The sequence below is a fragment of the Pseudomonas sp. C2B4 genome, assembly GCF_013359695.1.
In the GTDB taxonomy this organism is placed as follows: domain Bacteria; phylum Pseudomonadota; class Gammaproteobacteria; order Pseudomonadales; family Pseudomonadaceae; genus Aquipseudomonas.
Genome location: NZ_JABFMU010000006.1, coordinates 115343 through 204164, shown reverse-complemented (window position 1 = coordinate 204164; position 88822 = coordinate 115343). Strand labels below are relative to the sequence as shown.

General features: G+C 58.3%; 78 protein-coding genes and 6 tRNA genes (1 of these 84 only partly in view). 29 read left to right on the top strand and 55 right to left on the bottom strand.

Annotated elements, in window-relative coordinates; all coding sequences use genetic code 11:
* Nucleotides 1–104: 104 nt before the first annotated feature.
* The 17 genes from HNQ83_RS07545 to leuC form a co-directional block, all read right to left on the bottom strand.
* Nucleotides 105–180: transfer RNA gene (locus tag HNQ83_RS07545), tRNA-Val, on the bottom strand.
* Between the two features lie 222 nt (nt 181–402).
* On the bottom strand, nt 403–1176 hold the full coding sequence (locus HNQ83_RS07540; RefSeq protein ID WP_175388363.1) for an SDR family oxidoreductase: 774 nt from the start codon (nt 1174–1176) through the stop codon (nt 403–405).
* Entirely contained in the window at nt 1173–2384 is a 1212-nt protein-coding gene (locus HNQ83_RS07535; protein ID WP_175388362.1) for an O-succinylhomoserine sulfhydrylase, read from the bottom strand. Before HNQ83_RS07535 ends, HNQ83_RS07540 begins: the two co-directional genes overlap by 4 nt.
* A gap of 72 nt (nt 2385–2456) precedes the next feature.
* A complete protein-coding gene (gene purF, locus HNQ83_RS07530; RefSeq protein ID WP_110967338.1) occupies nt 2457–3962 on the bottom strand; it encodes an amidophosphoribosyltransferase in 1506 nt (501 codons plus the stop codon).
* 41 nt (nt 3963–4003) lie between these two features.
* Entirely contained in the window at nt 4004–4564 is a 561-nt protein-coding gene (locus tag HNQ83_RS07525; RefSeq protein WP_175388361.1) for a CvpA family protein, read from the bottom strand.
* 98 nt (nt 4565–4662) lie between these two features.
* Entirely contained in the window at nt 4663–5337 is a 675-nt protein-coding gene (locus HNQ83_RS07520; RefSeq protein WP_175388360.1) for an SPOR domain-containing protein, read from the bottom strand.
* Nucleotides 5321–6628 (bottom strand): bifunctional tetrahydrofolate synthase/dihydrofolate synthase, encoded by a 1308-nt coding sequence (folC, locus tag HNQ83_RS07515; protein ID WP_175388359.1) that lies wholly within the window; start codon nt 6626–6628, stop codon nt 5321–5323. Before folC ends, HNQ83_RS07520 begins: the two co-directional genes overlap by 17 nt.
* The gene (accD, locus tag HNQ83_RS07510) at nt 6625–7545 is read right to left on the bottom strand and encodes an acetyl-CoA carboxylase, carboxyltransferase subunit beta (RefSeq protein WP_175388358.1); all 921 of its coding nucleotides are present in this window, start codon (nt 7543–7545) and stop codon (nt 6625–6627) included. The genes folC and accD overlap by 4 nt, the downstream gene beginning before the upstream one ends.
* 189 nt (nt 7546–7734) lie before the next feature.
* Nucleotides 7735–8352: a phosphoribosylanthranilate isomerase gene (locus HNQ83_RS07505; protein WP_175388357.1), complete on the bottom strand. Its 618-nt coding sequence runs from the start codon at nt 8350–8352 to the stop codon at nt 7735–7737.
* Between the two features lie 63 nt (nt 8353–8415).
* Nucleotides 8416–9240, bottom strand: coding sequence for a tRNA pseudouridine(38-40) synthase TruA (gene truA / locus HNQ83_RS07500; protein WP_175388373.1), 825 nt, complete (start codon nt 9238–9240; stop codon nt 8416–8418).
* 310 nt (nt 9241–9550) lie between these two features.
* Complete coding sequence (locus HNQ83_RS07495; RefSeq protein ID WP_175388356.1) at nt 9551–12469, bottom strand: FimV family protein; 2919 nt, start codon at nt 12467–12469, stop codon at nt 9551–9553.
* Nucleotides 12470–12676: 207 nt separating this feature from the next.
* Entirely contained in the window at nt 12677–13687 is a 1011-nt protein-coding gene (locus HNQ83_RS07490) for an aspartate-semialdehyde dehydrogenase (RefSeq protein ID WP_175388355.1), read from the bottom strand.
* 259 nt (nt 13688–13946) lie between these two features.
* Nucleotides 13947–15059, bottom strand: a complete 1113-nt coding sequence (gene asd / locus HNQ83_RS07485) for an aspartate-semialdehyde dehydrogenase (RefSeq protein WP_175388354.1) — start codon at nt 15057–15059, stop codon at nt 13947–13949.
* Nucleotides 15060–15127: 68 nt separating this feature from the next.
* Nucleotides 15128–16210 (bottom strand): 3-isopropylmalate dehydrogenase, encoded by a 1083-nt coding sequence (leuB, locus tag HNQ83_RS07480; RefSeq protein ID WP_175388353.1) that lies wholly within the window; start codon nt 16208–16210, stop codon nt 15128–15130.
* A 66-nt stretch (nt 16211–16276) separates the two neighbouring features.
* Complete coding sequence (locus tag HNQ83_RS07475) at nt 16277–17044, bottom strand: class I SAM-dependent methyltransferase (RefSeq protein WP_175388352.1); 768 nt, start codon at nt 17042–17044, stop codon at nt 16277–16279.
* A 138-nt stretch (nt 17045–17182) separates the two neighbouring features.
* The gene (gene leuD, locus HNQ83_RS07470) at nt 17183–17827 is read right to left on the bottom strand and encodes a 3-isopropylmalate dehydratase small subunit (RefSeq protein ID WP_137807453.1); all 645 of its coding nucleotides are present in this window, start codon (nt 17825–17827) and stop codon (nt 17183–17185) included.
* An 11-nt stretch (nt 17828–17838) separates the two neighbouring features.
* The gene (leuC, locus tag HNQ83_RS07465; protein ID WP_175388351.1) at nt 17839–19257 is read right to left on the bottom strand and encodes a 3-isopropylmalate dehydratase large subunit; all 1419 of its coding nucleotides are present in this window, start codon (nt 19255–19257) and stop codon (nt 17839–17841) included.
* A 148-nt stretch (nt 19258–19405) separates the two neighbouring features.
* Here leuC and HNQ83_RS07460 point away from each other — a divergent pair, with 148 nt between their 5' ends.
* From HNQ83_RS07460 to HNQ83_RS07450, 3 genes are all read left to right on the top strand, one after another.
* Complete coding sequence (locus HNQ83_RS07460) at nt 19406–20296, top strand: LysR family transcriptional regulator (protein WP_175388350.1); 891 nt, start codon at nt 19406–19408, stop codon at nt 20294–20296.
* 65 nt (nt 20297–20361) lie between these two features.
* Entirely contained in the window at nt 20362–23640 is a 3279-nt protein-coding gene (locus tag HNQ83_RS07455; RefSeq protein ID WP_175388349.1) for a PAS domain S-box protein, read from the top strand.
* A 397-nt stretch (nt 23641–24037) separates the two neighbouring features.
* Nucleotides 24038–26314 carry a nitric-oxide reductase large subunit gene (locus HNQ83_RS07450; protein ID WP_175388348.1) on the top strand — a complete coding sequence of 759 codons (2277 nt, stop codon included), beginning with the start codon at nt 24038–24040 and terminating at the stop codon, nt 26312–26314.
* A 49-nt stretch (nt 26315–26363) separates the two neighbouring features.
* Here HNQ83_RS07450 and HNQ83_RS07445 read toward each other — a convergent pair whose 3' ends face one another.
* From HNQ83_RS07445 to gltX, 10 genes are all read right to left on the bottom strand, one after another.
* On the bottom strand, nt 26364–26810 hold the full coding sequence (locus HNQ83_RS07445) for an Hsp20 family protein (RefSeq protein WP_175388347.1): 447 nt from the start codon (nt 26808–26810) through the stop codon (nt 26364–26366).
* 120 nt (nt 26811–26930) lie between these two features.
* A complete protein-coding gene (locus HNQ83_RS07440; protein ID WP_175388346.1) occupies nt 26931–27890 on the bottom strand; it encodes a tRNA-dihydrouridine synthase in 960 nt (319 codons plus the stop codon).
* Between the two features lie 156 nt (nt 27891–28046).
* Nucleotides 28047–28502 (bottom strand): thioesterase family protein, encoded by a 456-nt coding sequence (locus HNQ83_RS07435; RefSeq protein ID WP_096512566.1) that lies wholly within the window; start codon nt 28500–28502, stop codon nt 28047–28049.
* A 48-nt stretch (nt 28503–28550) separates the two neighbouring features.
* Entirely contained in the window at nt 28551–29384 is an 834-nt protein-coding gene (locus HNQ83_RS07430; protein WP_175388345.1) for an alpha/beta fold hydrolase, read from the bottom strand.
* 29 nt (nt 29385–29413) lie between these two features.
* Nucleotides 29414–29953 (bottom strand): TetR/AcrR family transcriptional regulator, encoded by a 540-nt coding sequence (locus tag HNQ83_RS07425; protein WP_096512568.1) that lies wholly within the window; start codon nt 29951–29953, stop codon nt 29414–29416.
* Nucleotides 29954–30137: 184 nt separating this feature from the next.
* A tRNA-Glu gene (locus HNQ83_RS07420) sits at nt 30138–30213 on the bottom strand.
* A 79-nt stretch (nt 30214–30292) separates the two neighbouring features.
* Nucleotides 30293–30368: transfer RNA gene (locus HNQ83_RS07415), tRNA-Ala, on the bottom strand.
* Nucleotides 30369–30421: 53 nt separating this feature from the next.
* Nucleotides 30422–30497 (bottom strand) — tRNA-Glu (locus tag HNQ83_RS07410).
* A 79-nt stretch (nt 30498–30576) separates the two neighbouring features.
* Nucleotides 30577–30652 (bottom strand) — tRNA-Ala (locus HNQ83_RS07405).
* A gap of 200 nt (nt 30653–30852) precedes the next feature.
* A complete protein-coding gene (gene gltX, locus HNQ83_RS07400) occupies nt 30853–32334 on the bottom strand; it encodes a glutamate--tRNA ligase (protein WP_007956429.1) in 1482 nt (493 codons plus the stop codon).
* Nucleotides 32335–32565: 231 nt separating this feature from the next.
* Between gltX and HNQ83_RS07395 the strand changes: the two genes are divergently transcribed.
* Together HNQ83_RS07395 and HNQ83_RS07390 are read left to right on the top strand one after the other, a co-directional pair.
* Entirely contained in the window at nt 32566–33654 is a 1089-nt protein-coding gene (locus HNQ83_RS07395) for an HlyD family secretion protein (protein WP_175388344.1), read from the top strand.
* A 49-nt stretch (nt 33655–33703) separates the two neighbouring features.
* Nucleotides 33704–35194 (top strand): DHA2 family efflux MFS transporter permease subunit, encoded by a 1491-nt coding sequence (locus HNQ83_RS07390; RefSeq protein WP_175388372.1) that lies wholly within the window; start codon nt 33704–33706, stop codon nt 35192–35194.
* A 105-nt stretch (nt 35195–35299) separates the two neighbouring features.
* Here the strand turns inward: HNQ83_RS07390 and uvrB are convergent, their stop codons facing one another.
* Nucleotides 35300–37315, bottom strand: coding sequence for an excinuclease ABC subunit UvrB (gene uvrB, locus HNQ83_RS07385; protein ID WP_175388343.1), 2016 nt, complete (start codon nt 37313–37315; stop codon nt 35300–35302).
* 351 nt (nt 37316–37666) lie between these two features.
* Here uvrB and HNQ83_RS07380 point away from each other — a divergent pair, with 351 nt between their 5' ends.
* Together HNQ83_RS07380 and HNQ83_RS07375 are read left to right on the top strand one after the other, a co-directional pair.
* Complete coding sequence (locus HNQ83_RS07380) at nt 37667–38863, top strand: amino acid aminotransferase (RefSeq protein WP_175388342.1); 1197 nt, start codon at nt 37667–37669, stop codon at nt 38861–38863.
* 238 nt (nt 38864–39101) lie between these two features.
* The gene (locus tag HNQ83_RS07375; RefSeq protein ID WP_175388341.1) at nt 39102–39314 is read left to right on the top strand and encodes a hypothetical protein; all 213 of its coding nucleotides are present in this window, start codon (nt 39102–39104) and stop codon (nt 39312–39314) included.
* On the opposite strand, the gene HNQ83_RS07370 is transcribed toward HNQ83_RS07375, so the two are convergent.
* Nucleotides 39311–39565, bottom strand: coding sequence for a hypothetical protein (locus HNQ83_RS07370; protein WP_175388371.1), 255 nt, complete (start codon nt 39563–39565; stop codon nt 39311–39313). The two genes, HNQ83_RS07375 and HNQ83_RS07370, sit on opposite strands and share 4 nt — an antisense overlap.
* 203 nt (nt 39566–39768) lie before the next feature.
* Between HNQ83_RS07370 and HNQ83_RS07365 the strand changes: the two genes are divergently transcribed.
* A tRNA-Asn gene (locus tag HNQ83_RS07365) sits at nt 39769–39844 on the top strand.
* Nucleotides 39845–39963: 119 nt separating this feature from the next.
* On the opposite strand, the gene HNQ83_RS07360 is transcribed toward HNQ83_RS07365, so the two are convergent.
* On the bottom strand, nt 39964–41481 hold the full coding sequence (locus HNQ83_RS07360) for a nucleobase:cation symporter-2 family protein (RefSeq protein ID WP_175388340.1): 1518 nt from the start codon (nt 41479–41481) through the stop codon (nt 39964–39966).
* A 245-nt stretch (nt 41482–41726) separates the two neighbouring features.
* Here HNQ83_RS07360 and HNQ83_RS07355 point away from each other — a divergent pair, with 245 nt between their 5' ends.
* The gene (locus HNQ83_RS07355) at nt 41727–42008 is read left to right on the top strand and encodes a BrnT family toxin (protein ID WP_175388339.1); all 282 of its coding nucleotides are present in this window, start codon (nt 41727–41729) and stop codon (nt 42006–42008) included.
* Between the two features lie 3 nt (nt 42009–42011).
* Nucleotides 42012–42344, top strand: coding sequence for a BrnA antitoxin family protein (locus HNQ83_RS07350; RefSeq protein ID WP_175388338.1), 333 nt, complete (start codon nt 42012–42014; stop codon nt 42342–42344).
* Between the two features lie 57 nt (nt 42345–42401).
* Here the strand turns inward: HNQ83_RS07350 and HNQ83_RS07345 are convergent, their stop codons facing one another.
* Entirely contained in the window at nt 42402–43229 is an 828-nt protein-coding gene (locus HNQ83_RS07345) for an arylamine N-acetyltransferase (RefSeq protein WP_175388337.1), read from the bottom strand.
* A 113-nt stretch (nt 43230–43342) separates the two neighbouring features.
* Nucleotides 43343–44137, bottom strand: a complete 795-nt coding sequence (locus tag HNQ83_RS07340; protein ID WP_175388336.1) for an exodeoxyribonuclease III — start codon at nt 44135–44137, stop codon at nt 43343–43345.
* A gap of 128 nt (nt 44138–44265) precedes the next feature.
* On the opposite strand from HNQ83_RS07340, the gene HNQ83_RS07335 reads away from it, so the two are divergent.
* Both HNQ83_RS07335 and HNQ83_RS07330 read left to right on the top strand, forming a co-directional pair.
* Entirely contained in the window at nt 44266–44841 is a 576-nt protein-coding gene (locus HNQ83_RS07335) for a GNAT family N-acetyltransferase (RefSeq protein WP_175388370.1), read from the top strand.
* A 210-nt stretch (nt 44842–45051) separates the two neighbouring features.
* Nucleotides 45052–45372 (top strand): hypothetical protein, encoded by a 321-nt coding sequence (locus HNQ83_RS07330; protein WP_175388369.1) that lies wholly within the window; start codon nt 45052–45054, stop codon nt 45370–45372.
* A 31-nt stretch (nt 45373–45403) separates the two neighbouring features.
* Here the strand turns inward: HNQ83_RS07330 and HNQ83_RS07325 are convergent, their stop codons facing one another.
* From HNQ83_RS07325 to HNQ83_RS07315, 3 genes are all read right to left on the bottom strand, one after another.
* Nucleotides 45404–46810, bottom strand: coding sequence for a DUF1254 domain-containing protein (locus tag HNQ83_RS07325; protein ID WP_175388335.1), 1407 nt, complete (start codon nt 46808–46810; stop codon nt 45404–45406).
* A 140-nt stretch (nt 46811–46950) separates the two neighbouring features.
* A complete protein-coding gene (locus HNQ83_RS07320; RefSeq protein WP_175388334.1) occupies nt 46951–48522 on the bottom strand; it encodes a diguanylate cyclase in 1572 nt (523 codons plus the stop codon).
* 180 nt (nt 48523–48702) lie between these two features.
* Nucleotides 48703–49653 carry a GlxA family transcriptional regulator gene (locus HNQ83_RS07315; protein ID WP_175388333.1) on the bottom strand — a complete coding sequence of 317 codons (951 nt, stop codon included), beginning with the start codon at nt 49651–49653 and terminating at the stop codon, nt 48703–48705.
* A 114-nt stretch (nt 49654–49767) separates the two neighbouring features.
* Here HNQ83_RS07315 and HNQ83_RS07310 point away from each other — a divergent pair, with 114 nt between their 5' ends.
* Complete coding sequence (locus HNQ83_RS07310) at nt 49768–50766, top strand: SLAC1 anion channel family protein (RefSeq protein ID WP_175388332.1); 999 nt, start codon at nt 49768–49770, stop codon at nt 50764–50766.
* A gap of 16 nt (nt 50767–50782) precedes the next feature.
* A complete protein-coding gene (locus tag HNQ83_RS07305; protein WP_175388331.1) occupies nt 50783–51106 on the top strand; it encodes a multidrug efflux SMR transporter in 324 nt (107 codons plus the stop codon).
* Nucleotides 51107–51177: 71 nt separating this feature from the next.
* On the opposite strand, the gene HNQ83_RS07300 is transcribed toward HNQ83_RS07305, so the two are convergent.
* A complete protein-coding gene (locus HNQ83_RS07300; RefSeq protein ID WP_175388330.1) occupies nt 51178–51966 on the bottom strand; it encodes a lipopolysaccharide biosynthesis protein in 789 nt (262 codons plus the stop codon).
* Nucleotides 51967–52168: 202 nt separating this feature from the next.
* Nucleotides 52169–53920 (bottom strand): murein L,D-transpeptidase, encoded by a 1752-nt coding sequence (locus HNQ83_RS07295; protein WP_175388329.1) that lies wholly within the window; start codon nt 53918–53920, stop codon nt 52169–52171.
* 83 nt (nt 53921–54003) lie between these two features.
* Between HNQ83_RS07295 and HNQ83_RS07290 the strand changes: the two genes are divergently transcribed.
* The 6 genes from HNQ83_RS07290 (at nt 54004) to HNQ83_RS07265 (ending at nt 59624) form a co-directional block, all read left to right on the top strand.
* The gene (locus HNQ83_RS07290; protein WP_175388328.1) at nt 54004–54708 is read left to right on the top strand and encodes a murein L,D-transpeptidase catalytic domain family protein; all 705 of its coding nucleotides are present in this window, start codon (nt 54004–54006) and stop codon (nt 54706–54708) included.
* A 103-nt stretch (nt 54709–54811) separates the two neighbouring features.
* Nucleotides 54812–56509: a copper resistance system multicopper oxidase gene (locus HNQ83_RS07285; protein ID WP_175388327.1), complete on the top strand. Its 1698-nt coding sequence runs from the start codon at nt 54812–54814 to the stop codon at nt 56507–56509.
* A 10-nt stretch (nt 56510–56519) separates the two neighbouring features.
* Nucleotides 56520–57398, top strand: a complete 879-nt coding sequence (locus HNQ83_RS07280; protein ID WP_175388326.1) for a copper resistance protein B — start codon at nt 56520–56522, stop codon at nt 57396–57398.
* A gap of 54 nt (nt 57399–57452) precedes the next feature.
* Nucleotides 57453–57836, top strand: coding sequence for a copper homeostasis periplasmic binding protein CopC (copC, locus tag HNQ83_RS07275; RefSeq protein WP_175388325.1), 384 nt, complete (start codon nt 57453–57455; stop codon nt 57834–57836).
* A 3-nt stretch (nt 57837–57839) separates the two neighbouring features.
* Nucleotides 57840–58757 carry a copper homeostasis membrane protein CopD gene (gene copD / locus HNQ83_RS07270; protein ID WP_175388324.1) on the top strand — a complete coding sequence of 306 codons (918 nt, stop codon included), beginning with the start codon at nt 57840–57842 and terminating at the stop codon, nt 58755–58757.
* Between the two features lie 75 nt (nt 58758–58832).
* The gene (locus HNQ83_RS07265; protein WP_175388323.1) at nt 58833–59624 is read left to right on the top strand and encodes a transporter substrate-binding domain-containing protein; all 792 of its coding nucleotides are present in this window, start codon (nt 58833–58835) and stop codon (nt 59622–59624) included.
* 167 nt (nt 59625–59791) lie between these two features.
* Here the strand turns inward: HNQ83_RS07265 and HNQ83_RS07260 are convergent, their stop codons facing one another.
* From HNQ83_RS07260 to HNQ83_RS07250, 3 genes are all read right to left on the bottom strand, one after another.
* A complete protein-coding gene (locus HNQ83_RS07260; protein WP_175388322.1) occupies nt 59792–60010 on the bottom strand; it encodes a hypothetical protein in 219 nt (72 codons plus the stop codon).
* A 176-nt stretch (nt 60011–60186) separates the two neighbouring features.
* Entirely contained in the window at nt 60187–60528 is a 342-nt protein-coding gene (locus tag HNQ83_RS07255; RefSeq protein WP_175388321.1) for a DUF6124 family protein, read from the bottom strand.
* Between the two features lie 524 nt (nt 60529–61052).
* Complete coding sequence (locus tag HNQ83_RS07250) at nt 61053–61634, bottom strand: fimbrial protein (protein ID WP_175388320.1); 582 nt, start codon at nt 61632–61634, stop codon at nt 61053–61055.
* A gap of 576 nt (nt 61635–62210) precedes the next feature.
* Here HNQ83_RS07250 and HNQ83_RS07245 point away from each other — a divergent pair.
* Complete coding sequence (locus tag HNQ83_RS07245; protein ID WP_175388319.1) at nt 62211–63188, top strand: fimbrial protein; 978 nt, start codon at nt 62211–62213, stop codon at nt 63186–63188.
* A 1052-nt stretch (nt 63189–64240) separates the two neighbouring features.
* Complete coding sequence (locus HNQ83_RS07240) at nt 64241–64927, top strand: fimbrial protein (protein WP_175388318.1); 687 nt, start codon at nt 64241–64243, stop codon at nt 64925–64927.
* Between the two features lie 222 nt (nt 64928–65149).
* Here HNQ83_RS07240 and HNQ83_RS07235 read toward each other — a convergent pair whose 3' ends face one another.
* Nucleotides 65150–65809, bottom strand: coding sequence for a hypothetical protein (locus tag HNQ83_RS07235; protein WP_175388317.1), 660 nt, complete (start codon nt 65807–65809; stop codon nt 65150–65152).
* Nucleotides 65810–65983: 174 nt separating this feature from the next.
* Between HNQ83_RS07235 and dusA the strand changes: the two genes are divergently transcribed.
* Complete coding sequence (dusA, locus tag HNQ83_RS07230) at nt 65984–66979, top strand: tRNA dihydrouridine(20/20a) synthase DusA (RefSeq protein WP_175388316.1); 996 nt, start codon at nt 65984–65986, stop codon at nt 66977–66979.
* Between the two features lie 41 nt (nt 66980–67020).
* Here the strand turns inward: dusA and HNQ83_RS07225 are convergent, their stop codons facing one another.
* Nucleotides 67021–67854: an undecaprenyl-diphosphate phosphatase gene (locus HNQ83_RS07225; protein WP_137807621.1), complete on the bottom strand. Its 834-nt coding sequence runs from the start codon at nt 67852–67854 to the stop codon at nt 67021–67023.
* Nucleotides 67855–68463: 609 nt separating this feature from the next.
* On the opposite strand from HNQ83_RS07225, the gene HNQ83_RS07220 reads away from it, so the two are divergent.
* The 4 genes from HNQ83_RS07220 (at nt 68464) to HNQ83_RS07205 (ending at nt 72439) form a co-directional block, all read left to right on the top strand.
* The gene (locus HNQ83_RS07220) at nt 68464–69204 is read left to right on the top strand and encodes a winged helix-turn-helix domain-containing protein (protein ID WP_372241880.1); all 741 of its coding nucleotides are present in this window, start codon (nt 68464–68466) and stop codon (nt 69202–69204) included.
* Nucleotides 69205–69233: 29 nt separating this feature from the next.
* A complete protein-coding gene (locus tag HNQ83_RS07215; RefSeq protein ID WP_137807622.1) occupies nt 69234–69989 on the top strand; it encodes an EAL domain-containing protein in 756 nt (251 codons plus the stop codon).
* Nucleotides 69990–70023: 34 nt separating this feature from the next.
* Nucleotides 70024–70692: a helix-turn-helix domain-containing protein gene (locus HNQ83_RS07210; protein WP_175388315.1), complete on the top strand. Its 669-nt coding sequence runs from the start codon at nt 70024–70026 to the stop codon at nt 70690–70692.
* Between the two features lie 352 nt (nt 70693–71044).
* Entirely contained in the window at nt 71045–72439 is a 1395-nt protein-coding gene (locus HNQ83_RS07205; protein WP_175388314.1) for an undecaprenyl-phosphate glucose phosphotransferase, read from the top strand.
* A gap of 291 nt (nt 72440–72730) precedes the next feature.
* Here the strand turns inward: HNQ83_RS07205 and HNQ83_RS07200 are convergent, their stop codons facing one another.
* From HNQ83_RS07200 to galE, 6 genes are all read right to left on the bottom strand, one after another.
* On the bottom strand, nt 72731–74809 hold the full coding sequence (locus HNQ83_RS07200; protein ID WP_175388313.1) for a YjbH domain-containing protein: 2079 nt from the start codon (nt 74807–74809) through the stop codon (nt 72731–72733).
* Nucleotides 74806–75570, bottom strand: a complete 765-nt coding sequence (locus HNQ83_RS07195; protein ID WP_175388312.1) for a capsule biosynthesis GfcC family protein — start codon at nt 75568–75570, stop codon at nt 74806–74808. The genes HNQ83_RS07200 and HNQ83_RS07195 overlap by 4 nt, the downstream gene beginning before the upstream one ends.
* On the bottom strand, nt 75567–76232 hold the full coding sequence (locus tag HNQ83_RS07190) for a YjbF family lipoprotein (RefSeq protein WP_175388311.1): 666 nt from the start codon (nt 76230–76232) through the stop codon (nt 75567–75569). The genes HNQ83_RS07195 and HNQ83_RS07190 overlap by 4 nt, the downstream gene beginning before the upstream one ends.
* A gap of 14 nt (nt 76233–76246) precedes the next feature.
* A complete protein-coding gene (locus HNQ83_RS07185; protein ID WP_372241879.1) occupies nt 76247–77356 on the bottom strand; it encodes a polysaccharide biosynthesis/export family protein in 1110 nt (369 codons plus the stop codon).
* A gap of 86 nt (nt 77357–77442) precedes the next feature.
* Entirely contained in the window at nt 77443–77679 is a 237-nt protein-coding gene (locus HNQ83_RS07180) for a hypothetical protein (RefSeq protein WP_175388310.1), read from the bottom strand.
* 236 nt (nt 77680–77915) lie between these two features.
* Nucleotides 77916–78932: a UDP-glucose 4-epimerase GalE gene (galE, locus tag HNQ83_RS07175; RefSeq protein WP_175388309.1), complete on the bottom strand. Its 1017-nt coding sequence runs from the start codon at nt 78930–78932 to the stop codon at nt 77916–77918.
* Nucleotides 78933–79245: 313 nt separating this feature from the next.
* Here galE and galU point away from each other — a divergent pair, with 313 nt between their 5' ends.
* Together galU and HNQ83_RS07165 are read left to right on the top strand one after the other, a co-directional pair.
* Nucleotides 79246–80079: a UTP--glucose-1-phosphate uridylyltransferase GalU gene (galU, locus tag HNQ83_RS07170; protein WP_137807631.1), complete on the top strand. Its 834-nt coding sequence runs from the start codon at nt 79246–79248 to the stop codon at nt 80077–80079.
* A gap of 63 nt (nt 80080–80142) precedes the next feature.
* Entirely contained in the window at nt 80143–80571 is a 429-nt protein-coding gene (locus tag HNQ83_RS07165) for a mannose-1-phosphate guanylyltransferase (protein ID WP_137807632.1), read from the top strand.
* A 4-nt stretch (nt 80572–80575) separates the two neighbouring features.
* Here the strand turns inward: HNQ83_RS07165 and HNQ83_RS07160 are convergent, their stop codons facing one another.
* The 7 genes from HNQ83_RS07160 to HNQ83_RS07130 form a co-directional block, all read right to left on the bottom strand.
* Nucleotides 80576–81739 (bottom strand): SGNH/GDSL hydrolase family protein, encoded by a 1164-nt coding sequence (locus HNQ83_RS07160; protein ID WP_175388308.1) that lies wholly within the window; start codon nt 81737–81739, stop codon nt 80576–80578.
* Between the two features lie 22 nt (nt 81740–81761).
* Nucleotides 81762–82799, bottom strand: a complete 1038-nt coding sequence (locus HNQ83_RS07155) for an acyltransferase family protein (RefSeq protein WP_175388307.1) — start codon at nt 82797–82799, stop codon at nt 81762–81764.
* A gap of 12 nt (nt 82800–82811) precedes the next feature.
* Entirely contained in the window at nt 82812–83915 is a 1104-nt protein-coding gene (locus tag HNQ83_RS07150; RefSeq protein WP_175388306.1) for a hypothetical protein, read from the bottom strand.
* Nucleotides 83915–85135, bottom strand: coding sequence for a polysaccharide biosynthesis C-terminal domain-containing protein (locus tag HNQ83_RS07145; RefSeq protein ID WP_175388305.1), 1221 nt, complete (start codon nt 85133–85135; stop codon nt 83915–83917). The genes HNQ83_RS07150 and HNQ83_RS07145 overlap by 1 nt, the downstream gene beginning before the upstream one ends.
* Complete coding sequence (locus tag HNQ83_RS07140; protein WP_175388304.1) at nt 85132–86244, bottom strand: polysaccharide pyruvyl transferase family protein; 1113 nt, start codon at nt 86242–86244, stop codon at nt 85132–85134. The genes HNQ83_RS07145 and HNQ83_RS07140 overlap by 4 nt, the downstream gene beginning before the upstream one ends.
* 14 nt (nt 86245–86258) lie before the next feature.
* Nucleotides 86259–87341 (bottom strand): glycosyltransferase, encoded by a 1083-nt coding sequence (locus HNQ83_RS07135; protein WP_175388303.1) that lies wholly within the window; start codon nt 87339–87341, stop codon nt 86259–86261.
* 82 nt (nt 87342–87423) lie between these two features.
* A protein-coding gene (locus tag HNQ83_RS07130; protein ID WP_175388302.1) for a polysaccharide biosynthesis tyrosine autokinase crosses the window boundary here: on the bottom strand, nt 87424–88822 show its 3' portion. The gene runs 830 nt beyond the window's last position; the window shows 1399 of its 2229 coding nt (coding positions 831–2229); the start codon falls outside the window, past its right edge; its stop codon occupies nt 87424–87426.

Here is an 88822-nt window from a genome sequence, read left to right as displayed (position 1 = left end):
GCGACCCCCGGCGTGACAGGCCGGTATTCTAACCGACTGAACTACCGCTGCGCGTCGGTGGAGGCATTTCAGCTTCCATCTTGCTTTCGCAAGACTCTCGGGAGTGGTGGGTGATGACGGGATCGAACCGCCGACATTCTGCTTGTAAGGCAGACGCTCTCCCAGCTGAGCTAATCACCCGTTTGCATCTCCGAGGCCGCGAAATTTACGCAGGTGGAGAACCTAAGTCAATAGCAGGATTGAAGTTTTTCTGAAAAAGACAAAATTCTTTCAATCGGTACAGTGTCGATCGCTTTCGCGAGCAAGCTCGCTCCCACAGTGGATCGCATTTCCAATGTAGGAGCGAGCCTGCTCGCGAAGTCGGCGGCACATTCAACATCAGTGCCTGAGCCCCAGTTCAATCTACTCGCTGTAAATCATCTTCTTGGTCATTCCGCCGTCCACCACGAACTCCTGCCCCGTGACGAAACCGGCGTTCTTCGACAGCAGCCAGGCCACCATCGACGCCACGTCCTCGACCGTCCCTACCCTGCCCGCCGGGTGTTGCGCATGATCGGTGTCGGCCAGCGGTTCGGCACGGCGTACAGCAGGGTCGCGCGCATCGATCCAGCCGGGGCTGACCGCGTTGACGCGAATCTCCGGGCCGAGGCTGATGGCCAACGCATGAGTCAGGGCCAACAACCCGCCCTTGCTCGCCGCGTACGCCTCGGTATCGGGCTCAGACTGCGCCGCACGGGTCGAAGCCAGGTTGACGATCGCCCCATTGTGAGCCCGCAGGTAGGGTGCACAGTGTTTGGCCAGCAGCATCGGCCCGCTGAGATTGACCGCCAGCACCCGGTTCCAGTAATCCAGCTCAAGGCTTTCCAACGTGATGTTGTGCGGATCGGCCACGGCCGCATTACACACCAGCGCATCCAGACGCCCGAACTGCCCCAGCACTTCGGCCACCCCCAACGCCACCTGCCCTTCGTTCGAGACGTCCATGGCGATGAACCAGGCGTTTTCGCCCAGTACCTTCGCCACTTTCGAACCACGCACTCGATCCAGGTCGGTCAGCACGACTTGCCAGCCTTCGCTGATCAACCAGGCCGCAATGCCCAGCCCGATGCCCCGCGCAGCGCCGGTCACCAGCGCTACACGGCCATTGGAGCCGATTGGCGTGGACAACTCGATCACAAGGCAGCCAACCCGCGCGCCAGGTCGGCTTGCAGGTCTGCCACGTCTTCCAGGCCGACCGCGATGCGGATCAGGCTGTCACGAATGCCCGCGGCCTCACGCTCTTGTGGCGCGAGACGGCCATGGGAGGTGGTGCTCGGGTGTGTGATGGTGGTTTTGCTGTCGCCCAGGTTGGCGGTGATCGAAATCAGCCGGGTCGCATCGATAAAGCGCCAGGCGCCCTCTTTGCCACCCTTGACCTCGAAACTCACCACGGCACCGAAACCTTTTTGCTGGCGCTGGGCCAACGCGTGCTGCGGATGGCTCTTGAGGCCGGCGTAATGGACTTTCTCGATACCGTCCTGCTGCTCCAGCCACTCGGCCAGCTGCTGGGCGTTGGCGCAATGCGCCTTCATCCGCAGGTTCAGGGTTTCCAGGCCCTTGAGGAAGATCCAGGCGTTGAACGGGCTCAGGGTCGGCCCGGCGGTGCGCAGGAAACCAACCACTTCCTTCATTTGCTCGCTGCGACCTGCCACGACACCGCCCATGCAACGGCCCTGGCCGTCGATGAACTTGGTGGCCGAATGCACGACAATGTCCGCGCCCAACTTCAGCGGCTGCTGCAACGCCGGGGTGCAGAAGCAGTTGTCGACCACCAGCATCGCGCCTTTGGCGTGAGCGATTTTTGCCAGTTCGGCAATATCCACCAGCTCTGCGAGCGGGTTGGATGGCGACTCGACAAACAGCAATTTGGTGTTGGGCTTGATCGCAGCATCCCAACCGGAAAGATCCGCCAGGGGCACGTAGTCGACTTCGACGCCGAAACGCTTGAAGTACTTCTCGAACAGGCTGATGGTCGAACCAAACACGCTGCGCGACACCAGCACGTGATCGCCAGCACTGCACAGGCTCATTACCACGGCCATGATCGCGGCCATGCCGGTGGCGGTGGCCACGGCTTGCTCGGCGCTTTCCAGGGCGGCAATGCGCTCTTCAAAGGCGCGCACAGTGGGGTTGGTGTAGCGCGAGTAGACGTTGCCCGGTACTTCCCCGGCAAAACGAGCAGCCGCGTCGGCGGCGGTGCGGAACACATAGCTGGAAGTGAAGAACATCGGATCACCGTGTTCGCCTTCCGGCGTACGGTGCTGACCGGCACGTACGGCCAGGGTATCGAACGCTACGCCTTCGAGGTCGCTGTCCAACCGACCGGCATCCCAATCCTGACTCATGCTGTCACTCCTTTCCCTATTCTCGTAATTAAAAGCCGGATACAAAACCGGCCCCTCAGGGCCGGTAGAAACTCAGTTGTTGTACAGATCGATGATCGCACTGACCGCCTGGGTCTTGACCTTGGAGGCATCGTTACGTGCCTGTTCGATCTTGTTCAGGTAGGCCTCGTCGACGTCGCCGGTCACGTACTGGCCGTCGAACACCGCGCAATCGAACTTCTCGATCTTGATCTTGCCGCCACCGACCGCTTCGATCAAGTCAGGCAGGTCCTGATAGATCAGCCAGTCGGCACCGATCAGGTCGGCCACGTCCTGGGTCGAACGATTGTGGGCGATCAGTTCGTGGGCACTCGGCATGTCGATGCCGTAGACGTTCGGGAAACGCACGGCCGGTGCTGCGGAGCAGAAGTAAACGTTCTTCGCGCCGGCTTCCCGTGCCATCTGGATGATCTGCTTGCAGGTGGTGCCGCGCACGATCGAATCGTCCACCAGCATCACGTTCTTGCCGCGGAATTCCAGTTCGATGGCGTTGAGCTTCTGGCGTACGGATTTTTTCCGTGCGGCCTGACCCGGCATGATGAAGGTACGGCCGATGTAGCGGTTCTTCACGAAGCCTTCGCGGAATTTCACGCCCAGGTGGTTCGCCAGCTCCAGGGCTGCGGTGCGGCTGGTGTCCGGGATCGGGATGACCACGTCGATGTCGTGATCCGGACGCTCGCGCTGGATCTTCTCGGCAAGCTTCTCGCCCATGCGCAGACGCGCCTTGTACACGGACACGCCGTCAATGATCGAATCCGGACGCGCCAGATAGACGTGTTCGAAGATGCACGGGGTCAGGGACGGGTTGGTCGCGCACTGGCGGGTATGGAGCTTGCCGTCTTCAGTGATGTAGACCGCTTCGCCCGGTGCCAGGTCGCGAATCAGGGTGAAACCGAGCACGTCCAGGGACACGCTTTCGGAGGCGATCATGTACTCGACGCCTTCGTCGGTGTGACGCTGGCCGAACACGATCGGACGGATGCCGTGCGGATCACGGAAACCGACGATGCCGTAGCCGGTGATCATCGCGACGACGGCATAACCGCCGACGCAACGGTTGTGCACGTCAGTGACGGCGGCGAACACGTCTTCTTCGGTTGGCTGCAACTTGCCGCGCTGGGCCAGTTCGTGTGCAAACACGTTGAGCAGCACTTCCGAGTCGGAACTGGTGTTGACGTGGCGCAGGTCAGATTCGTAAATCTCCTTGGCCAGTTGTTCAACGTTGGTCAAGTTACCGTTGTGCGCCAGGGTGATGCCGTAAGGCGAGTTGACGTAAAACGGTTGAGCTTCGGCCGACGTCGAGCTGCCCGCGGTCGGATAACGCACATGGCCAATGCCCATGTGACCGACCAGGCGCTGCATGTGACGCTGCTGGAACACGTCACGCACCAGGCCATTGTCCTTGCGCAGGAATAACCGGCCATCATGGCTGGTCACGATACCGGCAGCGTCCTGGCCGCGGTGCTGGAGGACGGTTAGCGCGTCATACAGCGCCTGATTGACGTTCGACTTACCGACGATACCGACGATGCCACACATGCGACGCAACCCCTACTTAATGGATCTGAACTGAGCACCACTTACTGAGGCGTTTTGGCCATCGGCAAGAGTTGCTCCTTGAACGGTATATCAGCGGGTACGCTGATTCCGCTGGCAAGCCACTGACTGCTCCACCCGAGAATCAGGTTTTTGGACCAGTCTGCGACCAATAGAAATTTTGGCACGAGCTGTGACTGTTGCCACCACTCGTCGTGCTGTACCGGCCCCAGGCTCAACAGCCCGACCGCCACGACCACCAGCAACCCGCCACGCGCGGCGCCGAAGGCCATGCCGAGGAATCGATCGGTCCCGGACAGTCCGGTGACACGTACCAACTCGCCGATCAGATAATTGATCATTGCGCCTACCACCAGGGTGGCGACAAACATGATGGCACAGCCCGCGATCACGCGAGCCGAAGGTGTTTGAATATACGCGCCGAGGTACTCGGACAATGAGCCACCGAACATCCAGGCAACGACTCCTGCGATGATCCAGGTCACGAGCGAGAGCGCTTCCTTGACGAAGCCGCGGCTCAGACTGATCAATGCGGAGATGGCGACGATTGCAACGATCGCCCAGTCAACCCAGGTAAATGGCACAGTGCAGCCTACAGACGGATAAGGCGGCGCATTTTAGCAGAGCCCATGCTGATCGGTAAGCTGCGATTGTCAGTGCATTTCAAATCGGGGCGATAGATTTAGCCGCGCTCTGGCTGAAAGCGCACGACAAAACCCTTGAGGTTCTGCTGGCGGTTCAACAAGTCACGCAGACGATCGGCCTCGGCGCGCTCGATCAGCGGCCCGACAAACACCCGATTCTTGCCGTCAGCGGAACGGATGTAAGCGTTGTAACCCTGGCTACGCAGGGTTTTCTGCAGTTTTTCCGCACTTTCACGGTTGGACAGACTGGCCAGCTGCACCGACCAACTGACCGACAGGCCGTTGGCGTCGACACGGCTTTGGGTGGTGTCTGGCTTGCCCGGCGCAGCCGTGATGGGCTGGGCTGGCGCTGTTGCAGGTTTGGCTGCCAGTGCTGGCACCGCTGCCGGAGCTGGCGTGACGGGTTTGGCAGCTGGGGCCGGGGCTGGGACAGCGGGCACAGCAGGAACGGTGGGCGCTGCTGGTACGTCCTGAGCGATATCGTCATCGCCCGGCACTGGCTCCTGAGGCAAGGTTTGCGGCTCAGGCACCACCACCGGCTCAACCTGCACTTGCGGCATCGCAGGCGCTTGCGGCGCAGCCGGGGCCTCAACCGTTACCTGGCGCTGCTCATCCTGACGGGAAAACAGCATCGGCAGAAAAATCACGGCCAATGCCACCAGGACCAGGGCGCCAACCATGCGCTGTTTGTAAGCCTTATCCAGCAATGCCATTTGCCGCTTCCTCCGTGGAGCGCCGGGCCAGCCAATCCAGGGCCTCGGCGACACAATAAAATGATCCGAACAACAGAATTTCGTCGTCGTTCGTCGCCAGCGCGCACTGCCCTTCCAGGGCGGCGGCCACGCTGCCATAGGACGTTACCGAAGCACCACGCTTGAGCAGCGCCGCTTGCAAGTCGACTACCGGCCGTGCCCGCGGGGAATCCAGCGGTGCGACAGCCCAGTGCTCGACACTAGCACTCAATTCCTCGATAACACCATCCAGATCCTTGTCCGCCAACAAGCCGAAAACCGCCAGACGCTTGCCAACCGGTGGCCGACTGGCCAGGCGCCGGGCCAAATACTCTGCCGCATGGGGGTTATGCCCCACATCCAGCAACAGATTAATGCGCTTGCCCTGCCAGTCAAACTGCCGGCGATCGAGACGACCCACCACCCGCGTCGCTTGCAACGCCTGGATAATCTGCGCGTCACCCCATGGCAAACCGAGCAGCAGGTACGCCTGCAACGCCAGCGCGGCGTTTTCCATCGGCAGATCGAGCAAGGGCAGATCGTGCAACTCGACCACACGACCCGAGGCATCGATACCGCGCCATTGCCAGTTGTGATCGGTGACCCCAAGGTCGAAATCGCGCCCACGCAGGAAAAACGGGCAATTGAGCTCGCGCGCTTTGTCCAGCAGGGGTTGCGGAGGATTCAGGTCGCCACAAAGCGCAGGCGCGCCCTGGCGGAAAATACCGGCCTTCTCGAAGGCCACGGATTCACGGGTATCCCCCAGATAATCCGCATGATCGACGCCAATGCTGGTGACCAGCGCCATGTCGGCATCCACCACATTGACGGTGTCCAGACGCCCGCCCAGTCCGACTTCCAGCACCACAGCATCGAGCCCCGACTGCTGGAACAGCCAGAACGCCGCCAGAGTGCCCATCTCGAAATAGGTCAGGGACGTGTCGCCGCGCCCCGCCTCCACGGCTGCGAAGGCCTGGCACAGCTCGGCATCAGTCGCTTCGACGCCATTGACTTGCACCCGCTCGTTGTAACGCAGCAGGTGCGGGGAACTGTAGACACCGACTTTCAGGCCCTGGGCCCGCAGCAACGAAGCCACGAACGCACAGGTGGAGCCCTTGCCGTTGGTGCCGGTAACCGTGATGACCCGAGGCGCCGGCTTGCCCAGTCCCATGCGGGACGCTACCTGTTGCGAGCGCTCAAGGCCCATGTCGATGGCCGAAGGGTGCAACTGCTCAAGGTAGGCGAGCCATTCGCCAAGGGTACGTTCGGTCATATGCTCGCAGGCACCGGTGGGACGACGATCGGTTCAATTGGTGCGGCGACGAACTTCGGCGTCGGCAGGCCCATCATTTGCGCTAGCAGGTTGCCCAGGCGCGGACGCAGTTCCTGACGGTGAATGATCATGTCGATCGCGCCGTGCTCCAGCAGGAACTCGCTGCGCTGGAAGCCTTCCGGCAGTTTTTCGCGCACGGTTTGCTCGATCACGCGCGGACCGGCAAAACCGATCAGGGCTTTCGGCTCGCCGACGATGACGTCGCCCAGCATCGCCAGACTGGCAGAAACACCGCCGTAGACAGGGTCGGTCAGCACGGAGATGAACGGAATGCCTTCTTCACGCAGACGCGCCAGGACCGCAGAGGTCTTGGCCATTTGCATCAGCGAGATCAGCGCTTCCTGCATCCGCGCACCACCGGAGGCGGAGAAGCAGATCATCGGGCAGCGCTTTTCCAGCGCGTAGTTGGCGGCGCGCACAAAGCGCTCGCCGACGATGGCACCCATCGAACCGCCCATGAAGTTGAATTCGAACGCCGAAACCACTACAGGCATGCCCAGCAGGGTACCGCTCATGGAAATCAGTGCGTCCTTTTCGCCCGTCTGCTTTTGCGCAGCGGTCAGGCGATCCTTGTACTTCTTGCCATCACGAAACTTCAGACGGTCAACCGGCTCCAGGTCCGCGCCCAGTTCGGCACGACCTTCGGCGTCGAGGAAAATGTCGATACGGGCGCGGGCACCAATACGCATGTGGTGATTGCATTTTGGGCAAACGTCCAGGGTCTTTTCCAGCTCCGGACGATACAGCACAGCCTCGCAAGACGGGCATTTGTGCCAAAGACCTTCAGGCACCGAGCTCTTCTTGACCTCGGAACGCATGATCGAAGGGATCAGTTTGTCTACCAACCAGTTGCTCATGCTTTCTTTCTCCAGTACCGGCGGCCCGAACGCTCTGGTTCGCAGCCCCGCGTATGCCCTAAAGCTAAATTCATGTGTGCGGCGATGTTTGATCAATGGCCGGGTCAAAAGTGTGACCTGCGTACCACCCATCAATCCTCAGCCGTTTTGTACAGTGCAGTGGACGGCGGCAGTGTGCCAGCCGTCACATCATCCGCGTGCCGCTTTGATGAACGCCTTGATCTTCGCGTGATCCTTGATGCCTTTGCTCGCCTCTACCCCGCCACTGACGTCCACGGCATAAGGCCGAACCTGTGCAACGGCCCCGGCAACGTTATCCGGCGTCAGCCCGCCCGCCAGGATGATCGGCTTGCTCAGACCTTGCGGTATCAGTGACCAGTCGAACGCTTCACCAGTTCCGCCGGGAATTCCTTCGACATAGGCGTCAAGCAGAATACCGCTGGCGCCTGGATAAGCCTTGCAAGCGGCAGCGATGTCGTCACCGGCCTTGACCCGCAACGCCTTGATGTATGGACGATGCCAGCTTTCGCAGTCTTCAGCGCTTTCATCGCCATGGAACTGCAGCAAGTCCAGTGGCACGGCGTCGAGAATCTCTCCCAACTCGCAACGGCTGGCATTGACGAACAAACCCACGGTCGTGACAAACGGCGGCAACGCCTTGATGATCGCGCGCGCCTGCTGGAACGTGACCGCCCGCGGGCTCTTGGCATAAAACACGAATCCGATGGCATCGGCCCCGGCCTCGACCGCTGCCAACGCATCCTCTATGCGGGTAATCCCGCAAATCTTGCTGCGAACGGCTGACATGTCGATAAAACCCCACGGCAAATCCGAGAAAGTCCCGGATGGTAACAAAAGCGTTCGAGGGCGTCAGCCGTCAAGTTCGGAGAATCCCGTGAGGAAGTGCGGACCAATATAACGCTCGGGCAATTCGAACTCGTCCCGGTACTCGACCTGCACCAGATACAGGCCAAACGGATGCGCCGTCACCCCGCCGGAGCGGCGTATCCGGCTCTCCAGCACTTCCTTCATCCACTCCACCGGGCGCTCACCGGCACCGATGGTCATGAGCACACCGGCGATGTTGCGCACCATGTGGTGCAGGAAGGCATTGGCGCGGATATCCAGCACGATCATCTTGCCATGACGGGTGACGCGCAGGTGATGCAGCTCCTTGATTGGCGACTTGGCCTGGCACTGTCCGGCACGGAAGGCGCTGAAGTCATGGATGCCCACCAGGTACTGAGCGGCTTCGGCCATGCGCTCGACGTCCAGCGGACGATGGTTCCAGGTGATTTCTTCGTTCAGGTGCGCCGGACGGATCTGATCGTTGTAGATCACATAGCGATAACGCCGGGCGATGGCCTTGAACCGCGCATGAAAATGCGCGGGCATGACTTTGGCCCAACTGACACTGATGTCGTGCGGCAGGTTGATGTTGGCACCCATGACCCAGGCTTTCATCGAGCGCTCTACCTGAGTGTCGAAATGCACCACTTGTCCGCAGGCATGCACCCCGGCATCGGTACGACCGGCACACAGCAGTGAAACCGGTGAGTCGGCGACTTTGGAAAGGGCGTTTTCGAGGGTTTCCTGAACGGTGAGCACGCCGGAGGCCTGGCGCTGCCAGCCGCGATAGCGCGAGCCTTTGTATTCCACACCCAACGCGACCCGGAAAAAGCCGTCGGCCGCCATTTCGGCGGCCGGGTTATCTATATTTGCCAAGGAGAACAGCCTGCTGATGTACGCAATGGCGGGCATTATAAGGCTGTCAGGCGGGGATGCCAGTGCAACAGTCGGTACAGTGTCAAATGTGACGGCCCCTTCGCGAGCAGGCTCGCTCCCACAGGGATTGGCGTAAGGACACAAAGGGCGGGCAACCCCGATCCACTGTGGGAGCGAGCCTGCTCGCGAAAGCGGCCTCACGGACACCATCACACCAACGCCAAAAACAAAAACGGCAGCCTCATCGGGCTGCCGTTTTGTTTTTACCTGCTTCGATCACTCAAGCCAGACGAGAAAGCATTTCCCTGGCTTCATTCTTCTGGCCGTCGTCACCCTCGGTCACCACTTCATTGAGAATGTCCCGGGCGCCATCGGTGTCCCCCATGTCGATGTAGGCCTGAGCCAGATCGAGCTTGGTCGCGACCTCGTCGGTGCCGGACAGGAAATCGAATTCCGGCTCGTCGTCCACGGTCGCCAGGGCGTCATCCACAGTGAAGGTTGGTTCACTGAGGCTCTGGGACAGACGCTCCAGTTCGGCGTTGACGTCATCCAGCTCGGCGGCAAATGCGTCCGGTGCTTCCGGAGCGTCCATCTCGTCAGCCAGGGACAGATCGAAATCGGCCGGCAGTTCCAGATCGTCCAGCGTCACTTCCGGGGCTGCCGGAGCCGTCGGGGCTTCGGCAACGGGCAGGTCCTTGAGGTCGTCATCCAGGCTCAGCAGAAAATCGTCTTCGGCCAGGGTCTCTGGCGAAGCTTCGCCACCCAGATCCATGTCCAGATCGAAATCTGACAGATTGTCGAGGTTCTCCCTGATTTCAGTCTGCTGCTGCAACACAGAATCAAAACTCAAATCGTCGTCCAGCGGGAAATCTTCCAGCTCGTCGAGGGTGGTCGCTTCCGGCTCAAGTTCCGGTTGCGGTGCTGGCGCAACGACTGCAGGCGCAATGTTGTCCAGATCATCCAGGCTCAGGTCGAAGGCACTGTCAAAATCGTCATCGACTGTCACAGGAGCTGGCGCCTCGTCCAGCATCGGCGCAACCGGCTCCGGCTGCGGAGCCGGTGCAACGGCGGCTGGCGTAATGTTTTCCAGATCGTCCAGGCTCAGATCGAAGGCGCTGTCAAAATCGTCATCGGCCGGCGCCGAGGCTTTTGCCTCGTCCAGCATCGCCGCAACCGGTTCCTGCTGCGGTGCGGGTGTATCGGCTGCTGGAGTAATGTTCTCCAGATCATCCAGGCTCAGGTCGAAGGCGCTGTCGAGATCGTCATCGGCCGGCGCCGCGGCTGGCGGCTCGTCCAGCAGCAGGTCCTTGACGTATTGCGCGTCCAGCTCGGCAGCGACGGCAGCCGCGGCGATACCACCCGCAGCGACCAGTGCCATGGCCGGGAAACGGCTTTTCAGTTGCTCGACCTTGGCGAAATTATCGCCATTGGCCACCAACTGACGCTCCTGAACCACGAATGCATCGCGGTCGCCCTGCAAACCGTAGACTTCCATCAGCTTCAGGCGAACATCACTGCGCTGCGGCTCTTGCTTGACGCCCTCTTCCAGCAGCGCGGCGGCCTGATTCAGACGGCCCGCAGCGATGTGCGACTGGGCCTGGCCCAACACGTCGTCGGAACGCTCGGCGGCCGGCGCTACCAGCGGTGCGGCGATCGGTGGCGTAACGACAACAGGCGCAATCACCGGGGCTGGGGCCGGAGCAGGCGGCGGCACATTCGCGAGTTTCACGCTTGGCGGTGGAACTTCCAGACCTTCGAAGCTGCTGTCCGGCATGTCGAAGTCGGCAGAAAACGGCTGTTCTTCGGCCAGGGCACGGGCCATGCGCAGATGTTTTTCGGCTTCCTGCTGGGCTTTACGGCGACGAGCCAGCAACAACAGCAACAGCAACACCACGACTGCCCCGCCACCCGCCAAGCCCAACAGCCACGGATTGGTCAGCAATTCATTGAATTTCTGCTCATCGGAGGCTACCGGTGCGGGCTCAAGCGGTTGCTCGGGCGTAGCCGGAGCAGCCGCTTCAGGTGTGGCTGGAGCCGGCGCTGCAGGCACAGGTTCGGCAGGCGTTGCGGCCGGGTTGGCCGCCAATTCAGCGGTGATCGCCGGCGCGGCCGCTGCAGGAGCAGCAGCTGGTGCACCCGCTGCGCCTTCAGCCTGCAGCTTGGCCAGCTGATTGTTCTTCAACTCGATCAGGCGTTGCAGCTTGTCCATCTGACTTTGCAGATCGGAAATGCGGCTTTTCAGTTCCGCATTGTCACGACGGGTCGTGTCGAGGCTTTCCTGGGTAACCGCCAGTTTGTTGCTCAGGGCCTTCGCGTCACCTGCCGCCCCCTTGCCACGTGCTTTGCCCGACTCTGCGGAAACAAGACTCAGTTTGTCCTGACCGGTCTGCGTCGACACCGTCTCTCCGCGACCGCGGTTGGTGGCATCGAGTTGCTGCTGACCCGAACCGGGCTTGGCGACATATCGACGTCCCTGACGCCAGGCGGTGTTTTGCGCAGCCACTTCGGCAATGGCCTTGGGTTGCGGCAGGCTGGTGCTTTGCGCCTGATCCGGCAGGCGCAGCACCTGCCCGGTTTTCAGGCGGTTGATGTTGCCGTCGATAAAGGCATCCGGATTCAACGCCTGGATGGCCAGCATGGTTTGTTGAATCGACCCGCCATTACGCGCCTTCGCGGCGACTTCCCACAGGGTGTCGCGCGGCAGGGTGGTGTACTGGGTTGGCTTGGTCGCACCAGTGACTGGCGTTGTGCCTTGGGTCGGTGCAGGTTGCGCAGCCGCTTCAGCGGTCTGCGGCGAGAATTTGGACGGATCGAGCAGCACGCTGTAATCGCGCAGCAGCCGGCCGTTGGGCCACATCACCTGAACCAGGAATTTCACCATCGGTTCGGACAGGGGCTTGCTGGAGGTTACACGCAGGATGCTTTTGCCGCTGGCGTTGAGTACCGGGGTGAATGTCAGGTCGTCGAGAAACGCCTGGCGATCGACACCGGCCTTGGCAAAATCTTCAGGTGAAGCCAGGCTCGGCACCACTTCGGCAGCGGTGAGTTCCTTGACGTCTAGCAACTCGATTTCCGCCACCAACGGCTGGTTCGCCGTCGACTTCAGGGTCAATTCCCCGAGCCCGAGGGCATGCGCCATACCGGAGGACAGCGCCGAGGCGGCCGCTATTGCTAACACCAGTTTGCGAACTTGAACCATAGCTCATCCTTAGTTTGAACATTCCTCGGCCAGCGAGAAGGTGATGATTGTCGCTGCCGCAAGGCATTGCGCGCGGCGGCGAAGGGTCGTCGCGCGCGATCGTTTCATGCATGCCCCGGAAAGCCCCACAGGGTGGCTTGCCTTCAGCATTCCGGCCAAGCATAACGCCCACCCGGAACCATTCGAAAATTTGTTGCCAAGTATCTTTTACAGCAGGTCTTTTATCAACAATTCGGCCAGCTGCACAGCATTGAGCGCGGCGCCCTTGCGTACGTTATCTGACGTCAGCCACATATTTAGTTCCGACAGGTCGTCGACTCCATGACGAACGCGCCCCACGTAGACCACATCCTGCCCTACCGCGTCGCCGACCGGTGTCGGGTAATCGCCGGCTTCAACCAGCTCGATACCGGGGGCATCCTCCAGCGCAGCGTTGACTTTCGCGAGGTCGATCTCGCTTGCAGACTGCAAGGTCACGCTAAAGCTATCGCCAAAAAACACCGGGGCTTGAATGCAAGTGACGGAAATCTTCAATAAAGGCAGCGACATGACCTGACGCAGCTCCCGCACCAGGCGTTTTTCCAGCAGCGTATGGCCTTGTTCGTCCGGCTTGCCGACCTGGGCCAACAGATTGAAGGCCATCTGCCGATCAAAGAATTTTGGCTCCAGCGGCCGCACATTCAGCAGTTCTGCAGTTTGCCGGGCGAGCTCAGTCACGGCTTCGCGGCCCTGGGCCGATACTGCCAGGCTGGCGGTCAGGCTGATGCGCTGCAAATCGAGCAACTCCAACAGCGGCGCGAGCACTACCGCCAGCGTGGTGGCCGATGGGCTCGGACTACTGACCTGAAACGGCTTCTTCAGACTGGCCAACACGTTGGCATTGGCTTCCGGCACGACTTGCGGCGCCTGGTCGGACGGCAAGGCACCGGACAGATCGATGACCGAGCAACCGGCCGCCGTGGCGCGCGCGGCAAAACTCAGGGTCACGGCCGGGCCCGCGGCGAAGAACACCAGTTGCACCTTGCCGAAGTCGAACTCATCGACTTCCCGCACGCGCACGTTCTTGCCGCGGAACGGCACCGAGCTGCCGGCAGATTCGCTGCTGGCCAGCAGGTGCAGATTGCCGATCGGGAAGTCACGCTCTTCAAGAATCTGCACGAGCGTTTCGCCGACAGTGCCGGTGGCGCCGATCACGGCAATATCGAAGGACTGGCTCATGGTTCTACCTCTGGCGAAACGGGGGGAGCGGCACTTTACCGGGTGGGGGGCATGCAGGCAATTCTGCCAAGGGTTTGCGGTGGCTGTGATGGCCTCATCGCTGGCAAGCCAGCTCCCACAGGTTGTACGCCAATTTTGAAAACGCGCACGACCTTGTGGGAGCAGGCTTGCCAGCGATGGCGGTTTGACAGACGACCCAACGCCCATAAAAAAACCCGCACCTCTTTCAAGGCACGGGTTCTTTCATCGCTTCAAACAATCAACGCTCGAGCAGGATCCGCAGCATGCGACGCAGCGGCTCGGCCGCGCCCCACAGCAGTTGGTCGCCGACGGTAAACGCGCCGACGAATTGCGAACCCATGTTCAGCTTGCGCAGACGGCCAACCGGGATGTTCAGTGTGCCGGTGACCTTGTTCGGGCTCAGCTCCTGCATGCTGATATCGCGGTTGTTCGGCACCAGCTTGACCCATGGGTTGTGCTGGCTGATCAGCCCTTCGATATCGGCGATCGGCACGTCTTTGTTCAGCTTGATGGTCAGCGCCTGGCTGTGGCAGCGCATGGCGCCGATGCGCACGCAGATGCCGTCCACCGGGATCGGGCTCTTGAAGCGACCGAGAATTTTGTTGGTCTCGGCCTGGGCTTTCCACTCTTCGCGGCTCTGGCCGTTCGGCAATTCCTTGTCGATCCACGGGATCAGGCTGCCGGCCAGCGGTACACCGAAGTTTTCGGTCGGGTACGCGTCGCTGCGCATGGCTTCGGCGACACGACGGTCGATGTCGAGGATCGCGCTGGCCGGGTCGGCCAGTTGATCGGCGACAGCAGCGTGGGTCGCGCCCATTTGCTTGATCAGTTCACGCATGTTCTGCGCGCCGGCACCGGATGCCGCCTGATAGGTCATGGCGCTCATCCACTCCACCAGACCGGCTTCGAACAGGCCGCCCAGGCCCATCAGCATCAGGCTGACGGTGCAGTTGCCGCCGATGTAGTTCTTGGTGCCCGCATCCAGTTGCTGGTCGATGACCTTGCGGTTGACCGGGTCCAGAACGATGACCGCGTCATCCTGCATGCGCAGGCTGGAGGCGGCGTCGATCCAGTAACCCTGCCAGCCGGCTTCGCGCAGCTTCGGGAAGACTTCGCTGGTGTAGTCGCCACCCTGGCAGGTCAGAATCACGTCGAGGGTTTTCAGCTCTTCAATGCTGTAAGCGTCCTTGAGCGGAGCAATGTCCTTGCCCACGGACGGGCCTTGGCCACCGACATTGGAAGTGGTGAAAAACACCGGCTCGATAAGATCGAAATCCTGCTCTTCCAGCATCCGCTGCATGAGCACGGAACCGACCATACCGCGCCAACCGATCAGACCTACACGTTTCATCGCAACTACACCTTCTTGAAATGTGGGCCGCTGCTTTCGGGGGTGAAATGGGCAGCGGGCCCGAGAGATTACAGATTCCGCAGCGCGGCGACTACTGCGTCACCCATTTCCTGCGTACCGACTTTAGTGCAACCGGCCGACCAGATGTCACCCGTGCGCAAGCCCTGATCCAGCACCAGGCTGACGGCTTTCTCGATGGCATCGGCGGCGGCCTGCTGATTGAAGCTGTAACGCAACATCATGGAGACCGACAGGATGGTCGCCAACGGGTTGGCGATGCCTTTGCCTGCAATGTCCGGCGCCGAACCGTGGCACGGCTCGTACATGCCTTTGTTGTTGGTGTCCAGGGACGCCGACGGCAGCATGCCGATGGAACCGGTGAGCATCGAGGCCTGGTCGGACAGGATGTCGCCGAACATGTTATCGGTGACGATCACGTCGAACTGCTTCGGTGCACGCACCAGCTGCATGGCGGCGTTGTCGACGTACATGTGGCTCAGTTCGACTTCAGGGTAATCCTTGGCCACCTGTTCGACCACTTCACGCCACAACTGGCTGGACGCCAGCACGTTGGCCTTGTCCACCGAGCACAGCTTCTTGCTGCGCACCATGGCCATGTCGAAACCGACACGGGCAATGCGACGGATTTCGCTTTCGCTGTACGGCAGGGTGTCGTAGGACTGGCGCTCGCCGTTTTCCAGGGTACGGGTGCCGCGTGGCGCGCCGAAATAGATACCGCCGGTCAGCTCGCGGACGATCAGGATGTCCAGGCCAGACACGATCTCCGGCTTCAGGCTCGAAGCCTCAGCCAATTGGGGGTACAGGATCGCCGGACGCAGGTTGCCGAACAGGCCCAGTTGTGCACGGATTTTCAGCAGACCACGCTCAGGACGGATGTCACGCTCGATGGTGTCCCATTTCGGGCCGCCCACGGCGCCCAACAGCACGGCATCGGCCGCACGGGCACGTTCCAGGGTTTCATCGGCCAGTGGCACGCCGTGCTTGTCGATGGCCGCGCCGCCGATCACGTCGTGGCTCAGCTCGAAGTCCAGGGCGAACTTGTCGTTGGCCAGTTCCAGCACCTTGACCGCTTCGGCCATGATTTCCGGGCCAATACCGTCACCTGGGAGAATCAGAATCTGCTTGCTCATGCTTTCCTCATGTCATCAGTCGGTGCGCCCGAGGGCGCGCCCGGAAAAATTCTTATCGCTCGGGGCTCATTTTTCGGCGAACAGCACCAATACATCTGTACTGAACGAACCATCGGCCTCAATCTCAAAATATTCGCGTACTTCGTTGCCCATCGACTGCTGCAACTCGCGGATCGCCGCGCGCATCACCTGCGGAGTGCGCATGCGTTCGACCCAGGAGTTGTACTCCAGGCGCAGCCGTTGACGGGTGGTACTGCGGGTATGCAACCCCGCCTCGCTGACCTGACGCAACCACTCGCCGGCGGAATAATCGCGCACATGGCTGGTGTCGCGCAGCACTTCGACGCTTTGCAGGTAAGTGTCGAACAACGGGCTGCCCGGTGACAACACGTCGATGAACGCCGCCACGCCACCCGGCTTCAGCACCCGGCGCACTTCCCGCAGGGCCAGGCCGAGATCGCTCCAATGGTGCGCCGAATAGCGGCTGAATACGAAATCGAACTCACCATCGGCGAATGGCAGGCGCTCGGCGGCACCGTTGACCGTTGTCACATTGCTCAAGCCACGCTCAATCGCAGCCGCTGTCACCACGTCGAGCATTTGCTGGGACAGATCGTAGGCCACCACTTCTTTCACCAGCGAAGCCACGTGAAAACTCACGTGCCCTGCCCCGCAGCCCAGGTCCAGCACACGGGCATCGCCCTGCCCCGCCAGTTCGGCCTGTAGCAGTGCGAATTCGGTGCCTTGAGCGTGGACGGCGCTGCTCAGGTAGACCGCGGCCTGTTCACCGAATTGCTTCTGGACTACCTGACTGTGCTGGGCGGTGCTGGTCATGGGGGACTTCCTTTTTGGGGTTGAGTCTTGCTGTGTCTGTTCGGGCCTCTTCGCGAGCAGGCTCGCTCCCACAATGGAATGCATTTCAAATGTGGGAGCGAGCCTGCTCGCGAAGGCGTCATCACGCCTTACGCAAAATCACGCGTCGCGAAACAACCAAGGCTGGCTCGCACGGTGCTTGGCTTCAAACGCCGCAATCGCATCACCGTCCTGCAAGGTCAGGCCGATATCGTCCAGGCCATTGAGCAGGCAGTGCTTGCGGAAGGCATCGATCTCAAAATTCAACACCTTGCCGTCCGGACGGGTCACGGTCTGGGCTTGCAGATCGATCTGCAACTGATAGCCCGGGTTGGCCTCGACCTGCTTGAACAACTCATCGACTTCAGCGTCGCTCAGGATGATCGGCAGCAAGCCGTTCTTGAAGCTGTTGTTGAAGAAGATGTCGGCGTAGCTCGGCGCGATGATGCTGCGGAAACCGTATTCTTCCAGTGCCCATGGGGCGTGTTCGCGGCTGGAACCGCAACCGAAGTTCTCGCGGGCCAGCAATACGCTGGCGCCCTGATAGCGTTCGGCGTTGAGGACGAAATCCTTGTTCAGCGGGCGCTTGGAGTTGTCCTGATACGGCTGGCCCACGTCCAGGTAGCGCCATTCGTCGAACAGGTTCGGACCAAAACCGGTGCGCTTGATCGACTTCAAAAACTGTTTCGGAATGATCTGGTCAGTGTCGACGTTGGCACGATCCAGAGGCGCGACAAGTCCAGTGTGCTGGGTGAAAGCTTTCATGCTGCGCTCCTTTAGATCAATTCACGGACGTCGACGAAACGACCGTTTACAGCGGCGGCGGCGGCCATGGCCGGGCTGACCAGGTGGGTACGACCACCGGCACCCTGACGGCCTTCGAAGTTGCGGTTCGACGTGGAAGCGCAATGCTCGCCCGACTCCAAACGGTCCGGGTTCATCGCCAGGCACATCGAGCAGCCCGGCTCACGCCATTCGAAACCGGCTTCGAGGAAAATCTTGTCCAGACCTTCGGACTCCGCCTGTGCCTTCACCAGGCCCGAGCCCGGCACCACGATGGCCTGCTTGATGGTCGATGCCACTTTGCGGCCCTTGGCGATAACGGCAGCAGCGCGCAAATCTTCGATCCGCGAATTGGTGCAGGAACCGATGAACACGCGGTCCAGCTGAATGTCAGTGATCGCCTGATTGGCGGTCAAACCCATGTATTTCAAGGCGCGTTCGATGGATCCGCGTTTGACCAGGTCCATTTCCTTGGCCGGGTCCGGCACATTCTGATCCACAGCCAAGACCATCTCGGGCGAGGTGCCCCAGCTGACTTGTGGCTTGATCTGGGTAGCGTCCAGTTCGACGATGGTGTCGAACACCGCATCAGCGTCAGACACCAGGTCTTTCCAGGCTTCGACGGCCAAATCCCATTCCGCGCCTTTCGGGGCAAATGGACGGCCCTTCACGTAAGCCACGGTTTTTTCGTCCGCGGCCACCAGACCTACGCGAGCGCCGGCCTCGATGGACATGTTGCAGATGGTCATGCGGCCTTCGACGGACAGATCGCGAATCGCGCTGCCGGCGAATTCGATGGCGTGGCCGTTACCACCGGCGGTGCCGATCTTGCCGATCACGGCGAGGACGATGTCCTTGGCGGTCACGCCAAACGGCAATTGGCCTTCGACGCGCACCAGCATGTTCTTCATTTTCTTGGCGACCAGGCACTGGGTGGCGAGCACGTGCTCGACCTCGGAAGTGCCGATACCGTGGGCCAGGGCACCGAACGCACCGTGGGTCGAGGTATGGGAGTCGCCGCAGACCACGGTCATGCCCGGCAAGGTGGCACCCTGCTCCGGGCCGATGACGTGGACGATGCCCTGGCGGACGTCATTCATCTTGAATTCGACGATGCCGTATTCGTCGCAGTTATCGTCGAGGGTCTGGACCTGCAAACGCGAGACCTGGTCGGCAATGGCTTCGATGCCACCCTTGCGCTCCGGCGTGGTCGGTACGTTGTGGTCCGGGGTCGCGATGTTGGCATCGATGCGCCACGGCTTGCGCCCGGCCAGACGCAGGCCTTCGAAGGCTTGCGGCGAGGTCACTTCATGAATGATGTGACGATCGATGTAGATCAGCGCAGAGCCATCGTCGCGCTGCTTGACCAAATGCGAATCCCAGAGCTTGTCGTAGAGCGTTTTGCCGGCCATCAGACGGTTTCCTCATCAGCTTGTTTCTATGCCCTGGGTCTTGAGTGATTCAATAACCCTTTGGCTTGTGAGGCTGATCCTATGGGGTTACATTAAATAACTCAAATTCATATTTTTTATGCTTTGGATAACCAACTGGAATACATCCATGGACCTGGCCAATCTCAATGCCTTTATTGCCATCGCCGAGACTGGCAGCTTCTCCGGCGCGGGCGAACGCCTGCATCTGACTCAGCCTGCCATCAGCAAGCGCATCGCCGGCCTGGAGCAACAATTGAAGGTGCGCCTGTTCGATCGCCTGGGTCGCGAAGTCGGCCTGACCGAGGCCGGCCGCGCCCTGTTGCCCCGCGCCTACCAGATTCTCAACGTCCTTGATGATACGCGCCGCGCCCTGACCAACCTCACGGGTGAGGTGACCGGTCGTCTGACCCTGGCCACCAGTCACCACATCGGCCTGCACCGATTGCCACCTTTATTAAGGGAGTTCACCCGCCGCTACCCCGATGTCGCACTGGATATCCAGTTCCTGGATTCGGAAGTGGCCTACGAGGAAATCCTGCATGGCCGCGCGGAACTGGCGGTCATCACCCTGGCGCCCGAACCCCACGCACTGGTCAAGGCGACGCCGGTGTGGGACGACCCGCTGGATTTCGTGGTCGCCCCGGAACATTCACTGCTCAACAACGGCAAGGTCAGCCTGGCGGACATCGCCCGCCATCCGGCGGTGTTTCCCGGCGGCAACACCTTTACCCACCATATCGTCCAGCGCCTGTTCGAAGCCCAGGGCCTGACGCCGAACATCGCCATGAGCACCAACTACCTGGAAACCATCAAGATGATGGTGTCGATTGGCCTGGCCTGGAGCGTCCTGCCGCGCACCATGCTCGATGATCAGGTTGCACGAATACCCTTGCCGGGCATACAACTGTCTCGCCAGCTAGGCTATATCCTGCACACCGAAAGGACGCTATCGAATGCAGCACGGGCCTTCATGGCCTTGCTGGACGCTCAAATCGATCTGCCAGGGACTCAAGGCTGACGTGTGCTACGCCTGTAAAGCCGTGAAATCCTGTGCCAAATGCCCATTCAGCCCAAGGCTTGCCAATGCCGAAATCTGTTGACCGTATTCCGCCGATGCCGCGAATTCAGGCAATTGACCCCAGACGTTCCGAGCAGAGCTGGGAGAGTGCCCCTCAACTGCTGGCCGCCCTGAACGGTGCGCGTCTGGGTGCCTGGTACTGGGATATCGAGCGCGGACAGATCAGTTGGTCGCGGGGTACGCAGGCGTTGTTCGGCTTCGATCCGCGCCAACCCTTACCGGCCGATCTGGAATACCTCGACCTGTTGCCACCGGAGGACCGGGCAAAAACCGTGCGCGCCTTCCATGCAGTGATCGCCGGCGCACCGCTTGAGCAGGCCATGCATCACCGCATTCGCTGGCCTGACGGCAGCCTGCATTGGCTCGAAATCAACGGTAGCCTGCTGCCGGACAAGCATGGTCGGCCACGGATGATCGGCGTGATCCGCGAAATCACCCACCAACGCCAGCGCGAGCAGGCGCTGAGCAGTTCCGAAAAGCGCTTCGCCACGCTGTTTCACCTGTGCCCGAACATGGTACTGCTCACTCGCCAGGAAGACGGCCTGATCACCGAAGCCAACCAGTATTTCGAAAGCCTCTTCGGCTGGCCGGTGCAGGATGCCATTGGCCGCACCACCCTGGAACTGGGTCTATGGGTTCACCCTGAACAACGGGCAGAACTGGTCAAGGCCACCAAGGCCAAAGGCGAACTGACCAGCATGGAGGTGCAGTTCCGTGCCAGCAACGGCCAGATCCACGATGGCATCCTCAGCGCGCAAAAGGTCGAACTCGAAGGTCAACCCTATCTGCTGAGCACCTTCCTCGACACCACCGAACGCAAAGCGGCCGAGCACGCGCTGAAAGACAGCCAGGAACGCCTCGACCTGGCGCTGGATTCGGCGCAACTGGGCACCTGGGACTGGCACATTCCCAGCGGCATGCTCTATGGCTCGGCCCGCGCCGCGCAATTGCACGGGCTGGAAGCCAAGCCCTTCCATGAGTCCTTCGAAGAATTTTTCGAAGGTGTGCCCGGCGAAGAGCGCAGCTCCATGCGCGACGCCTATCGCACTCTGCGCGAAGGCCCGGCCGGCAACTATCAGCTGACGTATCGCGTGCAACTGCCCGATGGCACTTCGCGCTACCTGGAAAGCCGTGCCCGGCTCTACCGTGATGAAAACGGTGTGCCGCTGCGCATGGCCGGCACCTTGCTCGATATCACCGACCAGGTCGAACGCGAACAACAGCTGGTGTCCTCGGAAGAGAAATTCGCCACGCTGTTCCAGGTCAGTCCGGATCCGATCTGCGTGACCCACCAGGACACCGGGCAATTCATTGAGATCAACTCAAGCTTCACCCAGACCTTCGGCTGGACCGCGGCCGATGTGATTGGTCGCAGCGCCGACGAAATCGGCCTGTGGGACGCCTCGGCGAAGAGCTTGCAACGCATCGAACAGGTGATCCGCGAACAAGCGCTGAACAACGTGGCGATCATTGTCCAGCACAAGGATGGGGAATCACTGACCTGCGTGATTTCCAGCCGCCAGATCAGCGTCGGCGACCAGCCATGCATCGTCACCACCTTGCGCGACATTACCCAGCAGCAACGTTCGGAAGCGGCACTCAAGGCCAGCGAAGAGAAGTTCGCCAAGGCGTTTCACTCCAGCCCCGACGCCATCACCATCACCGAGCGCGATACCGGACGCTATTTGGAGGTCAATGATGGTTTCTGCCGCCTGACCGGTTATCGCGCCGATGAAGTGATCGGCCGCACGGTGTACCAGGTCGGGATCTGGGCCGAAGAGAAACAACGCTCGGCGCTGCTGGCCGAGCTGCAGATCAAGGGCCGGGTGCATCACCAGGAGATGCTCGGGCGCAACAAGCGCGGCGAGTTGCTGACCGTCGAAGTCTCGGTGGAGCCGATCACCCTCAACGAAACCGCATGCCTGCTGCTGACTGCGCGGGACGTCAGCCTGCTGAAAAACGCCGAGGCACAGATCCGTCACCTGGCCTACCACGACCCGCTGACCAACCTGCCCAACCGCGCACTGCTGATGGATCGCCTGAGCCAGCAGATTGCCCTGCTCAAACGCCACAACCTGCGCGGCGCCCTGATGTTTCTCGACCTCGACCACTTCAAGCACATCAACGATTCGCTCGGGCACCCGGTGGGCGATACCGTGCTGAAAATCATCACCGCGCGCCTTGAGGCCAGCGTGCGCATGGAAGACACCGTCGCGCGCCTGGGCGGTGACGAATTCGTTGTCCTGCTCAGCGGCCTCGAAGGGTCGCGCAACGATGTCACCATCCAGGTGCGGGAATTGGCCGACACCTTGCGCGAACTGCTGTCCGAGCCGATGTTCCTCGACGGCCAGCGCCTGCAAGTGACGCCAAGTATCGGCATCGCACTGATTCCCGATCACGGCTCGACGCCGACCGACCTGCTCAAGCGCGCCGACATCGCGCTTTATCGCGCCAAGGATTCGGGACGCAATACCGCGCAGATGTACCACAACACCATGCAGAAGGCCGCGAGCGAACGCCTGCGCATGGAGACCGATCTGCGCCTGGCCCTGTCCCGGGGCGAATTTCGCGTGCACTACCAGCCCCAACTCGATGCCCGGGACAACCGCATCGTCGGCGCCGAAGCACTGGTGCGCTGGAACCATCCGGAACTCGGCGCGCAATCGCCCACGGAGTTCATCAAGGTGCTGGAGGACAGCGGCTTGATCCTGGAGGTTGGCACCTGGATCGTCGATGAAGCCTGCCAGGCCTTCAGGCAACTGATTGCCAACGGCCTGGTGGACCCTCAGGATTTCAGCCTGTGCGTGAACATCAGCCCGAGGCAATTCCGCCAGAATGACTTCGTCGAACACATCGAAGAGAGCCTCGCCCACTACGGCCTGCCCTGCTCGATGCTGAAGCTGGAAATCACCGAAGGCATCGTCATCCAGAACCTGGAAGACACCATCAATAAAATGCGCCGCCTGAAAAAACTCGGCGTGAGCTTTGCCATGGACGACTTCGGCACCGGTTACTCCTCACTGACCTATCTCAAGCGCCTGCCGGTGGACACGCTGAAAATCGACCAGTCGTTCATTCGCGATGCCACCACCGACCCCAACGACGCCGAAATCATCCGCGCCATCGTTGCCATGGCCCGCAGCCTGGAATTGAAAGTGATTGCCGAAGGTGTGGAAACGCCCGAGCAGCTTGAGTTCCTGCAGGGGTTGGGCTGTCATTTCTATCAGGGCTATCTGCACAGCCAGCCGTTGCCGGTGGAAGAGTTTCAGAAACTGCTGAGATAAAGTCCGGGCACCGATCATAGGTGGGAGCGAGCCTGCTCGCGAAGGCAGCGTGTCAGTCGACATCAAGATTGACTGACTCACCGCTTTCGCGAGCAGGCTCGCTCCCACATTGGCGTCGGGTGTTCCTACGAGTAAGCCCCCTTCATACCTATGTATGAATTGCTTAAACCCACACATAACCCCGCTGACCCTGTGTACGAGTGACGCCATTGCTGTCGCGCCGTAAATTGGATCCCACGCAATCGGCCAACGGACCAACATCCCGATCCGCCGATGAGTGATCGCGGCAGCCGATCATTCTCCCGCGTTACACCCCGGCCACTCTTCCCGATCACAGGGCCGGGTTTTCTGCGCCCGCATACCCGTTATGCGGGCGCTTTTTTTATGGAGGTGATCCATGGGTGAATACCGCAAATTATGGTGGTCGCTGATTGGCGTCCTCGGCGTGACCTTCTGCCTGCTCGGGTGGTTCGGCCACGAGATTTACCGGCAGGCGCCGCCGATTCCCGAACAGGTGCAAAACGCCGAAGGAAAAATCCTGTTCCGGTCCGCCGACATTCTCGACGGTCAAACCGCGTGGCAGAGCATCGGTGGCATGCAGCTAGGCTCGATCTGGGGCCATGGCGCCTATCAGGCGCCGGATTGGACGGCCGACTGGCTGCACCGCGAACTGCTCGCCTGGCTGGACCTGGCGGCGCAGCAGAACTACGCCAAGGCGTATCGGGACATCGATGACGATCAGCAGGCCCTGCTGCGTCATCAACTCAAACGCGAGTACCGTGGCAATCGGCTGGTCGATGGCACGCTGGTGCTCAGCGAGCGGCGCGTCCAGGCCATCGCGCAAACCGCTGCGTATTACCACGCACTGTTTGGCAACGACGTGTCGCTGCAGGGCAGCCGCAAAAGCTTTGCCATGAAAGAAAACACCCTGCCCGACGCCGCCCGGCGCCAGCAGATGACGTACTTTTTCTTCTGGACGGCCTGGGCCGCCGCCACCGAACGCGACGGTCAGACCGCGACTTTTACCAACAACTGGCCCCACGAACCCTTGATCGACAACCACCCGACCGCCGAAAACGTGGTCTGGTCGATTGTCAGCATTGTCGTGCTGCTGGCGGGCATCGGTTTTCTGGTCTGGGGTTGGGCGTTCCTGCGCAACCACGAAGAAGGCGAGCCCAAGGTTCCAGCCAAGGACCCGCTGAGCCTGATCAAACTCACGCCTTCGCAAAAGGCCCTGGGCAAATACCTGCTGCTGGTCGGTGCGCTGTTCGGCTTTCAGGTGCTGATGGGCGGCGTGACCGCGCACTACACGGTCGAGGGCCAGGATTTCTATGGGCTGCCGCTGTCGCAATGGTTCCCCTATGCGCTGACGCGGACCTGGCATTTGCAGAGCGCCATGTTCTGGATCGCCACCGGGTTCCTCGCGGCGGGGCTGTTTCTGGCGCCGTTCATCAACGGCGGCAAAGACCCGAAATGGCAGAAACTCGGCGTTGACATCCTGTTCTGGGCGCTGGTGCTGGTGGTCGTCGGTTCGTACGCGGGCAACTTCCTCGCCATCGCACAACTGATGCCGGCGCAATGGAGCTTCTGGCTCGGTCACCAGGGTTACGAATACGTCGACCTGGGCCGCCTGTGGCAAATCGCCAAGTTCGCCGGGATCGTGTTCTGGCTGGTGCTGATGTTGCGCGCCATGGTCCCTGCCCTGCGCCAGCCCGGCGACAAGAACCTGCTGGCGCTGCTCGCGGCGTCCGTGGTGGCTATTGGTCTGTTCTACGGCGCAGGCCTGTTCTATGGCGAGCGTACCAACCTTTCGGTCATGGAATATTGGCGCTGGTGGGTGGTGCATCTGTGGGTCGAAGGATTCTTCGAAGTCTTCGCCACCACCGCACTGGCCTTCATTTTCACCAGTATGGGGCTGGTCTCCAAACGCCTGGCCACCACCGCCACCCTCGGCTCGGCCTCGCTGTTCATGCTCGGCGGCGTACCCGGCACCTTTCACCACATCTACTTTGCCGGCACCACCACGCCGGTAATGGCCGTGGGCGCCACCTTCAGCGCCCTGGAAGTAGTGCCCTTGATCCTGTTGGGCCATGAAGCCTGGGAAAACTGGCGCCTCAAGGAGCGCGCCGCGTGGATGGCGCAGATTCGCTGGCCGTTGCAGTTCTTCATCGCCACCGCGTTCTGGAACATGCTGGGTGCCGGCGTATTCGGCTTCCTGATCAACCCGCCGATTGCGCTGTATTACATTCAGGGCCTGAACACCACGCCCTTGCACGCACATGCGGCCCTGTTCGGGGTTTACGGCTCGCTGGCGCTGGGTTTCAGCCTGTTGATCCTGCGCTACCTGCGACCGAACCTGCAGTTCAATGATCGCCTGATGAGCACCGGCTTCTGGTGGCTCAATGGCGGCCTGATGCTGATGATCGTCACCAGCCTGTTGCCCATCGGTATCCTGCAGTTCTACGCGAGCGCCAGCCAGGGCTTGTGGTATGCCCGCAGCGAAGCGTTCATGCAGCAAGACCTGTTGCAAACGCTGCGCTGGGTTCGCACTTTCGGCGACATTGTGTTTCTGGTGGGTGCGTTTGCGGTGATCTGGCAGATCGCGAGCGGCCTGCTGTTTTCGTCCCGGCATCCGCGTGCTGTGAAGGCTGCAACGTCGACTGGACAACGTTAATTCCAGACACAAAAAAGGGCGCCAATGGCGCCCTTTTTGTTATTCCGGCTTAGTGTTGCAGAGCCGGTTTTTGCGCTCCGTTGATCGGGATGCGCTTGGCTTTCGCCTCTTCCGGGATGACTCGCAGCAGGTCGATGCTCAACAGACCGTTGCGCAGGTCGGCGGCCTTGATTTCGATATGGTCCGCCAGACGGAAGGACAGTTTGAAGGCCCGCTGGGCGATGCCTTGATGCAGGAAGGTCACGCCTTCACTGGCATCACGTTTGCCGCCACTGATGGTCAGCACACCCTTCTCCACTTGCAGCTCCAGGTCTTCTTCCTGGAAACCGGCTGCCGCCACAACGATGCGGTATTGATCGTCGCCATGTTTTTCGACGTTGTAGGGAGGGTAAGTGCTGCCAGGCTCATTGCGCAGGGCAGTTTCGAACAGATCGTTGAAACGATCGAAACCTACCGAGGAACGGAACAGAGGCGCCAGGGAAAATGCAGTAGTCATGGTTCAAATCTCCTGAAAACAATCAGCAAGGTTTTTTGTCTCCGCGACCCGAATTCGGCATCGCGTAACCCTTAGATAGGGACCGCTGATTACTTTTCAAGAGAGTGTTTTCAGATTTTTTCAGGCCGCTTCAGCTACCTGCAATCCCAACAAACGCGAGACCTGATCCAGTTCGGTCTCACGACGCAGGACGGTGAACAGCTCTACCGCCTCGGGATAATTACGGGTCAGCATCGCCAGCCACTGCTTCAAGCGACCCGGGGATTGGCGCGGCGTCATTTGCGCCTTGGCTTGCAACCAGAAGTCCTGGAGCAGCGGCAGCAGCTCGGCCCAGGTCATCTCCACGACCTCCTCGCCCGCCCGCGCCGCGGCGATTTGCCGGGCCAGGTCCGGACGCGAAACCAGGCCGCGCCCCAACATGATGTCTTCCACGCCGCTGATCTCGCGGCAGCGGCGCCAGTCTTCGACACTCCAGATATCGCCATTGGCAAACACCGGCACCTTGACCACGTCCTGCACCCGGGGAATCCATTCCCAGTGCGCCGGTGGCTTGTAGCCATCGGTTTTGGTACGCGCATGAACTACGATGTGCTCCGCGCCGCCTTCGGCCAGTGCCGTGGCGCATACCAGCGAACCATCAGGGCTGTCGAAGCCCAGGCGCATCTTGGCAGTGACCGGGATGTGCGCTGGAACAGCGCGACGGACATGTTCGACGATCCGATTCAGCAGCTCGGGTTCCTTGAGCAGCACCGCGCCGCCACGGGACTTGTTCACGGTCTTGGCCGGGCAGCCGAAGTTAAGGTCGATCACTTCGGAGCCCAACTCGCAGGCCAGCGCGGCGTTTTCCGCCAGGCACACCGGGTCCGATCCGAGTAGTTGCACACGCAGCGGCACGCCTGACGCCGTGCGGGCACCGGTCAGCAACTCAGGACCGAACTTGTGGAAATAGGCAGGTGTCAGCAACTGATCGTTGATCCGAATGAACTCGGTCACGCACCAATCGATACCGCCCACACGGGTCAGCACATCGCGCAAGATGTTGTCGACCAACCCCTCCATGGGCGCCAAAGCAATTTGCATGAAAAACACACTCAACGAAAAACGTGCGGCAGTTTACTGGATTATGCGAAAGACCGCAGATTCCTTGTGGGAGCGGGCTTGCTCGCGAAGGCGGGTGAACATTCAACAATGATGTCGACTGACACGCCGCTTTCGCGAGCAAGCCCGCTCCCACATTTAGATTTTGGCTGCTTCCGGATTCTGCGACAGCAACGCCGGGCCATAGCCCTCGATGAACTCCGCCGGCATGCGCTTGGGCTTGCCGGTGGACAGTTCGATGCAGACGAAGGTGGTTTGCGCACGCAACAGCGTCGAATTATCGCTGGGGCGCTTCAACTGGAAGTGACGGGTCATTTTCAGGCGCTGATCCCAATCGACGATCCAGGTCGCCAATTGCAGTTCGTCACCTTCATAGGCGGCTGCCAGGTAATCGATCTCGTGCCTCACCACCGCCATTGCCCGGTCCAGTCGACGATATTCGACCAGGTCCAGGCCAAGGCGCTGGGAGTGGCGCCAGGCACAGCGCTCGAGCCAGGTCACGTACACCGCGTTATTGGCATGCCCCAGCCCGTCGATGTCTTCGGCGCCTACTTGCAGATCAATGATAAATGGCGTTGCCCGATCCCAGCCCATGCCCCACTCCCGGTCAGATGATTTCGACCGGGGCAGTGTAACGGAAGCTCAGGCCGATTGGCGCGATTGCAGGCTGCGGCCGGCCAGTAGTGATAACACGCCATCAATCACCCGGGGATCAGCAAGTACCCGCTGATGACCGCCCTCTTCCAGGCGCAACAGGCGACTGTCGAACCAGGCTTCGTGGATCAATTGCGATTCCTTGACCGGGACGAAATCATCGTCTTCGGCATGGACGATCAGGCCGGGCATGTCGAGTTGATAGTGCGCGACATCCAGCGTCGCTGCGCGCATGCCGACGTCTTTCTCGACCTGGCGAATGAAGGCGGAGCGGGCCTTGGGTGGCAATCGCACATAACGGGCGAACCCACGCAGCACGCCAAGGATCCGTGCCGGTGCAGCAATGCTGACCAGGGTTTCGGTACGCAAGCCCAATTGCACGGCAAGCATGGCGCTGGCACCGCCCATGGAGTGACCGATGACGGCTTGCAGCGGCGGTAATTCAGCGGCGGCTTCGAGCATGGCGCGTGCAAACAACACCACATTGGCCTCGGTGCCTGGCGAGCGACCGTGTGCCGGACCATCGAGGGCAACCACGGTGTAACCGGCATCAACCAGCGCGGTGATGAGACTGGCAAATTGTGTCGGCCGGCCTTCCCAGCCGTGCATCAGCATCACCGTCGGCCCTTGCCCCCAGCGCAATGCCGAGAGGCCGAAACGCAAAGTGATTCGTTCGGATTTCGCCAGGAGCGGCAATTCCCAGTCACGCGGTGGAAAGTCCCGCGGCGTCATGAACGCCAGTCGCATTTTACTTGCGACCAGTTTTGGAGCAAACCAACCCAAGGTGCCATTAACGCCACGAACCCACTTCAACGTGCTCATCGCTCTCTCCTCAGGCTGCTGCCTTCAGGTCAACGCACCGCCGACTTGGCAGCGCGCAGCAATCGATCGGATAAATCACCTGGCCCCAGCGCCCGTGCAAGCGCCAGACCGCCCACCATCAAGGCCATGTCGGCCAATGCTTTATCGGTATCTTCAGGACTGGCCGCCAACTGCGCGACCATCAGCTCCAAATGCTCGTTCAGCGCGATCCGGAACGTCTCGGGCAAACGTCCGAGTTCTCCGATCGAGGCCGGGATCGGGCACGCAGACTCGCTGGAATCACGATGTTTGCGCGACAGATAGAACGCAGCGACCAGGGCGCGGCGCTCTTCACCGGTCAACTCGGCATCCATGTCGGCAATCAAGTCACGACGGCGACCCAGCAATTGCTTGAAGGCCTCCAGCATCATCGCGTCCTTGCTTTCGAAGTGCGCATAGAAACCGCCGACGGTCAGGCCGGCCGCGCCCATCACTTCGCCCACGCTCGGTTCGGCCGGGCCGCGCTGGATCAGCGCTGCGCTGGCGGCCTTGAGGATGCGTTCGCGGGTTTGAGCTTTTTTATCGTTCATCGTTGCCTCCGAATATTACGACTAGAATATTATTCTCATAATAATTTTCTGCAAGTCGTGGATGTGACCGCTGGTCTGAAGAACAGTTTGAGAGAAATAGGGAGATTTGGCCAAACGCCAGACAAACAAAAGGGCCATTCAATAATTGAATGACCCTTATAAAATCCCGCATAGCGGGTAATCGTGGCGTCCCCTAGGGGACTCGAACCCCTGTTACCGCCGTGAAAGGGCGGTGTCCTAGGCCACTAGACGAAGGGGACACAAACCCTTCTATACAACTGATCAGTGCTGAGAGCTGATCGATTCAAGGCCAGTGTGGCCAGACCTTGAACTGTAAATTGGTGGAGCTAAGCGGGATCGAACCGCTGACCTCCTGCATGCCATGCAGGCGCTCTCCCAGCTGAGCTATAGCCCCGGATTTTTCGCCTCTCGGCGGAGCGACATCTTGCAACATCACTTCTGTAAAACTGGCGTCCCCTAGGGGACTCGAACCCCTGTTACCGCCGTGAAAGGGCGGTGTCCTAGGCCACTAGACGAAGGGGACGCAAACCCTTCTATACAACTGATCAACGCTGAGTGTTGATCGCTTCAAGGCCGGTGTGGCCAGGCCTTGAAGTGTAAATTGGTGGAGCTAGACGGGATCGAACCGTCGACCTCTTGCATGCCATGCAAGCGCTCTCCCAGCTGAGCTATAGCCCCTCATCGTTGATGTCATCGCTGAGGACGGGGCGAATCTTAAGGGTGTATCGAAAGGCTGTCAAACTTATTTTTCAAAAAATTTAAAATTTTTTGCCGACATAACAACCACTTACCGCCCTCCCCCGAAAATCCGGGGTCTGATGGCCACTCTGCGTCCAATGTCGGCACGCACAATGGCCATCAATCCTTCATACAGCGTCTCAGGCGATCGCGCCGAGAAGCTTTTCCCACTCTTTGTTTTCTTTCTTCGACACGCCGCCCAACAGGTCAATCGCCTGGCGCAAGCGGAAACGGGTCAGGTCCGGACCGAGGATTTCCATCGCATCGAGTACCGATACCGAACTGGCTTGCCCTGTAATCGCAGCAAACATCAGTGGCATGGCATCACGCAGCTTCAGTTCCAGGGACTCGACAACGGCCTGGATCGTGGCCGTGATGCTGTCCTTCTCCCACTGACGCAGGCTTTCCAGCTTCCACAGGATCAACTGCATCAATTGACGCACCTGATCACCCGAGAGCTTCTTCGACTCGAACAGCTTGGCGTCCGGATTCACACCACCGGCAAAGAAGAACCCGGCCAGCGGCGCGACCTGGCTGAAGGTTTCAACCCGGCCCTGCACGTGCGGCGCGATTTTCATCATGTATTCGGAATTGAATGCCCACTTCTGCACGCGTGCGGCGAACTCTTCCACAGGCAGGTCGCGCAGCCATTGGCCGTTGAGCCACGACAGCTTCTCGATGTCGAAAATCGGCCCACCCAGGGAAACGCGCTTGAGGTCGAAATTGTCGACCATTTCCTGCAACGAGAACTTCTCGCGCTCGTCCGGCATCGACCAGCCCATGCGACCCAGGTAGTTGAGCATCGCTTCGGGCATGAAGCCCATGCGCTCGTAGAACGTCACCGAGGTCGGGTTCTTGCGCTTGGACAGCTTGCTCTTGTCCGGGTTACGCAGCAGCGGCATGTAGCACAGCTCCGGCTGTTCCCAACCGAAGTATTCGTACAGCAGGATCAGCTTCGGCGCCGAAGGCAGCCACTCTTCGCCACGCAATACGTGGGTGATGCCCATCAGGTGGTCATCGACCACGTTGGCCAGGAAGTACGTCGGCAAGCCGTCGGTCTTCATCAGGACTTGCATGTCCATGCGATCCCATGGAATTTCGACATCGCCACGCAGCATGTCCGGGACCACGCAGACGCCTTCGCTCGGCACCTTCATGCGGATCACGTGCGGCTCGCCAGCGGCCAGGCGACGCGCGACTTCTTCCTTGGACAGCAGCAAGGCGCGACCGTCATACCGCGGGGTTTCGCCACGGGCCATTTGTTCGGCGCGCATCTGGTCCAGCTCTTCGGCGGTGCAGAAGCATGGGAACGCATGGCCCATATCGACCAGTTGCTGGCAATACTTCTGATAAATGTCGCCACGCTCGCTTTGACGGTATGGACCGTGCGGACCGCCAACGTCCGGGCCTTCGCTCCAGTCGATGCCCAACCAGCGCAGGGCGTCGAAAATCTGCTGCTCGGATTCGCGGGTCGAACGCAACTGGTCGGTGTCTTCGATCCGCAGGATGAACTCACCGCCATGCTGCTTGGCAAAGCAGTAGTTGAACAATGCGATGTAAGCGGTGCCTACGTGGGGGTCCCCGGTAGGCGATGGCGCGATGCGAGTGCGGACGGTGGTCATGGCATGTCTCGAAAAGAATAAAAAGCAAAGATTTAACAAGAGGCGAATGGTAACAGGCGACACCCGCCCCGCTCCAGCGAACAGGGCATTTAAGCCAAGGTTGCGACTGTAATGTCCGTATGCCGTGGTGAATGACCGAATATCAGCCGATGGCATTTACCGTTTATCGGCTGTATGCCAGATTCACCTGCTGATAACTTTCCTTACATATTCTCGACTACAGTTTGCCCCATGCCTGCCCAACTCAAGCGTCGCCTGTTTCTGTTCCTGTTGATTGTCCTGCTGGTTGCCGGGGGCTTTTTTGCCCATTGGTTTTTAAAAGGACGGTTCTACGAAAGCACTGACAACGCGTATGTCCAGGGCGAGATCACCCGCGTGTCGAGCCAGTTGGGCGCACGTATCGATCAGGTGCTGGTACAGGACAACCAGCACGTCGAGAAAGGCCAGTTGCTGATCAGGCTCGAAGGCGATGATTTCCGCCTCGCCGTCGACCGTGCCAACGCCGCTCTCGCCACTCGCCAGGCCGAACGCCTGCAGGCCCAGAGCAAACTGACTCAACAAGCCAGCCTGATTGCCGCCAGCGATGCGCAGGTCGCCTCCACCCAGGCGAGCCTGGGTCGCACGCAGATTGACTTGAACCGGGCAGAGACCTTGCGCAAACCCGGCTATGTGTCGGAAGAACGGGTGACCACCCTCTCCGCCGAATCCCATATCGCCCGATCGCAACTGAGCAAAGCCCAGGCCGATGCCCAGGCTCAGCGCCAGCAAGTCAACGCGTTGGGCGCCGAGATCAAACGCCTCGACGCGCAGATCGCCAACGCCAAGGCCGATCTGGCCCAGGCCGAATTGAACCTGACCCGCAGTGAAATTCACGCCCCTATAAGTGGCTTGATCGGCCAACGCTCGGCCCGCGAAGGCCAGTACGTGCAGGCCGGCGCCTACTTGCTGTCGATCGTGCCCGATGAAGACATCTGGATTCAGGCCAACTTCAAGGAAACCCAGATCGGCCACATGCAACCCGGCCAGAAAGCCGAGCTGACCTTCGACGCCTACGGCGACACGCCGATCGAAGCGCGGGTCGACAGCCTGTTCGCCGCCTCGGGTGCACAGTTCAGCCTGCTGCCGCCGGACAATGCCACGGGCAACTTCACCAAAGTCGTACAACGAATTCCGGTCAAACTGACCTTCGCCGCCAACAATCCGCTGCGCGGCAAGATCCGGCCGGGCATGTCGGTCACTGCCACAGTGAACATCAAGGACGCCCCTGAAGTTGTCACGGCCAAGGTGAACAGCCAAGACACGCCAGACGATGGCCGGTGATCAACTGATCCGCCCGGTCGGGGAACCGACCCGGCGGGACTGGATTGCGGTGATGAGTGTGATGCTCGGCGCCTTCATGGCGGTGCTCGACATCCAGATCACCAACTCCTCGCTCAAGGATATTCAGGGCGCGCTGTCGGCGACCCTCGAAGAAGGCTCGTGGATTTCCACCTCGTACCTGGTCGCGGAGATCATCATGATCCCGCTGACCGCCTGGCTGGTGCAGCTGCTGTCGGCGCGGCGCCTGGCAGTGTGGGTGTCCCTCGGTTTTCTCGTCGCCTCGCTGCTGTGTTCCATGGCCTGGAGCCTGGAAAGCATGATCGTCTTTCGTGCGCTGCAAGGCTTCACGGGCGGCGCGCTGATTCCGCTGGCGTTCACCCTGACCCTGATCAAACTGCCCGAGCATCACCGCGCCAAAGGCATGGCGATGTTCGCCATGACCGCCACCTTCGCCCCCTCCATCGGCCCGACCCTCGGCGGCTGGCTGACCGAGAACTGGGGCTGGGAATACATTTTCTACATCAACATACCGCCCGGCCTGATCATGATCGCCGGCCTGATGTATGGCCTGGAGAAGAAAGAAGCGCATTGGGAATTGCTCAAAAGCACTGACTACATGGGCATCGTCACCCTCGGCGTCGGCCTCGGCTGCTTGCAGGTATTTCTGGAGGAAGGCCATCGCAAGGACTGGCTCGAATCGGACCTGATCGTGATGCTTGGCAGCATCGCCCTGATCAGCCTGATCACCTTTGTGATCGTGCAGTTTTCCAAACCCAATCCGCTGATCAACCTCGGCATCCTTGGTAATAGGAATTTCGGTTTATCGAGCATTTCCAGTGTCGGAATGGGGGTTGGGCTGTATGGCTCGATCTATCTGCTGCCGCTGTATCTGGCGCAGATCCAGAACTACAACGCCCTGCAGATCGGTGAAGTGATCATGTGGATGGGTGTGCCACAGCTGTTTTTGATTCCGCTGGTGCCCAAGCTGATGAAGGTTGTGTCGCCGAAATGGCTGTGCACCATTGGCTTCGGCCTGTTCGGGCTGGCGAGTTTTTCATCGGGGGTGCTGAACCCGGACTTCGCCGGGCCGCAGTTCAATCAGATCCAGATCATCCGCGCGCTGGGGCAACCGCTGATCATGGTCACCATTTCGTTGATCGCCACGGCGTACATCCTGCCCCAGGATGCGGGCTCGGCGTCGAGCCTGTTCAACATCCTGCGCAACCTCGGCGGCGCCATCGGCATCGCCCTCCTTGCCACGCTGCTGGATGCGCGCACCAAGACCTACTTTGATTATCTGCGCGAGTCCATTGTGCCGAGCAACCCGCAGGTGGCCGAGCGCCTGGCGTCATTGACCAATACGTTGGGCAATGAAACGGCGGCGCTGGGCAAGCTCAGCGAGATTGCCCACCAGCAGGCGTCGATCATGGCTTACAACGATGCCTTTCATTTTGTCGGGATTGCGCTGGGGATCAGCATGCTGGCGGTGTTGTTGACCAAAAAGCTGCCGGCGGGATTGAAGGCCGGGGAAGCGCATTGAGACCGAGTCGCTCCCTTCGCGAGCAGGCTCGCTCCCACAGGGCTCACGCGAAACCTTGTGGGAGCGAGCCTGCTCGCGAAGGGGCCCGCGCACTCAACGCACATCTCAAACCGTAATCAACCGCTCCCGCAACTTGGCAATCTCGTCACGCATCTGCGCCGCAGCCTCGAATTCCAGGTCGCGAGCCAGCTGATACATCTTCTCTTCCAGCGCCTTGATGCGCTTGGCGATCTCACCCGGGGAACGCAACTCGGCTTCGTACTTCGCATTTTCCTCGGCCGCCTTGGCCATGCCCTTGCGCTTCTTGCTGCGCGAGCCCGGCACGGTGGCGCCTTCCATGATGTCGGCAACGTCCTTGAACACCCCTTTGGGCGTGATGCCATTGGCCAGGTTGAAGGCGATCTGCTTGTCGCGTCGGCGCTCGGTTTCGCCGATCGCCCGCTCCATGGACCCGGTGATGCGATCAGCATAGAGAATCGCCCGACCGTTGAGGTTACGCGCCGCCCGGCCGATGGTCTGGATCAGCGAACGCTCGGAACGCAGGAAACCTTCCTTGTCGGCATCGAGAATCGCCACCAGCGACACTTCCGGCATGTCCAGGCCTTCGCGCAGCAGGTTGATCCCCACCAGCACATCAAAGGTGCCCAGGCGCAGATCGCGGATGATTTCCACCCGTTCGACGGTGTCGATGTCCGAGTGCAGGTAGCGCACGCGCACGCCGTGGTCAGCCAGGTAATCGGTCAAGTCTTCGGCCATGCGCTTGGTCAGCGTCGTGACCAGCACCCGCTCTTCGACCGCCACACGCTTGGTGATTTCCGAGAGCAAGTCGTCGACCTGGGTCAGAGCCGGGCGGATCTCCACCTGCGGGTCCACCAGACCGGTCGGGCGCACCACTTGTTCAACCACGCGCCCGGCGTGCTCGGCCTCATAGTTACCCGGGGTCGCCGAGACGAAGATCGTCTGCGGGCTAATGCTTTCCCATTCGTCGAAACGCATGGGCCGGTTATCCAGTGCCGACGGCAGGCGAAAACCGTATTCCACCAGCGTTTCTTTGCGCGAACGGTCGCCTTTGTACATGGCACCGACCTGCGGCACGCTGACGTGAGACTCATCGATCACCAGCAAGGCATCGGCAGGCAAATAGTCGTAAAGCGTCGGCGGTGGCGCCCCGGCTTCGCGGCCGGACAGATAGCGCGAGTAGTTTTCGATGCCGTTGCAGTAGCCCAGTTCGAGGATCATCTCCAGGTCGAAACGGGTGCGCTGCTCCAGACGCTGGGCTTCCACCAGTTTGTTGTTGGAGCGCAGGTATTCCAGACGCTCCTGCAACTCGACCTTGATCCCCTCGACGGCGCCCATCAGGGTTTCCCGCGGCGTCACGTAGTGGCTTTTCGGATAGAAAGTGAAACGCGGCAATTTACGGATCACTTCGCCGGTCAACGGATCGAAGGCCGACAGACTTTCCACTTCGTCATCGAACAACTCGATGCGGATCGCTTCGAAATCGGATTCCGCCGGGTGGATATCAATCACGTCGCCCCGCACGCGGAAAGTCGCGCGGGCGAACTCCATGTCATTGCGGGTGTATTGCAGATCGGCGAGGCGCCGCAGCAGTTCGCGCTGATCGAGCTTGTCGCCGCGATCTACGTGCAACACCATCTTCAAATAGGTTTCCGGGCTGCCCAGGCCGTAGATGCACGACACCGTGGTGACGATGATCGCGTCCTTGCGTTCGAGCAGTGCCTTGGTCGCGGACAGGCGCATCTGCTCGATGTGGTCGTTGATCGAGGCGTCTTTTTCGATGAAGGTGTCCGAGGACGGCACGTAGGCTTCGGGCTGGTAGTAGTCGTAGTAGGAAACGAAATACTCCACGGCGTTGTTCGGGAAGAATGCCTTGAACTCGCCGTACAACTGCGCAGCCAGGGTCTTGTTCGGCGCCAGCACCAGGGTCGGACGCTGCACTTGGGCGATGACGTTGGCGATGCTGAAGGTCTTGCCCGAGCCGGTCACACCGAGCAGCGTCTGGTGCGCCAGCCCGGCATCGATGCCCTCGACCATCAGGCGGATGGCTTCCGGCTGATCGCCGGCAGGCTCGAAGCGGGTGACTAGCTGAAATTCAGACATGCATACCTCTCGGTTCTCGGAGCAGGGAATCGCTCCCGCGCAGTCAAACCGGCAGGAACGGAAAAGGCCGCAAACGACACAGGTCGCCCGAGGAAAAAACTGGATTGTGCTCAATGTGGTGTCGATTGCCCGCGCTTTCAAGGCAAACGTCCTACATCCCTCAATGTCTTCGCCGCAGCCAATCGACTAACGGTCGAAAAATAATAGGAAAAACTTACCGTAAAAGCCGAATCGTCTGTCGCCATCGATCGCCGATGGCCTCTATACTAGCTCCCCGTTTGTGCACCGCTCTAGTGCATTCGGCTGGAGCGCGACACGTCCCTCCACTCTCCATTCAGAGCCGCCGCAAAAATGAGCCTGTTCTCCGCTGTCGAAATGGCACCACGCGATCCAATCCTGGGCCTCAACGAAGCATTCAACGCCGATACCCGTACCAACAAGGTCAACCTGGGAGTCGGTGTTTATTGCAACGAGGAGGGGAAAATTCCACTCCTGCGCGCCGTTGTCGAAGCCGAAACCATTCGCGCCGCTCAACACGTTTCCCGTGGCTACCTGCCAATCGACGGCATCGCCGCCTACGACCAGGCTGTGCAAAAACTGCTGTTCGGCAATGATTCGCCACTGATCGCCGCTGGTCGTGTCATCACCACCCAGGCCGTTGGCGGTACTGGCGCACTGAAAATCGGTGCCGACTTCCTCAAGCAACTGCTGCCGAACGCCGTCGTGGCGATCAGCGACCCGAGCTGGGAAAACCACCGCGCACTGTTCGAAACCGCCGGTTTCCCGGTGCAGAACTACCGTTACTACGACGCCGCTACCCACGACGTGAACCGTACCGGCATGCTGGAAGACCTGAACGCGCTGCCGAACGGCTCCATCATTGTGCTGCACGCCTGCTGCCACAACCCGACCGGCGTGGACCTGAGCCCGGCGGACTGGAAAAACGTCCTGGAAGTCGTTAAAGCCAAAGGCCACGTGCCTTTCCTCGACATGGCCTACCAGGGCTTCGGCGATGGCATCGACGAAGACGCCGCTGCCGTACGCCTGTTTGCTGAGTCGGGCCTGACTTTCTTCGCTTCCAGCTCGTTCTCCAAGTCGTTCTCGCTGTACGGCGAGCGCGTTGGCGCCCTGTCGATCGTCAGCGAATCGAAAGAAGAAAGCGCACGCGTGTTGTCGCAAGTCAAACGCGTGATCCGCACCAACTACTCCAACCCGCCGACTCACGGTGCCAGCGTTGTCGCCGCGGTGCTGAACAGCCCGGAACTGCGCGCCCAGTGGGAAGCCGAACTGGCCGAAATGCGCCTGCGCATTCGTGGCATGCGCACCCAGATGGTCGACCTGCTGGCACAGAAAGCGCCTCAGCGCGATTTCAGCTTCGTCGGTCGTCAGTGCGGCATGTTCTCCTACTCCGGCCTGAGCGTTGAACAGGTTCACCGCCTGCGCAACGAGTTCGGCATCTATGCCCTGGACACCGGACGCATCTGCGTGGCTGCGCTGAACCAGAGCAACATCAAGGTGGTGACGGATGCGATCGTTCAGGTGATCTGAACCGCGTTGTGACATGAAAACGGGAAGCCTTTGCGGGCTTCCCGTTTTTTATGTGCTCCAGAAATTTCTCAAACCGCCAACCAAGCCCTCTAAACTCTACGCAGATCAACTGTGGGAGCGAGCCTGCTCGCGAAAGCGTCAGTCCAGTTGATGACGTTTTGAATTGACTATCGCCTTCGCGAGCAGGCTCGCTCCCACATTGAATTTGCGTACACCCTGAATTTCCAAGAGAACCCACATGAAAATCGATGACCTACGCGCTGACCGCGGTGACCGTGACGACCTGGATGACTTCATCCCCCGCACCCCGGCCAAACGCGGCGGCAACAACCTGGTGATGCAAGTCGCAGCCGGCGTGTTTCTTGGCGGCCTGGCGCTGTGGCTGGTGCAACTGGGCGCCACGGCGCTTTACGCCAAACTGATGCTGGGCACGATTACCTTCGGTGGCTAGACCAGTTCAGTCGCACGCTCAGTGGCCGCATCGTCAAAGGCGACATAGAGAGATTCAGCCACCTGACTCTTGATCGCCTTGGTGCTTTCAAGACCCAGGACAAAACCTTCGGCCTTGCCGCCTGCGCGGTTCAATTGGTCCGCAGTGCTGGCCTGAGTGATCGCATCGAACAGTTTCTCGGCGTGCGGGCCGACCCCTTTGGGCAGGCTGATCTGTGCGAGGTTCTTGCGATCACCTCGGTGATTGCGGATGTGATGCTTGGGTCAATCATGGCGCGTACCTTTATCGGCGAATGGCCGGTAGCGCGTGTGACCACTTCCGGGCGGCCATGGTAGTCCTCTGGTGCAATTCTGGTAACCGCCAATGACCGATAAACCACCGCCCGTCCCATCGAATCCGTCATTTGCGATCAGATGCTTGACTTCTCTTTTTGAATCAGTAACATAGGCGCCATTCCGCGATAGCTCAGTTGGTAGAGCAAGTGACTGTTAATCACTGGGTCCCTGGTTCGAGTCCAGGTCGTGGAGCCAGACAGCAATACTGAAAGCCCCTGAATCGAAAGATTCAGGGGCTTTTTTGTGGTCGCTTGAAAAAGTAAAAAGCCGATCTGTCTATTCAACAGATCGGCCCTTTTCATTGGCAACGAGCGTCAGACATGCTCACTGCTTTTGGCATGCACAGGTCGTGGCTCGCCATGCCCGTGATCCAACTCCACCACCGGAATCTCCTTGCCGTCGCAGTCGTGCAGCTTGCCGTCGCTGAAGTAATCCCCTTCGCGCAATGCCGCCAGATCCTGATAACGCAAGACCCGCTCGGTCCCTGCCGCAAACACCGATTGCTGGTCGGAGTTGCCGGCCGTGAGGTGGTTGAAGGCCAGGTTCAGCACGATAGCCATGATGGCCGAGGAACTGATGCCCGAGTGGAAGATGGTGGCGAACCAGCTTGGGAAGTGGTCGTAGAAGTTCGGTGCGGCAATCGGGATCATGCCGAAACCGATGGAGGTGGCGACGATGATCAGGTTGACGTTGTTGCGATAGTCAACCTTGGACAGCGTACGAATGCCACTGGCGGCTACGGTACCGAACAGCACGATCCCGGCGCCGCCCAGGACGGAAGTCGGCACGGCGGCGATGACCCGCCCCATGAAGGGCAGCAGGCCGAGAATCACCAGGAACAGGCCGCCGGTGGCCACCACATAACGACTCTTGATGCCAGTCACGGCCACCAGCCCGACGTTCTGGGCGAAGGCGCTTTGGGTAAAGGAGCCGAAGATCGGTGCGATCATGCTCGACAACATGTCGGCACGCAGGCCGTTGCCCAGGCGCTTGGAGTCGACCTTGGTGTCGATGATTTCACCGACCGCCAGGATGTCCGCCGAGGTTTCCACCAGGGTCACCATCACCACGATGCACATCGACAGGATCGCGGCGAAGTGGAAGGTGGGCATGCCGAAATGGAACGGCGTGGGGAAACCGAACATCGGCCCCTGGGTCACGGACGAGAAGTCAGCCATGCCGAGGAACACCGCGATGATCGTGCCGATGACCATCGCCAGCAGGATCGACAGGCGGGAGATGGTCGCACTGCCGATCTTGCTCAAGAACAGCACCAGAACCAGCGTCACCGCCGCCAGGCCGATATTGGCCATGCTGCCAAATTCCGGGGAATGGCTGTTGCCCCCCATGGCCCAGCGCGCCGCCACCGGCATCAACGTCAGACCGATGGTGGTGATCACGATCCCCGTGACCAACGGCGGGAAGAACTTGGTGATCCGAGAGAACACCGGCGTGATCAGTAACCCGATCAGGGACGCCGCAATCACCGCCCCCAGAATCGACTGAAACCCGCCCTCACCTCCACTGCTGACAATCGCCACCATGGTCGCGACGCCAGAAAAAGACACGCCTTGAACCAGTGGTAACTGACAACCAAAAAACGGTAAGCCCAGGGTTTGCAGCAACGTGGCCAGCCCCCCCGCAAACAATGAAGCAGCAATCAACAAACCAATGTCCGCCGGCGACAGCCCGGCAGCCTGACCAATGATCAAAGGCACCGCGACGATGCCACCGTACATGGTCAGAACATGTTGCAGGCCGTAAGCCATATTCGCGCCGATCCCGAGGTTTTCGTCTTCGGGCCGTTGGTGTGAAACATGGGGCGTTTTCATGTTAGGGGGTTCCCTGGTTTTTGTTATGCGCACACTGTATGCAAGAGTCAGGACAAATGTCCATAGACTTGTATACAACTTGCCATTCAAATTATGAACGGCTGGTCATGCAGACTGTGTGCCACTGCGCATCAAACCTTGAAATACATCCTCCCGGGCCATTCTCCTCCGCCCGCTAGTCTTTTCAGCTCCTGTCGACCATCGGTCGTGGTCCTCTCCTTTCATATACATATAAAGTATGCATAATGAAGTCATTCGAAATTCAGTACCACAAGGCAAAGAACGCAGCCAACAAACTCAAGCACAAGGGCCTCAGCCTTGCCGAGACAGAACCTGTGTTTCATGACGAACGTGCCCTGACGCTTCGGGACGATCACCATGATGAACCGCGCTGGATCACCATCGGCCTGGATGGAAAAGGGCGTTTGCTAGTGGTTGCGTACACCTACCGAGAGCCGAATTTCGTTCGAGTAATTTCTGCGCGCCTCGCCAGCAAAAACGAGCGCCGCCAGTATCTGGAGGCTTGACCGATGAAAGATGAGTACGACTTCAGCCATGCCAGGCGCGGGGCAATTGCCTCCGCCAAAGGCAAGACCCGAATCACCATCATGCTCGATGATGTCGTCATCGAGGCTGCACGCGCACTGGCCGAAAGTGAGGGGTATGGCTACCAGACCGCCATCAACCACACCCTGCGCCGGGCGCTGTTGGCAGACCAGAGCAAAGTCACAGCGTCCGACACGACCGGGCACCTCAAAAGCGGGATCAAATCTTCCGAGTTGAAAAGCCTGGAGAAAAAACTGTCGGAAGCCCTCAGGGAAATCCAGCGCGTGATGGAGCCTGATGCTCGCCCCCAGACCTGACGCAAAAAGGGGCAGATTGAATCAATCTGCCCCTTTTTTGTGTGCACGATCAGGTGTTTATTGCGGCTCGATCAAGCGCCCGAGCGTACGCAGCAATGTCGCACTGGTGGGCACACGAATACCGAATTCGCTTTCCAGCAAAGCGACCAATTCCTGCACGTTGGCCACTTGCTGGCGTTCGCTGTCCTGGCCCATTCGATGGATCGCAAAACTGCCGTTGTTCAGCGTACGTCGCCACCCTTCCCCGGTCCGCGCCACCATCAACTGTCTGGCGAACGATGATTCGGGATGGGTCGAGACGTACCAGTTGCCGACGGTGTAATCGATGTCTTCCTGGCGTTGCAGGTCGAAGATGTACATCGCACGCCACTCATCCCCCACCTTGGCGCGAAGAGTGTAGCCATCGATATGTTGCTCGATGCGATAGGGCTCGTGGGGAGTGGCCTGCTCAGCCGCGCTATCGAGCAACAACGGCGCGGTGGGCACCATGCCGCCGAAGCCGACGTCGGTGATGTAGCGCACGCCGCCCAGCGTCACCAGGCTCAGGCGATGGGTACGGGCCGTCCAGGCGCCTTCAGGTTGGCCCATGACAACGCGACCACTGATGCCACGCGCATCGAATCCCAATGTTTGAAGCAAGGCCAGGAACAGATTATTGAGTTCGTAACAGTACCCGCCGCGCCCGTCGTGCAGGACCTTGCGTTCAATCGATGGCAAATCGATCAACACCGGCTCCCCCGACAGCGTTGTGAGGTTTTCAAACGGGAAAGCGCCAGTGTGACGCCATTGAAGCAGTCGCAAGGTCTCCAGGGTCGGCGCGGGGGGCGCATCAAAACCCAGCCGTTGCAGGTACAGCGCAAGGTTCGTCAGGCGTGGTTCGCTCATCGTTCAGTCCTTATGCACGGGAGGCTGCGGATCGTTCCGCCAATGGACGCTATGTATAAGGGATGAAGCGTTGTCGCCGACAATTGATTTAGCCAATCGCCCTGCAGAACAAATCAACGGCGCTTGCGCGAGTCCAGTTGAATCCAGGTCGGCGCATGATCGCTGGCATGGGGTTCGTTGCGCACCCAGGCATCGACGCCAGCGTCCTGCAAGTAAGGGCTCAGCACCGGGTTGAGCAGCAGATGGTCGATACGCAGCCCGGAGTTCTTCTGCCAGTGCTGGCGAAAATAATCCCAGAAGGTGTAGAGGCGATCCTCCGGATACAAATGTCGCAAGGAATCGGTCCATCCCTGATCCAGCAGACGCTGATAACACGCGCGACTTTCCGGTTGCAGCAACGCGTCCTTGAGCCAGGAGCGCGGGTTGTAGATGTCCAGATCGGTGGGTACCACGTTGTAGTCTCCAGCCAGGACCACGGGATGGTCGCTGCCCTGCAGCGTCTGCGCGTGGCGGATCAGCCGCTCGAACCACGCCAGTTTGTAATCGAACTTCGGTCCCGGCTGCGGGTTGCCATTGGGCAGGTACAGGCAGCCCACCAGCACCCCATGCACGGCGGCTTCCAGATACCGACTGTGAGTGTCGCTGTCATCGCCCGGCAACCCGCGTCGACTCTCCAGCGGCTGCGCATCCCGCGCCAGAATCGCCACCCCGTTCCAGGATGCCTGCCCCTGCCAGATCGCGCCGTAACCTGCCGCCTCGAGTTCGGCGGCGGGAAAGGCGCTGTCGAGCGACTTGAGCTCCTGCAAACAGGCGATATCGGGTTGTTCGCGCTCAAGCCAGGCCAGCAGGTTCGGCAACCGGGCGCGCATGCCGTTGATGTTGAAGGTCGCGATTCGCAGTTTTTTCATGGCCACCGGTCCGTTTGGCTGGGTGTCGAGGTTGTGACCGCGATGCTTTTCAGTGGTTGCGTTGGCTGACACTGGTACGGCGTAATAGACGCCGACACCCGATCCGTCTGCCGAGAAACCCCCAGATGATAGAGACCACCCTGCAAGGCAGCCGAATCAGCCTGCGCCCGCTGCAATACACCGATGCCGACGCCCTCGTGCACGCCGCGGCGGATGGTGAACTGTGGAACCTGACGGTCACCGTCGTCCCCTCATCCGGCACCGTCGACACCTACCTGAAAAAAGCTCTGGATGGCCGCGATGCCGGCACAGTGCTGCCCTTCGTCATTGTGTTGAAAGAGACTGGCGAGGTGATTGGCTCGACCCGCCTGTGGAAGATCGACCGGATCAACCGCAAGCTGGAAATTGGCAGTAGCTGGATCTCGGCTCGCTGGCAGAAAACCTTCGTCAATACCGAAGCCAAGTATCTGCTGCTGCGCCATGCGTTCGAGGCACTGGAGTGCGTGCGTGTGCAGTTCACCACCGACGAAAACAACCAGGCATCGCGCCAGGCGATCCTGCGGCTTGGGGCGCAGCAGGAAGGCATCGTGCGCCACGAACGCATCATGCCCGACGGGCGCAAGCGCAATTCGGTGCGGTTCAGCATCATTGCAGAGGAGTGGCCGCAGGTCAGGCAGAATCTGGAGCTGAAGCTGGCGGAATAACGTCCTCACAGGTGCAAGCCAATGTGTGGGAGCGAGGCTGGTCGCGAAAGCGGTGCATCATCCAGCCTGGATGTCGACTGACAGGCTCGCTCCCACAGTGTTGTTCGCCAACCTTTGCCGACAATGATGGCCACTCGTCATCCAGCCGGCACCAATCTCCCCGCCCGTCACACCAATGTCAGGTAACGACTCAATTTCTGGAGGCGGACTCTGATGAACATCAAAATCACTTCGCTGGTATTGGGCGGACTTCTCTGCGCGGCATCCCTGGTGACCTTCGCAGCATCCGGCGATGACGCTGATGCGACAGGCATCAAGTCCAGTGCAACCAGTGGCCCTGTCATGCCACCTGACAACACGCCCACCGCCCCCTCTGGCGGTAATGCCGGTGACGGTGGCGCAACCGGCTCATCACGCGGCAGTGCAGGTAGCGCCAACGGATTTGGCTCAGGCTCGGGTGCCGGTGGCGGCACCGGACCGGCGGGCGGTGGAACCGGTGGTGCCGGCGGCGGGACAGGCAGCCGATGGTAAGCAATCGTCGGCTGCTTCCGTTACCGGATAGCTACATCTGCTTGACCGGCGGCGGGTTCCACTTGCCGTTCAACGCCTCGGCCTTCGGCCCGTACAGGCGCATGGTCAGGTTGAACGGCCCTTTGGGCGCCGGCAGCCAATTGGCCTCAAGCGCCTTGCCGGGGCTTTCGTTCTGGAAATAGATGTCCAGTGAACCATCGTCATTGTTCTTGAACGGCATCCAGCTGCTCACCGCAAAGCGGTTGAGTTCGTTGCCGACCTGGAAGCCTTCAGGATCGTACAACGTGACCGACCAGAACGCGTTCACCGGCGGGGTCTGGCCCTTTGGAAAATGCAGCACGTACTTGTTCGCCCCATCGAGGGCCTTCCCGTTTTCATCGCCCAGGTTCAACGGATAAATCGCATCCTCCGGCAGGTTGGCGCCGAGCCCGACCTGAGCGACGATCGCGCGCTTGAGGTAGTAGTTGCCATAGACGCCCATGGTGTCGGTGTTCATCGACCAGCCGTTGACCACCCGCGCCAGGGTTTCCACTTTCCACTTCATCAACGCCTGGGCTTCTTCCGGCACGGTTTGCAACGCGGCTTTGATTTCAGGGGCCAGCGCTTCCATGTCGAACGGCTTGCCAGGCTCGATGCCGATTCGCTTGATCTGCGCCAGCATCGGTTGATCGGTGCTGTGGGCCGGATGCACTTTGAGCAGTTCGGCGGCATAGGCGAAGTACTTGGCCGCCGACATGGTGTCGACCTGGATCTTCGGCGGGGTTTTCATGTCCACGGCCGGATCGATCTTGACGCTGACCGGCTCCTCGCCCTTGCCCAGCCGCGACAGCGGCGTGATCGTATAACCGGCCTGGATCTTGTGCACCGCCGCGTAGTCCGCCGCGCCGTCGGTCTTGGTGCGGCCGATGACCCAGACATAAGGCGTAGGCGCCGGCAGATGATCCAGCCCGGCGGGTACCGCGCCGGTCCAGCCCGGAGGTGTCACCAGAAACTGCCCGGCGTCGGTGCCCGTTGTACGCCAACCGGGCGAGGCAAACACGTCGCTCCACATGTCGAGCATGGGCAGCAGATAGAAACGCCCGTCGGTGTCGGGCGCGGCAATCACCAGCGGCTCCTTGGTCAAGTCGAGCCAGGCGATGGAATACAAGGTGTCGAAATTGGAGCGCACCACGCCTTTGAAACTTGCGGGCGGGTACTGCGGCACGCTGACAAACATGTTCATCGGGCCTTTGCCAAATTCCTTGCCCGGCTCGATGTTGGTGAACTGCTGGCGGGTGATGTCCATGGTCAGCAGCGGGTAGAAATAAACGTAGGCGTCAACGCCGATGGCGTGAGCCTCTTCGGCTGTGAGTTTCGATTGCGCGTGACTGGCCATTGGAAAGATAGCGGAGGCTGCAACGGTGATAGCAACGGCGGTCAATACTTGGGTTATCAACATATTGGCGATCGTCCGTACGATAGGGAGACCTGCCGGACTCGGCAGAGCTAACGCAACTCTAGACGATCAAATGAACAAGTTCTGACAGGCGGACGGCCGGCTCGCCGGGGTGTTTCGCCGATGAAACAACGGCAAGCGCTTCAACGATCCGAACGCAACAGCGCCTCGACGCCCCCCTCCATCGACAACACCGCCGAGCGGTTTCGCCCCGAATGCTTGGCCTGATACAGCGCCGCGTCCGCACGCTGGACAAACACGTCCATGCTGTCACGCCCCGTCGGAATAAACGAATAGCAGCCAAGGCTGACCGTGATGTACCCCGTGGGCGAGCCTGTGTGGCTGATGTTCTTGCCCATGACACTGCGACGGATCTGTTCGGCAATGGTCATGGCACCGTGCAGGTCGGTGTCAGGCAGCAAGACCGCAAACTCTTCCCCGCCGTAGCGCACCGCCAGGTCGGCCTTGCGGTGACAGCAACCTTTCACCGCCCGTGCCACTTCGGCCAGACAGTGGTCCCCCACCACATGGCCATAGGTATCGTTGTAGCGCTTGAAGTAATCGATATCGAGCATGATCAGACTCAGCGGACTCTGCTGGCGCGCGCCGCGTCCGAACTCGATATCCAGCGCCCGCTCGAACAATCGGCGGTTGGCCAGACCGGTCAGGCTGTCATGGGTGGCGATCAACTCCAGTGCCTGCTGGGCCTGGCGCAAATCCGCCTCGACCCGTTCGCCGACGCGCACCTGACGGATGAATACCCAGCCGAACACTCCCACGACGAGCACGACCAGCGCGACGACGGCACAGGAACGAAACGCCGTGTCATACCATCCCGCCAGAATCGAATCCCTGGACGATGCCGCGGAGACGACCAGCGGGTAAGCCTCCAACTGCCGGTACCCATACAAACGGACGATGCCATCTACCACCGACGAGAACATTGCGTTGCCGGAAGGCGACTGGGGCAGGAGTGTCTGAAAGATTTCGCCCTGGGCCAATGACGTGCCGATCTGCGACTCCACAAACGGTCGGCGCGCCAGTAGCGTTCCATCGGTCAATGCCACGAACATCGAGCCGTTGTCATCGATGCTGAAGCTTTTGAAGAACTGGTCGAAGTACGACATCTTGATCCCGGCCAGTAACACACCCTCGAACTGGCCGTTTTTGTCGTTCACCCGCTTGGAAACCGGAATGATCCACTCGCCGTTTTCCCGGCTGCGAATGGCCGGGCCGATGTGCGCCACGGACGACACATTCTGCTGGTGAAACTTGAAGTACTCACGGTCCGCCACGCCGGGGCCCCGGGGCAGACTCTCGAACGAGGTCACAACCCACTGCCCCTTCTGGTCGAACAGCAGGATCCCGTGTAACTGGTCCAGCGCCTGCACGCGCCGGGCGAAGGTCTTTTGCAGGCGGGGTCTCAAGGACGGGCCGAAACCGTCGACCTGAATCCAGTCCACCAGACTGGTCAGCACCAGATCGGCCTTCATGAAGGTGTCTTCGGCCTGCTGCGCCATGGCCCGCGTCAGGTTCGACGAGGCGACCTGGGCCTGGCTCAGGTCATGACGCCGGGATTGTTCCAATTGCAGATAAAGCAAGGCGCACAGGCACAGGCACACCGTGGCGATAAACAAAACCGCAGCCTTGCGCAGCGGTATGCGGGTCAATGCAACGCCGGGGGCGTGGTACCTGTCGTGAAAGCGTGTGGGCACAAAAGCTCGTCCTTCAAGGGCAACGCATGGGCACCGGCCCAAAAACCCTTGTTTTTTTGTGCGCGCAGTCTACGGGGTTATGGGCAGTAAATGGCAACCACACATCATGTGATTGCGCCCCGCATGACCCCTCACCTGCCCATGCGTGGACTGAATAGCCTCTGATCTCGCTTGGCGCCCCTACAAGAATCGTTTTCGGTAGTCACTGGGGCTGATGCCCAGACGCCGGACAAACGCACGCCTGAACCCATCGATATTGGCGTAACCCACCTGATCGGCCAGCCGCTTGAGGGATACGTCCGCGCCTTCGATCAAGCGCCGGGCTTCGTCGATACGCGCCAGCTCGACGAACTCAGCCGGGGTGAATCCGCCTTCAGCCTTGAATACCCGGGCAAAGTTGCGTTCACTCATGCCCGAGCGCTCGGCCAGGGTCGGCACGCTCAAATCTGCCTTCAGGTTTTCCACGATGTAAGTCTGGATCTGGCGAATCACCGTGCGTTCCGCCGTTTGCGCCGCCAACTGTGCACTGAATTGCGATTGCCCGCCCGGACGCTTGAAATACATGACCATTTCCCGGGCGATGCTCAACGCCAATTCGCGACCGTGGTCTTCTTCGACCATGGCCAGTGCCAGGTCCATGCCCGCCGTGACACCCGCCGAGGTGTAGATATTGCCGTCGCGGATAAAAATGCTGTCCGGCTCGACAATGGTGTCGGGGAATTCCTTGGCCAGCAGCGCACTCGAGTTCCAGTGGGTGGTCACGTGCCGCCCCTCCAGCAACCCTGCTGACGCCAGCACAAAAGCGCCGCTGCAAACCGAGCCGATTCGTCGCACCCTGGTTGCCTGAAGGCGTATCCAGGCTTGCAGCTGCGGGCTTTGCGCCACTTCATTGACCGCAGGGCTACCCGCAATCAGCAACGTATCGATCGTGCCCTTGAATGTATCGATGGTGCCATCCAGGGCCAGACGTAAACCGCTGGTGCCCTTGATCGGCCCGGTTTCAGTACCGATCACCGAGACCTGATAGGCCCGTGGCTTGCCCAGTTGCCGGGCGGCTTCGGCAAACACATCCGCCGGACCGACGATGTCCAGCATCTGAACCCTGGGGAATGCCAGCAAGGCGATTCGCATGGTGTCTGTCCTCGCAATGTTAATGGCTGAAAACGTCGTTTCAAGACGCTTCAAGCCAAATGAATATTGGCAGAAACTACCCATGACGACTAATTCAGTCAACCGGAGACCGTCATGAACTCACTCAATATGCCTTCTGCCGTCGCCCTCGATTCCGTCTCGAAATCGACGTCGATCAAGCACCTCCCCATCAATCTGTTCGGTTCCGTGATGGGCTTGGCAGGCCTTAGCCTGGCTTGGAGGCTGGTCAGCCAGCACGCCGCTCAGGCCAGTGTTATTGCAAACGGGATTGGTCTGTTTGCCGGGCTGGTTTTCGTCCTGCTTGCCGTGGGCTATCTCACCAAATGGATCAAGCACCCCGAAGCGGTAAAAGCGGAATTCAATCACCCGGTCTCCGGTAACTTCTTCGGCGCCGTCACCATTGCCCTGTTGCTGCTGTCCGCCGTCGCAGCCCCCTACAGCGCCGTGTTGAGCCAAGCGCTCTGGATCATTGGCAGCCTGTTGACCGTGGTGTTGGGTGGCGTGGTGGTATCGCGGTTGCTGTCAGGCAATCAGGACGCGCAGCATGCCGTCCCTGCGTGGTTGATCCCTGGTGTCGCCACGCTCGACATTGCCGTGGCCGGCGCCCAAATGCCCATGGCCTGGGCTTACGAATTCAATGTCTTCGCGATTGCCGTCGGCACGGTGTTGGCGCTGATGTTCTTCACTCGGATTTTCGCGCGACTTGTTCACGAGCCAGCCATGGCCAAAGGTATGACACCTTCGCTGATGATTCTGATTGCGCCTTTTGAAGTCGGCTTCCTGGCCTATACCAACTTCTTCGGGGTGATCGATCACTTCGCCAGCCTGCTGTTCTACTTTGGTCTGTTTCTGTTCGTAGTACTGGCTTTCAAAGTGTTTCGCAAAGACGTGCCTTTCTCGCCTGCCTGGTGGGCCATCAGCTTTCCCATCGCCGCGCTGAGCAATGCCGCCTTGAAATACGCCTACTCACAGGAAAGCATTGTTCTGACAGTCGTGGCTTATCTGATTCTGGCCTTCCTGACCCTTGCATTGGCGGTACTCACCGTGAAGACATTGAAAATCCTGTTCAACGGAAAACTGCTGTCCAACTGACCCTCAAGGCACCTTCATGACTTACGGCTATTCCTGGGGCTTGTTGTTAGTGGCAGGCCTTCTGGAGATTATTTTCGCGATCGGCTTGAAATCCACCAGCGGCTTGCAGAGGCCCTGGTTATTACTCGGCACTTTGGTAGCGTTGGCAGGAAGCCTGACGTTATTGACCCTGGCGTTGCGCCAACTGCCCATTGGTACCGCCTACGCCGTCTGGACCGGCATCGGTGCCGCCGGTACGGCAGTGGTCGGCATGTACTGGCTCGGTGACACGGTTTCTTTTTGGAGGTTGGTCTGGCTGGGACTGATTGTGGTGAGTGTCGCCGGGCTGCGCTGGTCCTGAGACAACCGCTTGGGTACAAACAAAAAACGGGCGCTCCAAATGCGCCCGTTATTACCTATCCAGGTTGACCGTCAGATGAGTCTGTCGAGTTCATCCATCTCCACACGAGGGACAAGCTCCTCAGGAATTCTGGAGATATCGGACAGGTTGTAAACCTGAAAATCCTTGTTCATGACGTACTTCGACAGGATCTCGAACGACGGTACGATCCTCGTATGGAAATGCTCATCAAGCCGACAAGGAGAAACAATCCCCCCTGGCGCCTCATAGAAGCGACTCACTGCCTGATTCAAGTCGACACCCACCAGAAACACCTTGGTAAACCCCAAGTGATAGGCAAGCTGTAACGCCAGATAGGCCACCGTGCGAGCATCGAAAAAACCGCGCTTGAGATTCTTGCTGAAACCCAATGTCCGATTACGCCCATTGCCGAGCTTGCGGCTTCTGACAAGGTCTTTGTCGGTGCGGAAGAAATCGCGCCAGGACAGCTTGGGTGCCCGGCCCAGCAGATACAACTCGCCCCTGGGCCTCACCGTTGTGTGCCAGATATGATCTTCCCAGAGTCCGACCCGCTCACTGAGCTGCATGCCCTCTGAAAACAACTCGGGCTGCTGCCGGGAAAAACCCTGGTCGGTACACACATAAAAAAACGGCTTGATACCTGTCCCGATGAACTTTGTGATCGCACCATTCATGGTGATCATCGGAACATGGGCAAACTTCTCCAGCGGAAAATCCCTGGCAGACGCCCCCGAGGCAATAATGAACACCGATCCTTTTTGAATGTTGCGGCACTCATCGAGGTCATGCACATGAAGTGGACCCGCGATGCGTGACGAGTTTTTCTGCGCAACATCCATCGTCAAATTCCCTATCCATTGAGATTGATCATCTATGACCAATTTTCATTGTGATAGTTTTTAACGGATGAGCCAACCGTCTGGCTTCATCGGTCCCCAAGATTGCGACGGAGCGCAAAGGCCGCCGTAGAGCCTTCCCCTCATAAAAAAAGCGAAATACCGCCCTGGATTCGGGGGAGGCACCACCGATACCGTCGGCCGCTTACGGCTGGCTTTGTCCTGTTGACACCATCGCAGTTTCCCCCCGCGGCAACTCCAGGGCCGGCAGTTTTGACGGCAGGTTCAATTGCCGAAGTACCGGCGTGTCATAGCCATACACGTCAGGCTTGAATGTCACCCGCCCCTCTTTACTCAGATCAACGGTCCAGTAAGCCAACAGTACTGGCACCTTGACCGGAAGCCTGATGTTTGCGGTCTTGCCATTGGCCAGTTGCTTTTGAATGCCCTCGCTGTTCCAGCGCGTCGGGTCGTTGAACAACAACTCGACCAGCTGCAGCGGGTTCTCCACCCGGATGCATCCGGAACTGGTGGCGCGTATCGACTTGGCGAACAGTTCGCGATGGGGGGTGTCGTGCAGGTAAATCGCATAATCGTTGGGGAAGCGAATAACCACCTGCCCTAATGAGTTCTCTGGCCCGGCATCCTGGCGCAACGTGATACCGCGCGCGTTGTACCAGTCGATTGTCGACGGATCGAGCACGTTGCCTTCCCGATCAAGGGCTCTGATCCGGTTGGCGGCCAGGTAATCCGGGTTCTGTTGAATCTTGGGCAGCATATCCTTGACCAGGATCGTCGGCGGCACCGTCCAGGTGGGGTTGAAGGTGACGTAGGTGATCTCCGACTGAAACACCGGCGTGCTGCGAAACGGCTTGCCCACCTGTACCCGGGAACGCCAGATCGGCTGGCCGTCGCGATACAGCGCGACCTTGTACCCGGCGATATCGACAACGACAAAGGTGCCCTGAAGTTTGTACAGCAGCCAGCGCGCCCGCTCCATGTTCACCCGGACCTGATCGATCCGTGCTTCGACGGGCACATTCAGTGCCGCAAGCGTCGCTGCCCCGGCTACGCCGTCCGCGCCCAGGTACTGCTCGACCTGATACTTCTTCACCGCCGCGATGACTTTGTCGTCGTAATCGTTTCGCTTGCCTTTTTGCGGCTCCAGATAACCACCGGCGACCAGACGGGCACGCAACTGTGCGACTGCGGCACCGTCCATCCCCGGCTTGAGCGACTGCCCTTCGGCCACCTTCGGCCAACCGCCGGCATCCCGAACCTGACGCAATTGCGCCAGGGCCACGCGCATGCTGCGATAAACCGCTTCTTGCGGCGGCGCTTGAGCGAACGCGCGTGCCACGTCGTGATCGTCGAGGGCGGCAAAGAAACTGTTCACATCCTCGCGGGGATCCACCCCCTCCGGGTCGAAGTTCCAGTGAAAGTCCAGACGGGACGGGTCAACCTTGCCACGGCGCAATTGCAACAGCGCCGTGATGTAGGTGCGGGTCAGCCCGATATCGAATGCCGCCGATTGTGCAGGCGTCGGCGCGGTGGCCTGCATCGCCAGTTGCGCCTCGGCCAATTCGGCCGTCCGGTAATCGGCGGGGTTCAAGCCATCGATTGCAGTCTCACCCAGGCTTTTGAGCAATTGGGTGACGTCCCGCCCATTCGTCCAGGCGGCGCGGTAGTTGCGATGAGAATAGAAATCCAGCACCACGCGGTTGATATCCGCGCGCTGATGCTTGCGTGACGTGAGCAACGGCGGGAACGCGGATTGCAGCGGTTCCAGCATGGCCTGGATCGCTTGGCCCACGACGTCGTCGGGCGCTGCGGACACCACACTGGTTTGCGGAGATACCTGCACGATCGGAGAAGTTTCACCCAACGCAGTGCCGCTGATCAGAAAGACCATAAAAAAAGCACGGCTTATGACGAATAACCTTGTTAATTGCACCATGGATAATCCTTAATCTCCCGCAAATCAAAAAGCTAGCGTTCCACTCGCTGCTAGACTCGACATATTCCTGATGAGATTTACATATGGCGCTACATCGCTTTGGCTTTCTACTCACAGCGCTGCTGTTGACGTCGGCCTTCATCCCCACAGCCTACGCCGATTCGCTTGAAGTCGCGCTGGCCAAAGCCGCTCCAAATGCCAATGCCAAGGTCATTGCCCTGGCGGTCCGCGCCACCCAGTGCACCCGCGCCCAAGGTGCAGCGCCGGCACAGAGACTAGCAGTGATCGATTACTCATTGCCTTCAACCGAACAACGGCTGTGGGTGTTCGATCTGAAAAAACGCAAATTGCTCTTCCAGGAACTCGTCGCCCATGGCCGTAACAGCGGCGAAAACATGGCCACCCAGTTCTCCAACCAGAACGAAAGCTTCGCCACCAGCCTCGGCCTGTTCCGCACCCAGGAAAGCTATCGCGGCCAGAACGGCTACTCCTTGCGCATGGAAGGCCTGGAGCCCGGCTTCAACGATAACGCCTTTGATCGCGCAATCGTCATTCACGGCGCACCGTACGTCAGTCCGGTACTGGCACGCGCCAACGGCCGCATCGGCAGAAGCCTCGGTTGCCCGGCTGTCCGACCCGCCATTGCGCGCCGGTTGATCGACTCGATGAAGGACGGGCAGTTGCTGTTTTCCTACTATCCGGATCAGCGCTGGTTGAAGTCCTCCTCCTACATCAATTGTGGGAGCGGTACCGTGGCGTCGTCGGACAAGACCACCAAACGCCAGTAATCAGCGCTCTACCTGTCAAAACTGTAATCCCCGCCTCAGCCTTCTGAAAGGCCCCGCCCGTTAGCCTCGTCGACACGTTCACCAGGCTGACGGGAAAAACGGCATGCACTCCAACACTTCAAGACGCACCTTCGTCAAGGGACTGGCCGCCGGCGGGCTGTTGGGCGGCCTCGGATTATGGCGAACACCGGTCTGGGCAATCACCAGCCCCAGCGAACCGCAGGTGCTGGCCGGCAGCAATTTCGAGCTGTTCATCGGCGAAACCCCGGTCAACTTCACGGGCAATCCGCGCACCGCCATGACCATCAATGGCAGCCTGCCCGGCCCGCTCCTGCGCTGGCGTGAAGGCGACACGGTGACGTTGCGGTTGAAAAACCGGCTCAAGGACAACACCTCCATTCACTGGCACGGCATCCTGCTGCCCGCCAACATGGACGGCGTGCCGGGGCTGAGCTTCAAAGGCATCGAGCCGGGCGGCACTTACGTCTATCAATTCAAGGTCCGGCAAAACGGCACCTACTGGTACCACAGCCATTCGGGTTTCCAGGAACAGTCCGGCGTCTACGGGCCGCTGGTGATCGACGCGAAAGACCCCGAGCCTTTCCAATACGACCGCGATTACGTGGTGATGCTGACCGACTGGACCGACGAAGACCCGGTCGGCCTGATGAAAACCCTGAAAAAACAATCCGATTACTACAACTACAACAAGCGCACCGTGGGCGACTTCATCCAGGACGTCGGCGAGAAAGGCTGGGGCGCGACAGTCGCCGATCGCACCATGTGGGCCGAGATGAAGATGAACCCCACCGATCTGGCCGACGTCAGCGGCGCCACCTACACCTTCTTGATGAACGGCCAGACGCCGGACGCCAACTGGACCGGCGCGTTCCGTCCCGGCGAAAAGCTGCGGTTGCGGTTTATCAACGGTTCCGCGATGACCTACTTCGACGTGCGCATTCCCGGTTTGAAAATGACCGTGGTGGCGGCGGATGGGTTGCACGTCAAACCGGTGAGCGTCGACGAGTTTCGCATCGCGGTGGCGGAGACCTTCGACGTGATCGTCGAGCCGACGCTGGAGACCTACACCCTCTTCGCCCAATCGATGGATCGCACCGGCTACGCGCGCGGCACGCTGTCCGTGAAGGCCGGCTCGTCAGCGCAGGTGCCGCCACTGGATCCGCGCCCCCTGGTCACCATGGACGACATGGGCATGGGCGGGATGGACCACGGCAGCATGGCCGGCATGGATCACGGCAACATGGCCATGCCCGGCATGCAATCCCATCCGGCATCGGAAAACGACAACCCGCTGGTGGACATGCAGGCCATGTCCACCTCGCCCAAACTCGACGACCCGGGCCTTGGCTTGAGGAACAACGGGCGCAGGGTCCTGACCTATGCCGATCTGCGCAGCACCTTCGAAGACCCGGATGGCCGGGAGCCCGGCCGCACCATCGAATTGCACCTCACCGGACACATGGAGAAATTCGCCTGGTCGTTCAACGGCGTGAAGTTCTCCGACGCCGAACCGCTGCGCCTCAAGTATGGCGAGCGCGTCCGGGTGGTGCTGGTCAACGACACCATGATGACGCACCCCATCCACCTGCACGGCCTGTGGAGCGACCTCGAAGACGAGAACGGCGACTTCATGGTGCGCAAGCACACCATCGACATGCCGCCCGGCTCACGACGCAGCTATCGGGTCACCGCCGATGCGCTCGGTCGCTGGGCCTATCACTGCCATCTCCTGTACCACATGGAAATGGGCATGTTCCGTGAAGTTCGCGTGGAAGAATGAGGCGCTACCCATGATCAGACTCTCCCCCATCGCTTTGGCCCTCGTCATCCCCGGATTGACGCTCTCTTCGGCGATAGCCGCCACCGACGACATGCAGGGCATGGACCATAGCCAGATGGACCACAGCCAGATGCAACCCATGGACGACGGCCAGATGCAGCCCGCGGCACCGACCGAAAGCCGCACGCCCATCCCACCGCTGACCGACGCCGACCGCGCCGCCGTCTACGCAAGTCCCCACGGCCATACCGTGCACGACAGCGCGCTCAACTCACTCTTCCTCGCCGACAAGCTGGAATGGCAGGACGCCGATGACGGCAGCACCCTGGCCTGGGATCTGTCGGGGTGGATCGGCGGCGACATCGATCGCCTGTGGCTGCGCTCCGAAGGCGAGCGCACCAATGGCAAGACCGACGACGCCGAAATCCAGGCACTCTGGGGCCACGCCATCTCGCCGTGGTGGGACGTCGTGAGCGGCGTGCGCCAGGACTTCAAACCCGGCGCCCCGCAAACCTGGGCCGCTTTTGGCGTGCAAGGCATGGCGCTGTACAACTTCGAAGCCGAGGCCACCGCCTTCCTCGGCGAAGGCGGCCAGAGCGCACTGCGACTGGAGGGCGACTACGACATCCTGCTGACCAACCGGCTCATCCTGCAGCCGACCGCCGAGCTCAATGTCCATGGCAAAAACGATCCGCAACGGGGGATCGGTTCGGGCCTGTCCAACAGCGAAGCGGGCCTGCGCCTGCGCTATGAAATCCGCCGGGAATTCGCGCCGTACCTGGGCGTGACCTGGAACCGCAGTTACGGCAAGACCGCCGATTACGCCACCGCCGACGGCGAGGACCGCAGCGAAGCACGCCTGGTACTCGGCGTGCGGATGTGGTTCTGACGCCATTAATCCAATCACCAACAATTGACCGCTTCGAGCGGCAAGAGGCCTTGCATGCGCACGTTCAAAACCATCGCTGTTACCGTCGTACTTTCTACCAGTCTGCTGCTGAGCAGCCTCGCCCAGGCCCACCCGAAACTGCTCTCCTCCATCCCCGTCGAAGGCGCGGATGGCGCAGCGCCGGGGACCATCGAATTGCACTTCTCCGAAAACCTCGTCACCCAGTTCTCCGGGGCGAAACTGGTCATGACCGAAATGCCCGGCATGGCTCACTCACCCATGCCCATGAAAGCCAAAGTCAGCGGCGGCAGCGATCCGAAAACCATGCTCATCACCCCAGCCTCGCCGCTGCCCGCGGGCACTTACAAAGTCGAATGGCGTGCGGTGTCATCGGACACCCACCCGATCACCGGTAACGTCACGTTCAAAGTGAAATGATCAATGAGCGAACTGGCCAACATCGCCCTGCGTTTTGCGCTGTACACGGATTTGATGCTGATGTTCGGGATGCCGCTCTTTGGGCTGTATAGCCTTAAAGGACCCGAACGGATCTCGGGGGCAGTATTGCCGTTTCGCTCGCTGTTGACGGGAACCACCATCCTCGGTGCGTTGCTGTCCGTTGCCGGCATGATTGTGCTGGCAAGTGCCATGAGCGGTGAAACAGACTTCGCGGCACTGCGCCCGCACATGGAAATGATGGTCCTGGAAACGGATGTCGGGTTGGCCTGGACGGTACGGATCATTGCACTGGTTGTCGCTGGAGTCGCCATGATGCTTCACCGGCGCGCCCCCGGCGTCAGCTTGCTCGTTGCGACGCTTGCTGGTGGCATCGCCCTCGCCTCCCTGGCCTGGAGTGGCCACGGGGCGATGGATGAAGGCATCTGGCACTTCACGGCGGACATTCTGCATTTGGTGGCCGGTGGCGCCTGGCTGGGTGCGCTGGTCGCCTTTGCCTGGATGTCACGCACTGATGCATTGCAAACCGAAGATCGCATTCGCCTGCTGGCCCACGCCGTCACCCGGTTTGAATCCATCGGCGCAGTCATCGTTGTTGTCATCGCGGTGACTGGGATTGTGAACTACCTCTTTATCGCCGGCCCGACACTGTTCCTCAGTACTTACGGGGTTTTACTGTTCGTCAAAGTCGCGCTGTTTGCCGGCATGCTCGTACTCGCCGCGCTGAACCGCTTTCATTTGGGGCCGACTCTCGAGCGCTCATTACGGGAGGGGCAGTATCGAGTGGCGGCGAATGCGTTGCGGCGCAGCGTCATGGTGGAACTGATGGCAGCTGTGTTGATTGTGGGATTGGTGGCGTGGCTCGGGACCTTGAGTCCAGAAACAGAAATCGGCGATCTGTAGCGGGCCACCGATTTTCCTGAAAATTTCACTACACTCCCCCCGTTCGACACCACCCACCACAAAAGCCCGATAACAATGAAAAACATCAACAACACCCTGATGCTCAGCGGCCTCCTGGCGCTATCACTCGGCACCCAGGCACAGGAAGCCCCATCGCACCTGGACAGCGTCATTCAACAAGGCCAACTGCGCGTCTGCACCACGGGCGACTACAAACCCTATACCTACAAAGCCGAGGACGGCGAATACTCAGGCATCGACATCGCCATGGCCCGCACCCTGGCCGACAGCCTCGGCGTCAAGGTCCAGTGGGTGCCAACCACCTGGAAAACCCTGATGCCCGACATGCTCGCCGGCAAATGCGATATCGGCATGGGTGGCATCTCGGTCACCCTGGAACGGCAGAAAAAAGCCTTCTTCAGCACCACCCTGGACGTCGACGGAAAAATCCCGCTGGTACGCTGTGAAGACCAAGCGAAGTACCAAACCATCGACCAGATCAACCAATCTACAGTCCGCCTGGTCGAACCGGCCGGCGGCACCAACGAAGCCTTCGTCCACGCCTTCCTGCCCAAGGCGCAACTGCAGCTGCACGACAACGTCACCATCTTTCAGGAGCTGTTGGACAAGAAGGCCGACGTGATGATCACTGACGCTTCGGAGGCGCTCTACCAGCAGAAACTCAAACCGGGACTGTGTGCGGTGAATCCGACGCAGTACATGCAATATGGGGAAAAGGCTTATCTGCTGCCGCGTGACGACATGACGTGGAAGTTGTATGTCGATCAGTGGCTGCATCTGGCCAAGGTGACGGGGAATTATCAGAAGGTGCTGGGGCAGTGGATCGCGGCACCAGAGGGTAAGTAACGAACACCGTCAAACAAGCAATCTGTGGCGAGGGGATTTATCCCCGTTGGGTCGCACAGCGGCCCCCTGCGTCTGTCGCCACAAATTTAGAAGCTCAGGCTTAAGCGAGTAGCATTGGTTCCTGCCGTCAGCCTTCTCCATTGCGATGTCAAACAGCTGATATCCAATCAGTCGTCGTGCAACAGCCCCGAGCTGTACTCACCAAAGCTGCTGCCGAGCGCACTGCCATGGAAACTCATCTTGCCAGCCGTGTTGGTCGGCCCCGGACCAAAGCCGCTGGACGGCACGCTTTCTGCGGAATAGCGGTTTGTAGTGCTCACTCCGGAACAGGCGCTCAACAACACAACACCGGCGATGAGCGCGACTTTGGCGAGGCGTGAGATCATTTTCTGAGTCCTGTGGGAGGGAGGCGTGGTGGCTTGAATGTATGCCTTCATCCTAGGCTGCCGAGCGGGTGGGGATGATGAAACTTTGCTGGGTGACAGCGTTGGTTCAGGTGCGGTGGTTTCTCCAATGAACAAGGCGCCCGTTAAGGGCGCCCTTCTTTATTACAGCCGTACACTCATGCACCCACGGGCGGATCGACATTATCCAATGCCCGATTCACCAGCAGCTCCCCGACAACCGCCAGTTGCTGAATCGACAACGCCAGACTGCGTGGTGAGCCTTCGAGCTTACAGGCCAGATCGGTGGTGAGGACATTCAGCGACGCGAGCGTTTCACAGGCGAGACAAAGCAAGGTTTCAGTATCAACGTTGGGCACGATGGTAAACACATGACAGATGGGATCGGCGTGATTTGGATTGCGTAGACGTTTACTGACAGCGAGATGACTGGCTTTGGACAGCTCGTCGAGGTCGGAAGCATTTGGCGCTTCGGGTGGATCGGGCGTGATTTTTTTCATCGTTTGCGTTCCTAGAATTAACTAAAGGAACTGCCAGCATCACTTCCACATGATAGGTGGCAGCTGTGCGCAGGTGTGGAAGACCGGGGATCTAGGAACCCGGCGCACTCGAAAGTGCCCCGCGCACAGCCGCCATAATTTAACAGCAGACATGAAAAAAGCGCCTGCTTAAATTCGGGTGGCGCCTGTGCGCCTAGATCTTTTGAAGGGCTTCCACACCCTTGTCGCTGATTTTGCAGCGACTAGGAGAAGGCTATCGGGGTGGGTAAGGGAGCACAAGATGGGCGAATCCGACAGAGATGGCGGGAAATGTCCTACATCTGGGTGATTTCATCAACACGAGGTCGTTAGCTCCGCCCGATGATGGATGGGACAAGCTATTCTGCGCACCACCGTCAATAAAGGGCCTGGTCGGTACTTTGAATTCTCCGTACCACTTTCGTACCACCGTTACTTACTCAACATCCTACTGTTGGCGCCAAGCCAATAAAAAAGAGCCTTCAAGAAGAAGGCTCAGTACACATTTACTGATAAGTAATCACAAACGGCAGGCTGGCATTGGCCACACCCACCATCTCGGGACCGGAGGTCTTGAGGTAAGCCGCACCCATATCAAAAAAAGCAAATCGACCTGGGCCGCCGGTCCCCGTGAGGTTCGCTATCAGTCTTTGCGTGCTGGACAAATTAATAATTTGGCCTTGAGCGTCGGTGACGGCCACTGCTGCTCCGCTGGCACCACCTGGTGCCAAGGCGAGCAGGCGGCTGTCGTTACGGTCCACACCGGTCCCGGAGCGCGGATCAAAATTCAGGACCAAACTCTGAAACTGTTGAGCGCCCGTGCAATCGAGTCGAAAGGAAAAGTCATTAAAACCAGTCACGGTTCCAACGCCTGGAGTGGCCGTGCGCAAGTCCCCAAACGAAACAGTACCCAAGTCGATGATCACATCCGAACCACTCTGTGATGCGGCCCCGCCTACAGCGGTGATGGAGCAAGTGGCATCGGTTAAATTACCGTTGAATTGCAGTGTGCCATTCGAAGCATTGGCATTCGTCGCCATTGCTGCAGCAGCCAATAGACTCAATGCCAGTATGGAAATTTTTTTCACAATGAAGCTCCAGTATTTTCAGGTAACAAAACATGCGAGATTCAATCTAAAAAAATAGCTGCTTGACGCACGAAGGAAAAAACCGAGTTAGCTGTAGGACCTATCTTATCATTTCGTAGGAACTGGACTACTACCAGTTAGCGCAGCTGCCAGCATTGAATCTAAATTAATAATGCGCCGACGGGCTACAAACCTCGCACCACCAACGTCAAACTTGATTTCGGTTTGGTCTAACGTAGGAACTAGAAAACACAGCTCCAGCTCAGTGCATTTTTCTGCTAAATTGCTATACCTGAAATCCAGAACCTTCAAAAAGACGAAGTTAAAACACTTTATAAAAACTGCTGATTCGACCACCCTGTAGGACGCTTCACCCCGCACTATCAGACCCATCCTATACCCCTGCAAAGCCTTAACCGTTAGCCTGCAAATCACAGACGATAGGCGTCCTCATCCGCACGAAGAAATCTAATCACTAATTAGTCTCCTAACCGTTGAGTCGCGACCCATCATCTCAATTTTTATCGATGACGTTCAGCAAAAACTCCCTGCTCAAACTATTAAATGGAGGCCAATATGCACCGCTATTTACTCCTATTAGTCATTGCATGCCTATACAGCCAAACAGCCACAGCGCTGTCCTTTGAGCATTACGGCTGCAATTTTCAAAACGTTCAAGGCACCACCGCCTTCACTGCTGATTTGGCAACTGCCCCTATAGGCTCCCAGGTGGGAACCTTTGAAGCATCTGGCACAGTCACTCACTGTGTACGACAACCCGGTGACGCCTATAGATATGTACGTATTGCTTTGGAGAAGCAGTTGCCATACACCACCGGCCACGCTTTACCTTGCAGAACCACGATACCCAATATTGAACTAAGGTTTAATGGAGCTTGCTTGGAGGGCAATGCCGCTTACGGCCCCACACTGATTGTAGCTGACTCTCTGGGTACGTTCCCCCAATATTTAAAATCAGATCCCGCGGCCATTATAAAAGTTGGCCCCGTCCCCCCAGGAAACTACAATCTGGCTCCAATCGACACTAGTCTTGTAGCTGTAGTACCCGTAGTACGCAATGATGTGGTCAAACGACTTGGAGTTAACCTACCTAGTGATGGAGGCAGTGCTGGTAGTGATGCCTGCTCACTGGTCAGCACCAACGTGAATGTGGATTTTGGCGAAGTTTCCGACGTGGGGGGCACGCAACCATTTTCATTGGAGTTCGGTAATTGCAGCGACATAAATAATGCAGTGGATTACGTGTTTGCTACAGCGTTAAAGTTCAGTTCCGAGCGGATCAGGAGCGATGGGACAGCGCTGAGAAATGGTACCTGCACCAACTGTGCGAAAGGTATTCAGATCCGATTGAAAAACGCGAATGGTCGATACATCGATCTGTCGAAATTGAATTCATTGTCGGGCAACGGCACGAGCTTTACCGACGATGGCTTTAGACAGAACTTTACCGCAGAACTTGAACGTAATCCCGATGAGGCGCAAACACCGGGGACGATCAATACCCAACTAGTGTTTGAGACCGTCCTGGATTAAGGCCAGGCCTGACCTTTATCTCTCGATCGGAGCTTCTCCATTTCATCCAGATACCACTCGGTATGCCTTGTTATCCTCCGCCTCAATCTCACCTGCTGCTCCAACTCGGAGGTTTCCGTTGCACCCATGATGGATGGGGTGCATTTAACCATCCGCCTCCCGGCCCGCTTGGCCCGGCACGGCCATTTGCTACACCGCGTGTATCAAAGTTTAAGCAAGACACGATCGAGACTTTCTAGAGATTACCGACAACGCCTTGATCCGCCGAGACGCTCGACCCGACCTGCCTCCCCTCTCCACTTCCTCTCCATTACGGCCAGATCTGTACGTTAAAGAGTTTTAAACACTGAGCCTGTAGGACCGTTCCGAAGCTATCCGTGAAAGCAAAAAAATTCTCCGTGTTTATCCTTCACGCTCTGCTGCTTGCACGAATCTGCAAACTTTCTGAAAAAATCAAACACAAGGTTTCCTGATGAACTGTTCCAAATAAAGTCGACAATTCCTATTTTTTGTAGGGTCAGTCCTATATCGCTTTATTAGATTGCCCCACCGTTACACGATTACAAACGCCAACGACGCGATCATGCATATAACAGCTGTTGCTCTACTCAATGTAGTCCACATCCTACGCAATGCGCAGATATTTCCGCTTCCCGTAAATACTAAAACATCATAAGTTTAAATATCTTCAGCGCCACCCACGCGGCTGCGCTCCACAACCAACCCCAGGATTCACCGGCTAGCTTTTTAAAAATACAGCCGAACAGAATAACTTAAGCACATTAGTCGGGGTCACGATGTATCGCTATTTTATACTACTGATTTTTGCCTGCGGGTATAGTCAAACAGCAAGCGCACTGTCATTTTCAAACGGTGGTTGTAACTTCGAAAACGTTAGAGGGGAGATAACGCTTTTTGCCGATTTAGCCACAGCCCCTATCGGGTCTACCGTAGGGGAGTACTACTTCAAGGCTACCCATACTTGCACACGCGGAGCACAAGTAGTGTTATTCGCTGGAGAGCAGACACCTGGTTCCGCCGGAGGTAGATGTTTGACAACTGTACCAGGTATCGAATTATGGGGAGATACGTGCAGAAATCCCACCCTTGCTGGGCACGCATTCTTTCTCGTTAACGGGACTGGGGCTGTCGGTAATTCGCAGGCTGGCCCATACCGTTTTGTCAAGGTCGGTTCGGTCCCCGTGGGCCCCCACACATTGAAACCTACATACAATCATCTCTATTCACGCGACAACTATCGCCGCCCTGAAACTTTAATCAGGCACGAAATCCTACCATTTGACGGCGGAGAAACTCCGGTCAACTCATGTTCATTAGTCAGCACCGATATCAAAGTTGATTTTGGCGAAATTTCCAACGTGGGGGGCAGTCAGCCGTTTTCTATCGAATTTGGTAATTGTGGAGGAGCGAATAATGTAGTGGATTACGTGTTCTCTACCGCGCTAACGTTCCGCTCCCCGCGGATCAGGAGCGATGGGACAGCACTCAGAAATGGCACTTGCACAAACTGCGCAAAGGGTATTCAGGTCCGATTGAAAAACAATAACGGTCAATACCTCGATCTATCGAAGAAAAATTCACTAGCGGACAATGGCTTGGCCTTTACCGCTGATGGTTTTAGACAGAGTTTTACTGCAGAACTTCACCGTAATCCCGATGAAGCTCAAACACCGGGAGCAATCAATACCCTGTTAGTGTTTGAGACAGTCCTGGAATAAGGCCAGGCTCCGGTGTGACCCGATGATCAGACTCTCTCCGTGACCGCCTGCTACGCTGAAGGCGCCACGGAGAATGCGCCATGCCCCACACAGATCTGTTGCCGCCGTTACTACACAAACTCAACGAAAACCAGCTCGCCCTAGAAGCGGCGATCCTCGAACTGTCCAACTGAGAAGAAAAGGGGACAGATTTATTTAATCCGTCCCCTCTCCAAACCCAGGCTAGAAAGCCTCAACAGGCTTCTTGGCCGCCTGAATAATCTTGTTGGCCTCCAACCGAGGAAACGAAAACCGGATCAACAGCCCCGCGTCAGCCCCTTCCCCGGCAAGCACCAACTCAGCAGACCTCGTATTCTCAGGCGATGCGTTCAACGCAGCAATTGCATTCGACTGCCCCTTGGCATTCACACCTTCCAGAAACGTGTAGGTCAAACTCCCAGAGGTCAGGCCTACCTGTTCATAATTGGATAATTTCGCTGTCAACTCGTCTCGGCTACTCACTTTCCTTGAGACTTCGACCACGTCCAGCATCGACTTATCATCCGTCATGGATACCAACGTGAATGTCTTGGAAAGCCCGGCAATGGCTTTGCCATACAAATCCTGATCGAGCGGGCTGATCAGCGATACCATGATCAACTTGTCCCCCGAGAACACCAACGCCACAGTGAATTTCTCTTCCAGGAAATCGACACCGTCGATGCACCTGGCCGTCCCGCCGACATCTTCGGAACAGTCGTAGTAACCAGCGGCTTCGGTGTAGTTCGCGAGAGGGGATTGATAGACATAATTCTTGAAGAGCTTGTCTTCGGCGGCTGCGCTTTGCGCGAATGCAAAAATGCTGGCGGTGACTAACGCAAATGACGCAATTTTCTTCAACATGGGATCCCTTCCTCGAACAGCCTTGTAGTTAGTGGCTAGATGCTATCAGCCGCTCCAGGACCTGTCTCGCTCATTCCCGACATCCAAAGGACCACTGCCGCAGGACTCGCCTCAACCCTACTCACCCATTCCTGATAAACTCCTGCCTTTCGCCCCACCGATTCCAGATCCCCAATGCCCCCAATCACCGCCACACCCGCTCCGCTTTCCCGCCGCTTCTCCGTCGCCCCGATGATGGATTGGACTGACCGCCACTGCCGTTTTTTCCTGCGCCTACTGTCGAAAAACGCCCTGCTCTACACCGAAATGGTCACCACTGGCGCGCTGCTCAACGGTGATCACGACCGCTTTCTGCGCCACAACGAAGCCGAGCACCCGCTCGCGTTGCAGCTGGGCGGCAGTGTTCCGCTGGATCTAGCCGCCTGCGCGCGCATGGCCCAGGAACACGGCTACGACGAGGTGAATCTGAATGTCGGCTGCCCGAGTGATCGGGTGCAGAACAATATGATCGGCGCGTGCCTGATGGGGCATCCGCAGTTGGTGGCCGATTGTGTGAAGGCGATGCGCGATGCGGTGTCGATTCCGGTGACGGTGAAGCATCGCATCGGGATTAATGGGCGCGACAGTTACGAAGAGTTGTGTGATTTCGTCGGTACGGTTCGTGAGGCCGGATGCACCAGTTTTACCGTGCATGCGCGGATTGCGATTCTGGAGGGGTTGTCGCCGAAAGAGAACCGGGACATTCCGCCGCTGCGTTATGACGTGGCGGCGCGGTTGAAGGCGGACTTTCCGGAACTGGAGATTATTCTCAACGGTGGAATCAAGACGCTCGAGGCCTGCCACGAGCATTTGCAGACCTTCGATGGTGTGATGTTGGGCCGCGAGGCGTATCACAATCCTTATGTGATGGCTGAGGTGGATCAGCAGCTGTTCGGCAGCACCGCCCCGGTGATCACTCGAGCCGAAGCACTGGCGCAGTTGCGGCCTTACATCGCTGCGCACATCGATGCCGGCGGTTCGATGCACCACATCACTCGACATGTGTTGGGGCTGGGCACCGGGTTTCCGGGGGCGCGCAAGTTTCGGCAGTTGTTGTCGGTGGACATTCACAAGGCCAAGGAACCGTTGGCGTTGCTGGATCAGGCGGCGCAGTTGCTCGAGGGACGTTAAGCGTGACTCGGCCGTGGGACACCACGGCCGAGTGCACACATTCAGAGCGCCGCTGCTTCCGTCCAGTTGACCCAACCGAATATCCATGTGGCCAGGATCAGTAGACCGAATACGATTCGGTACCAGGCGAATGCCGCGTAACTGTGGTTGGCAATGAACTTGAGCAAGCCTCGAACGGCGATCATGGCGAACAGGAACGCCGTCACGAAGCCGAGGGCAAATACGGGCAAGTCGCCCGCCTGGAACAGATCCCGGTACTTGTAGCCGGAATAGACGGCGGCGCCGACCATGGTCGGCATGGCCAGGAAGAACGAGAACTCGGTCGCTGCCTTGCGTGACAGACCGAACAACAGTCCACCGATAATGGTCGATCCGGAGCGCGAGGTGCCGGGAATCATCGCCAGGCATTGTGCGAAACCGACCTTGAGAGCATCTGGCCAGCGCATATCATCGACATGATCGACGTACACCACATGGTTGCGCTCCTCGGCCCACAACATGACGATCCCCCCCACCACCAAGGCCATCGCCACGGTGATCGGGTTGAACAGGTATTCGTGAATCTTGTCGGCGAACAATACCCCCAGGACAACTGCCGGCATGAAACCGATCAACAGGTTCAAGGTAAAACGCTGTGCATTGCGTTGGGTGGGTAAACCGCTGACGATTTCGAGGATCTTGTGTCGAAACTCCCAGACGACCGCAAGGATGGCGCCCAGTTGAATAATGATATTAAAGGCCATTGCCCGCTCACCGCCGAAGTCGAGCAAGTCTGCAACGATAATCTGGTGCCCGGTGCTGGAGATGGGCAAAAACTCGGTGAGCCCTTCAACCAATCCCAGAATCAACACCGATACAGTGGTCCAAAGATCCATCAATCCCCCGTTAGACCCTCATGAACATCCCATGAAGGGCCTGCTGCCAATTTAAACGCCTGAAGTTCATTGCAACAGGATCCACTCGAAAAGAACAAATCGAGCCTGATTCCAATCAAGACCTGACAATGACTACTTGGCGAACGCGAGAGTAAAACGCATCAAGCCGTGCAATAAAACCGTTTGTTATCAAATGTCCACCGCCAGAACTAACGAAAGAAAAGTTATATATCCCTCATTCGTACGAAACACCTCTAACGGAGACAGCATCAGCTAATGCCAAAACACACAAAATTTCAGTGGATATTAATTTTCGATAGCAATTTAGAATCGATACCAACACTCAGCCGTGCGTCAAGCTTATGGCGCCGGAAAATCGGGAGATCGGGAAAAGGATGGCATAGTGCTATGTTTGCTTTGACGTGGGAAATTTAGCTGTAGAGTTCTCCATCCAAACCTCAAGAACGCCAACGATCACGCCAGATTCACCCGCAACGTTAAAAAAACCAGCCGACCACTTCAAATTTCGATGAAATGTTACCAATTGTCAGTCACAAATGAGAATCGGTGCTTTAACATCCAGATGTCAGCACCCAGCCGGATCAAAGCATGATGCTTACAGGAAATACAACGACTTCATATCACAACCAGGCAAAGGAGCAGACAGGGATTCTCACCATTGGGCGGACCCACATGCTGGCGGAGAATTTCAAGGAATTAGTCACCAGGCACGCTGGTTCCGATATGCCAGTAGTAGCAACGTGCTACAGCAACTCGTTCAATAGAAACAAGCACCTGGAGTTGTATCGCGGGATTTTTGTGATCATTGATAGCCCACAGGCGATTACTGACAGCATTGCCCTGATTGAAGATCTTCGCTCAGACAATATCGGGTCGATCATTTTTGCAGCGATCACCGGGCCGGGCACCTACAACAAGATGAAATACTATCTAGCCGGCGCCGATTACTGCATGAAATTCAACAATATGCCCGAGGAAAACACCGAGGTATTTTCCGGGATCTTCAGCAGTCCGGAATGGCAGAAAAAAGACCTTCTGCTTTTGGACCCCACGCGCATGTGCCTGATCGGGGACGATAAAAAGCTTGATGTATCGTTTGCAGAAATGCGGATTCTTGAAGCGTTCTCTCAGACGAAAAGCCACATATTAAGTCATGACGAAATCGCCAACGTCATGGGCCTTAATATAAATTTTTATGACCCAAGAGCCTTGGAAAAATCGATCAGCCGCCTTCGCGGCAAAATTAAAGATCTGTATGGCACCAACGCCATTCAAAGTATTCGCGGGCATGGATATCGCCTGATCAGGGGTTTTATTTCTACCACCTGATGACCAATATGCAATGGAGTTTTTGCATCATGAACGCAACCGAATGCGTGCCTCGCTTCGAGCGTGCGAATCATTACTTGTCTCGGCAATTGATTCTTACACGCGATGACTGCCCATTTGGCAGCGAGATCAAAATAAAATCTGACGACAGTCAGGTCCTGTCCGCCCTTGCATCCTACGCACCGGCGACACATCAGATGAATGGCATCTACAGTGAAGCACTGATGCAGACCCGTCTGATCGCTTTCTCATTGAAAGATCGCAACCTGTCTAGCCAAAACAAATACCTGAGCCGTCGTTTTGTCTGCGTGGAGCAGTCAGCGCTCGCCCATGCCGCCCTCACCGAGGAGCTGATCCAGTGCAGTGACGCCCTGCGTGGTTTCGGCCAGACACTGGTGGTCGCGCTAAACGAGCTGCCCCTGCCGGCGGTCAGCTTCACCGATAAAAAGAAAATCCTCCACAACGTGTATCAATTGAAAGATCACGGCATTGAAATCGCATTCGACGGCTTCAATATCTACGATGAAAGTATCGAGATATTTACAACCTTGAATCTATTCGACTATATCAAGATCTCTATTTCATCCCTAGACTTGAGCCTCAAGCTTACGAGTAACCCGGAACTCTTCAATCGACTTTATGAACGTATGACCCTGCAGGCTCATAACACCAAAGTCTGCTTTATAGCGGACAGCGTCGAGCATGCTGCTAGCCATGTACTGGCGCGAGCGTTGCCCTTTGATTACTTTCAAGGGAGCCATTACTCCCCTGCCGACAACCTTTAAACCAACGTCCAGGCGTGCAATTCAGGAGAGAGACATGGAAAGCAGCACAAACCTCCCGAGAAAATACTTTGTCGTAGTCACCCATAGCCCTGCACTTCAACTTGAGCTGGAGGCACTGTTATCGAGCAAGCGCTATAACGCGTTCGGTACCTCACAGGCAAAAATGTTTGTTGAAGGCGTGACCCCACCCTCCTCCGCCCCTAAACTCATGGAGTTTATTTACCCCCACGTGGAAAGAATGGTCTCACCTGTTATCAAGCATGATACACAGCGCATTCTTTCGACATTCAAGTCCGAGTGGCAAGCGGCCCAGTCCGCTACTCAGCGCAATAACATCGCCTCCATTACAGTTGAAGCCAAGGATGACACGCGGGATCGCCTCGCTCATTCGGCCGCCGAAACCTGGCGATTAAGCAATGGCAACGGCGCTTTGATCAAGGATGATATCGAGATTGTCTTGACTGGCCTGGAGGCCACACTGCTCAAGAAAATGCTGCATCATGATGATCGTGTCGTCAGCAAGGATGACCTTATCCGTAGTATCGGTAGAGAACCCGAACACTATCGAGGTCTCGAAATGTGCCTGAGTCGACTGCAGGAGAAGTTCAAGAATGCCAGCAATGGCGAGCGTCTTTTTCGTGCAGTCAGAAATCGCGGGTATTGCCTGATACAAAAAATCGTACGTGGAAAAAACCTGATCTAAACAAATAAAACATTCACTGGCCGTGCACTACAATAACAATAATGCACACCGGCCTGCTTTCTCTATCACCCTGGCCTCTCCTTCGATAAAAACCCACGTCACCCTGCTACAACATCGACTATTTATAACGCGCCCCGCCACCCTGATATGCCGGCCACCCACACTAACGCCCCGTTAGAAGTCGTCAGACACCCCTCACGGCAATAACTTAATCTGTTTACTGACGACAGCGCCGCCCTTTGGCGTTTCAGTTCGTCAACGGATGGCCCTCTTATAAAAACAATAACACTTGCCAGATCAACTTTGGTTCTTGTCTGTCGACTCGCGTATGGACGTATTTTGGGGATATCGCATGGTTAACAATCTTCGTATCAATCGAAATACCACTCTCAAAGGATTGACCTTCTGGGGACAGTGGGCATTGGGTCAGGGTTTTGTTGTCACCCTGTTACTTCTATTGGTTTATAACCAGACGGGAACGGTAGAGTTTTATTATCGTGTGTGCGCAACACTGACGGTACTGGCATCGGTGCCCGCCTATACATGGTGTGGTGTTTATGCCAAGAAGGATAATTACCTGGAAGGGTTGATCCGATTATTGATGGGTTGGGCAATGACTTTGGCGGCGTTGGCTATTGTGGCCTTCCTGTGCAAGGCCAACGAACTGTTTTCCCGTCAAATCATTCTGGTCTGGGCAATCGGCAGTTATGTCGGGCAGGCACTGCTGTATGTCCCGCTGCAGGGTTTCTCGAAGTACTACCAACGCTCGCTTCAACGTGAGCGCAAAACGCTCATCGTGGGGACTGGCGAGCTGGCTTTGGGCTTGGCCAGCAAACTTCGAACACTCGAGCACTTCCCGCTGGTTGGCCTGGTCAGTTCCGACTCCACGCCCCTGCTGGAGGCGGGTGCACCTCCTGTCGTTGGCCCGCAAGAAGCGCTGCTGGACCTGATCAAGGCCCACGAGATCCGACGCCTGTACATCACGCTGCCCCTGAGCGAGGCGGCACAGATCGAAGCCATGTACGGCGACTTGCTCGATGCACACGTCGATGTTGTCTGGGTGCCGGACCTGAATAGCCTGACCCTGCTCAATCACTCGGTCAGTGATGTGGATGGCCTTCCGGCGATCCATTTGAATGAAAGCCCGCTCACCAGCCAACCCACCGCCGCGCTAAGCAAAAGCCTGCTCGACAAGAGCGTGGCACTGATGGCTATCGTGGTTCTGAGCCCGCTGCTGTTGGCCATCGGCCTGGCGGTCAAACTCACCTCCCAGGGTCCGGTCTTCTTCAAACAGGACCGTCATGGCTGGAACGGCAAGGTGATCAAGGTCTGGAAGTTTCGCTCGATGCGCGTCCATGACGATCACGAGGTGAAACAGGCCAGCCGTAACGATTCGCGGATTACACCGGTCGGACGCTTCATCCGTCGTACCTCGCTCGATGAGTTGCCGCAGTTGTTCAATGTCTTGCAAGGCCACATGGCCCTTGTCGGGCCGCGTCCGCATGCCGTTGCTCACAATGACTACTACTCCGGCAAAATTCTCGCCTACATGGCTCGCCACCGAATCAAACCGGGCATCACCGGCCTGGCTCAAATCAGTGGATGCCGCGGCGAGACCGACACCCTCGACAAGATGCAGCAGCGCGTCGAGATCGACCTCAAGTACATCAACAACTGGTCGTTGTGGCTGGACCTGAAAATCCTGGTGAAGACCCCTTTCACCTTGCTCTCCAAGGACATCTATTGATGGGCGGATAGTCGGGCACAGGCAACACATCAAGGGGACGCAAGTCCCCTTTTTCATGGGTAAGGATTGAGTTCCGCTGGCGGCGTTGAGCTGCCGCGCCAGCCACACGAAACCGCAGGATCAGCGACGCGTGCCCGTTCCCGGCACAGACTGTCCAAGGCATCGTTTCATAGGGGGTCGAAACGCAGCGAGCGCCGCGCTGGAGGCTCAGGGTACGACCGGCCACGGTCTTCCCTTTCGCGTGTGGGCCCTGCGATCTACAAGGCTTGTCGCCCTGTAGATCGCCCGCCATCACTCAGTGATTTTCTCGAAGTTACGGTAGAACAGGTCACTGTCACGGCTATCGGTCATGGCGTGCAGCGAGTAGCTGCGGTTGAGCCGGGCACCGCCGTCCCGGGTCAATGGCGACCAGACGATATTGGCGCGGCGCATCGTCGACATGCTCATCATTTCGTCGAAAGGAATGGACAGGTAAATGCCCTTGTCGAAGCTGCCCTCACCGTACTCCGCACTAGTCGCGGTGGTGATGGTGGCCCAGGCACCGAAGCGCACACCGTTGGAGAATTCGCGCGACAGGTCGACCGTGGCCCCCCAGTCCCGCGCCAGGTAGCGTCCGACGCTGACGGCTGCCTGGGCATCGAACGGCAAGTCGGTATAACCGGTGACGTGGCCGGTAACGGTCGAGTAGTCACGCAGGCCAAAGCCCTGGTCGAAGTCACGCTGGCGAACGTAGTTCAGGTCTGCGCCGACCGACCAGCGCTCACCCGCCGGGCGAAAAAGCACTTCACCACCGACGCCAGCAAACATGGACTCCAGATAGCCACCGTAAACCATGCCATACAGGTCCTTATCCAACTGCTTGGCGTGGTTGAACTGGAAGGTGGGCATGGTGACGTCGGAAGTCGTCAGGTACTGGCGCAGATCCGTGCGCACCCGTGGCAATCCACTCGGTGCATCGTAGGTAAAGTGGTCGTAGTTGTTCAGCAGATTGACGCTGAGCAGGCCGCTCCACCAGGTATTGCGGGTGAAGCGGTACTCGGCATCCGCATCGGCCGTCACCTGATAAAGCAACCCGTCAGGACCACCGACGTTCTGTTTGTAGCCCAGGCCGACACCGTAGTTGAAGGGATCACGCGCCTGGGTATAAAGCGTCGTCTCCGCGTGCGGCATCGCCCCGTTGACCTCGGTGGTGCGATGCAGACTTTGCAGCGGCTCTTCATTGTTGACCACTTCGCGGAACGTTTGACGAGGCACGCTGGTTTCTTCCAGCGGCATGTCATAGCGCTTGTTCACCAGGGTGAACCAGTCGATGTCGTCGTTGACGCTGTTGTCCAGGATACGGCTGGCGCGGCCAACGGCTTTTGCCGAATGGAAGTAATTCGCCTGCTCGCCGTACACGAACAGTTCCGGCCCCCGCTGAGTGATGCGCTCGACCTTGTAACCGGCATTTTTCTGCAGGCGTTGGGACACGTCGGCCCAGTTGACCTGATCCGGTGCGGTGGTCGGTGCTTGCGCAGGCAGGCGTTCAGCCGGCGGGTCGTAGGTCTTGGCCGGCGCCTTGCGGCTGACGAAATTGGTGTGCAACGTGATGCCGAACATCGCGGTGTTGCCGCGCTCCCAGGCGGCGCTGAGATCCACCGAATCCGTCAGCTTGAACACCGCGCCAATGTTGATCGGCGAGTCCTGCTTGATGGCGTTGTCCTTGGGCTCGTTCTTGTAGTCGTTGCCTTCGTATTCGAGCTTCAGGCTGAGAGGATCCCAGGGCGTCTGGTAGCTCACGCCACCGAAGAACGAGGGCCTTCCACGAAAATAGGCATTGGTGTTGACGTCACCGGTGCCCTCGCCCTCAGGCCGGGTCTTGAAGCGATCGTCGATCCAGCCCGCCGGGTTATCGAAGTCACCCCGATTACCCAGGTATCCCCAGGCAATGCCGGCGCTGAAATCGAAGTCGTCATAGCGTTTGTTAGCCACCAGAAATTCGCTGGAGAACAACCCGGTGCCCCCCACGTCGCGAAACCCCAGGGCCAGCTCGGGCGCCCAGTAGCTTTCCTGCCACAGGCGCAGCTTGACGTCCACGGCCTTGTCTTTATAGCTCTGGTCGCCACTGAGCGACTCCGGGCCGTAGGGACGGTTGGTGATCGCGGTGTAGCGGAACGAACCTTCAAGCCATTCGAATGGCTGCAATGAAACACTGTAGCGACTGTACGGACGGGTGCGATTGGCATTGACGCTCAACTCGCCCGCAGGCGCCATTCGGGCCGTGGGGGTCTGCAACAACCCGACCCCGCCAAAATCATTCTGAGTCCATCGCGGTTCGGCATGGGCCAATCCACAAGGCAATAACAACACGGCTGCAAAACGTAAACTCAAGGAACCACCTCAGCCGTTTGTGTGGCAAGAAATTCAGCCAACTGCTGATTCAGTTCAGGTATGGGCGGATTTAGATCGTCGGTTCTCACGGGAACCAGGATTTTGCTGCCGGCGGCAGGCACCTGGCCGCTCTCGCGATTCCACGGCGCAATGCCGACGCGGCGGGTCACGCCATCGGGCTGGATGAGCCACAGGTAATCGGGGTCGGCATCGGCAAGGGGCGCGCACGCCTGCAGGTAATCACGGGCCTGCAGCATGGCGCGATGCTCGAACCGGCACGGCTGCGCGACGGCGCCCAGCACTTCAACCACGTTCGAACGCATGGGGTAGACCAGGCTGTCGCCGTCATCGAGACGGAAGTTGCGAGCAAACCCAACCTCCACAGCGATCGGGTCCAGTATGGCAACCTGACGTCCCGTGACCGGCCAGCGGCTGACTTGCTCATGCAATTGCATCGCTAACGCAGCGCGACCGGTTTGCTCGAAGAGCAACGCGGTACGTTGCAAGACTTTCAAATCGAACAGGACACCGGCTTTCAGGCGCGTCTGCTCATCGAGCAACGGCTCGCGCAACCAGGCGGCGGCCAGCCAGTAGCCCTCGGGATTGGGTTGCGCTGAGCGGATCACGTCCAGTACGCGCGCGCCGGCAGGCAGGTCGACCGGCCCCGGATTGCGTACATCGCCACTGACGGTCACTGCCGCCACGCTCACACCGCTGGTGACGAGCAGCAGGCATGTCCATAACAGGGAGGAAAACTTCAACGGACAACCTCGCGTTCAGAGGTCAGTCGAACGATCTTCACCCGCAATCGCTTCGTCAGCTGCTGCTCACTCTGCAGGATGAAACCGTTGTCCGGGTCGACCCAATAATGATTGGTCGCATGCAGGCCAATCGCCGGTGCATCAATCTGCTCATCGACACGCAGCACAGCGTATTCCTTGTCCAGAATCCTGATGGTTTCCATGGGCTGTCGCACAAAACGGCTGTTCAACGCCACACCCGTTTCATAGCCGTGATAAAGATCGATCCAGCGTTGACTGCTGTAGCCATCGGGCACGCGATGAAGGCCTTGCTTGAAAGGCGAGGTGTCGGCCACACGAGTGCCGTCCAGATCGCCCTCCAGACCAAGGCCAACGCTGCGCACCGCCAAACCGTCGCGCAGCAACAGCACTTGCTTGCCGGACGCTACCCAGTACTGCAAGTCATCTCGCTGGCGCACCATCGCCAACACCCCCTCGCCGGAAGGGGTGGTCAGTTTGAGTTGGGGATAACGAATCGCGGCCACCTGGGCCGGTGTCACGTCCAGTTCGTCGGGCCCGCTGACCGCCCCTTTCAGGTTGGTCAACGTGGCCGTCATCAGGGGATTACATCCACACAACAGCAAGGCCGCCATCAAGCAGACGCTAACATTCAACGTTCTCACAGTTGGATCAGGCCTTATCGGTTGTTGGCTTCGCTCATGTTGTTTTGCGCGGCTGCGCCGATGCCGATAATCGAAGCCGATGGCACCAATTGACTGATAAAGCGGTTCCAGCGGGTGACGTTGGCAGGTCCAACGTAAACAATGTCCTTGGGGTGGACATCAAAGTGCGTAGCGAGGGCCATGGCGGTAGGCGATTCGGCTTGCAGCTGAAAGATTTTCGCCGGTTCCACATCCAGGTTTTCCACACCCCTGATGACATACACGGCGTTGCCGTTGGACGTGGTCTGATTCAACCCGCCCACCGAACCGATAACGTCGGACAGGTTCATGGTGCGGGTCTTGAACGTCAACGCGCGCGGCTGATTGACCTCACCCATCACATAAATCTTTTTGTTGTCGTTGTACGGCAGGTACAACTGGTCACCGCCTCGCAGGTAGACCTTCTGCAACTCGGAGTCCTGTTGATTGAGCGCATCGAGATTCAGCGGATAGACCCGACCGTTGCGCGTCAACAGCAACCCGGACAGATCGGCATTCAACGGATCGATACCCGCGGAACCCAAGGCTTCGACAACGCTGAGCGGGTTGGTGGAAATCGGCTGCGGACCGGCCTTCAGCACAGCGCCCGACACCACGACTTTCTGGCTGGCAAAGCGCAACACGGCGACATCCACTTGCGGATCGGAAATGAACGTCGACAACTTCTCGGCGATATCGGATCGCAGTTGCTGGATGGTCTTGCCAGCGGCCCGGATTTCTTTGATGTAAGGGTAATAGAGCGTGCCATCGGACCGGACCAGGCGTCCGTTCGCATCGATCTGCTGCTGCGCCCCCGAAGGCGCGGTGAGTTCGGGGTGATCCCAAACCGTGATGTACAAGACATCGTTATTGCCGATGAGGTACTCGGCCGGTGCCGCCAGCAATTCCGCAGGCAGTGAATCGCGCGCAGGTGTGGCTCTTTCCATGGCAATCAGCTTTGGGGTGATAGGAATCAGCTCGACCCGACTGCTTTCGCTGGACCCTTCACGAGTGATATCACTGGTACTTAGATGTTGACCCGGCGAAAACATGCAACCTTGCAAAGCAATACTTGCCAGCATTAAAAAAGGAAAACGACGATTCATAATGGCACTACGCTATTCAAGGGCAAACCAAAACAAGATCACCCGGGATTAACCGGGCGATCTTGTATTTAAACCTGCGGGATTTTTCAGTTACTTGTACCGGTGGTCCCGGTAGTGCCAGTGGTGCCGGTGGTTCCGCCATTGGAACTTCCACCACTGTTGGACGCTGCAACTCCCGCTGCAACCAATGCCGTACCGGCCAGGACGGCCTCCGTGGCGGTTACGCTACCGACGACTGCCGTGTCCGTAGTCAGCGGTTCTTCTGCGGCGAGCGCCCAACTGCTGGTCAGGGATAACAGGGCTATTACCATCATTCTTTGCATATCAAACTCCTCCCTGATACTCGCCCCTTTGGATTGATACCAGGTGTCCGGTTAATTACAGAACATGATCAAGCCGCAGGGTGTCGAATCGAATCCGTTATTCGTCGCCAACACCGCATGACTGACACACGTTGAACGGCAGTCTTTATATGTACGGGCTTACCGCCCCCATGACCAGTCAATTTTTCCGACGATCCTTAACGTTTCCACCGGAAATAACATTCGCGCGAAAAACCTTACCCCTGGTACCCCCCGGGATGCCCGGATTGCCAGCGCCAGGTGTCCATCATCATCTGCCGCAAATCCCGGGTGGCCTTCCAGCCCAGCTCCTGCGCCGCCTTGGAGGGATCGGCCCAACACTCGGCGACGTCGCCCGGGCGGCGCGGCATCACGCGATAAGGCACTGGTCGGCCCGAAGCCTGTTCGAATGCCTGCAGCACTTGCAGGACGCTGTAGCCGTCACCCGTGCCCAGGTTCCAGATGTTGATGCCGGTGCGCCCCGAGATCGCCTGCAATGCCTTGAGATGTCCGTCCGCCAGGTCCACCACATGAATGTAGTCGCGCACACCGGTGCCATCGACCGTGGGGTAATCGTCACCGAACACCGACAGTTCTTGCAGGCTACCTACGGCAACCTGGCTGATATAGGGCACCAGGTTGTTCGGAATGCCGCGGGGGTCCTCACCCATGAGCCCACTGGGGTGCGCCCCGACCGGATTGAAATAGCGCAACAACGCGATGCTCCAGCGCGGGTCCGTCTTACACAGATCCTGCAACACGTTCTCCACGATCAACTTGGACTGCCCGTAAGGGTTCGTGGGGGAACCGGTGGGGAAATCTTCACGGATCGGCATCTGCTCAGGGGCGCCGTAAACCGTCGCCGACGAACTGAACACCAGGCGGAATACGCCGGCCGCCGCCATCGCCTGGCAGAGCGTGACGCTGCCACTGACGTTGGCCTGGTAATACTCAAGCGGTTTGCGCACGCTTTCGCCGACCGCCTTGAGCCCGGCGAAATGCAGCACGGCATCAATGGAATGCTCTTGGAAAATCCGGTCCAGCAAGGCCCGGTCGCAGACATCCCCTTGAATCATTAATGCGGTTTTACCGCAGATGGCTTCCACCGCATGCAAGGCGGCAGCGGAACTATTACTCAGGTTATCCAGCACAATCACTTCAGCGCCCGACTCAAGCAGCGCAAGTGCAGTGTGCGAACCGATATAACCGGTCCCACCCGTTACGAGTATTTTCATAAAACGGTCCATAATGGGGATATTTGAAGGACTAACTAGCAAGCGCCGTGTTTAAAACACTCACTCACCGCAATTAAACATCCTGCTTAATTAGCACCTTGCAGAACCCGACACCACGAACACATACCGACTAAAACTAACTAAATAACATTCATGCCGACAACTAATAACAATTACCCACTACCCTCCCTCTAACAATTGCCACCCACAATCGCCTCATGTATTAAGTAAACTTGGCAATACATCGCAACTCACGACCCAAGTTAAGTCATATCCCATCGGGTCGTGAACAATGACTTCCCAGGAACTCACTATGATTCGTAAATGCTTGTTCCCCGCCGCTGGCTACGGCACGCGTTTCCTGCCTGCAACAAAAGCAATGCCCAAGGAAATGCTGCCGATCGTCAACAAGCCCTTGATTCAATATGCCGTTGAAGAAGCACGGGATGCCGGCCTTCAGAACATGGCGATCGTGACCGGTCGGGGTAAGCGGGCGCTGGAAGATCATTTCGACATCAGTTATGAACTGGAACATCAGATTCGCGGCACCGAGAAAGAAAAGTTTCTCGCCAGTACCCGGGAGCTGATCGAAACCTGCACCTTTGCCTACACCCGCCAAGTCGAAATGAAGGGTCTGGGGCATGCCATTCTCAGTGGTCGACCGTTGATCGGTGATGAACCCTTTGCCGTGGTGCTGGCCGACGACCTGTGCCTGAACCTGCACGGCGACGGTGTCCTGGCGCAGATGATCAAGCTCTACAAAAAATTCCGCTGCTCGATCGTGGCGATCCAGGAAGTGCCTCGCGATCAGACGCATAAATACGGTGTGATCGCCGGAGACCTGATTTCAGAGGGCATCTACCGGGTCAATACCATGGTGGAAAAGCCGGCTCCCGAAGACGCGCCGTCCAATATGGCGATCATCGGGCGCTACATTCTGACCCCGGATATTTTTGACTTGATCGCGGACACTCAACCCGGCAAGGGCGGCGAAATCCAGATCACCGATGCGCTCATGAAGCAGGCGAAAAACGGTTGCGTACTGGCCTACAAGTTCGACGGCCTGCGCTTTGATTGCGGTAGTGCGGAAGGCTACATCGACGCGACCAACTTCTGTTATGAGCAGCTGTATCTCAAGGGCCTTTAACCAGCCCCACATCGCTCCCGCTCCGGAGCTGTCGTTCCCATTCTTTCATCCAGGCGGACCACTATGAACACAGTAAAAAGCTCGGTAGAGATCGAACTGAAAACGGGCAACTTCGGAGCGATGGCGTGGCTGTCTAACAACCCGTCGTTTGCTTCGACCGCGAGGATCGGCACCGACACGCCCCTGCTGGTGGAGCGCATCGGCGTGTTCCCCTCATCGGGCGATATCCACCGAAGAATCAACGACCCGCGCCCTCTCCTGGCATACCTGAAGAACTTCTATGCGCACCAGGCCCTGGATGTCGACGAGCGTGACGGCCTCAAAGTGATTTTCGTCGACTGGCGCTTCCGGGTTCACATTCCCCGGGGCGATGCGGCGATCGTCATCAATGTCGAGACACGCCGCGATCCCGATCTGATGCCGCTGAAAACCGCGGAACTGCTGGGCCATCTGGAACGCTTCGAGCACAGGATGAGTTGCCCTGGGCAGTGAATGATTATTTCAACGCTGCGCCACACTCACCCTGGGGCGATACCGCTTCGACCCCGTCCACGATCAAACGATAGAAAAAATCTGCGATAAGCCGCCCTCCAGTGCCGGGGATGGGATGGATCTTGTCGGGACCGATCATGGGCGTTGGGCCGTTGCTGGCATAGCGCTTGAAGTCCGGACCAAACGTGCATTGCAGACTTGCATACACCAGGTGCTGTGAACGCGCCCAGGGCTCCAGGACCTGGGCATAATCCGACATCGGATAGGCACTGGATCGCGTCGTGTCCTCGCGCAGGATCAGTTGGATGCTCGCCGCCGGATGAACGTCGCGGATCATCCCCACCAACCCTTTTATGTTCTCCAGATACGCCTGGGGCTTTACGCCAAACCCTTGGTCGTTGCCGCCCAGCATGATCAGGTAAACGTCTGCCGGTATCTTCGCAACGACCGCCTTCCACTGCGCCTGCCATTGGCTGTCGGGATGATAGAAATCAGCCGACGCGGCACCGGACGCGGCGAGTTTGGAGACCCTGACGCCGCCACTGTCGTTGGCCATCCACAGGCCGAACAGCGTTGGCGCACCTCTGACTACCTCGATCCTGAGTGCCCAATCAGGGCTGGCTGGAACGCCGGCCAGTTCCACAGCCTGGACACCCGAACCGGCAAGGCGCAACGGGTGCCAGCTATCCCCCGCCCCCCACCGATACCGCAGTTCATTGACGTTGCCGTTGCCGTTGCCCAGGTAAAATAACCTGGCCTGGGCAATGGACGTGTTGATGGCAGCGGTTTGCCTGGCATCGACCTCAAGATAGGCCCCCGCCTGCCCGGTGAGGGTGCGACTGTCGGGACTCGCCTGCCCGAGCGCGGAAACATCCCACTCACCGCCGAAGTACTGCTGGTTGCTACGGGTGTACTTGTAGTTCGTACCGCCCAGTGCCGCGCCATGATTGAATCCGACATAGCCGGGCCCGGCGAAGCCGAAGTCCTTCGCCAATCGTTGAGTGAGCTGATTGAGATAAAAGTCCTGGCCCGCGCTGTAGCTGTCACCGATCACCGAGATCGCCAACACCTTCCCTTTGACTTCACCCAGTTGCGCAAGCCGTTGGCGAACACTTTTGACTTCGATCACGGGAACCGGAACGGGAGGTACCGCAGGGACATCCATCATGGATTCCCTCCTCTATCGGCACTCAGGATTGAGACACCTTCAATCCGGCTTCCGGGGTAGATTTACGAGCCGCGCGCTCACCCAGAAACAGCACCGAAGTCAGGCTGAACCGGCTGAACACATTGGCCAGCAGCACGGGCCCGATCAATCCGCTCAGCAACCCGCCCAAGACCAGCACACTCTCATCGGTGACACCCAAACGACCCAGCGCAAAACGTGACGTGGCGGCAAACAGCACATGGAAAAGGAAGATGGCGTAGGAATACCCGCCAAGCCAGATCAGCAATCGCGAGCGCATGTCCGTCGACAACAGGGCGACACAGGACACACAGCCCACAAGCAACCCGACCAGGCTTCTGCGATCAACAATCAGCTCGCGATCCACCGTGGCAATGTAGAGCAAGGCTATCGATATCAGGATAAACACAACGGGCCCGATGCCTTTGAGCGAACGCTTCAAGGCACCCACGTTTTCCTGGCAGATCATCCCCGTCACAAAGAAAGGCAATAGATAAACAGCCCCATTGATACCAAACGCATCAACTGGAAAGGCCGGCATCAAGAACACCACCGCCGAAAACACAAACAACAGATACAGGTGCAAGGGTGTGCGCAACAGCCCGCGCCACTGGAGAAAACCGACCAACATGAAAATGATGAAAACCGCCTGCAAGAACCAGAAGTGGTTGACCGGTAGATAAAACGACAACAAGGCATCGAGCAGGCTCACGTCCTTGTTAACTCCCGGCCCCACGGCCTGCAGGAGCGAGAAGGGAATGCCGACAAAAAACAGCGGTACGATCAACCTTCTGACCTTACCGACACAGTAAGTGGAAAAATCGTTACCCCTTACTTTGTAAATGGAATAGATGTAGCCGGATATAAAGGTGAACAGTGGCATCCTGACGTAAACCATCGAATCTGCAATCACTCGAAATGGCGACCCCAAGTCTATTTTCAATCCACCGTCCAACGGTCCTATCACGTGATAGAGCACCAGCAGCAGGCACGCCAGCCCACGAAGGGTTTCTATTTCCAACGACTTGTTCTTGCTTTGCATGGAACACGAACCTCAGTTCAATATTCTGGTTTCAATTAACTCAGGCTTCTTTGCGCGCAATTGCAGCCCCAGCCCCACAAACAGAACGGGCACCACCATGGCGAAATGTCGTGCAAAGGAGCCGAAGTCCGGCTCGAACAGGCCTTGCACCAACAGGAAAGACAGGGGAATCGCGATCAGTTCTTTGACTTTCGGTTCGATGCTCAAGCCCTTGTAGTCGCGGGAAGTCATGATCTTGAACATCAGCATCGAGGTCATCATCATCAGGACCACAAAGATGATCTGCCCCAGACCGGACAGCAGGATCAGTTCCACAGGGAATGACAGCCGGAAAAAAATAATCATGGAATCCAGGGCCTGTGACACAAAATCACCGCCGTTTATCCACGATATGATCAATGACTTCGAGCCTTCCTCGCCCAAGGTACGTTGTTCATTGCTATTGGCTCGGATGGACGATACCGAGTAGCCAGCCAGCAGTTGAATCGCCGTTGCAATCGCCAGATAGAACGCGAACAACATCAGGAAAAAACTGAACCGCGATAGGTGTTTTTTCATGATGCAGACGCCGACCCAGACCAGCGAAAACAGTATCCAGTAAGGTCGGACCAGGATGCCGTAGAACAACGCCGAAAAGAAAAATCCGGCGCGGTATTTTCTTGAACATGAGAACAACAGGATGGCGATCATGGCCACCGAAACAATGATTTCCTTGGTCAGGTTCTCCAGGAAAAATGACCTGACAACACCCCACAGACACAAGGTCAGGAATATCGTCAGTGGCATTCTTCTGAAGATAAAGATGGGAATTGCAGTCAAAAACAGGTTGCACAGCATCCCGTAGGCCCATGCGTTTTCCAGATTGATTCCGGTCGGACGCAGCACATAGGCCGTGCAATCATAAGAAGAGCGCTCGGGAGAAAAGGGATTCCAGAAATTGCAGCTATCCGCACGCGCGTAGGAAGACCACAGTGTCATGGCATCGGGGCCAGGATCGCGGTGCATCAGCAGCGGCATTGCAATGGACAGAAACAAGCCGCTGAACAAGATGAGGAACGACAGGGATGAGTCGAGTTTGCTTCCACGAAACTCAATGGACGGCAAAGATAAAGCCATTACGAAATCCCCTTTTCCCGGGCAAATCGCGTCAGTAACGCAATAACGACCAGTTGCACGACAATCGAGAACACATTGCCCCAGGCTGCGCCATAAATTGAAAAATGCTTGATGAGCACATAGCTCACGGGCAAGGAAACCAGCAAACAAACCGCTGCACTGATCACCGAAACCCGACTGTTTTTCGAGGCAATCAGCCCTCCCCAAACAATGTCGCCGATGGCGCGCAGGGCAAAAGAGAAGATCAGAACAGACAGGATTTTGTTATCCGGGCGCGGCACTTCCACCGCCACATAATCGAGCAGAATGTAGAAAAAGGCGTAGATCAACACGGCGACGGCGCCGCATAGCACCACGGAACGCATCACCCATTGGTTCAGGAACAGTTGCCGAACCGTCAGCGCCTGTGGATTGTCCTTATAGCGCTTGGCAAGGACCGGGATGCCAACGACCGCAACCACGGCATACGACAACGCTTGCAGGGTGTTGGCGGCCGACCACGAATACACGTACTTGCCGAGGCTCGCATAAGGTTCGATTTCGACGATAAGGAAACGCTCGAAGTACTGACTCAATATCATCAGGCCGCCGCCCAGGTAAAACGGCAACCCTGCTTTCCAGACAGAAGACGGGGTAATGACACTGGCCACTCGCCCGCGGTGGACGTCAACAACAATGAGGTACCCGGCAACCATCACCACGACGTTCGAGACCACCCACATCCATAGCACACTGTCGATCGTGGAAATCACCCCTGCCATGAGCCCGCCAACGGCAGCCAGCGCCCAAAGTCCGGTTTTTATAAAAAACAGCAAGGCGCCCCAATTGGCTTTTTGCGCTGAAAAAACAAACGAGTTGATTTCAAAGGAGAGGTGTTCAGTCAACAGCAGAAGCGTGACACAGGCGATCAACGCCGCACTCGCCTCGACATGACTGACGAGCGAGTAAAGGGCAACCGTCAACGTCGATAACACCAACCCCACAGCCAGGTACAACAGCAGTACCTTATCGACGACAAGCCGTGTACTTCCCCCGATGCTGATCAGTCGATTGATTTCAGAACTGAAGCCTACGCTGTAGAACTTCGAGGCAATGATCGCGGCAGCCATGACGACACCGTAAAAACCCACGGCTTCGTAGCCCAGATAACGCGTGACCGCCAGTACCAGCAAAAACTTCGCGCCTAACGCACCTCCGCGAAGCAACAAGCGAAATATCATCGAATAATCCCTTTGATGATATCGTCCATCATTACCGATTTAGCTTCGATGCCCTTACAGGTATCCGTCAGCCTCTTGCCGAAACGCGATAACGCCTCAGGGGCATAGACAGTGTTAATGATGTAATCGACATCAATGTCGCCACCGTTGACCACCCAGTCTTCAACACCCATATCCTGATAGGCGCCGAAACCTTTTCGCTCATAGCTAATGTGAAAGGCTGGAACACCGGCGAGCAACGACTCGATGGCGCCGTGCAGCCTCACCGAAATCACCAGGTCCGGTTGATATTTGGACAGGGTCGCTTTCAAAGGCAGCAGTTCTTCAGTGATACCGAGCTCGCGGTAAAACGCCCCGTCATCGTTGCCACGCACAGAACTTTGCACAGCGCACACCACCTTGCTTTTGTCTCGCAGCCTCCTCAACAGAAGCTTCAGCTTGGCAACGTAGTCGCGTTTCTTTTCTTTGCTCCATTGAGGTGGCTTGCGCAGTACAACGCAAACCACACCAGGCGATGAGGCACAATGGATGAACTTTGGTTGTGCCAGAATCTTGCTCGCCAACGCCTGGACCGCCAGGTCTGGCGCGCGATAAACATTTTCATTGGTCTCAAACAGGGCCAAAGAACTGTTGTCCCTCACGAAAACCGCATCGGCACTGGCGTAGTGCTCGACGATAGGGCGGCTCTCGCCGTGAAAGGGGCCGATGTTCTGTGGCAGGTAAACCGACGGCACTTTGCTGAGGATGGCCGTTTCCAGTTGCTTGGCATGGCCGAGCTTGAGTTTGAGATGTTCCAAAGCGCTTTTCGAACGCATGTAGCCGCCGCCCACGCCCACAATCAAGTCAGTCGTACTCAACAGATCCTCGAGCTCCGAATAAGACTCCTTGAGGAAGATCGCCTCCTTTACTCTCTTCAATCCCCTGGCCGCCATGACCGGTGCGCCATAGCGTTTATAAGGAAGATAACTGAATGATTTCGGGTCTGAGGCAACGACGTTGATCGTGGTGTCGGCGCCAAAGTTTCGCAGTACCAAGGCAATGGACAAGTCCACAAGAAGTCCATCTCCGGAATTGGACGCACTGTAGCCATGCAAAATAGTTACGTTCATTGTCTTGAGTTCACTTAATGAGTTTGAGCGCAATACACGTCGTAGGTCTGCTGAATCATCAACGTCGCACTGAACCGCTCGCGCACGACCCTGCGACCTTCGGCGCCGAGTTCTGCCAACTTATGTTTGCTGATATTCACCAGCAGGCTGGCCAGCGCCTGATGATCGCCGGAACCGAACACGTAGCCGGTGACGTCATGCGTCACCAATTCAGGAAGTGAAGTACAGTCGCTGGCAATGACCGGCAAACCCATCGCCATGCCTTCGAGGGGCACCATGGCGAAGCCTTCCCAGCGACTCGGAACGATCAAGACATCGGCCTTTTTATAAAGGTCATTCACCTCGCTCGGGCTCACCCAAGGCAGATAAACAACCGAATCAATGGCCGGGCATTCGACAGAGTCCGAATTGACTGCGCTGCCCACGATCGTAAGCTTCAGATCGGCTCGCTCCACTTGGGAGAACGCCTTGAGCAGGACATCAAAACCCTTCTGGTAATCCAATCGACCGACAAACAAAAGATGGATATCCAGATCGACTTCGGGCTTGCTCTCATCCTTCCTATAAGGAATGCCGTTATAGATCAGCTTCATGCGATGACGGTCGATACCGAAGTCGGCCGCTTTATCCATCTCGTACTGACTGACACAAACAATGGTGTCCGTCACCTTCTGCAAAAGCCGCTCAATCAGCGAATAGACTTTTTGTTTGGCGGGAGAACTCTCCATCAAGAACGAAAAGGCGTGCGGGCAATAAATGACTTTGGGTGAACGCCAAGGACGCATGACCAGACAGACACAGCGTCCGATCACGCCGGAGAACGTGCTGTGCAAATGCACGACATCAGGCTTTTCCTTGAACATGACGCGGATCAGTTGCCAGGCAAATCGCAGGAGGGAGAGCACGTCCCTCTTCTTTCGCGTAAAGGTCCTGATCTGGCGTTCATCAATGCCGGGCAGTTCCTGTTTCTGATCGAGAGGGATCAGATACACCAGTTCATACTGTTGATCTTCACCCTCGGGAGGTGTCGATATCGTGCGAATGACTGTCGCAACGCCACCCTTGATCGTTTCTGCCACGTGTAGAATTTTCTTCACAACCCACCCTTCTCCATGAATCTGATCGTCAGTAATCAAAGACCGAGAGTGGTCACTACGTCCCCTCTCGACCTGACTTGCATCACGATTTGTCAGAGGCGTATTCGTAGTTGTAATAGCCGTAGCCGCCATTACCGTAATAACTGGATGCCCGCTTCTCCACGCCGTTGAAGATGGCGCCCTTCAACTCGATGCCGTTTTGTGCAAAGCGGCGGATCGTCAACTCGATTTCCTTGGCCGGGTTCACACCAAAACGCGTCACGATCAGATTGATGGCGGCTTCACGGCCGACGATGGCGGCATCAGTCACCGCCAGCAACGGAGGCGTGTCGATGATGACCACGTCATACAGTTCGCTGAGTTCTGCCATGAGCGCTCTGAAGTTGGCATGCATCAACAGTTCCGAGGGGTTAGGCGGAACTTGCCCACGGCTGATGAAGTGCAGGTTTTCGATCTCGAGCTGATTGATCGCCTGCTCGAGGTTGCAGCGCTTGGCCAATAGATCGGACAACCCATTGTCGACCGAGGTGGCCAGGGTTTTGTGCAGATGACCTTTACGCATATCGGCATCGATCAGAACGACCTTTTGCCCGCTTTGAGCAATGACAGCGGCCAGGTTCGAGGACACGAAGGTCTTGCCGACCTCCGGGCTTGGGCCCGAAATCATGATCCGGTTGTTGGTGGCATCCAGTCCGGCGAAATGCAGGCAGGTGCGCAGGCTGCGTATGGACTCGATGGACAGATCCGTAGGGTTGCGCAGTGCCAACAAAAAAGACTCGCGGTTTGCATCATCGCTCAACCGGGTCTTTCTAGTGTCCTGTTCCTGTTGCAAGGCGCTGTATGGAATAGACGCATAGACCGGCAGGCCCAACTGTTCGATGGCTTCCGGCCCTTCGAGTCCGCGGCTGAGCGATTTGCGCACCAGCACCAGGGCAACGCCGACAAATCCGCCCAGGAAAGTCGCAATCAGTACGATCAAGGCCTTGCGTGGCTTGATCGGGTTGGTCTTGTCCACGTCGGCCACATCTATCAGCCGCGCGTTACCGACCGCCCCTGCCCTGACGATGTCCAGCTCCTGGGATTTGTTCAGCAGTTGGGTGTAGATCTGGGTGGCCACTTCTACATCACGGGTGAGGTTCAACAGCTCTTGTTGTGTCGCGGGAAGCCCCTGGACTTTTTTCTCCAAACCGCGTCGCTGGCTATTCAAATCGCCCATCTGCGTCATCAGGGCGCGATAGGCCGGGTGCTCACGGGTGAACTTGCGGTCCATGTCCGCCTGCTGGAGTTTCAAATCGGAGATGCGTGTATCCAGCACCACGATCTGTTCCAGTACGGATTTGGTCTCGAGCGAAATGTTGACGGTGTTGCCACCCGTTTGATACGTATTGAGCGCGTTGCTGGCCTTGGCCAGATCCTCTTTGACTTGCGGCAATTGAGCTTGCAGGAAATCCAGGCTCTGGGCGGCCTCGGCAGAAGTACGT

Bases quoted from the DNA above. Each gene is read 5' to 3' on its own strand.
- HNQ83_RS07535 (WP_175388362.1), bottom strand. From the start codon at position 2,384: ATGAGTCAGGATTGGGATGCCGGTCGGTTGGACAGCGACCTCGAAGGC.
- purF (WP_110967338.1), bottom strand. From the start codon at position 3,962: ATGTGTGGCATCGTCGGTATCGTCGGTAAGTCGAACGTCAATCAGGCG.
- HNQ83_RS07520 (WP_175388360.1), bottom strand. From the start codon at position 5,337: ATGGCATTGCTGGATAAGGCTTACAAACAGCGCATGGTTGGCGCCCTG.
- folC (WP_175388359.1), bottom strand. From the start codon at position 6,628: ATGACCGAACGTACCCTTGGCGAATGGCTCGCCTACCTTGAGCAGTTG.
- accD (WP_175388358.1), bottom strand. From the start codon at position 7,545: ATGAGCAACTGGTTGGTAGACAAACTGATCCCTTCGATCATGCGTTCC.
- HNQ83_RS07505 (WP_175388357.1), bottom strand. From the start codon at position 8,352: ATGTCAGCCGTTCGCAGCAAGATTTGCGGGATTACCCGCATAGAGGAT.
- truA (WP_175388373.1), bottom strand. From the start codon at position 9,240: ATGGCGGCCGACGGCTTTTTCCGGGTCGCGTTGGGTGTGGAATACAAA.
- HNQ83_RS07495 (WP_175388356.1), bottom strand. From the start codon at position 12,469: ATGGTTCAAGTTCGCAAACTGGTGTTAGCAATAGCGGCCGCCTCGGCG.
- HNQ83_RS07490 (WP_175388355.1), bottom strand. From the start codon at position 13,687: ATGAGCCAGTCCTTCGATATTGCCGTGATCGGCGCCACCGGCACTGTC.
- asd (WP_175388354.1), bottom strand. From the start codon at position 15,059: ATGAAACGTGTAGGTCTGATCGGTTGGCGCGGTATGGTCGGTTCCGTG.
- leuB (WP_175388353.1), bottom strand. From the start codon at position 16,210: ATGAGCAAGCAGATTCTGATTCTCCCAGGTGACGGTATTGGCCCGGAA.
- HNQ83_RS07475 (WP_175388352.1), bottom strand. From the start codon at position 17,044: ATGACCAGCACCGCCCAGCACAGTCAGGTAGTCCAGAAGCAATTCGGT.
- leuD (WP_137807453.1), bottom strand. From the start codon at position 17,827: ATGAAAGCTTTCACCCAGCACACTGGACTTGTCGCGCCTCTGGATCGT.
- leuC (WP_175388351.1), bottom strand. From the start codon at position 19,257: ATGGCCGGCAAAACGCTCTACGACAAGCTCTGGGATTCGCATTTGGTC.
- HNQ83_RS07460 (WP_175388350.1), top strand. From the start codon at position 19,406: ATGGACCTGGCCAATCTCAATGCCTTTATTGCCATCGCCGAGACTGGC.
- HNQ83_RS07455 (WP_175388349.1), top strand. From the start codon at position 20,362: ATGCCGAAATCTGTTGACCGTATTCCGCCGATGCCGCGAATTCAGGCA.
- HNQ83_RS07450 (WP_175388348.1), top strand. From the start codon at position 24,038: ATGGGTGAATACCGCAAATTATGGTGGTCGCTGATTGGCGTCCTCGGC.
- HNQ83_RS07445 (WP_175388347.1), bottom strand. From the start codon at position 26,810: ATGACTACTGCATTTTCCCTGGCGCCTCTGTTCCGTTCCTCGGTAGGT.
- HNQ83_RS07440 (WP_175388346.1), bottom strand. From the start codon at position 27,890: ATGCAAATTGCTTTGGCGCCCATGGAGGGGTTGGTCGACAACATCTTG.
- HNQ83_RS07435 (WP_096512566.1), bottom strand. From the start codon at position 28,502: ATGGGCTGGGATCGGGCAACGCCATTTATCATTGATCTGCAAGTAGGC.
- HNQ83_RS07430 (WP_175388345.1), bottom strand. From the start codon at position 29,384: ATGAGCACGTTGAAGTGGGTTCGTGGCGTTAATGGCACCTTGGGTTGG.
- HNQ83_RS07425 (WP_096512568.1), bottom strand. From the start codon at position 29,953: ATGAACGATAAAAAAGCTCAAACCCGCGAACGCATCCTCAAGGCCGCC.
- gltX (WP_007956429.1), bottom strand. From the start codon at position 32,334: ATGACCACCGTCCGCACTCGCATCGCGCCATCGCCTACCGGGGACCCC.
- HNQ83_RS07395 (WP_175388344.1), top strand. From the start codon at position 32,566: ATGCCTGCCCAACTCAAGCGTCGCCTGTTTCTGTTCCTGTTGATTGTC.
- uvrB (WP_175388343.1), bottom strand. From the start codon at position 37,315: ATGTCTGAATTTCAGCTAGTCACCCGCTTCGAGCCTGCCGGCGATCAG.
- HNQ83_RS07380 (WP_175388342.1), top strand. From the start codon at position 37,667: ATGAGCCTGTTCTCCGCTGTCGAAATGGCACCACGCGATCCAATCCTG.
- HNQ83_RS07375 (WP_175388341.1), top strand. From the start codon at position 39,102: ATGAAAATCGATGACCTACGCGCTGACCGCGGTGACCGTGACGACCTG.
- HNQ83_RS07360 (WP_175388340.1), bottom strand. From the start codon at position 41,481: ATGAAAACGCCCCATGTTTCACACCAACGGCCCGAAGACGAAAACCTC.
- HNQ83_RS07355 (WP_175388339.1), top strand. From the start codon at position 41,727: ATGAAGTCATTCGAAATTCAGTACCACAAGGCAAAGAACGCAGCCAAC.
- HNQ83_RS07350 (WP_175388338.1), top strand. From the start codon at position 42,012: ATGAAAGATGAGTACGACTTCAGCCATGCCAGGCGCGGGGCAATTGCC.
- HNQ83_RS07345 (WP_175388337.1), bottom strand. From the start codon at position 43,229: ATGAGCGAACCACGCCTGACGAACCTTGCGCTGTACCTGCAACGGCTG.
- HNQ83_RS07340 (WP_175388336.1), bottom strand. From the start codon at position 44,137: ATGAAAAAACTGCGAATCGCGACCTTCAACATCAACGGCATGCGCGCC.
- HNQ83_RS07325 (WP_175388335.1), bottom strand. From the start codon at position 46,810: ATGTTGATAACCCAAGTATTGACCGCCGTTGCTATCACCGTTGCAGCC.
- HNQ83_RS07315 (WP_175388333.1), bottom strand. From the start codon at position 49,653: ATGCGAATCGCCTTGCTGGCATTCCCCAGGGTTCAGATGCTGGACATC.
- HNQ83_RS07310 (WP_175388332.1), top strand. From the start codon at position 49,768: ATGAACTCACTCAATATGCCTTCTGCCGTCGCCCTCGATTCCGTCTCG.
- HNQ83_RS07305 (WP_175388331.1), top strand. From the start codon at position 50,783: ATGACTTACGGCTATTCCTGGGGCTTGTTGTTAGTGGCAGGCCTTCTG.
- HNQ83_RS07300 (WP_175388330.1), bottom strand. From the start codon at position 51,966: ATGGATGTTGCGCAGAAAAACTCGTCACGCATCGCGGGTCCACTTCAT.
- HNQ83_RS07295 (WP_175388329.1), bottom strand. From the start codon at position 53,920: ATGGTGCAATTAACAAGGTTATTCGTCATAAGCCGTGCTTTTTTTATG.
- HNQ83_RS07290 (WP_175388328.1), top strand. From the start codon at position 54,004: ATGGCGCTACATCGCTTTGGCTTTCTACTCACAGCGCTGCTGTTGACG.
- HNQ83_RS07285 (WP_175388327.1), top strand. From the start codon at position 54,812: ATGCACTCCAACACTTCAAGACGCACCTTCGTCAAGGGACTGGCCGCC.
- HNQ83_RS07280 (WP_175388326.1), top strand. From the start codon at position 56,520: ATGATCAGACTCTCCCCCATCGCTTTGGCCCTCGTCATCCCCGGATTG.
- copC (WP_175388325.1), top strand. From the start codon at position 57,453: ATGCGCACGTTCAAAACCATCGCTGTTACCGTCGTACTTTCTACCAGT.
- copD (WP_175388324.1), top strand. From the start codon at position 57,840: ATGAGCGAACTGGCCAACATCGCCCTGCGTTTTGCGCTGTACACGGAT.
- HNQ83_RS07265 (WP_175388323.1), top strand. From the start codon at position 58,833: ATGAAAAACATCAACAACACCCTGATGCTCAGCGGCCTCCTGGCGCTA.
- HNQ83_RS07260 (WP_175388322.1), bottom strand. From the start codon at position 60,010: ATGATCTCACGCCTCGCCAAAGTCGCGCTCATCGCCGGTGTTGTGTTG.
- HNQ83_RS07255 (WP_175388321.1), bottom strand. From the start codon at position 60,528: ATGAAAAAAATCACGCCCGATCCACCCGAAGCGCCAAATGCTTCCGAC.
- HNQ83_RS07245 (WP_175388319.1), top strand. From the start codon at position 62,211: ATGCACCGCTATTTACTCCTATTAGTCATTGCATGCCTATACAGCCAA.
- HNQ83_RS07235 (WP_175388317.1), bottom strand. From the start codon at position 65,809: ATGTTGAAGAAAATTGCGTCATTTGCGTTAGTCACCGCCAGCATTTTT.
- dusA (WP_175388316.1), top strand. From the start codon at position 65,984: ATGCCCCCAATCACCGCCACACCCGCTCCGCTTTCCCGCCGCTTCTCC.
- HNQ83_RS07225 (WP_137807621.1), bottom strand. From the start codon at position 67,854: ATGGATCTTTGGACCACTGTATCGGTGTTGATTCTGGGATTGGTTGAA.
- HNQ83_RS07220 (WP_372241880.1), top strand. From the start codon at position 68,464: ATGATGCTTACAGGAAATACAACGACTTCATATCACAACCAGGCAAAG.
- HNQ83_RS07215 (WP_137807622.1), top strand. From the start codon at position 69,234: ATGAACGCAACCGAATGCGTGCCTCGCTTCGAGCGTGCGAATCATTAC.
- HNQ83_RS07210 (WP_175388315.1), top strand. From the start codon at position 70,024: ATGGAAAGCAGCACAAACCTCCCGAGAAAATACTTTGTCGTAGTCACC.
- HNQ83_RS07205 (WP_175388314.1), top strand. From the start codon at position 71,045: ATGGTTAACAATCTTCGTATCAATCGAAATACCACTCTCAAAGGATTG.
- HNQ83_RS07185 (WP_372241879.1), bottom strand. From the start codon at position 77,356: ATGAATCGTCGTTTTCCTTTTTTAATGCTGGCAAGTATTGCTTTGCAA.
- HNQ83_RS07180 (WP_175388310.1), bottom strand. From the start codon at position 77,679: ATGCAAAGAATGATGGTAATAGCCCTGTTATCCCTGACCAGCAGTTGG.
- galE (WP_175388309.1), bottom strand. From the start codon at position 78,932: ATGAAAATACTCGTAACGGGTGGGACCGGTTATATCGGTTCGCACACT.
- galU (WP_137807631.1), top strand. From the start codon at position 79,246: ATGATTCGTAAATGCTTGTTCCCCGCCGCTGGCTACGGCACGCGTTTC.
- HNQ83_RS07165 (WP_137807632.1), top strand. From the start codon at position 80,143: ATGAACACAGTAAAAAGCTCGGTAGAGATCGAACTGAAAACGGGCAAC.
- HNQ83_RS07160 (WP_175388308.1), bottom strand. From the start codon at position 81,739: ATGATGGATGTCCCTGCGGTACCTCCCGTTCCGGTTCCCGTGATCGAA.
- HNQ83_RS07155 (WP_175388307.1), bottom strand. From the start codon at position 82,799: ATGCAAAGCAAGAACAAGTCGTTGGAAATAGAAACCCTTCGTGGGCTG.
- HNQ83_RS07150 (WP_175388306.1), bottom strand. From the start codon at position 83,915: ATGGCTTTATCTTTGCCGTCCATTGAGTTTCGTGGAAGCAAACTCGAC.
- HNQ83_RS07145 (WP_175388305.1), bottom strand. From the start codon at position 85,135: ATGATATTTCGCTTGTTGCTTCGCGGAGGTGCGTTAGGCGCGAAGTTT.
- HNQ83_RS07140 (WP_175388304.1), bottom strand. From the start codon at position 86,244: ATGAACGTAACTATTTTGCATGGCTACAGTGCGTCCAATTCCGGAGAT.